The sequence below is a fragment of the Rathayibacter sp. VKM Ac-2754 genome (assembly GCF_009807095.1).
Classification (GTDB): domain Bacteria; phylum Actinomycetota; class Actinomycetes; order Actinomycetales; family Microbacteriaceae; genus Rathayibacter.
In genome coordinates this window covers 110,574-192,094 of record NZ_WUCC01000007.1, presented here as the reverse complement: position 1 = coordinate 192,094, position 81,521 = coordinate 110,574, and the positions used below count along the sequence as shown (strand labels likewise).

Below are 81,521 nucleotides of genomic sequence, written 5' to 3'. Positions count from 1 at the left end.
TCGCCTCCGTCGCCGCCGAGTGCTGGCCGGCGGTCGTCGACTCGCGCGAGTGGCGCCGCTTCGTGCGCCGCGGCGAGGGCGAGCAGACCCCCTCGCGGCGCCGGCTCGAGCTCGGCGCCGACCGGGTCCGCGCGGTGCTGAGGAGGTCGGACCCGTGACCGCGACGCTGACCGGCGTCGGTCGACGCAGGATCGTCTCGGCCCTGGGCTGGAGCGCGCTCAGCACGATCGCGCTCCGGCTCGGCAGCCTGGGTCTCGGGATCGTGCTCGCCCGGATCCTCGCGCCGGAGGCCTTCGGCGTCTACGCCCTGGCACTCACCGTGCAGTCGGTGCTGATGGCGCTCTCGGACTTCGGACTCAGCACCGACCTGATCCGCTCGGCCGACCCCGAGCGCCGCGCCCCCACGGTGTCGGTGCTCGGGCTCGTGCTCGGCGGGACGCTCGGAGCGGCGATGGCCGCGGCGTCGCCGTCGATCGCGGCGATGACGGGATCCCCGGAGTCGGCGGGGGTGACGGCGGTCCTCGCGATCACCCTCCCGCTCGCGGGCGCCGGAGTCGCGCCGTACGCCGCCCTCCAGCGCCGGTTCGCGCAGCGCCCGCTGTTCCTCATCGCGGCCGTCGACTTCGCGGTGTCGACCACGATCACGCTCTCGCTGCTCGCGGCGGGCACCGGAGTGCTCTCCCTCGCGATCGCGCGGGTCGCGGCGCAGAGCTGCACCCTCGTGCTCCTCTTCCTCGCCGCCCGCGAGCGGCCGCGCTTCGGCTGGGACCGCTCCGTCGCCCCCTCCGCCCTGCGCTTCGGTCTGCCGGTGGCGATCGCCAACCTGATCTCGTGGGGCGTGCTCGGCACCGACAAGGTCGTGATAGCCGGGCTGATCGATCCGGTCGCCCTCGGCTACTACGTGCTCGCCTTCAACATCTCGACCTGGCCGATGACCGCGGTCGGCCAGGTGGTGCGCTCGGTCGCCCTCCCCGCGTTCTCGCGCGCACACGAGGAGGGACGGCCGGCCCCCCTGGCGGCCGCCGCCGGTCTCACCTGGGCGCTCGCCGCTCCGCTCGGCGCGCTGCTCGCGGTGCTCGCCGGCCCCCTGGTCGGCGTCGTCTACGGCGAGACATGGGCTCCCGCCGCGGGTGCGCTCGCGCTGCTCGGCTTCGTCGGCGCCCTGCGGGTGGTCTACGACCTCTTCAGCTCGGCCGCCCTGGCCCAGGGCGGGTCGGGCCGGGTCGCCGTCGTCCAGGGGGTGTGGCTCGCCTCGCTCACTCTCGCGCTCGTCCCCGCGGTGCTCCTCGGCGGCTTCGTCGGAGCGGCATGGGCGCAGATCGCCGTCGCGGCGCTCGTCGTCGGGCCGGCCTTCGTCTGGCTGCTGCGCACCATCGGCGCCGACCTCCCGGCCATCGGCCGCTCCCTCCTGCCTCCCGCGCTGGCCTCGGCGCTCGCCGCGGGTGCCGCCGCGCTCGTCCCCGTCGCCCTCGGCGCCGTCGGACTCGACGCCGACTGGCTCGCCCTCCTGACCGGGGCCGCGATCGGCGGTCTCGTCTACCTCCTGCTCCTGCGCACCTGGCTGCTCGGCCGCGTGCGCGAACTCTCCGCCTCCGACCGAAGGACCGCATCATGACCTACTCCGAGCCGATCGTCCCGCTCGCCGACCTGCACCTGCAGCACCTCGTCGTCGCGGACGTGGTCCGCGAGGGCTTCGACCGCGTCCTCGCCGAGTCGTCGTTCGTGCGGGGCCCCGATGTGACGCGTTTCGAGGAGGAGTTCGCCGCCTACTGCGGAGTCCGGCACACCGTCGGCGTCGGCAACGGCACCGACGCGCTCGAGCTGGCCCTGCTCGCCCTCGAGCTGCGCCCGGGCGACGAGGTCCTGGTGCCGGCGAACACCTTCGTCGCGACCGCCGAGGCCGTGATGCGGGCCGGGGCGACTCCGGTGTTCGTCGACTGCGACGACGATTACCTGATCGACGTCGCCTCCGCCGCCGCCGCGGTCACTCCGCGGACCCGGGCCGTGATGGCCGTGCACCTCTACGGACAGTGCGCCCCGGTCGAGCAGCTGGCGGCCGCCCTCGGCCCCGCGGTGACGATCGTCGAGGACGCGGCGCAGGCCCAGGGCGCGCGCCGCTTCGGGGCCCGGGCCGGCTCCCTCGGCGCGATCGCCGGGACGAGCTTCTACCCGGGCAAGAACCTCGGCGCCTACGGCGACGCGGGCGGAGTGATGACCGACGACGACGAGCTCGCCGCGGCCGTCCGCCGCCTCGGCAACCACGGCGGCCTCACCGCCTACCGGCACGAGGTGCTGGGCACGAACTCGCGGCTCGACTCGCTGCAGGCCGTGGTTCTCAGCGCCAAGCTGGCCCACCTCGACGAGTGGAACCGGCAGCGCCGCGAGGCCGCGGCCCGCTACGGCGAGCTGCTCGACGAGGTCGGCGGGCTCGCCCTGCCGCGCACGGCGGCCGGGAACGAGCATGTGCACCACCTGTACGTCGTGCGCACCGCCCAGCGCGACCGGGTGCGGGAGGTGCTCGGCGCGGCCGGCATCGCGACCGGTGTGCACTACCCGCAGCCGGTGCACCTGATGAGCCCCTTCCTCCGCGAGGGCCGGCCCGCCGTCGCCCTGCCGAACGCGGAGGCGTTCGCGGGCGAGCTGCTGACCCTCCCGCTGTTCCCGGGCATCACCGCGGCGCAGCAGGAGTACGTCGCCCAGTCGCTCGTCGGCGCGCTCCGGGTCGGGGCGCTGCGATGAGGACCTCCGCCGTTCCGGAGACAGCAGCGCGGTCGGGCCGGGTCGTCCCGGTGACGGCCGCCGACACGTCGTCCGCGACGGTCTCGGTGCTCATCCCCCTCTACAACTACGGGCGCTACCTCCGCGAGGCCACGGCGAGCGCCCTCGTCCAGGAGGGAGTCGACGTCCAGGTCGTGATCGTCGACGACCGCTCGACCGACGACTCGCTCGCGGTCGCCCGGACGATCGCTGCCGAGGATCCGCGGGTGACCGTGATCGCGAGCCCGCGCAACCGCGGACCGGTCGGGAGCATCCTGGTCGCGCTGTCGGCCGCCACGGGCGAGTTCTCGTGGTATCTCGACGCCGATGACGTGATCACTCCGGGAGCGCTCGCGCGCGCTGTCGCGGTCGCCCGGACCCACCCGTCGGTGGGTCTCGTCTACGGACACCCCCTGCACTTCACCGACGGCGCCGAGCGCCCGACGGCGCGCAGCACCTCCACGGCGTGGATCCTCTGGCGCGGTCAGGACTGGCTGCACGAGCGCTGCCGCACGGGTCTGAACGTGATCACCTCCCCCGAGGTGCTGGTGCGCCGCTCGGTCCTCGACCGCGTCGGCTGGCCGCGGCCGCTGCCGCACACCTACGACCTCGAGCTGTGGCTCCGCCTCTCGGCCGCGGCCGATGTCGCCTACATCCAGGGCGCCGACCAGGCCTGGCACCGCGAGCACGCCGGCAGCCGGTCGGACGTCGTGACGCCGCTCCGGGATCTGCGCGAGCGTCTGCTCGCGTTCGAGACCTTCTTCGCCGCTCCGGGCGGACCCCTCGCCGAGGCGGCCGAGCTGGAGGAGCTCGCCCGCATCGCCCTCGCGCGCTCGGCGCTCGAGCGGGGTGCGCAGCACTTCGACAGCGGAGGGGCGACCAGGGCCGAGCTCGACGAGCACCGGGAGTTCGCCCGGTCGGTCTTCCGCGACGCGGCCTGGCTGCCCGAGTGGGAGCGACTGCAGTCGCGCCTGCTCTCCCCGGAGCCGGGCGCGCGGTTCGCCCCGCGCTTCCTCTCCGAGCGGGTGGTGCGCCGACTGCGCACCGACCGGTCGTGGCGCCGCTGGCACCGCGAGGGGAGCTTCTGATGCGCGCTGTCCGCGTGCCCCGCGAACTCGTCCGCCGGCTCCGCACCACCGGGCGCCGAGACCTGGTGCAGCGCGCCGTGCGCGCCCTCGGCGACCGTGTCGGCGTCGGCGAGCTCGACATGCCGCTGCTCCCGGGCGACATCGCCGACTCGGCGACCCTCCGCCTGCCCGGGGCCCCCGGACCCGTCGAGGGCCCCGCCGCCCTCGGCTGGATCTGCACCCCTCCCGACCGCGGCTCCGGCGGCCACACGACCCTCTTCCGGATGGTCCAGGGGCTCGTGGAGCGCGGTCACCGCTGCACCCTCTTCCTCTACGACCGGCACGGAGCCGAGTTCGAGCAGCGCGCCGCGATCATCCGCGCGTCGTGGCCGTGGCTCGACGTCGACATCCGCAGCGCCGACGACGGCATCGTGGGGGTCGACGCCGCGATCGCGACCTCGTGGGAGACGGCGCACGTCCTCGCCACCCGAGGGACCGCTCCGATGGCGCGCCTGTACTTCGTGCAGGACTTCGAGCCGTTCTTCCACCCGCGGGGCACCCTCGCCGCGCTCGCGGAGGACAGCTACCGGTTCGGCTTCAGGATGATCGCGCTGGGCGAGATGGTGCGCTCGCACCTCGACGGGCTCGGGATCGAGAGCGACCTGGCGCCCTTCGGCTGCGACACCCGCACCTACACGCTGCAGAACGCCGACGGCGAGCGCTCGGGAGTCGTCTTCTACGCGAAGCCGTCCGCCGACCGGCGCGGCTACCTCCTGGGGCGCCGCGCGCTCTCCCTGTTCCACGAGGCGCACCCGACGGTGCCGATCCACGTCTACGGGACCGCCCCCGGCGCCTGGGACGTTCCGGTGATCGAGCACGGCACCCTCGCGCCCGCCGAGCTCGCCGCGCTGTACAACCGCTGCTCCGCCGGGATCGCCCTCTCGTTCACCAACATCTCGCTGGTCGCCGAGGAGCTGCTCGCCTGCGGCGTCGTCGCGGTGGTCAACGACTCGGTCGACGCCCGCGCCGACCTCCCGCAGACCGGCGCCGTCTGGGCCGCTCCGACGCCCGCGGGCATCGCGGCGGCTCTCGGCCGTGCCGTCGACCACCCCCGACCCGGCCGCGTGATCGCCGCCGGGGTCCGCCACGGCTGGGGCCCGGCTCAGGAGGTCGTCGAGCGCGTCGTGCTCGACGAGCTGCGCCGCCCCGCCCTCGCCTCCGCCACCGCACCTCTGGAGAACTGAACCATGACCCCCGATCAGATCCGGCGCGTCGTCCTCGGCGGCGCCCCCGTCGATCTCGCCCAGCACGACGAGGCCGTCCGCACCATCGCGGCGCGCGCGGCGTCGACCGACGACGCCCCGCTGGGCGTGCTCTCGGTCAACGTCGACCACGTCAACCACTTCGGGCACGGCGGCCGCTGGCGGCACGTGCTGGAGCAGCGCACCGACCCGGGCGCCGGCGCTCCCGCCACACTCGTGCTGCTGCCGGACGGGGAGGGGGCCGCGGAGTGGACGGAGGCCGCCTCCGACCGGACCGCCTCCGACACGACCCGGCCCGAGCGTCCCGTCGAGTGGCTCTCCCTCATCGACGGCACCCCGATCGCGACCCAGGCCCGGCGACTCACGGGAACCTCCTGGCCCCGGCTGGCGGGCAGCGACCTCATCGGCCCCCTGCTCGACCGCGCCGCGGTCGACGGCGTCCGCGTCGGCGTGCTGGGCGGCTCGGTCGAGGCGCAGGAGCGGCTGCGCACGCGGCTGGCCGAGGAGCGCCCCGATCTGGTGCTGGCCGGGCTCTGGTCGCCGACCCGCGAGCAGCTCGCCGACCCGGCCGCGAACGCCGGACTCGTCGAGGCGATCCGCGGCGCGGCCGTCGATCTGCTCATCGTCGGCCTGGGCAAGCCCCGCCAGGAGCTCTGGATCGACGAGCACGGCCCGAGGACCGGGGCGCACGTCCTGCTGGCCTTCGGCGCCGCGGTCGACTTCCTCGGCGGCTCCGTGCGGCGGGCGCCGCAGTGGGTCGCCGACCGCGGCGTCGAGTGGCTGTGGCGCCTGGCGCTCGAGCCGCGCCGTCTCGCCCGCCGCTACCTCGTCGAGGGCCCCCTCGCCTACGGCCGCCTGCGGCTGCACAGCACGACCACTGTCGATCGGGAGCCGAACGTGCACGGCGAGCGCCAGCCCGCCCTCCCCGCGGGCAGCGGAACCGAGCAGGGGCGCTTCGTCGGGCCGGGCGAGCCCGCCGACGTCGCCGCGCTCGTGGTGAGCTACCGCTCGGCCGCGAACCTCGACCGCCTGATCGCGAGCCTGCGGGAGGAGGCGCGGGGAGGCGTCCGCCTCCGCGTGGTCGTCGTCGACAACGCCTCCGACGACGGCTCGCTCGCCCGGGCCGCCGCGCACCCCGATGTCGTGGCCATCGACGCCGGTGGCAACGTGGGCTACGCCGCGGCCGTCAACATCGCCCGGAGGCACGCGGGCGACGCCGGCGCCCTGTTCGTGCTCAACCCCGATCTCGTCGTCCTGCCGGGTGCGATCCCCCGTCTCCTGGCCCGGATGGACACCTCGGAGGCCGGAATCGTCGTGCCGCTGCTGCGCGAGGCGAGCGGGGCGCCCGCCCGCTCGCTCCGCCGCGAGCCCACCCGGCTGCGCGCCCTCGGCGACGCCCTTCTCGGCGACAGGCTCCCGGACCGCCCCGCCTTCTCGAGCGAGACCGACAGCGACCCCGAGAGCTACCGGCACGCCCACGCGATCGACTGGGCGACCGGTGCGGCCGTGCTGATCGACTCGCTCGTCGCAGCCCGTCTCGGCGACTGGGACGAGCGCTTCTTCCTCTACTCCGAGGAGACGGACTACTTCCGCCGGGCGCGCGATCTGGGCGCCGCGGTGTGGTTCGAGCCGACGGCCGAGGTGGTCCACGAGCAGGGCGGCTCCGGGCAGTCGAGCGCGCTCGCCGCCCTGCTCGCGGTGAACCGCGTCCGCTACGTCGCGAAGTTCCACGGGGCCCTCTACACGGCCACCTTCCGGCTCGTCGTCCTGGCCGCGGAGACGGCGCGCGCCCTCCTCCCCGGCGAGCGCGGGCGGGCGCACCGCCGGGCCGCCGTCGCCCTCGCCGTCGGCCCGCACCTCGCGGGAGTGCCGAGTGCCGCGCCGAGCCGCTCGCCCGCGCTCCCCCACCCCACGGGCTCCGTGATCGTGCCCGCCCACGACGAGGCCGCCGTCATCGGGCGGACCCTCGCGCCGCTCGCGGCTGCAGCGGCAGCGGGATCGCTCGAGGTGATCGTGGTGTGCAACGCCTGCACCGATCGGACCGCCGACATCGCCCGCTCGTTCCCCGGCGTCTCGGTGGTCGAGCTCGCGGAGGCGTCGAAGACCGCGGCCCTCAACGCGGGCGACGCCGTCGCGACGTCGTGGCCGCGGCTGTACCTCGACGCCGACGTCGACGTCACGGCCGACGCCGTGTGGAACGTCTTCCAGGCGCTCACCCGCGGCGGGCTGCTCGCCGCGCGTCCGTCGGCGGTCCACGACGCGACGGGTGCGGATCCGCTCGTCCGCGCCTACTACCGCGCCCGCTCGCGGGTGCCCTCGCTGCAGACCGCCCTGTGGGGCGCGGGCGGCTACGCGGTGAGCGGCCCCGGGCACGACCGCATCGGCGCGTTCCCCTCGCTCGTCGCCGACGACGAGTACGTCGACGGTCGCTTCGCCCCCGCGGAGCGCGCGGTCGTGGCGTCGGCTCCGGCGGTCGTCCGGGTCCCGCAGACCACGGCGAGCCTGGTCGGGGTGCTGCGCCGCTCCCACCGCGGGACGGTGCAGCTGGCCGAGCAGGCCGCCTCCGGCGAGCGCCGTCGTGGACGGACCGCCCTCGCCCTGCTGCGCTCGGCGCAGGGCCCGCGGCAGCTCGCCGACGCGGCCGTCTACGCCGGCTTCGCCGTGGCGAGCCGGCTGCGCAGCGGGAGCACGACCGGGTGGACACGGGACGACACGACCCGCGTCGCTGCCCCGCAGCAGGACCCCTCGCAGCGCAGGGAGGTCTGAGCCGTGACGACCACCCTCGAGCGCACCGGACCGCCGACCCTCCTGCGCCTCACGGCCTACGCGCTGTTCCTCACCCCCGCTGACGAGGTGCTCGCACCGCTGGGCGCGTCGGGATACCTCGCGATGGTGCTCGCGCTCGTCCTCGCGGTGGCCTGGCTCGCCTCGGCCCTGCTCGGACTGCACGACCCCGTGCCGATGCGGCACCCCGGCCGTCTCGCGCTGACCCTCCTGCTCGGGGCGAGCATCCTCTCGTACGTCCGGTACGCGAGCGGCGACACCATCACCCGGAGCGGCGAGGGGCAGCTGAGCGCCGACCGGTGGCTGCTGATGCTCTTCGCCTCCGCCGGGATCGCCCTGGTGACGACGCAGAGCGTGCGCACCCTCGAGCACGCGCGGATCCTGATCGGGTCGCTCGTGAACGCCGCGACGCTCTGCGCGGTGATCGCGATCATGCAGTTCACGACGCACACCGATCCCGTCGAGCTGATCCGCGGCGCCATGGTCGGCTTCGTCGACAACGGAGGCAGCACGCCGTTCCAGGACCGCGACGGACTCACCCGGGTGGCCGGCACCACCTTCCATCCGATCGAGCTCGCCGTCGTCTCGTCGATGCTGCTGCCGCTCGCCGTGTGGCGGCTGATCTACGACGGGCGCACCGCCCGCTGGCTGCGGATCGCGTCCTGCGTCCTGCTGCTCTCGGCCGTCGCCCTCACCGTGTCGCGATCGGGAGTGCTCTCGCTCGTCGTCGGGATGGGCGTGGCGCTGGTCTTCCTCCCGCGCGCGGCACGCCGGTGGGGCTATCTGCTCGCACCGATCGCCGTCGCCGCGTTCTTCGTGGCCACCCCGGGTCTGCTGGGCACTCTGACCGGTGCGATCGGCGCGGGGACCAGCGACTCCTCGATCACGAACCGGCTCGACAACTACCCGCGCGTCGCCGCGCTCGTCGCTCACCACCCGGTCCTCGGGACGGGGCCGGGCACGTACCTGCCCGACGACGCGACGCTGATCCTCGACAACCAGTACCTCGGCTCGGCGATCACCCTCGGGCTGGTCGGCGCCGCCGCGGTCGTCGCGTACTTCGTCGTGCCGGCCCTCTTCGGTCTCGTCGCCGCGCAGTTCGCGCGCGAGCCCCGCCTGCGGGCGCTGACCGGGAGCGTCGCGGCCTCGGCCACGGTCGCCGCGGTCGCGTCCGCGACCTTCGACTCACTGGGCTTCCCGGTGTTCGCCCTGCTGTTCCCGTTCGTGCTCGGCCTCTCGGGGAGCTGCTGGCTCCTCGTCCGCGCCGAGCTCGGACTCCCCTCCGCCCTGTCGACGGACGCTCGCGTCCGCGTCATCGGCGAGATCGACCACTCCCCAGAAAGGCAGTCCTGATGGACCCCGTCTCCGTACTCCGCACCCTCTGGCGCCACCGCCTCCTCGCCGCCGTCGTCCTGGCGCTCACCGTCGCCGGGATGGCCTACGTGCTCGTCCTGTCGCCGCGCACCTACGCCTCGACCGCGACCTACGCCATCGTCAACCCGCAGCTGCCGACCGACGCCGAGCTCGAGGCCGATCCGGCGCTCGCGGCCCTGAACTCCGACAATCCGTACCTCCGCTCCTCCGACAACTCGCTCGCCGCGCAGGTCCTCGTCACCGTGCTGAACAGCGACGGCACCGCGGAGGCGCTGGCGGCGCAGGGGCTCAGCACGCAGTTCGCCGTCGAGCGCTCGGCGTGGTCGGGTCAGGGGCTCCTGCTGAGCGTGACCGCCGACGCACCGAGCGCCGGTCAGTCGCTCGACACGACAGCGGCACTGGGCGGGATGCTCGTCGACACGCTCCGCAGCATCCAGACGGTCAACGGCGCCGATGACCGCTACCTCTTCACCGCGCTCGAGGTGCAGACCCCGCTGAAGGCGACCGAGCAGATCTCGGACCGGCTCCGCGCGGTGATCATGGTCGGGGCCGGCGGCTTCGTGCTCCTCTTCGCCGCCGTGTCGCTCGCGCGCGCGATCGAGGGCAGGAGGACGGGCCCGATGGCCCCTCCCGCGGCACCGCCGGCTCCGATCCTCCCCCCGGCTCCGCCCGAGCTCGCCCGTCGGCGCCCCCAGCCCGCCCAGCGACGCGGACCCGCCGTGTTCAGCCGTCGCTGAGACGGCCGCCGCCCAGCCGGGGGAAGGGGACGTCGAGAGGAGGTGCGGGATGCTCGTGACGGCATCGCACCGCAGACCTCCGACAGCGGCCCGTCCGGCCTCGCGCCCCGCGCCGGAATGTGGAGAACGGGCGCGCGACATCGCTGGGGAGGAGCCTCCGCCCCCTCCCGGCGGAGATCAGACCGGGGCGAGGACCCCGTCCCGCTCGACGTACGCCTCGCCCGTCTCGGGGCACCGCCAGACCCCGTCGGCCTCCGCCACGAGCCGCGCCCCCGCCCGGCCGACCCAGCCGATCCGCCGGGCCGGCACTCCGACGACGAGAGCGTGGGCCGGCACGTCGGAGGCGACGACGGCACCCGCGGCGACCATCGCCCACGCGCCGATCCGCACCGGGGCGACGCAGACCGCCCGAGCGCCTATCGCCGCCCCCTCCTCGACGACGACCGCGACGGCCTCCCAGTCGTCGGCCGACTTCAGCGCACCGTCGGGAGTCACCGCCCGCGGCCGCAGGTCGTTCGTGAACACGACCGCCGGCCCGACGAACACTCCGTCGGCGAGCACCGCGGGCTCGTAGACCAGCGCGTGGTTCTGGATCTTGCAGCGGTTTCCCACCACGACGCCGGGCCCGAGGTAGGCGCCCCGGCCGATCACGCACTCCCGGCCGACGCGAGCGTCCTCGCGCACCTGCGCGAGATGCCAGATCAGCGTCCCCGCCCCCACCTGCGCCCTCGGATCGACGTCGGCGGACGGGTGGATGCGGGCGGTGTCCTCGGCCATACCGCAGTGTCCCACGCGAGGACCCCCGGGCGGCGGACTCGGTTCAAGCCCCTTGCCCGGAGCCCGCGGACGGCGTGGGCTGGCAGAGCGCGACCGCCGCGCCCCGCGACGAAAGGCACCCCGTGCTCTCCGACCACCCCCTCTGCCCCGTGCTGCTCACCACCGACCCCGCGGCCTCCCGCGCCTTCTACGCCGAGACCCTCGGGCTCACGATCCTCGAGGAGAGCGACGCCGCGATCGCCTATGCCGCCGGAGGCACCCGCTTCACCGTCACCGCGAGCACCGTCGGCTCGCAGGACGAGCAGACGAAGGCGGCCTGGCGCGTGCTGGATCTGCGCGCCGAGCTCGACGACCTCGCCGCGCGCGGTGTCGTGCCGCAGGACTACGACTCCGACGAGCTGCGGACCGAGAACGGCATCGCCGACCGCGGCGACGTCTGGGCGGCCTGGATCCTCGACCCCGACGGCAACGCGCTGGGCATCGAGCAGCCCAAGGGCTGAGGCGCCACTCCGGCGAGCGGCTCCGCCGCCGCGCCCTAGAATCGGCGCATGCCCGACGACTCCCCCTCCGCTCCCGCGCCCGGCTGGTACCCCCACCCGGCCGACATCGGAGCGGAGCTCTACTGGGACGGCGCGGCATGGACCGGCCGCTCCCGTCCCGCAGCGCCGCCCGCCTCGTCCATCCCTCTCTACGGGACGCCGAGTGCCTCCGATCGACAGGCGAGCGCGCCGCAGCCCGGGCTGTACGCCCAGCAGCCGGCGCCCTCCACCGCCGGTCGCAACCCGTTGGCGATCGCGAGCCTCGTCCTGGGCATCGCGAGCATCCTCGTCAACCCGTTCCTGGTCCCCTCGATCCTCGCGATCGTGTTCGGCGTCCGCGGGCGGACGGCCGCCGAGAGCGTCGGCACCGGCCGCGGCCTCGCCACCGCGGGCCTCGTCACGGGCATCGTCGGCATCGGCACGGGCGTCCTCTCCTTCCTCTCGAACCTGTCCGACCTCGCCGGTCTCGCGGGCTGAGCGGGGTGGCCGTCCCCCCCCTGCCGATGCGCCGATGACGCGCCGCCGGAGCGCGCCCTGGCTGTTCGTCGTCGCCGTCGCCCTGGTCGCTCTCGTCCTGCGCGGGCCGATCGTCGCCCTGGCGCCGGTGATCGACGCGATCCGCGACGATCTCTCCCTCTCCTCCGCGCAGGCCGGGGTGCTCACCAGCATCCCGGTGCTCTGCTTCGCACTGGCGACTCCGCTCGCCCTCGTCGTGATCCGCCGCGCGGGGCCAGACACCGCCGTCGTCGTGACGATCCTCGGAGTCGCGCTCGGCACGATCCTCCGCTCCGCCGGTGACGTCGTCACCGTGGTCGCCGGCACGATCGTGATCGGCGTCTTCATCACCATCGGCAACGTCGTGGTGCCCGTCGTCATCCGCCGCGACGTCTCTCCCGAGCGCGTCGACCTGACGACCGGCGTCTACACGGCCGCGCTCAACATCGGCTCGACGATCACCTCCCTCGGCACGGCTCCACTCGCGCTCGCGGTCGGCTGGCGGGGCGCGCTGCTCGTCTGGCTCGCCCTGAACGCGCTCGCCCTGCTCGGCTGGCTGCTCGCCGTCGGTCCGGCGCGGGCTCTGAAGCCTGCGCCGCGCCTCGCCGCCGACCGAGGCCCCGCCGAGCCCGCCCCGCGCATCTGGCGCAGCGCCACCGTCCTGGCCCTCGCGGTCTGCTTCTCGAGTCAGGCGTTCTCGTACTACGGAGTCACGGCGTGGCTGCCCACGCTGCTCGTCGACCGCAACGGCTTCTCGATCGAGACGGCCGGCGCCAGCTCCTCGGTCTTCCAGCTCGCCGCCGTCGTCGGCGCGATCGGCGTCCCCCTGCTCGTCAAGAGGCTGCGGCCGCTCGGCAGCATCGCCCTGGTCGGCGTGCTCTGGTGCACCGTCCCGGCCGGGCTCCTCCTGGCCCCTCAGCTCTGGGCGCTGTGGTGCATCCTCGGCGGCGTCGCGCAGGGCGGCGGGTTCACGGTGGTCTTCGTCCTCGTCGTGCGGCTCTCGCAGTCGGACGCGCACGCCTCCCGCCTGTCCGCGACCGTGCAGGGCCTCGGCTACGCGGTCGCCGCCACCGCCCCGACGGTGCTGGGCTTCGCCCACGATGCGAGCGGAGGCTGGGACGCACCGCTCACGGTCGTCCTCGGCGCCACCGTGTCGTTCCTCCTCTTCGGCGTCTTCGCCGCCGCCCGCCACTCCCGGACGGTCTGATCCGGGCACCACACCTGTCGGACACGGATCGCCGCGCGTCAAGGGCCTTCCGAAGCCGGACCGGGGCCGTAGCGTGTCGGCATGGCCGAGAAGAGCACGACCCGCGAGAAGACCGCGCCCGAGCCCGACGACTCGCGCAAGCCCGACGAGGTCAGCGACATCACCAAGCGCTCCTGGCTGTACGTCCTGAAGAAGACCGCCCGCGAGTTCGGCGCGGACCAGTGCACCGATCTCGCCGCCGCGCTCACCTACTACGCCGTGCTGGCCCTCTTCCCGGCGCTGCTCGCCATCGTCTCGGTCCTCGGCGTCTTCGGCCAGGCGCAGGCCACCACCGACACCGTCCTCGAGCTCGTCCGCAACCTCGGCTCGGCTCAGGTCGTCGATCTGCTGCGCGAACCGATCCAGTCGCTGATCACCTCCCCCGCCGCAGGCATCGCCCTCGTCACCGGAATCGTGGGCGCGATCTGGTCGGCCTCCGGATACGTCGGGGCGTTCGGCCGCGCGATGAACCGCATCTACGAGATCGACGAGGGACGTCCCTTCTGGAAGCTGCGCTCCACGATGCTGGGTGTCACGGTCGTCACCGTGATCCTCATCGTCATCGCGGCGCTCCTGCTCGTGCTGAGCGGCCCGGTCGCCTCGGCCGTCGGCGACGTCGTGGGCCTCGGCCCGGCGGCGCTCACGGTGTGGAACATCGTCAAGTGGCCGGTGCTCCTGGTCATCGCCGTCGTGATCATCGCGGTCCTGTACTACTTCGCGCCGAACATCCGGCAGCCGAAGTTCCGCTGGATCAGCACCGGGGCGCTCCTCGCCCTCGCCATCTGGCTGATCGCCTCCGTCGGGTTCGCGTTCTACGTCGCCAACTTCTCGAACTACAACAAGACCTACGGCTCGCTCGGCGCCGTCATCGTCTTCCTCCTCTGGATCTGGATCACGAACATCGCCCTGCTCTTCGGCGCCGAGTTCGACGCCGAGCTCGAGCGCGGCCGTCAGCTCCAGGCCGGGATCGAGGCCGAGGAGACCCTCCAGCTCCCGCCGCGCGACACCGCGGCCAGCGCGAAGAAGCAGGCCGTGCACGAGCAGGACGTGCGCGACGGGAAGTGGCTGCGCCTCTCGAACGAGAACCGCTCCTCCGACGCCGCCGCCGCCGAGGACGACGAGGCCGCGAAGAGCTGAGCGCTCACGACTCGGCGTCCCACAGAGCGCGGTAGTAGGCGGCCCGCTCCTCGTCCGCGGCGATGCCGTACGCGTCGAGCAGCAGCGGCCCGAAGCCCTCGCCGTAGTTCCAGCGGAGGCTCATCGCGGCGACCGCGAGGTCGGCCCAGCGGTCGCCGACACCCAGGTCGCCGACGTCGACGATCCCGCTCCAGAGTCCGTCGTCGTCGAGCAGGGTGTTCGGCGCGCAGGCGTCGCCGTGCACCACCACGGGGTCGACGAGCAGCGGAGGCGCGCCCAGCCGCGCCACGCGGCGATCGAACCACGAGTCCCCGCTCAGCGACTCCGGCACCTCCGCCACCGGCAGGGCGTGCAGCGCCCGCAGGCCCGCCGCGATCGCCCGCACCGCGGCCCCGGGTCGAGCGATCCAGCGATCGGAGGCGGCGCTGTCGCCCGGCAGCGCTCGCGTCAGCAGCCACTGCCCGCCGTCGCCCCGGCCGTGCTCGAGCAGCGTCGGCGCCGGGATCCTGCCCTCCAGCCAGCGGAGGCGCTCGGCCTCCCGACCGAGGTCGACGCCGGCCGCGTCCGGGCTCCATTTGAGGTAGCCGTCGCTCACGCGGAAGGTGAGCCCGTCGAGCTGGTTGCGCCAGACGAGGGCGGGAGCGGCTCCGCCGTTGCTCGCAACGGCGATCTCCGGGATCGAGACCCCCTCGAGGGAGTACTGCCGCGAGAGATCCGGTCCGGTCATCGCGCCAGGCTACCGCTGGCCCTTGCCTGTGGTCCGACCACACCGTACGCTGTGGTCTGACCACGGAGAGGTGAGGGGCGGATGAGCGATCGAGCCTGGGAGAGCGTGCTCTCGCATGTCGAGGGACTCCTGCTCACCGGCGCCCTCGCCCCGGGCGACCGCCTCCCCGGAGAGCGGGTGCTCGCCCTCGAGCTCGGAGTCGGCCGCTCCTCCGTCCGCGAGGCCGTGCGCGTCCTCGAGGTGATGGGGCTCATCCGCACCCGGACAGGCTCCGGTCCCACCTCGGGCGCCGTCATCGTCGCGCGCCCCACCGGCGGCATGAGCGCCCTCCTGCGCCTCCAGGTCGCGGCGAGCGGTTTCGCCGTCGAGGACGTCGTCCGCACCCGCCTCGTCCTCGAGACCGCGGTCGTCGACGACCTCGCCCGCACGCCCGGCGTCGAGCTCGACGACAGCCGGGAGCTCCTCGACGCGATGGACGCCGAGACCCTCGATCACGACGCCTTCCTCGCCCTCGACCAGCAGTTCCACCTCTCGCTCGCCGAGGCGTCCGGCAACGCGGTCATCGCCGCGATGACCGCGGGCCTGCGCGACGCCGTCGAGAGCTACGTCCTCCGCGCCGCCCGCTCGCTGCCCGACTGGCCGCGGACCCGCGACCGCCTCCGCAGCGAGCACCGCGCCCTCGTCGCGGCCCTCGACGCCGCCGACCCCGAGCTCGCCCGCACGCTCGTCCAGACCCACATCTCGGGCTACTACGCCGAGACCCACCTCACCGCGAAGAAGGACTGACCATGGTCGACCGCCGAATCCCGAAGGTGCGCGATCTCGCGCCCCTGATGCAGTTCAAGAAGCCCGAGCTCGACCTCAAGAAGGCGCGGCTCGACAGGGCGCTGACGATCGAGGACCTGCAGCGCATCGCCCGCCGCCGCACCCCGAAGGCCGCCTTCGACTACACCGAGGGCGCTGCCGAGGCGGAGATCTCGCTCGGCCGAGCCCGCGAGGCCTTCCGGGACATCCAGTTCAACCCCGCGATCCTGCGGGACGTGTCCGAGGTCCGCACGGGCTGGGACGTCCTGGGCGCTCCCGTCTCGCTCCCCTTCGGCATCGCGCCGACCGGCTTCACCCGGATGATGCAGACCGAGGGCGAGATCGCCGGCGCGCGCAACGCCGCCAAGTGGGGCATCCCGTTCTCGCTCTCCACGATGGGCACCACCGCCATCGAGGACGTCAAGGCCGCGAACCCGCACGGCCGCAACTGGTTCCAGCTCTACATGTGGAAGGACCGCGACCGCTCGATGGCGCTCGTCGACCGCGCCGCCGCAGCCGGCTTCGACACCCTGCTGGTGACCGTCGACGTCCCCGTCGCCGGCGCGCGCCTCCGCGACAAGCGCAACGGCTTCTCGATCCCGCCGCAGCTGACCCTCGGCACCGTCGTCAACGCGATGCCGCGCCCCTGGTGGTGGATCGACTTCCTCACCACCGAGCCGCTGTCCTTCGCCTCCCTCGACCGCTGGTCTGGCACCGTCGGCGAGCTGCTCGACACGATGTTCGACCCGACCGTGGGCTTCGACGACCTCGCGTGGATCCGCGACCAGTGGCCCGGCAAGATCGTCGTCAAGGGCATCCAGACGGTCGACGACGCCCGCCGCGTCGCCGAGCTGGGCATCGACGGCATCGTGCTCTCGAACCACGGCGGCCGCCAGCTCGACCGTGCGCCGATCCCGTTCCACCTGCTCCCCGAGGTCGTCCGCGAGGTCGGCTCGTCGGGCATGGAGGTGCACCTCGACACCGGCATCATGTCCGGCGCAGACATCGTCGCGTCGATCGCGCACGGCGCCCGGTTCACGCTCGTCGGCCGCGCCTACCTCTACGGCCTGATGGCCGGCGGCGAGGCGGGCGTCAACCGGATGATCGAGATCCTGTCCGATCAGATCACCCGCACGATGCGCCTCCTGGGCGTCACCTCCCTCGAGGAGCTGACCCCCGAGCACGTCACCCAGCTGCAGCGCCTCGCCCCGCGCGCCCTCTCGCCGCAGCTGTCGCCCGTGAGCTGATCCCGAGCGCGCCCGCTGGTCCCGGGAGGTCAGCGGGCGCGCAGGTAGCGCAGAAGCAGCGTGTCACCGGAGGCGAGCACGTGCGCCAGGCGCTGCTCACGCGCTCCCGGCAGCGATCCCCGGGCGATCCGGCCCGCGTCGCCCGCCTCGAGCGTCGGGCTCAGCGTCAGATCCAGCTCGTCCACCGCGTCGTCGGCGAGCAGCGCGCCCAGCAGCGACGGGCCGCCCTCGCAGTGGATCCGCGCCAGCCCGAGCTCGGCGAGGGCGTCGCGCATCCGCGGAGCGTCCAGCGCGTCCTCGCCGCAGACCAGCACCTCGGCGACCTCCGCGAGCTCGTCGCGTCGCCGCGCCGGGGAGCGCCCCGTCGTCACCACCACCGGCCGCACCGGCGCCTCGGTGAACAGCCGCGACCCCGCGTCGAGATCGAGCGACCCCGAGACGATGGCGAAAACGGGGTGCGGAGGCAGCCCCGCGGCGGTCCGCGCCGTAGCGGCCTCCTCCCCGAGCACCATCGGGCCGTAGCCCTCGGTCCGCACCGTGCCCGCGGCCACCAGCACCACATCGGCGAGACGGCGCAGCAGGTCGAAGACCCGCAGGTCGGCCTCGCCGCCGAGTGCCCCCGACACGCCGTCGTGGGTCACCGCTCCATCGACGCTCGAGACGAAGTTCACCCGGAGCCAGCGCTCTGCACTCCCCTCCGAATACAGGGCGAGCAGTGCGTCATCGTCGAGCGAGGCGAGCGGCGACGGGTGCAGCCGGTCGATGACCGCGCTCACGCGCCCGCCTCCTCGATGTTGTGGCGGAGGTAGGCCGGTGCTCGCCAGCCCAGCACAGCCTCCGTCAGCCGCACCGCGTCGACCGCCTGCCGCACGTCGTGCATCCGCACGATCCGCGCCCCGTTCAGGATGCAGATCACCGCGGCCGCGAGGGACCCCTCCAGCCGCTCGCCCTGCGGTCGGTCGAGCGTCTCGCCGATGAAGTCCTTGTTCGACACCGCCGCCAGCACCGGGTAGCCGAGCGCCGCGACTTCGCCGAGCCGGCGGGTCAGCTCGAGGGTGTGCAGGGTGTTCTTGTTCAGGTCGTGCCCCGGGTCGACGATGATCCGCTCCGGAGGCACTCCCGCGGCCAGCGCGCGCTCGACCCGGTCGCGGAGGTGCGCCACGACCGTCGCCACCACGTCGTCGTACTCCGGCCGCGTCGGCTCGCTCCGCGGCGCGCCCACGCTGTGAGTGACGACGAGCTGGGCCGACGAGGCGGCGAGCACGCCGAGCATCTCCGGGTCGTGCAGCCCGCTGGTGTCGTTGACGACGGAGGCGCCCTCGGCGATGCTCGCGCGAGCCACCTCGGCGCGGGTCGTGTCGACCGAGATCACCACGTCGCTCCGCTCGTGGATCCCCGCGACCACCGGGACGACGCGGTCGAGCTCCTCCTGCAGCGAGACCTCGGGACCGCGGCCGAACGGCACCCCGCCGATGTCGACCCAGTCGGCGCCCTGGTCGGCGGCACGGACGGAGGCGGCGACCGCCGCGTCGAGCGCGAACGTCGATCCCCTGTCGTAGAAGGAGTCGGGAGTGCGGTTCACGACCGCCATCACGGCGACCTGCCGCTCGAAGTCGAACTCGCGTCCGCCGATGATGCGCGTCATCGTCCAGTGGTCCTCTCGGGCTCCCCGCGCCGATCGGTCGTCGGCGCCGCCCACCCTAGACGAGCCGACCCCTCACCGGCCTGGATCCCGGCCCTGGGTCCGCCGGATCCGGCGGCTCCAGCCGTCCGCCGCCCTCGCCCTCGAGGAGGACCTGGAACAGCACGTGGTCCTGCCACTCCCCCGCGATGCGGAGGTAGCGGCGGGCGATCCCGATCCGCTCGAAGCCGTTGTGCTCGAGCACCGCCTGCGATCCGCGGTTGTGCAGCAGCGTGCCGGCCTGCACGCGGTGCAGTCCCAGCTCGGTGCGCGCGAGGCGCAGCATCTCGCCGACGGCCCGGGTCATCAGGCCGCGACCCTGCAGGGAGGCGTCGAGCCAGTACCCGAGATCGGCGCTGTCGAAGGCGCCGTGCACCACGTTCGAGAGCGTGAGCCGGCCGACGATGTCGTCGCCGCGCTCGAGCACCATCGGCAGGACGCTGCCGGCCCGGTGCGCGAAGAGCACGTCGGCGATGGCGTCGGTCTGGCCGCCCGACTCGAAGAAGCGAACGGAGCGCACCGGCTCCCAGGGCGCGAGGTGGCGCCGGTTGCGCCGGTAGGCGCTCGCGAGCGACGGACCGTCCTCCCGGGCGATCAGGCGGAGGCTGGTGGTGTCGTCGAGGGCGATCGGGGCGGGCATCGCCACGAGGGTAGCCCCGGAAGCCGGCCGAGCAGAACCGAGGAGGAGAGCCCGTGCCGCTCGAGACGCCCGGACCCTCGGTCGTGCACGCCGGGGGAACGACGAAACCCCCGGCCGAGGGCCGGGGGTTCGGGTGGTGGGCGATACTGGGATCGAACCAGTGACCTCTTCCGTGTCAGGGAAGCGCGCTACCGCTGCGCCAATCGCCCGCTGCTCCGTGAGGAGCGCCTCGTTCGGGGAACGATCGAGGTGGATACGGGATTCGAACCCGTGTATACGGCTTTGCAGGCCGCTGCCTCGCCTCTCGGCCAATCCACCGTGTACGGGATTCGGTGTCGGCGGCCCGGGGGCCGACCGGGTAGGAGCCACCCGGGGGTGGATCGCTACCAGTAGTGCTGTCTTTCAGAGAAATACCGGCCGCGAGGCCGGTATTCGAGCGGATGACGAGATTCGAACTCGCGACCCTCACCTTGGCAAGGTGATGCGCTACCGCTGCGCCACATCCGCATGGGGTCTTGCCTGTCTTGCATGTTCACTGTGTTGCGTATTCAACTGTGTTGCGTATTCAACTGTGTTGCGTATTCGACTGCGTGTCTTGCATCTCACCCCGGCGCTTTCGCTCCCCGGCTCGACCTAGAAGACTGTATCCGACCGCCGCACGAGAAACCAAATCGAGCGGCCGCCGATCTCGGCCGTCGCAGCGCCTCGCCCGTCTTTCCGCGCGAAACCCGCCCGTCACACCCCGTTCACCCGGGCGTGGCGCTCGTCGGTGGTGCCTCCCGCCCCGCGGGATCCGCTACGATCCTTACTCGGGTCGTCCACAAGACGGCCCTCTGGGCGATTGGCGCAGTTGGTAGCGCGCTTCCTTCACACGGAAGAGGTCATCGGTTCGAGTCCGGTATCGCCCACCCTCACCCCCGGCTTCCCGCCGGGGGTTTTCTCATGCCGCGATCGAGGAGCCGCTCCCGCGATGATGGGCCGCTCCCACGCCGTCTCCGGCGCTCTCGCCTGGGCGATCGCCACCTCCGTGCCCGCCGTCGCCGTGCCGCTGCAGCTCGATGCGCTCCCGCTCGACCTCCGCCTGGTCGGCCTCGGTGTCGCCGCCGGCTGGGCTCTCGCGCCCGACGCCGACCACGCTCGCGCCACGATCTCCCGCTCAGCCCCCGGGGCGTCGCTGCTCACCGCGACGGCCGGCCGGATCAGCGGCGGGCACCGGCACGGGATGCACTCGCTCCTGGCGATCGCGGTGGTCTGGTACCTCGTGCCGCTCCTCACGGAGCTGCGGTTCCCCGTTCCGCTCGTCGGCCCGGTCTCGCTCGCCGCCCTGCTGACCCTGCCCGCCCTCGCCTTCGCGGCGAAGGCGATCCGCGCCGCACCGTCCTGGCCGATCGCGTGGGCGGGGGCGGTCGTTGTCACCGTCCTGCTGATCGCCCTCGCCGACGGCACCTGGGCCTGGCTGCGCGTCGCCGCGACTCTCGGCTACCTCGTGCACGTGGCGGGCGACGCGCTCACGACCGAGGGGATCAACTGGCTCTGGCCCCTGCGCATCCGGTCGCCCCGCTGGGTGCGCCGCACGCCGCTGCGGCACCTCTGGACTTCCGGGGGCTACGCCGCGGTCCCCGTGCTCGGCTCGGCCGGCTCGTGGCGCGAGACGATCCTCTACTGGCTGATGTCGACGGCGGCCATCGTGCTCACGGCCGCCGCGGTCGCCGCCGAGCTCGTCTGACGGCGCTCAGAACACCTTCCCCGGGTTCATGATCCCGAGCGGGTCGAAGACCGCCTTGATGCCGCGCTGCAGCGCGAGCGAGTCCTCGCCCAGCTCCTCCGCGAGCCAGCGCCGCTTCAGCAGGCCGACCCCGTGCTCGCCCGTGAGGGTCCCGCCGAGCGCGACGGCCGTCCGGAACAGCTCGGCGGCCGCCTCCCACACCTCCTCGCCGACCTCGGTCGAGCCGGGCGGCAGCACGAAGTTCGGGTGCAGGTTGCCGTCGCCCGCGTGCGCGACGGTCGGGATGCTCAGCCCCGTCCGCTCCTCGATGCCCCGGATGGCGGCGAACATCGCCGGGAGAGCCGAGCGCGGCACGCAGACGTCCTCGATCAGCACCTCGCCCACGGCCTCGAGGGCGGGGTGGAAGCCGCGCCGGACGGCCAGCAGCGCCTCGCCCTCCTCGGGGTCGTCGGTCGCCTCGGCGAGGCCTCCGGCGGCGGTCACGATCTCGAGGATGCGCTGCGCCTCCTCCGCAGCTCCCCCGCCGTCGGTCTGCACCAGCAGGTAGGAGCGACCGCGGTCCATCGCGACGCCGGTGTGGCGGGAGATCGCCGCGAGGGCCGCCTCGTCCATCAGCTCCATCACCGCCGGCCGCAGCCGGGCCGCCGTGATCGCAGCGGAGGCGGCGGCCGCGTCGACCACGCTCGCGAAGTAGGCGCCGATCGTCACGACCGAACCGGTCGGCAGCGGCCGGAGCTTCACGGTCGCCTCGACGATCACGCCGAGCGTCCCCTCCGACCCTGTGAGGAGCGCCGTGAGGTCGTAGCCCGTCACGCCCTTCACGCTGCGCCGCCCGGTGCGGACGAGCCGGCCGTCGGGCAGGACCACGGCGAGGCCGAGCACCGCCTCACGGGTGACGCCGTACTTCGCGCAGAGCAGCCCGCCCGCGTTCGTCGCGATGTTGCCGCCGATGCTCGAGATCGCCTTGCTCGCGGGGTCGGGCGAGAAGACCAGCCCGTCGGCGGCGACGGCGTTCGAGAGGGCCTGGTTCAGCACGCCGGGCTCGACGACGGCGAGCTCGTCCTCGAGCGAGATCTCGAGGATCCGGTCCATCCGCGCCGTCGAGAGGACGATCGCTCCGGAGGTGGCGACCGCGCCCGCCGCGAGGCCCGTCCCCGCGCCGCGCGGCACGACCGGCACGCGGTGCGCCGTCGCGATCCGCAGCGTCGCCCGGACGTCGTCGACCGATCGCGCCAGGACGAGGGCGAGCGCCCGCCCTTCGCTCGTCCACCCGGACTTGTCGGTGTGCACGGCCTCGAAGTCGGGACCGTCGACCACGAGGCGAGGCCCCAGCTCGTCGCGCAGCAGCGTCAGGACGTCGGTGCTCGCCAGGGTCTGCGTGCTCGCCAGGGTCTGCGTGCTCGCCAGGGTCTGCGTGCTCATGGTCCACTCCGGGTGCTCGCGGTCGGTCTCCCGATCCTTCCACGGCGGCGGTGCAGGATGGAGGGATGATCGGCACGGAGCGATGACGGCGGCGACCAGTGCGGGGATCCTCCTGCACCGACGGGGCCCGGGCGGGGTGGAGGTCTTCCTCGGCCGGATGGGAGGCCCGTTCTGGGCGCGTCGGCCGCGCGCCTGGTCGATCCCGAAGGGCCTGCACACGGCCGAGGAGGCTCCGCTCGACGCCGCTCGACGCGAGTTCGAGGAGGAGATCGGCGCCCCGCCTCCCGACGTCGACTACGCGCTGCTCGGCACGTTCCGCCAGAGCAGCGGCAAGCTCGTCACGGTCTTCCACGGTCCCGGAGACGACGGCGTCGCCTTCGTCGCGAGCAACACCTTCGACCTCGAGTGGCCCCGCGGCTCCGGCACCCTCCGCACCTTCCCCGAGATCGAGACCGCCCGCTGGCTCCCCCTCACCGAGGCCCGCCCCCAGCTCGTCGCCGGCCAGCTCCCGGCCCTCGACGCCCTGGAGGCCCTCCCCGCCGCCCCGTGACCGCGGACTCCCCTCCGCCCGGACCGCACGCCTCCCCCGCTCGCTGATCGAGTAGCCCGCGCAGCGGGCGTATCGAGATCCCCCACCGTCAGAAGCCGAGGCCTGCACACTTCACTTCTGACGCGGGTGGGTCTCGATACGCCACCTGCGGCGGCTACTCGACCAGCAGGCTTGCGCGGTCGCGTCCGATGAATCCGCCAGCGGCGGAAGGCGAGGCCTGCACACCGGACTGCTGACGCGGGTCGGTCTCGATACGCCGCCTGCGGCGGCTGCGGGCGCGACCAGCGGGCTCGCGGGGTCGCCTCGTAGCGACTCCGCCGGCGTCGCAGGACGAGACCTGCACACCGCGCCGCTGACGCTGGGGTACGCAGCCGCCCCTGGACGGTCGGGCGGCGGGCTATCGACCCGCCTCGACCCACCGCACCAGAACGCCGGTGGTAGCTGCCGGCTCGCGAGCGAACCAGGAGGTGCCAGCCCTTTAACGGCTCAGTACAGGTCGAGGTCCGCCGGTACCGTCACGTCGTCGTCCGAGTAGACCGGCGACGGTCCGCTGAGGCGGTTCGTGCGCTCGTGCAGGTCCGCGACCAGCGCGTCGTCCACGATCTCGTCGGCGAGCGTGTGCTCCTCCGAGACGAGCATCTGGCTCGCGGGGCCGAGCAGCAGCCGGACCTGTCCGACCGTGCCCTCGTGGAGCGCGGGCACCTCGACCGTGTCGGCAGTGGACGTCATCGCGAGGACGCGCGCGTACTCGATCACCGCGAGGGCGATCTCGTCGCCCGTGACGACGCTCTCCTCCGCGTAGTGGATACGTCTCACGAGCTGCCCCCTCCGCGGCGGGATCCGAGCCCCGGCCTGCAGTCCAGAGTTGCACGCGGTGCCCCGCCCGGGCCGCGCGCGGCCGACATCCGACGGGGGCTTTACAGCGGCCGTCGCGCGTGCCCGGCTCGTCGTCAGCCGGCCGCCGAGTACACCCGCAGCGCCAGCGGAACGATGCGGACGCTCGTGCGCTCGTAGCCGTCGCGCTCCCCGTCGAACACCTCGGTCTCGCCGTCGTGCGCCCAGCCCGGGTCCTCTCCGCCGGGGCGGCGGGCCTGCACCGTCAGCCGGTCGGTCGAGAACGACTCGACCACCGGCGATCGCCAGCCGGGCACCCGGCCGACGACGGGCGTCGCGGTGCGGCCGAGGACGAGCGAGAGCGCCCCGCGGGTGCGCGGGGTGCGTCCGGCGTGCAGGATCCGCACGTCGAGCTGCCCGTCGTCCAGGCGGCGCCGGGCGAGGGGCGCAGCGGTCCGCGGGTGCTCGCGGTTCACGCCGACGAAGTACGACCAGACCCGCTCGACGCCCTCGTCGCGCTTCAGGTCGAACGGATCCGCGGCGCGCACTACTCGGAGCGCCGCGAGGATGGCGGCCAGCGGCTTCCCGATCACCCGCTCGTGCTTCTCGCGGGCCGCGACGAACTCGGGGTAGATCCCGATCGAGACCGTGTTCAGCACGGTGACCGGCTCCCCGTCGCCGGCGACGACCTCGGCCACGTCCACGTCCCGCCGCTCGCCGAACGCCGCCGCCTCCAGCGCGTCCTCGACGGTGACCAGCCCGAGCGCCTTGGCGAAGTGGTTCATCGTCCCGCCCGGGAGGACGAGGAGGGTCATCCCCGCTTGTCGCGCGAGAGCCGCGCCGACCGCCATCGTGCCGTCGCCGCCGTAGACGCCGAGCACCTGCGGAGGCGCGTCGCCGGCGCGCGCGGCCCGCACCACGTCCGCCAGCTCCTCGCCCTCCTCGAGCCGGTGGACGGTCGCGGCGGGGAAGCGACCGAGGATCAACGGCTCGGGGTCCGGCCGGTGCGAGTCGCGTCCTGCACTCGGGTTCAGCACCACGAGCAGCTCCGCGCCGTCGCCGAGGGGGTGCCGGTCGACGGGAGGCCGCCCCGCCCGCTCCGACACCGGGACGTGCCGCGGCGTCGCCGGCACCAGGAGCCTGCCGAGCCCCGCGACCGCCGCGCCGAGCGCCGCACCGCCGACGACGTCCGACATCCAGTGCACTCCGACGTGCAGCCGTGAGAACGCCACCGTGGCGGCGAGAGGCGCGAGGGCGGCCCCTGCTCGCGGCGACTCCAGGGCGACTCCCACGGCGAAGGCGGCGGCGCTCGCCGCATGACCGGAGGGGAACGACGGCGAGGAGGGCACCTTCGCGAGCCGTCGGCCGACCGGCACGTCCACGATCAGCGGGCGAGCGCCTCCGAAGACGTTCTTCCCGACGACGTTCGCCAGCGCGCTCGCGGCGGCCAGCGACGCCGCGCCGCGCAGTGCCTCCCTCGGGCGCCCCGCGAGCACCAGCAGCGCTCCGAGCCCGAACCACAGGACGCCGTGGTCGGCGACGCGCGACGCGGCCACCAGCGCTCCGTCCACGACCGCGGACGGGCGCCGCGCGTTCACCCGCCGCGCCGCGCGGGCGTCGATCCGCCGGACGAGCCGCGGGAGAGCGCGGACTCTCGTGAGGAGGACGATCGGGGGTCGGGTTCCGCGCAGAGCCATGGCCTCAGACTAGGAGTCGGCACCGTGGAGCGACCCAGTGGAGCGACGCGGAGGCGCTTCCCCGTCGGCCGCTCAGGTCTCGCCGAAGCCCGACTCGATCAGCGCGGCGAGCCGCTCGACCGCCTCCTCGGCCTGCGGCCCGGACGCCGAGAGGACGACATCGTCCCCGCGGTCCAGCCCGAGCGACATCACCCCGAGGAGGCTCGTAGCGTCCTTGCCGTTCGCGTCGATGCGCGCGTCGAAGGTGGTCGCCAGCGTCACGAACTCGGCGGCGGGGCGGGCGTGCAGCCCGTTCGGATTGATCAGCCGCACGCTGCGCCGAGGTCCGCCCGACGGCTGCACGGGAGCGACGGACTCGTGGGCGAACGACCCGCGCGCCGACTCGGCCGCCCGGACCACCTCGTCGAGTGCCGCCCCCGTCGACGCGGCGACGGCCGCGGCCACCGCCCCCTCGACCAGCGGAGCGTCGACGATGCGGACGCGCTCGCGCGCCTCGTCGTCGAGGAACTCCACGGCCGTCTCGGCGGTCATGATCGCCGAGCCGAGATCGCAGAGCACCACAGCGCCGTCCCCCGAGTCGGCTTCGCCGAGCGCCGCCGAGATCCGGTCGAAGCTCGTGCCGATGCCGTCGTCGTCGGTCCCGCCCGCGGCGATCAGCGCGACGGCGGGCGCCATCTGCGCCGCGAGCTCGACCAGCCCCCTGGCGATCAGGGCGCTGTGCGAGACGAGGACCAGCCCGACACTCACGCGGCCGCCTCGGCTGCGGCACGCAGCAGCAGGACCGTCGACACGCTGCCCGGGTCGCGGTGCCCGATGGCCCGCTCGCCGAGGTAGCTCGCGCGGCCCTTGCGGGCGACCAGCGGATCCGTCGACTCCGACCCGCGCTGCGCACCCTCGACCGCGGCGGTCAGCGCGGCGGAGGGAGACCCGCCGCTCGCGACCGCCTCCTGCGCCGCCTCGACGGCGGGCGCCCACGCGTCGATCATCGTCTTGTCGCCCGTCTCCGCCTTGCCGCGGAGGACGATCCCGTCGCGCGCGGCGGTCAGCAGCGCGACCACGTCGGAACCCTCGAGCGTCTCCCTGCCGGCGACCGCGGCGGACGCCTTGAGGAACGCCGTGCCGAACAGCGGACCCGACGCACCGCCGACCGTCGAGATCAGCGTCGTCGCCACGAGCTTCAGCACGTCGGCCGGAGTGGCCGGGGACGCCGTCTCGAGCTTCGCCAGCACCGCCTGGAACCCGCGGTCCATGTTCTCGCCGTGGTCCCCGTCGCCGATCGCGCGATCGAGGGTGATCAGCTCGACGCGGTGCTCCGCGATCGAGTCCGCAGCCCTCCGCATCCAGGCCGTCGCCCACGCCGCATCCAGAGCCCGAGCTCCCTGTCCGTCCTGCATCCTCGCTCCTTCGCTCATCGGTGCGTGCGCACCGGTGTCGTCCGTGCCGTCCTGCCCCTCGGCGCTCATCGTCCCCAGCGCAGCGCCGCGGTCTGCACCGGGGCGTCCCAGAGCTCGGTCAGCGCGTCGTCGAGCTTCAGCACGCTCAGCGAGAAGCCCTGCATCTCGAGCGAGGTGACGAAGTTGCCGACGAGGCTGCGCACGACGCGGATCCCCTTCTCCTCGAGCGCCTCGGCGGCGCGCCGGTAAGCGATGTAGAGCTCGATCTGCGGGGTGCCGCCCATGCCGTTGACGAACAGCAGCACCTGGTCGCCGGAGGAGAAGGGCAGGTCCTCCAGGATCGGCCCGAGGATGCGGTCGACGATCCGGTCCGCCGGCTCGAGCGCGATCTTCTCGCGCCCCGGCTCGCCGTGGATCCCGATCCCGATCTCGATCTCGTTCTCGCCCAGCTCGAAGCTCGGCTCGCCCGCGTGCGGCACGATGCACGGCGTCAGGGCGACGCCCATCGAGCGGACGTTCGCGTTCACCGTCTCGGCGATCGTCGCCACCGCGTCGAGGGAGTCGCCGCGCTCGGCCGCGGCTCCCGCGATCTTCTCGACCAGCACGGTCCCCGCGACGCCGCGACGACCCGCCGTGTAGAGCGAGTCCTTCACCGCCACGTCGTCGTCGATGACGACGGAGCGCACCTCGATGCCCTCGGCCCCGGCGAGGTCGGCCGCCGTCTCGAAGTTGAGGACGTCGCCGGTGTAGTTCTTCACGATGTGCAGGACGCCCGCTCCGCCATCCACGGCCTGCGTGGCGGCCACGATCGGGTCGGGCGTCGGCGAGGTGAACACCGCTCCGGGCACTGCGGCGTCGAGCATGCCGTGGCCGACGAAGCCGGCGTGCAGCGGCTCGTGCCCGCTGCCGCCTCCGCTGACGATCCCGACCTTGCCCGAGCGGGGCGCGCCGCTGCGGACGACGAACAGCGGATCGGTCTCGACCCGCACCAGGTCGGCGTGCGCGAGGCCGAATCCGGCCACCGACTCCGTGACGACATTCTTCGGGTCGTTGATGAGCTTCTTCATCGAGGTCTCCTCCAGGATCGGATCACCGCGGTCGGCGTGCCCTGTCCTCGGGGCGATCCGGCGCGTGGTGGATCGCGGTCCGCACCGTCGCGGACAGCGCTCCCACGTTACGCCCTGCGGCCCATGGGATCAGAGGTCGCGGGTCGGGTCGGAGGGCGTCAGTCGACCCGCCGGGTCTCCTGCACCCACTCCGCGAGCTTCGCCGTCGCCGCGCCGGAGTCGACGGCGGAGGCCGCCCGATCCAGGGCCGAGCGGAAGCGGTCGAGGATCGAGGTCCGGATCAGGGCGGGGTCGCGAGCGAGGTCGTAGGCGATCAGCCCGGCCGCGGCGTTGAGGAGGACGATGTCGCGCACCGCTCCCTCCTCCCCCGCCAGGGTCGCGCGGACGACGCCGGCGTTGTAGGCGGCGTCCCTGCCGCGGAGCTCGTCGATGCTCGCGCGGCGCAGCCCCAGGTCGCGGGGGTCGAGGTCGTGCTCGACGACCGAGCCGCGCGAGACCTCCCAGATGTGGCTGTGGCCGGTCGTCGTCAGCTCGTCGAGGCCGTCGTCGCCGCGGAACACCAGGGCGGTCGCCCCCCGCGTCTGGAACACGCCCGTGAAGAGAGGAACGCGATCGAGGTGGGCGACACCGACCGCCGACGCCTCGGGGCGCGCGGGATTGCACAGCGGACCGAGGAAGTTGAACACCGTCGGCACGCCCAGCTCGGCGCGGACGGCGCCGGCGTGCCGGAAGCCGGGGTGGAACATCGCGGCGAAGACGAAGGCGATCCCGGTGCGGCGGAACGCCTCCGCGACGCGCTCGGGCGACAGCGTCAGGTCGACGCCGAGGGCGGCGAGCACGTCCGACGACCCCGACGACGACGAGGCCGCCCGGTTGCCGTGCTTGATCACCGGAGTCCCCGCCGCCGCCGCGATGATCGCCGCCGTCGACGAGATGTTCACGGTGCCGAAGCGGTCGCCCCCCGTCCCGACGATGTCGAGCGCCATCGGATCCACGTCGAGCGGAACCGCGTGCTCCAGGATCGCGTCGCGGAAGCCGACGATCTCGTCGACCGTCTCGCCCTTCGCCCGCAGTGCCACCAGCAGACCCGCCAGCTGCGCGGGGGTCGCCTCCCCCTGCATGACCTGCTCCATGGCCCAGGTGGCCTCGTGGACGCTGAGATCGGAGGATTCGAGGAGGGAGCTGATGATCCGCGGCCAGGACAGGGTTTCCGACATGGCTCTCAGATTATGCGACTACGAAGGCCCCACGGGAAGTGCGAGTTACCCCTCTTGCCATCGGCCATAATGGTCTGTGTGACGAGCACCTCAATCTCCCCCACGGCCACCGCGCCCGTAGTGAACCGACCCAATCCGGTCGCGGTCGGAACGATCGTCTGGCTGAGCAGCGAGGTCATGTTCTTCGCGGGCCTGTTCGCGATCTACTTCACCCTGCGCAGCACCTCGCCGGAGCTGTGGGCAGCCGAGACCGGCATCCTCAACGTCCCGTACGCGACGGTGAACACGATCATCCTGGTCGCGTCCTCCTTCACGTGCCAGGCGGGAGTGTTCGCCGCAGAGCGCCTCCAGCCGCGCGCGACGGGCATGAGCCCGCTCAAGTGGGGCATGGTCGAGTGGTTCTTCGTCACCTACGCGCTGGGCGCCGTCTTCGTCTCGGGTCAGGTCTTCGAGTACGCCACCCTCGTCTCCGAGGGCGTGAGCCTCTCGAGCAACGCCTACGGCTCCGCGTTCTACATCACCACCGGATTCCACGCGCTGCACGTCACCGGCGGTCTGATCGCCTTCCTCCTCGTCATCGGCCGCGGCTTCGCGGTCAAGAACTTCGGCCACAAGGAGGCGACCAGCGCGATCGTCGTCTCCTACTACTGGCACTTCGTCGACGTCGTCTGGGTCGCCCTGTTCGTCGTCATCTACTTCCTCAAGTGACCCGCGTGGCACCGATGGACTCCACCCCCGAACCCCGCAGGAAGGTTGCCTCGATGGCCTCCCCGAAGACGAAGAGCCGCGCCAAGAAGGGTCGCCGCCACCCTCTCGCCACGCTGGCTCTGATCGCCATCGGCCTCGGCCTGACGGGCGGCACGTACGCGGCCGTCGGCGTGGCGACCTCTGCCTCCGCCGAGACCTCGGCCAACAGTCAGCAGACGATCGACGAGGGCTCCAAGCTCTTCGCGGCCAACTGCGCCACCTGCCACGGCCTCGACGCCGCCGGCACCGACAACGCCCCGTCGCTCATCGGCGTCGGCGCGGCCTCGGTCGACTTCCAGGTCGGCACCGGCCGCATGCCGATGCAGATGCAGGGACCGCAGGCGCTCGAGAAGCCGGTGCAGTTCACCGACGAGCAGGTCGCCGAGCTGGCCGCCTACGTCGCGTCGCTCGCCCCCGGCCCCGCCATCCCCGAGGGCGAGGTCCTCGACGGACAGGGCGACAGCGCCAACGGCGCCGAGCTCTTCCGCATCAACTGCGCGATGTGCCACAACGTCGCCGGAGCCGGCGGCGCGCTGACCGAGGGCAAGTTCGCTCCCCCGCTGGGCGGCGTGACCGAGGCGCACATCTACGAGGCGATGGTCACCGGCCCGCAGAACATGCCGGTCTTCAACGACCTCAACATCTCGCCCGAGGACAAGCGCGACATCATCTCGTACCTCAAGTACATCGAGGCCAACCCGTCTCCCGGCGGATTCGCGCTCGGCTCCCTCGGGCCGGTCGCGGAGGGCCTCTTCCTCTGGATCTTCGGTCTCGGCGCCATCGTCGCGCTCACGGTGTGGATCACCGCCCGATCGAACTAGCGAACACCGGCGCCCCGACGGGCGCTTCCAGTCAAGGGCACCGAGCGGTGCCGAGCAGGCGTGAGACAACACGGCGTGAAAAGGAGAACCATGGCAGAGCACGATGAGGGTGGCGGCACCGACCTCGCCACCTCGTCGGCCACCGGGCACGGGACGGCTCCGGCCGGCACCGCGGTCGTGACGCGGGGACGCGTCCAGGACCCGGGACTCCCGCCGCACCGCCCCCGGATGACCGACCTCGACCCCAAGGTCGAGAAGCGTGCCGAGCGCACGGTGTACACGCTCTTCTACCTGTCCTTCGCGGGCTCCATCTTCGCGGTCGCCGCGTACATGGCGTTCCCGATCACGGAGGATGTGGCGTCGGTCCGGCTGAACACCCTGTTCATCGGCCTCGGCATGTCCCTCGCCCTGCTGGGCATCGGCATCGCCGCCGTCCACTGGGGCAAGCAGCTGATGTCGGACCACGAGGGCATCGACATCCGCCACCCCGTCCGCAGCTCCGAGGACACCCGCGCGCGCGCCCTCGAGATCTTCGACCAGTCCGACAAGGAGTCCGGCTTCGGCCGGCGCTCGCTCGTCCGGAACAGCCTCATCGGCGCCCTGGTCGTCTTCCCCCTGCCCGCCGTGATCCTGTTCCGGGGCCTCGGCCCGCAGGATCAGAACCCCGTCGCCCTCCTCAAGACCACGATGTGGCGCGAGGGCACGAGGCTCACCCTGGACCCCTCGGGTGCCCCGATCCTCGCATCGGACGTCACCCTGGGCTCCGCCTTCCACGTCATCCCCGAGGGACTCGACGAAGTCGAGGGCAAGCTGGAGGAGAAGGCCAAAGCCGCCGTCCTCCTGATGCGCCTGAAGCCGGAAGACCTGATCGTCAGCGAGGGTCGCGAGACCTGGAACTACGACGGGATCGTCGCCTACTCCAAGATCTGCACGCACGTCGGCTGCCCCGTGGCACTGTACGAGCAGCAGACCCACCACCTGCTGTGCCCGTGCCACCAGTCGCAGTTCGACATCACGCGCGAAGCCGCTGTGATCTTCGGACCCGCGAAGCGCCCGCTTCCGCAGCTACCCATCACCATCGACGACGAGGGCTATCTGGTCGCGCAGCGCGACTTCACGGAGCCCGTCGGTCCGTCCTTCTGGGAGCGATGACTCACATGTCCACCACCACCCCCGCACGTCCCGCCGGCCCCCCCGCCGAGCAGGGCGACGGCGTCATCCTGGGCAGCGGCAAGCTGCAGAAGGGATACGTCGGAGCCGCGTCGAACTACATCGACGAGCGCACGAGCATCTCGGCGGTCGTCAAGGAGTTCGGCCGCAAGATCTTCCCCGACCACTGGTCGTTCCTCCTGGGCGAGGTGGCGCTGTACAGCTTCGTCATCATCCTGCTCTCGGGCACGTTCCTCACCTTCTTCTTCCAGGCCTCCATGGTCGAGACGCACTACGAGGGCAGCTACCTGCCCCTGAAGGGCATCGAGATGTCCGCGGCGATGTCCTCGTCGCTCGACATCTCGTTCGACATCCGCGGCGGCCTCCTGATGCGCCAGATCCACCACTGGGCGGCCCTGCTGTTCGTGGCCTCGATCGGCCTGCACATGCTGCGCATCTTCTTCACCGGTGCGTTCCGCAAGCCGCGCGAGCTCAACTGGGTCATCGGCTTCGTCCTCTTCATCCTCGCGATGGCCGAGGGCTTCACCGGCTACTCCCTCCCCGACGACCTGCTCTCGGGCAACGGCCTCCGCATCATCGACGGCATGGTCAAGGGCATCCCGATCGTGGGCACCTGGATCTCGTTCCTCCTCTTCGGCGGCGAGTTCCCGGGCACCGACATCGTCGGCCGTCTCTACACCCTGCACATCCTGCTGCTGCCCGCCCTGGTGCTCGCGTTCATCGCGCTCCACCTCGTGTTCGTGGTCGTCCACAAGCACACCCAGTTTCCGGGTGCCGGCAAGACCGAGCAGAACGTCGTCGGCTACCCGGTGCTGCCGGTCTACGCCGCCAAGGCCGGTGGGTTCTTCTTCATCGTCTTCGGTGTCGTCGTCCTCATCGCCTCGCTGTTCACGATCAACCCGATCTGGAACTACGGACCGTACGACCCCTCGCCGGTGTCGGCCGGAACCCAGCCCGACTGGTACATCGGCTTCGCCGACGGTGCCCTGCGTCTGATCCCGCCGGGACTCGAGTGGGCCATCCCGGGCATCGGCACCCTGTCGTTCAACATCCTGATCCCGCTCGGCGGCCTGGGGCTGTTCATCGTCCTGGTGATGCTCTACCCGTTCATCGAGGCCTGGATCACCGGTGACAAGCGCGAGCACCACCTGCTGGACCGCCCGCGCAACGCCGCGACCCGTACGGCCATCGGTGCCGCCGGTGTCACGTTCTACGCCGGTCTCTGGGCCGCCGCGTCGTCGGACATCATCGCGACCCACTTCCACCTCACGATGGAAGGCGTCATCCACTCGCTGCAGTTCGCGGTCATCGTCGGCCCGTTCATCGCCTACTTCATCACCAAGCGCATCTGCCTCGCGCTGCAGAAGAAGGACCGCGAGATCGCCCTGCACGGCTTCGAGTCCGGCCGCATCGTCCGCCTCCCCGGCGGCGAGTTCATCGAGGTGCACCAGCAGCTCGACGAGTACGAGCGCTGGAAGCTCGTCAGCCAGGACGAGTACCAGCCCCTGATGATCCGTCCTGACTCCCGCGGCCGCATCAGCGCCCCGCAGCGTGTGCGGGCCGGGCTCTCCCGCTGGTTCTTCGAGGACCGCATCACTCCCGTCACCCAGAAGGAGCTCGAGAGCTCGCACAGCGAGCACTAGGCCCCCTCCCCCGAAGGGCCCGGACGATCCGTCGTCCGGGCCCTTCGTCGTGCTTGGCGGACGGTGTGCCTGATCGATGATGCCGACGCGTCAGCCCGAGTGCCCGAGCAGCCAGCGCACTCCGAACCGGTCCGTCACCTGGCCGTCGTGGTCGCCCCACGGCCTCTCCTGCAGCGGATCCGCGACGGTGCCATGCTCTGCGAGCCGTTCGAACCAGGCGGCCGTCGTGACGGCGTCAGCGGCGCCCAGGAGCGCGAGGACGAGCCCGTCCATCCGCAGCTCCGCGCCGTGCTCATCGGCCGCGAAGATCGCCACAGGGCCGCTGAGCGCGCCATGCGCGATCGCCTCCGGGCTGCCGTCGGTGCGCCCGAACTCCTCGAGGGCGTGCAGCTCGAGCTCGCCCCCGAAGACCTCGCGATAGAACGTCAGAGCCTCTCGGGCGCGACCGTCGAAGAACAGGTACGGAACAGGACTCATGCGCCCATCCTCCCCCGCCCGCGTCGACAGTCAAGGAACCCCCGCACGTCGATCGAGGCCGCCCCGAAGTGCAGGCTCCCTCGACGGTTCGTGGATCCCTCGGCGCCGGGAGCGACGGGCCCTAGGAGCCGTTGCCGATCAGCTGCAGCTGCGAGCCGTCGATGTCGACGAGGAATCCCGCGCGCAGTCCCCAGGGCTGCCTCCGGACGGGCACGAGCCGAGGATGGCCGCTGCTCCGCTCCGGCACCCCGGAGCCCTTGATCCGCGCGTACAGCGCGTCGACGTCATCGACCCGGATGCTGCACATCGCGTCGCTCTCGGCGGGGACGAGGTCGGCGAAGGGGAAGAACTCGAGCTCGAGCCCTCCTGAGCGCAGGATCAGCCAGCTGTCACCCCGATAGCCCGGGCTGAATCCGAAGCGGCCGTAGAAGGCGATCGTGGCGTCGAGGTCGCGGGAGGGCAGGTTCGGCACCGCACGGTCGGTCATCGCGCGAGCCTACTCCGACCGACGGACGCAGCGCCCGATCGCAGTCCGGGGCCGGACGGACGAGAGGGCCGGGTGCCGGAGGACGAATCCTCCTGCACCCGGCCCTCTCACCGGAGACACCGCCTAGCGGGCGAAGTACCCGCGGTAGTACTCGTAGACCCAGCCGGCGATCGCGACGAGGAAGAGACCGACCGCGATGTAGACGATCCAGAAACCGACGGCGAGACCGAGGAAGGCCAGCGCCGCCGATGCGCCGAGGATCAGCGGCCACCAGCTCCACGGGCTGAAGAAGCCCAGCTCCGGGTCACCGTCGTCGATGTCCGCGTCGAGACGGTCCTCGGGCAGCTCGGCGCCCTGAGCCTTGTGGACACGGCCGACGTAGAACGCGATGAACGCGCCCAGCACCGACGAGAGGGCGATGCCGACGGTGCCGACCCACTCGATCTGGCCCGTGTCGATGAGCGACCAGACGATGTAGGTGACATCGGCGAGGAGGAAGAAGCCGGCCAGCAGCCAGAACAGATTGACGTTCGCGCGCATGGCCCTACTTCACCGTGCCTTCGGACTTGTCGTACGTGGGGGCGTCCGGAGCATCCTTCGCCGGACCGATGCCGACGGGGATGCCGGCCTCGGGGTGGTTGAGGTCGAAGGCCGGAGCCTCGCTGCGGATGCGCGGGATCGAGGTGAAGTTGTGACGGGGCGGCGGGCACGAGGTCGCCCACTCGAGCGACCGCGAGAAGCCCCAGGGGTCGTTGACGGTGACCTTCGGAGCCTTCCGCGCCGTGATGTACACGTTGAGGAAGAACGGGATGAGCGACACCGCGAGGATCATCGCGCCCACGGTCGACACCTGGTTCATCCACGTGAAGCCGTCCTCGGGCAGGTAGCTCGCGTAGCGACGGGGCATGCCCACGACGCCGAGCCAGTGCTGGATGAGGAACGTGGTGTGGAAGCCGATGAACAGCAGCCAGAAGTGCCACTTGCCCAGCGTCTCGTTGAGCATCTTGCCGGTCCACTTGGGCCACCAGAAGTAGAAGCCCGAGAACATCGCGAAGACGACCGTGCCGAAGACGACGTAGTGGAAGTGCGCCACGACGAAGTAGGAGTCGGAGACGTGGAAGTCGAGCGGCGGTGAGGCGAGGATGACGCCCGTGAGCCCACCGAAGGTGAAGGTGATCAGGAAGCCGATCGCCCAGATCATGGGGGTCTCGAACGTCACCGAGCCTCGCCACATCGTGCCGATCCAGTTGAAGATCTTCACGCCCGTCGGCACTGCGATGAGCATCGTCATCAGCGAGAAGAACGGCAGGAGGACGGAGCCGGTCACGTACATGTGGTGCGCCCAGACGGTGACCGAGAGGGCCGCGATCGCGATGGTCGCGTAGATCAGCGTCTTGTAGCCGAAGATCGGCTTGCGGCTGAACACCGGGAAGACCTCGGAGACGATGCCGAAGAACGGCAGCGCGATGATGTACACCTCGGGGTGGCCGAAGAACCAGAAGAGGTGCTGCCAGAGCAGGACGCCGCCGTTGGCCGCGTCGTAGATGTGCGCGTCGAAGACGCGGTCGGCTCCGAGCCCGAACATCGCCGCGGCGAGGACGGGGAACGCGAGCAGCACGAGGATCGAGGTCACGAGGATGTTCCACGTGAAGATCGGCATGCGGAACATCGTCATGCCGGGAGCGCGCATCGTGATGATCGTCGTGATGAAGTTCACCGCGCCGAGGATCGTGCCGAATCCGGACAGGGCGAGGCCGAAGACCCAGAGATTGCCGCCCAGCCCTGGCGAGAACGTCGTGCTCGAGAGTGGCGCGTAGGCGAACCAGCCGAAGGACGCCGCTCCCTGCGGGGTGACGAAGCCGGCGACGGCGATGAGCGAGCCGAAGCTGTAGAACCAGTAGGCCAGCGCGTTCAGTCGCGGGAAGGCGACGTCGGGGGCGCCGATCTGCAGCGGCATCAGCACGTTGGCGAAGCCGGCGAACAGCGGCGTCGCGAACATCAGCAGCATGATCGTGCCGTGCATCGTGAAGAGCTGGTTGTACTGCTCGCGGGTCTCGACCACGGCGAGGCCGGGCTCGAAGAGCTGGGCGCGGATGACCAGCGCCATCACTCCCGCGATGCAGAAGTAGATGAAGGAGGTGATCAGGTACATGTACCCGATGACCTTGTGGTCGGTGGACGTCATCCAGCGAACGAGGACGTTCGCCTTGCGCTCGACCGGCGGGGTGCCGAATGCGCGGGACGACGGGGCGGGTGCGGTGGCGGTGCTCATGCTCCCTTACTCCTCGTTCTCGGTGCGGACCGGCGCGTCGGTGCCGGGCAGGTTGCTGTTGCGGTCGTACTCCGCGCCGAGCTGGCCGGTCTGGCCCGCGTCGCGCAGCGACTGGATGTAGTCCTCGTACTCGGCCTCGGAGACGACCTTGACGTTGAAGAGCATCGCCGAGTGGTACTCGCCGCAGAGCTCGGCGCACTTGCCGGCGTAGGTCCCCTCCTTGAGCGGAGTGACGTACATGAAGTTCGTCTTGCCGGGGATCATGTCCTTCTTGTAGAGGAAGTCCACGACCCAGAAGGAGTGGATCACGTCGCGAGCGTCGAGCTGGATCGTGATCTTCTTGCCGACGGGCAGGTAGAGGGTGGGCACCTCGGACTCGACGAGCGAGCCGGCGGCGTCGCCGGTGCCTCCCTCGTACTGGCCCTGGATGCCGGCCGAGTAGACGTCCTCGTCGACGTAGTTGAAGTCCCACGCCCACTGCTTGCCGTAGACCTGGATGGTCTCGTCGGGGTCGTCGTAGGGCTGCTCGATCGCGGCCTGGTCGCGCGCGGTGAAGGCGAAGAACCCGATCACGAGGATGAGCGGCACGATCGTGTAGAAGATCTCGATCGGCATGTTGTACCGCAGCTGCACGGGGAGGCCGGTCTGGCCCTTCCGGCGGCGGTAGACGACGACCGCCCAGATGGTGAGACCCCACGTGATCACACCGACCGCGAGCAGGACGATCCAGGAGGTGACCCACAGGCCGATGACCCGGTCGACGTTGTTCGTCGTCCCGGGTTCGGTGGGGAGCCAGCCCTGGAGCTGCTCCTGCGAGCAGCCCGCGAGAACGAGGGCGAGGGCTCCTGCGACGGGGGCGGCTACCCACCTGCGGAGACGGCGATTCAAACGCACCGGTGACCTTTCGGAAGACTGGGGACCAGTTCACACGAAACTGTATTAGACCGTCGCTAGCCTACCTCGCCGTGTCCGGACCCCGATGCAACGACCCCGCTCTTGACGCCCGGGCCGCTCGGTGCCAAGGACGACGAACGGCGCCCGACGGCCCCTCGGGAGGGACTGTCGGGCGCCGGATCGGTGCGGTGCGCTGCTCCTAGTGGAAGCTGTCTCCGCAGGCGCAGCTGCCCTGCGCGTTGGGGTTGTCGATCGTGAAGCCCTGCTTCTGGATGGTGTCCTCGAAGTCGATCGAGGCGCCGTCGAGGTAGGGGACGCTCATCTTGTCGACCACGAGGCCGACGCCCTCGAACTCGACCACCGCGTCGGCGTCGAGCGTGCGCTCGTCGAAGTAGAGCTGGTAGATCAGGCCCGAGCAGCCGCCGGGCTGGACGGCGACGCGCAGACGCAGGTCGTCGCGGCCCTCCTGCTGCAGGAGGCTCTTGACCTTGGCGGCGGCCGTCGGGGTCATCGAGACGCCGTGCGCGCTGGTCGCGGTGGTCGTGTCGGCTGCGGCGGTCAGTGTCGTGTCGGACATGTCACTCCTCGGGGAACGGGCGGGATCGGACGCCGTGAGACTCCGATTCTACGAGAGCAACCTGGAGGCGGAGCAGGGTATTCCGGATCCGGCCCCGTCGGTCGCGAGAGGCGACCGCTCAGTCGCGGTGCGCGGCCGCCCGGAGCAGGAAGAGCGCCTCCGTCTGAGCCGCACGCTTGAAGACGCCGAGGTGCAGCGACTCGTTCGGGCTGTGCGCCCGGGAGTCGGGGTCCTCGACTCCCGTCACCAGGATCTGCGCGGCCGGGAACTCGCGGACGAGATCGGCGATGAACGGGATGCTGCCTCCCGCGCTGGTCTCGAGCGCGGCGCGGCCCCAGGCATCGGCCATGGCGTCCTTCACCAGGCCGACGGCCCAGCCGGAGGTGTCGACGAGGAACGGCTCCCCCGTGTCGACGTCGTCGATCTCGAGGTGCGCGCCGAACGGGGCGTGGGCGCGCAGGTGCCGCTCCACCGCCTCGAAGCCCTCGCGGGCGGCCTGACCGGGAGCGATCCGCGCGCTGATCTTGACCGTGATCGCGGGGCTGAGCGTGTTCGAGGCGTCGACGACGCTCGGGGCGTCGATGCCTGTCACCGTGATCGACGGCTTCGACCAGACCCGCGAGAGGATCGGCCCCTCCCCGATCAGGGAGACGCCGTCGAGAACGCCTGCGTCCCGGCGGAACTCGGCCTCGGCGACCTCTGGCACGACCCCGTAGTGCTCCTCGAGGCCGTCGACCGCGACGGCGCCGGACTCGGTCCAGAGCGTCGACAGCAGGCGGAGCGTGGCGAGCATCGCGTCGGGGACGGCGCCGCCGAGCATCCCGGAGTGCGACGCGTGGTCGAGGGTGCGGACGGTGAGCGTGAATGTGACGTTGCCGCGCAGGCCCACGGTGAGAGAGGGAGTGTCGATGTCCCAGTTGTCGCTGTCGGCGACGACGATCACATCGGCGCGCAGCGCGTCGTGGTGCTCGCGGAGGAACGTGGGGAACGACCGCGAGCCGAACTCCTCCTCCCCCTCGATGAAGAGGACGAGGCCCAGATCGTGGTCGTCGCCCGCGACCTCGCGGAGTGCCCTGACCGCGGCGAGGTGCGAGACGACTCCCGCCTTGTCGTCGGCGGCGCCCCGGCCGTAGAGACGGTCCCCGCGCACGGTCGGCTCGAACGGAGGCGTGTCCCACGAGGACTCGGCGCCCTGCGGCTGCACGTCGTGGTGCGCGTAGAGCAGGACAGTGGGCGCGCCGTTCCGCGCGGCCCGCGTCGCGAGCACCGCCGGCTGACCGAGGACTCCGGAGTCGCCGATGGTCGACCGGCGGATCGAGACCTCCTCGAACGCCCCGGTCTCCCGCGCCAGCTCCGAGATGGCATCGGCGCTGGCGGCCACCCGGGTCGCGTCGAAGCCGTCCCACGAGACCGACGGGATGCGCACGAGCCGACCGAGCTCGCCGAGGGAGCGGGGCAGGTCGTCGCGGACGGCGGCGAGCACCGCCTCCTCATCGGCAGAGAGAGTGGACGGCGGAGTCGGAGCGTCGAGAGGCATGGAGGTAATCTTAGGAAACTCCCTCGATTCCAAGGACGTTCCCCGTGGCCAAGCCCCCGATCGCAACCGACACCCCCGACGACGCCACCCCCTCGGCGTCCGGCAAGGGGCGGCCGACGCCCACGCGGCGCGAGCAGGAGCTGGCCCGCAAGCGCCCCCTCGTCGTCACCGACCGCAAGCAGGCCGCCCGCGACGCGCGCGAGAAGGCTGCGCTCCAGCGCGAGCAGGCCCGGGTCGGCATGGCCGCCGGCGATCAGCGCTACCTGCCGCTGCGCGACAAGGGCCCGCAGCGCAAGTTCGTGCGCGACTGGGTCGACGCGCGCTTCAGCCTCGGCGAGTTCCTCATCCCGGTGATGGTCGTCGTGCTGCTGCTGAGCTTCTTCCCGCAGCCCGAGCTGCAGTACGCGACGCTCATCATCCTCTGGCTGTTCTTCCTCCTCGCCGTCATCGACTGCATCCTGCTCGGCCTCCGCCTGCGCAGGAAGCTGGCCGAGCGCTACGGAGCCGACAAGGTCGAGAAGGGCATCCGCTGGTACGCCGCGATGCGCGCCCTCCAGCTCCGCGTGATGCGCCTCCCCAAGCCCCAGGTCAAGCGCCGCGCGTACCCGAGCTGAGCGCGAAGCGCTCAGCCTGAGCCCGTCCTCGCCGGGCTCAGTGGACAGCTCCGCGGGCTCAGTGCGAGCGGAGCTCGCGGAGCCCCCGGTTGATGGATCTGGCCCAGAGGGGGCCGAGGTAGATGAACGCGGTGTAGCCCTGGACGAGGGTGGCGCCGGCGTCGAGGCGGGCGCGGACGTCGTCCGCGGTCTCGACTCCGCCGACCGAGATCACGCAGAACGAGGCGGGGACGACGGCGCGGATGAGGCGCAGGACCTCCAGGGACCGGGCGGCGAGCGGAGCGCCCGAGAGTCCGCCGGCTCCGGCACCCTCGACGACGGCGCGGTCCGTCTGCAGGCCCTCCCGGGAGAGCGTCGTGTTGGTGGCGATGATGCCGTCGAGGCCGAGGCGCACGGCGAGCTCGGCGACCCGGGCGACCTCGTCGTCGGAGAGGTCGGGGGCGATCTTCACGAGCAGCGGAGTCGCGTCGGCCGCGTCCTTCACCGCCGCGAGCAGGGGCTCGAGCCGGTCGATCTCCTGCAAGCCCCGGAGCCCCGGGGTGTTGGGCGAGCTCACGTTGACGACGAGGTAGTCGGCGAGGGGGGCGAGCATCCGCGCGCTGACGAGGTAGTCCTCGACGGCGTCGTCGACGGAGACCACCCGGCTCTTGCCGATGTTCACGCCGATCACCGGACGACGGCGTGCAGTGCGGAGGCGCGCGAGGCGCCCCGCGGCCGCACGCGCCCCGTGGTTGTTGAATCCCATCCGGTTGACGACGGCGCGGTCGGCGATCAGGCGGAAGAGCCGGGGCCGGTCGTTGCCGGGCTGCGGCTGAGCGGTGAGGGTGCCGACCTCGACGTGCCCGAAGCCGAGGGCGCCGAGACCGAGAACGGCGGTCGCGTCCTTGTCGAAGCCCGCCGCGACTCCGAACGGCGTCTCGAAGCGCAGCCCGAGCGCCTCGACCGACAGATCGGCACGGGGAACCGTGAAGCGGCGCACGAGCGGAGCGACGACGCCGAGCGCGCGGATCACCGGCAACGCGAGATGGTGAGCGCGCTCGGGATCGATCCTGCGCAGGAGAGTCGAGAACAGCAGCGGGTACACGGCGCTCAGACCTCGTCGGCGCTCTGCGCGGCGCCCGCGCGCTCGGCGCGCAGCAGCAGGATGGCCGACTCGAAGTCGTCCAGCGAGTCGAACGCCTGGTAGACGCTCGCGAAGCGGAGGTAGGCGACCTCGTCGAGCTCGCGCAGCGGAGCGAGGATCGCGAGCCCGATGTCGTTCGCATCGATCTGCGAGGCGCCCGTCGAGCGGATGTTCTCCTCGACGCGCTGGGCGAGCACCGCGAGATCCGAGTCGGTGACGGGGCGTCCCTGGCAGGCCTTGCGCACGCCGCTCACGATCTTCTCGCGGCTGAACGGCTCGACGACTCCGCTGCGCTTGATCACGACGAGGCTCGCGGTCTCGGTCGTCGAGAAGCGCCGCCCGCAGGCGGGGCACTGCCGACGCCTCCGGATCGAGAGGCCGTCGTCGCTGGTGCGCGAGTCGATGACGCGCGAGTCGGGGTGGCGGCAGAAGGGGCAGAACATCGGATGCCTCCCGAGATCAGGCGAAGCGGGCGTCGACCGCGTCGCCGTGCGCGGGCAGCGCCTCGGCGTCGCTGAGCGCGCGGATGTGCGGGGCGACCCGCTCGAGGGCGGACCGGTCGTAGGAGATCAGCTGCTGCGGGCGCAGGAAGGTGTACGCGCCGAGCCCGGAGGAGAAGCGCGCCTGACCGAGGGTCGGCAGCACGTGGTTCGAGCCGGCGAGGTAGTCGCCGAGGCTGACGGGTGAGGTCGGGCCGAGGAAGATCGCCCCGGCGTCGTGGATCCGCTCGGCGGTCGCCTCCGGGTCGACGGTGTGCAGCTCGAGGTGCTCGGGGCCGTATGCGTCGCTGAAGGCGCACGCGATCTCGAGGTCGTCGACGATCACGAGCGCCGACTGGGGGCCGCCGAGGGCGATCGCGACGCGCTCGGAGTGGTGGGTCAGGGGCGCCATCGCCGCGAGCTCGCGCTCGACCGCACGGACGAGGCCGATGTCGTCGGTGACGAGGACCGCCGAGGCCGACTCGTCGTGCTCGGCCTGGCTGATCAGATCGGCGGCGACCAGTCGCGCGTCGGCGCTCGAGTCGGCGATCACGAGGATCTCGGTGGGTCCGGCTTCGGAGTCGATGCCGACCTGTCCGAGGACCTGGCGCTTGGCGGTGGTCACCCAGATGTTGCCGGGGCCGGTGACGATGCTGACCGGCTCGAGGCCGATCGAGTCGACGCCGTAGGCGAGGGCGGCGACGGCGCCCGCTCCCCCGGCGGCGTAGACCTCGTCGATGCCGAGGAGCCCTGCGGCCGCGAGGATCGTGGGGTGCACGGCTCCGCCGAAGGCCTTCTGCGGAGGCGAGGTGATCGCGATGGAGGCGACTCCGGCCGCCTGCGCGGGGACGGCGTTCATGACGACGCTCGAGGGGTAGACGGCCTTGCCGCCGGGCACGTACAGCCCGGCGCGTGAGACCGGCTGCCAGCGCTGGGTGACGGTCGCTCCGTCGTCGAGGCGGGTGGTGCGGGCGGGCGGGATCTGCGCGGCGCTCGCCCGGCGGACCCGGTCGATCGCCTCCTCGAGGGCACGGCGGACGGCCGGATCGAGCTCGCGGACCGCGTCGGCGATCTGCACGGCCGGCACCCGCAGGTGGGGAGGGCGCACCCCGTCGAGCCGTTCGGCCTGCTCGAGCAGCGCCTCGGCGCCGCGGGCCCGGACGTCGGCGATCAGCTCGGCGACCACCGGCCCCACGTTCGCGCTGGTGCCCGGATTGCGGGGCACGAGCGCGAGCAGTTCGGTCGCGGACGGACGACGGCCCCGGAGGTCGAGAGTCTGGATCATGGCCGCCCCAGTCTACCGGCCCGCCCCCACCCCCTCCGGCCCTGCGCCGGCCCTGGCGGAGGCGGGCTCCGATCCGCCCCCGCTGGCCCGTCCAGAAGGTTCGCTGCGAGCACCCATCCTGCTGAAGCTGGTGGGTCTCGATACGCCCCTGCGGGGCTACTCGACCAGCATGCCGCGGACGCCCGACCCCCGTCTCGGCGCAGCCGGCCCTCCCCCGTCTCGGCGCAGCCGGACGCCCCCCACCAGCAGCCGACGGCGACCACCTGCGAGGCGAACGGCTGATTCGCGTCCCAGCGAATCGGCCCAGCCGTTCGCCCCCCGCTCCACCCGCGCGACCACCTCGAAGAGCCGACCGCGCGAAGCCGGGCAGGGACCGGCTTCGAATCCAACTCAGTACAGGCAGTTCGGCCCGAGGAGGGACTTGAGCTCGCCGAACAGGTCCGGGGTGATCCGCACCGGGAAGGGCACCTCGAAGACGCGTGCGGTGTCGCCCTTGATGAGCTTGAGGCGCACCTCGGTGCGGCCGGAGTGCCGGATGAGCACGTCGCTGAGCTGCGAGACCGTGTCGGTCGTCGCGCGCGACTCGGGCATCGAGACGGTGAGGGGGCCCGAGTCGCCGTCCTGGTTGAGCTCGGGGGCGAAGAGGCTGAACGCGTGCAGGTTCATCCCGTCGTCGCGCATGCTCACGCGGCCCCTGACCACCACGATCGAGTCGTTCGTGAGGGCGGGGGCGAACTCCTGGTACGCCTTGCCCATGAACATGCAGGTGATCTCGCCGCCGAAGTCCTCGACCTGGATCATGCCGTACTGATTGCCCGAGGTCTTCGCCATCCGGTGCTGGACGCTGGTGACCAGCCCCGCGACGACCACGGTCTCGCCGTCGGCGATCGTGTCCGATCCGAGCAGGTCGACGATGGTCGTGCTGTAGTGCTTCGCCAGCTCGGTCTCGAGCCCCGCGAGCGGGTGGTCCGAGACGTAGAGGCCGAGCATGTCGCGCTCGAAGGCGAGCTTGTCGCGCTTGGCCCACTCGGGCCGCTCCGGCACCTGGATCGCCGCCTGCGGTTCGTCCCAGAGGCTGTCGAAGTCGAAGCCGACCTGCCCGTTCGCCTCGTTGCGCTTGTCGCCGACGGCGGCCTCGACGGCGGCCTCGTGCACCTCGACGAGGGCGCGGCGGGTCGATCCGAGCGAGTCGAACGCGCCGGCCTTGATCAGCGACTCGATCGTGCGCTTGTTCGCCACCGGCAGCGGAGCCTTGCGGAGGAAGTCGTGGAAGCTCTCGAAGCGCCCCTTCTCCTCGCGGGCCGCGCGGATCCCCTCGACCACGTTGGTGCCGACGTTCCGCACGGCGCCGAGGCCGAAGCGGATGTCGGTGCCGACGGCGGTGAAGAAGCCGATCGACTCGTTCACGTCCGGCGGGAGCACCTTGATGCCCATCCGCCGGCACTCGTTGAGGTAGGCGGCCATCTTGTCCTTGGAGTCGCCGACGCTGGTCAGCAGGGCCGCCATGTACTCGGCGGGGTAGTGCGCCTTGAGGTACGCGGTCCAGTACGAGATCACTCCGTAGGCCGCCGAGTGCGCTTTGTTGAAGGCGTAGTCGGAGAAGGGCAGCAGGATGTCCCAGAGCGTCTTCACCGCGGCCATCGAGTAGCCGTTGTCGGCCATGCCCCCCGAGAAGCCCTCGAACTGCTTGTCGAGCTCGGACTTCTTCTTCTTGCCCATCGCGCGGCGCAGCAGGTCGGCCTGCGCGAGTGTGAAGCCGGCGAGCTTCTGCGCGATCGACATCACCTGCTCCTGGTACACGATGAGGCCGTAGGTGCCGCCGAGCACCTCCGCCAGCGGCTCCTCGAGCTCCGGGTGGATCGGGGTGATCTGCTGGATGCCGTTCTTGCGCAGGGCGTAGTTGGTGTGGGAGTCGGCGCCCATCGGCCCCGGCCGGTACAGCGCGAGGACGGCCGAGATGTCCTCGAAGTTGTCGGGCTTCATCAGCCGCAGGAGGCCGCGCATCGGCCCGCCGTCGAGCTGGAACACGCCGAGCGTGTCGCCGCGGGCGAGCAGCTCGTAGGCGGCGGGGTCGTCGAGCTCGAGATCCTCGAGGACGAGGTCCTCGCCGCGGTTCGCGCGGATGTTGTCGAGCGCGTCGTCGATGATCGTGAGGTTGCGCAGCCCCAGGAAGTCCATCTTGATCAGGCCGAGCGACTCGCACGCGGGGTAGTCGAACTGCGTGACGATCTGGCCGTCCTGCTCCCGCTTCATGATCGGGATGATGTCCTTGAGCGGATCGCTCGACATGATGACGCCCGCGGCGTGCACGCCCCACTGGCGCTTGAGGTTCTCGAGCCCGAGCGCCGTGTCGAAGACGAGCTTCGCCTGCGGATCCTCGGCGATCACGTTCCGGACGTCGAGCGCCTCCTTGTAGCGGGGGTGCTCGGGGTCGTTGATCCCGGTCAGCGGGATGTCCTTGCCCATGATCGCCGGGGGCATGGCCTTGGTGAGCTTCTCGCCCATCCCGAAGGGGAAGCCGAGCACGCGCGAGGCGTCCTTGAGCGCCTGCTTCGCCTTGATCGTGCCGTAGGTGACGATCTGCGCGACGCGCTCGTCGCCGTACTTGTCGGTGACGTAGCGGATGACCTCGCCGCGGCGACGATCGTCGAAGTCGACGTCGAAGTCGGGCATCGAGACGCGGTCGGGGTTCAGGAACCGCTCGAAGATCAGGCCGTGGCGCAGCGGGTCGAGGTCGGTGATCTTCATCGCGTAGGCGGCCATCGAGCCGGCGCCCGAGCCGCGGCCCGGGCCCACCCGGATGCCGTTGCGCTTGGACCAGTTGATGAAGTCGGCGACGACGAGGAAGTAGCCGGGGAAGCCCATCTGCAGGATGACGCGGGTCTCGTAGTCGGCGCGGTCGCGCACCTCCTGCGAGATGCCGTCCGGGTAGCGCTCGTTCAGCCCCGCCTCGACCTCCTTGACGAACCAGGTGTCCTCGGTCTCGCCCTCGGGCACCGGGAATCGCGGCATGTAGTTGGCGGAGGTGTCGAACTGCACGTCGCAGCGCTCGGCGATCAGCAGGGTGTTGTCGCACGCCTCCGGGTAGTCGCGGAACACCTGGCGCATCTCGCGCGGCGACTTGAGGTAGAACTCGTCCGCGTCGAACTTGAAGCGCTTCGGGTCGTCCAGCGTCGTACCCGACTGCACGCACAGCAGCGCGGCGTGCGAGGTGGCGTCGTGGGCGTGCGTGTAGTGGAGGTCGTTGGTGGCGACCAGCGGCAGGTCGAGGTCCTTCGCCAGGCGGATCACGTCGCCGATGACGCGACGCTCGATGTCGAGGCCGTGGTCCATGATCTCGGCGAAGAAGTTCTCCTTGCCGAAGATGTCGCGGTAGTCGGCGGCCGCCTGACGCGCCTCCTTGTACTGGCCCAGTCGGAGGCGCGTCTGCACCTCGCCGCTCGGGCAGCCGGTGGTCGCGATCAGGCCCTCGGAGTGCTCCGCGAGGATCTCGCGGTCCATGCGGGGCTTGAAGTAGTAGCCCTCGATCGACGCCCGCGACGAGAGCCGGAACAGGTTGTGCATCCCCGTCGTCGTCGAGCTGAGCAGCGTCATGTGGGTGTAGGCGCCCGAGCCCGAGACGTCGTCCTGGCCGCCGTCTCCCCAGCGGATGCGCGTCTTGTCCGACCGGTGCGTGCCGGGCGTCAGGTAGGCCTCGGTGCCGATGATCGGCTTGATCCCCGCGGCGGTCGCTGTGCGCCAGAAGTCGAAGGCGCCGAAGACGTTGCCGTGGTCGGTGACGGCGATCGCCGGCATGCCCTCCTCCACCGCCGCGTCGATGAGCGGCTTCACGCGGGCGGCACCGTCGAGCATCGAGTACTCGCTGTGCACGTGCAGGTGGACGAAGGAATCGTTACTCGGCAAGGATGCGCCTCCGACGGACTGCGGGCGGGGGGACCGGGGACCTGGGGAGGGTCGCGACCGGGGCGGCAGAAAGTCTAACCGCGCCGGCGGAGGCATCGGCCGGGTGCGCGGGATTCACTCCGCTCGCCCGATCGACGGGCGCGTCACTCGCCGCGCAGGACCTCGAGAGCGTGGACGAGGTCGTCGGGGTAGGACGCCTCGAACTGCACCCACTCCCCCGATCCGGGGTGCGTGAAGCCGAGCCGGACGGCGTCGAGCCACTGCCGCGTGAGGCCGAGGCGCTTCGAGAGCGTCGGGTCGGCGCCGTACATCGCGTCGCCGACGCACGGGTGGCGCTGCGCCGCCATGTGCACGCGGATCTGGTGGGTGCGCCCGGTCTCGAGGTGGATCTCGAGCAGGGAGGCGAAGGGGAACGCCTCGATCGTCTCGTAGTGGGTCACCGAGGGCTTTCCGTCGGCGCGCACCGCGAACTTCCAGTCGGAGGAGGGGTGCCGGCCGAGCGGGGCGTCGATGGTCCCCGCGAGCGGATCGGGGTGCCCCTGCACGACCGCGTGGTAGACCTTCTCGACCGTCCGGTCGTGGAAGGCGCGCTTCAGGTGCGTGTAGGCCCGCTCCGACTTGGCGACGACCATCAGCCCGCTCGTCCCGGCGTCGAGGCGGTGCACGATGCCCGCGCGCTCGGCGGCGCCGGACGTGGCGATCGTGAAGCCGGCCGCGGCGAGGGCGCCGAGGACGGTCGGGCCCTCCCAGCCGACGGCGGGGTGCGCCGCGACTCCGACCGGCTTGTCGATGACGACGATGTCGTCGTCGTCGTGCACGACCGTCAGATCGGGCACCGCGATCGGGATGATCCGCGGCTCCTCCCGCGGAGACCACTCGACGTTCAGCCACGAGCCGGCCGAGACGCGGTCGCTCTTGTCGAGGACGCGCCCGTCGGCGGTGACTCCCCCGGCCTCGGCGACCTCGGCGGCGAAGGTCCGCGAGAAGCCGAGCAGCTTGGCGACGGCGGCGTCCGCGCGCAGGCCCTCGAGCCCGTCGGGGACGGGCAGCGAGCGGGACTGGACCATCAGGCGCTGCCGCGGGGATCGGACTCGCGGGCGGGGTCCTCCTGCCCGGTCGGCTCTGCGGGGTCGTCATCGGGAGCGGAGGCCACGGCGTCGCGGGTCGCCCGCGTGCCGTCGAGGCCGATGCCGCGCAGGCTCAGGACGACGAAGATCGCCATCGCCGAGCAGATCGCGATGTCGGCGACGTTGTAGATCGCGGGGAGGAGCCACGGCGTGTAGACGAAGTCGACGACGTGCCCGAGGCCGAACGAGGGCTCGCGGAAGAGCCGGTCGAAGAGGTTGCCGAGCGTGCCGCCGAGCAGCAGCCCGAAGAAGACCGCCCAGGCGGTCGAGCGGATGCGCCGCGCGAACCAGACGAGGGCCACGACCACGCACGCGGCGATGATCGAGAAGATCCAGGTCGAGCCGCTGGCGAGCGAGAACGCGGCCCCGGGGTTCTTCACGTACTGGAAGATCAGGACGTCGCCCAGGATGTGGACGTCCTCGCCGAGGGCGAGGGTGGTCGTGACCAGGTGCTTCGCGGTCTGGTCGATCGCGAAGACCGCGAGCGCAACGAGGCCGAGGGTGACCAGCACCCTCGGCCTGACGTTCGCTGCGGTGGTGCTACGCCCCAAAACCGGGGAAGGAGGACGCCTCGGCCGACACCGGCTGGGTGTCGAGGTCGCGGAGCTGGCCCTCGATGTAGCTCTTCAGCTTCTGGCGGTACTCGCGCTCGAAGGTGCGGAGACCGTCGATGCGCTCCTCGACCGCGGCGCGCTCCTCGTCGAGCTTCGCGATCTGGGCGCGCTGCTTGGCCTCGGCCTCGGCGACGAGGCGGGCCGCCGTGGCGCGCCCCTCGGCGACCAGGGCGTCGCGCTTCTCGGCGCCCTCGCGGACGTGCTCCTCGTGGAGACGACGCGCGAGCTGAAGCAGTCCGCTGGAGCTCTCGGCCTCGTCGACCGGCGCCGCCTGCGAGGCGACGGGGGCGACGACCGGGGCGGGAGCCGGCTCGGGCTCGGGCTCCGGCTCGGGCTCCGGTGCGGGAGCCTCGTCGACGACCGGGGCCGGCGCTGCGGCTGCTCCGCCGTCGCGCTGGAGGTCGGAGAGGCGGGAGTCGCCGGCGGAGAGGCGCTGGCGCAGCTCCTCGTTCTCCTGGTTCAGGCGACGCAGCTCGACGACGACCTCGTCGAGGAAGTCGTCGACCTCGTCCTGGTCGTATCCCTCGCGGAACTTGGTCGGCTGGAACCGCTTATTGACAACATCTTCGGGAGTGAGCGCCATGGCTTTCCACCTTCGATTTCAAGTAGGTACACGTTGACAAACGTTCGACTAAAGCTAGCAACTTCGAGCGCGCGGCGCAGTGCGAGCCCCGCGGCAACGTCTGGTCGTCGCCGACGTTTCCGCGCCGACGGTGCAGGGGTGCCCTGCACGACGATCGATCCTACCGGGGCGAGCGCACCAGGGGCGACACCGCCGCGGACGGCGAGGCGGAGGCGCTCCCCCGCCGGAGTGTCAGGCCGCCTGGAGCCAGGTGGCGATGTACATGCCCACGATGACGCAGAGCATGGTGAGGCTCCAGCCGAAGTCGAGCGCCACCGGTCCGATCGACACCGGCTTGATCAGGCGGCGGAAGAACGAGATCGGAGGATCGGTGACCGTGTACACGGTCTCCGCGGCCACGAGTCCGACACCGCGGGGGCGCCAGTCGCGTCGGATCACGCGGACGAGGTCGAGGACGAACCGGGCCCACATCGCGAAGAAGTACAGCAGCAGGGCGAAGTAGAGGACGCTCCCGAGGAGCGAGACGACGGAGTTCACCGCTGAACAGTGCTCCCCGGGGTCAGGACTTCGCGAAGAACGACGCGTCGGCGTCGCTCTCGGCGGAGGCCGAATCGCCGGCGACCGTGATGTGCGACGGCGAGAGCAGGAAGACCTTGCTCGTCACGCGCTCGATCCGGCCGTAGAGGCCCTGCGACAGGCCGCTCGCGAAGTCGATGAGGCGGCGGGCGTCCGCGTCGCTCATCTGCGAGAGGTTGATGATCACCGGGATGCCGTCGCGGAAGTTCTCGGCGATGACCTGGGCGTCGCGGTACTGCTTGGGGTGGACGGTGAGGATCTCGTTCATCTCGGCGTGTGCCGTCGCCTTCGGAGTCTGGGGGGTGGGCTTGCGGAGCGGGGTGACCGTCGCGCGGGGCTGGGGGGCCTGCTCGACCGGGGGGACGGGCTGGACCGGGGAGACCGGTGCGCGGTGAGCAGTGGCGGGTGCGGGGGCGGCCTCGACGGTGTCGGCGCGCTCGTACTCGATCTCCTCGTCGGCGAGTCCGAGGTAGACCATCGTCTTCTTGAGCGGGTTGGCCATGAGTGTCCTCCGTGTCGTCGTCACTCCCACGGGTGGATCGTGCACTGATCGTCCGTGCACAGGTGGGTCGTGACGAGATTACGTGCGAGCGGGGCGATTGCCGGTGATTGCGGAACCGATTCGCAGGTGTGTCGCGCCCTCGGCGATCGCCTCGGCGTAGTCGTTCGACATGCCGGCCGAGATGGCGGAGGCCGCCGGGTCGATGGCGCGGACGCGCTCCGAGAGGGCGCGCAGGCGCGCGAAGGCCGGTCGCGGCTCCTCGCCGAGCGGAGCGACGGCCATCACGCCGCGGAGGACCAGGCCGGGAGCCGCGACGATCGCCTCGGCCAGCGCGTCGACGTCCTCGGGAGCCGCTCCGCCCCGCCCCGGCTCACCGCTGAGGTCGACCTGCAGGAAGACGTCGAGAGGGTCGCCCTCGGCGTCGAGCAGCGGGACGAGCGCGGGACGGTCGACCGAGTGCACCGCGTCCGCGTAGCTCCTGACCTGGCGCGCCTTCTTGCTCTGCAGCTGACCGATGAAGTGCCAGCGCGCGGGAGTGTCCTCGAGGATCGCGGCCTTCTCCTGCGCCTCCTGGTGCCGGTTCTCGCCGAAGTCGACTGCACCCAGCTCGAGCAGGTCGCGCAGCAGCTCGACGGGGTGGAACTTCGTGACCACGATCGTGGTGAGCTCGGCGGGATCGCGCCCCGCCGAGCGGGCCGCATCGGCGACCCGCTCGGAGACGGCGCTCCAGCGCTCCGACAGAGCCTGGTCGACCACGGCGACTACTTGAGGAAGTCGGGGATGTCCAGGTCGCTCTCGTCGTCGTCGAACGACGGGTCGGCGACCGGGGCGGGGGCGGCGACCGGCGTGCTCGACCAGATCGAGCCGGCGGCCGGGGCGACGACCGGCGCCGGGGTGGGCTCCGCCGCGCTCTCGGCCGGCGCGCTGGCCTGCGCACGCGGTTGCGCGGTCAACGCCGGCGCCTGGGCGCCGGGCTCGCCGCCGTCGAAGCCCGCGGCGATCACCGTGACGCGCACCTCGTCGCCGAGGGTGTCGTCGATGACCGCGCCGAAGATGATGTTCGCCTCGGGGTGCACCGCCTCCTGGACCAGCCGAGCGGCGTCGTTGATCTCGAAGATGCCGAGGTTCGATCCGCCCTGGATCGAGAGGAGCACGCCGTGCGCTCCGTCGATGCTGGCCTCGAGCAGCGGTGACGCCACCGCGAGCTCGGCGGCCTTGATGGCGCGGTCGGCGCCGCGCGAGGAGCCGATGCCCATCAGCGCGGAGCCCGCGCCCTGCATGACCGACTTGACGTCGGCGAAGTCGAGGTTGATGAGGCCCGGCGTGGTGATCAGGTCGGTGATGCCCTGGACACCCGCGAGGAGGACCTGGTCGGCCGTCGCGAACGCCTCGAGCATCGAGATGCCGCGATCGCTGATCTCGAGGAGCCGGTCGTTCGGGACGACGATGAGCGTGTCGACCTCGTTCTTGAGCGTCGCGACCCCCGCCTCGGCCTGGGTCTGGCGACGGCGGCCCTCGAAGCCGAACGGCTTCGTGACCACACCGATCGTGAGGGCTCCGATCGACTTCGCGATGCGCGCGACGACCGGGGCACCGCCGGTGCCGGTTCCGCCGCCCTCGCCCGCGGTGACGAAGACCATGTCGGCGCCGGCGAGCACCTCCTCGATCTCCTCCGCGTGGTCCTCTGCGGCGCGACGGCCGACCTCGGGGTCGGCTCCCGCACCGAGGCCGCGGGTGAGCTCGCGTCCGACGTCGAGCTTCACATCGGCGTCGCTGAGCAGGAGCGCCTGGGCGTCGGTGTTGATGGCGATGAATTCGACGCCGCGCAGGCCGAGCTCGATCATGCGGTTCACGGCGTTGACGCCGCCACCGCCGATGCCGACGACCTTGATCACGGCGAGATAGTTCTGGTTTGACGTCACGTCTCCGGCCTCCGGGCTGAACCTTAAACCTGTAGTCGAGGCTTAAAGTTATACTGAGTATGCATGTGGGGTTCGACTGACGGTAGGCGGAGTCCGGCGCAGCTCCCAGCAGACACGCCCGCATTCGGCAAAGAGCCGAGCGGATCCGCCCTCATCGGGGTGCGACGACCGCGGCCTGGGGCGACGAGACGTCGTACGTCGCGACGGCCGCCGGGTCGGTGGCCGCCATCAGCTTCTCGAGCACGACGGCCTTGAGGGCCGAGTCGTCCGACCCGCCCCACATCACGACCGAGCCGTTCGCGAGCGTCAGCGAGACGTCGTCGCCGGTCGTCGCGGAGGCCGCGGTGACCTGACCGGCGAGATTCGCGGGCACGGTGCGCAGCACCTGCGTGATCACGCGGAAGGCCGCGCCGGAGGCCCCTCCGGTCGGCGTGGTGACGATCGGGTACCCGGGCTGCGCGGCGTCGGCCGTCTCGATCACGACTCCGGCGGCGTCGACCAGGTCGAAGCGCCCGCCGTTCGCGAGGACGGCGAGCGGGGTCCGCTCGACGATCGTCACGACCAGTGTGCTCGGCGGCCGCGTCTGCACCGAGTAGCTCTGCACGAGCGGATACGCGCCGAGGACGGCGCCCACCTCCGACCGGTCGACGAGGGTGAGCGGCACGCCGAGCTGATCGTCGAGCGACGACTGGATCGCCTGGGCGCTCACGCGCTGCGTGCCGGCGATCTCGATCGTGCGGACCGCCATCAGCGGCGAGTAGGCCGCGATCGCGACCACGACGGCGAGCAGGACGAGCGATCCGGCCGTGACCAGCGCGATCGACCGACGTCGACGCGCTCGCCGGGTGAAGCGGCGCACCTCGCCTCGCTCGAACCGGCGGCGCTCCTTCGCGGCCCGGGCGACCGTCCGGCGGTCGGCGCCCGGCAGGCGGACCCGTCCGAGCCGCTCCTTCGCCCGGTCGACGAGCCCGATCGACTCCGGCCCGCTGCGGGAGGGCGCCGGCTTCGAGGCCGACGGCGCCACGATGCTGATCGGCTCCGTCGGCTCGCCGCTCGACGCGGTCGGCGGCTTGACCGGGGCACTGCGACCGGGCGGTCGTGCCGTCCGGGCGCCCTCGGGGCGCTTCACGCGCGACCGCCGAGCGCCCCGCCGAGAAGCACCGCCGTCATCGAGCGACCGCGGAGGCCTCGCTCGCGCCGAGGGACTCGAGCAGCTGCGGGATGATCCGGTAGACGTCGCCGCAGCCCAGGGTGATCACGAAGTCGCCCTCGCGCGCGATCTCGGCGGTGCGGCGTGCCGCCTCCTCCCAGTCGGCGATGAAGGACACGTGAGACGGGTCGGCGAACCTGCCGCTGACGAGCGCGCCCGTGACACCCGGCTCCGGATCCTCGCGCGCACCGTAGACGTCGAGCACGACGGTCTCGTCGGCGTAGCGCTCGAGCGTCTCGGCGAACTCGCGCGCGAAGAGGCGGGTGCGGCTGTAGAGGTGCGGCTGGTGGACCGCGATGATGCGCCCCTCCCCCACCACGGTGCGGGCGGCGGACAGCGCCGCCGCGACCTCGGTCGGGTGGTGCGCGTAGTCGTCGTAGACGCTCACACCGCGCACCGAGCCGTGCAGCTCGAACCGGCGCTCCGTGCCTCCGAACGCCGCGACGGCCTCGAGCGAGGCGGCGGGCTCGAAGCCCAGCCCGACCAGCACCGCGAAGGCGCCGGCCGCGTTGACCGCGTTGTGGCGCCCCGGGATGCGCAGTCGCGCCGAGTAGCGGCGGCCCTCGTACTCGACCGAGAAGCCGACCGGGCCGACGAGCTCGAGGTCCACGACCCGGACGTCGGCTCCCTCCGCCTCGCCGAAGGTGAGGACGCGCTTGCCCGAGAGCCTCTCGGTGACGCGGACCGCACCGGGATCGTCGGACGAGACGACCACCAGTTCGCCCGCGTTCGACGCGAAGGTGACGAACGCCTCCTCGAACGCCTCGAGCGAGCCGTAGTGGTCGAGGTGGTCGGGGTCGACGTTGGTGATCAGCGTGACCGCCGCGTCGTAGAGCAGGAAGCTGCCGTCGGACTCGTCCGCCTCGACCACGAAGACCTCGCCGGAGCCGGCGGCGGAGGACGTGCCGAGGCTCTCGATGATGCCGCCGTTCACGAAGCTGGGGTCGGCGTCGACCCCGAGCAGCCCGGTCACGATCATGCCGGTGGAGGTGGTCTTGCCGTGCGCTCCGGCGACCGCGACGAGGCGGTGCCCGCGGACGAGCCAGGCGAGCGCCTGCGAGCGGTGCAGCACGGGCAGGCCGCGCTCCTTCGCGAGCACGTACTCGGGATTGTCCTGCCAGAGCGCCGAGGTGACCACGACCGCCTCCGCGTCGCCGAGGTGGGCGGCGTCGTGACCGATGGCGACCGGGATCCCGAGCTCGCGCAGCTGCTCGATGGGGTGCGACTCGCGCACGTCGGAGCCCGTGACGCGGTGGCCGGCGTGGTGGAAGAGGCGCGCGATCCCGCTCATCCCCGACCCGCCGATGCCGATGAAGTGGACCGAGCCGAGCTCGTCGGGGACGGTGATGCCGAGGTCGGGCTTGATCACGGGGCTCTCGCTTTCGGGTGGTCGACGGGGCGTGCGAGGTGCCGCGCGCCGGGCGCCGGATCAGTGTAGACGGTGGCCCGCGGTGAGTCCCCGAGCCGCGCGGAGGGACCTCAACGGCGCTGCTGCAGCGCGAGCCCGATGAGGTCGACGAGCCGCTCGGAGCCGTCGCGGACGCCGACCGTGGCCGCCCGGCGCCCCATCTCGTCGCGGCGGGAGGCGTCCTCCAGCAGCGGGAGGAGGGAGGCCTCGACCCAGGTCGGCAGGAACGCGGCATCCTCGACGAGCACGGCTCCCCCGGCGTCGACGACGCCGCGCGCGTTGAAGCGCTGCTCGCCGTTGCCGACGGGGTAGGGGATGTAGACGGCCGGGACACCCAGCGCGCTCAGCTCGCTGACGGTCGCCGCGCCGGCGCGCGAGACGGCGAGGTCGGCCGCCGAGAGGGCGAGGTCCATCCGGTCGCAGTACGGGAGGAGGTGGTAGCCCGCGATACCGGGATCGGAGATCTCGGCCTTCGACCCCGTGATGTGCAGGATCTGGAAGCCGGTCTCGACCACGGCGGCGGCCGCGGCGTGCACCGTGGCGTTGATCCGCCGAGCGCCGAGGGAGCCCCCCGTGACGAGCAGGGTAGGGCGGGCGGGATCGAGGCCGAACTCGCGCATCGCGTCGCCGCGTCGCGCCGCGCGGTCGAGATCGGCGATCTCGCGCCTGAGCGGCATGCCGACCGTCCGCGCGTGCGGGAGCGGCGTGCCGTCGAACGCGACGCCGACCCAGGGCGTGACGCGCGCGCCGAGCCGGTTGGCGAGCCCCGGTCGGGCGTTCGCCTCGTGGACCACGAAGGGGACGCGGGCACGGCGGGCCGCGAGGTACGCGGGCGCTGCCGCGTAGCCTCCGAAGCCGACCACCGCGTCGATCCGCCGCTCGCGGATCGTGCGGACGATGCCGTCGATCGTGGAGCGGAACGCGGACGGGAAGCGCAGGGCGGCGCCGTTCGGGCGGCGCGGGAAGGGCAGGCGCGGGATGACCGAGAGCTCGTAGCCCCGCAGTGGCACGAGGCGGGACTCGAGCCCCTCCGCGGTGCCGAGCACGAGGACCTCGTCGTCGGCACGACGGGCGCGGATCTCGTCGGCGGTCGCGAGCAGCGGGTTCACGTGGCCGGCGGTGCCTCCGCCGGCGAGCAGGAAGCGGGTCACTCCGCGACCGCCTCGTGGCTGCCGCGACCGGCGCCGAGCACGGGGAGGGGCGCCGTCTGCGTGCGCGCGAACGAGAGGACGACGCCGATGGCGATGAGCGAGCTGACCAGGGCGGTGCCTCCGGAGGAGATCAGCGGCAGGGGCACCCCGAGCACCGGGAGCACCCCCAGGACGACGCCGATGTTGACGAACGCCTGGCCGATCAGCCAGACCATCACCGCGCCGGTGGCGATCCGGACGAAGGGATCGGTCGACGAGTGGATCACGCGGAAGAAGGCGACGGCCAGGACGACGAAGAGGGCGAGCACCACGATCGCGCCGATCAGGCCGAGCTCCTCGCCGATGATGGCGAAGATGTAGTCGTTGTCGGCCGCGGGCAGCCACGACCACTTCGCCTTGGAGTTGCCGAGCCCGACGCCGAAGATGCCGCCGGACGCCATGGCCCAGGTGCCGTGCACGGGCTGCCAGCAGGAGTTCTGGTAGTCCTCGGTGTTCGAGCAGTCGCCGAGGAACGACATGATGCGGGTCAGCCGGTTCTCGCTCGAGATCGCGAACAGCACGGCGCCGACGGAGCCGACGACCACGATCGGGATGATCACCCGCATCCGCATGTTCGCGTAGAAGAGCGCCGCGAGCACGATGCCGGCCATGATGACCACGGTGCCGAGGTCACCGCCGAGCAGGACGAGGCCGATCGAGCCGCCGCCGACGATGCCCACCGGGATCAGCGCGTGCTTCCAGTCCTTCGGCCCTTTGTAGCGGCGCGCGAGGAGCAGGCCGAGCCAGAGCGCGAGACCGAGCTTGATGATCTCGGAGGGCTGCATCGTGAAGCCGCCGAGGCGGATCCAGTTGGTGTTGCCGCCGACCGACCAGCCCAGGGGCGTGAAGACCACCAGCACCTGGAAGAAGCAGCCGACACCGAGGATCATCGGCGTCGCCTTCTTCCAGAACGCGAGCGGCAGCCGCGAGACGACGAGCATCAGCGGCACGCCGAGCAGGGCGAACCCGCCCTGGCGGTAGAAGCCGCCGAACGAGTCGTCGCTGCTGACGTACGACGTGACCGACGACGACGACAGCACCATCGTGAGCCCGAAGAGGACGAGGAAGAGCGTCGTGCCGAAGAGCAGGTAGAAGTTGGGCGACTCGGAGGCGAAGACCCGCGAGAGGACGATCCGCGCGGTCCGCACGCGGTGGCGGTCACCCGTCTTCCGGGAGCCCTTCTCGGTGCCGGTCCTCGCGGCGTCAGTCCGGGAGCGACCCGGGAGCCTGCTCGTCGTCGGAGCGGTCATCGGCCCCTCCTCCCAGATACGTCGTCACCGCGGCCGCGAACGAACGGCCCCGTGCTGCGTAGTCGCGGAACTGGTCCATCGACGCCGCAGCGGGCGCGAGCAGCACGACATCGCCCGGCTGGGCGAGCGCCGCCGCAGCCTCGACGGCCGCCTGCATCACGGCCCCAGTCTCATCCGCGACCACCTCGGTCACGGGGAGTTCGGGCGCGTGTCGTCGGAATGCCTCGAGGACCGCGGCCCGGTCGACTCCGATGACCACGGCGCCCCGCAGACGGCCGACGTGACCGGCCACCAGGGAGCCCACGTCGACGCCCTTCAGCAGTCCGCCGACGAGCCAGACCACCGACGGGTAGGCGCGGAGGGAGGCATCGGCCGCGTGCGGATTGGTCGCCTTGGAGTCGTCGACCCAGGTCACTCCCGCCCGCTCGGCGACGACCTGGATGCGGTGGTCGTCGAGCTCGAAGCCGGCGAGGGCGCGGCGGATCGCGCCGGGCTCGATGCCGCACGCCCGCGAGAGCGCGGCGGCGGCGAGCACGTTCTGCACGATGTGCGGGGCCGCGAGGTGGCGGGCGGCCAGCTCGTCGACCGTGGTGATCTCGAGGGCGCTCGTCCGGCGGTCGTCGAGGAACGCGCGGTCGCAGAGGATGCCGTCGACGATGCCGAAGTCGCTGGGGCCGGGCACGCCGAGCCCGAAGCCGATGGCGCGCGCGCCCTCGATCACCTCGGCGTCGAGCACCATCTGCTCGGTCGCGGCGTCGGAGCGGTTGTAGACGCAGGCGACCCGGGTGTTCGCGTAGACCTTCGCCTTCGCCGCGCGGTACTCCTCGAACGAGCCGTGCCAGTCGAGGTGGTCCTCGGCGATGTTGAGGCAGGCGCTCGCGATCGGCTCGATCGCGCCCAGGTAGTGCAGCTGGTAGCTCGAGAGCTCGACGACCAGCACGTCGAAGCCCTGCGGGTCGCGGACCGCGTCGAGCACGGGCACTCCGATGTTGCCGCACGGCGCCGCACGCAGCCCGCCGGCGACCAGCATGCTCGCGGTGAGCCGGACGGTCGTGGTCTTGCCGTTCGTGCCCGTGACCGCCACCCACTCCGCGGGCGAGCCATCGGCACGGGTCACCTTGTCGCGCACGCGCCACGCCAGCTCGACGTCGCCCCACAGGGCGGTCCCCGACGCCACCGCCCACTCGACGATCGGATGCGTCGGCCGGAAGCCCGGCGACACGATCACCAGCTCGGGGTCGAACGCGGTCAGCTCCGCGGGGACGGAGTCGAGGTGCTCCGCGCGGTGCAGACGGGCGCCGATCACCTCGAGGAGGCGCTCGCGCTCCTCGTCGGCGCGGTCGGCGAGGACGAGCACGTCCGAGCCCAGCTCGGTCAGCGTGTCGGCGACCGAGAACCCGGTCACCCCGAGGCCGAGCACGGCGACGCGCAGACCGCGCCAGTCGGAGTGCCAGCTGCGGAGAGCATCGAGACGGGCGACGAGAGCGGGATCGGTCATGCCAGGGAGAGCCATTCGAGGTAGAAGAGCCCGACGCCTGCGGCGACGAGGATCCCGGCGATGATCCAGAAGCGGACCACCACCGTCACCTCGGCCCAGCCCTTGAGCTCGAAGTGGTGGTGGAGCGGACTCATCAGGAAGATCCGCTTGCCCCGGGTGATCTTGAAGTAGATCCGCTGCAGGATGACCGACCCGGTGACGATCACGAAGAGACCGCCGATCAGGATGACCAGCAGCTCGGTGCGGGTCAGGATCGCGAGGGCCGCGAGTGCGCCGCCCAGACCGAGCGAGCCGGTGTCGCCCATGAAGATCTGCGCCGGCGAGGTGTTCCACCAGAGGAAGCCGACGAGGGCCCCGGAGATCGCCGCGGCGATGATCGCGAGGTCGAAGGGATCGCTCACCTGGTAGCACTTGTCGGCCACCTCGGGGTTCAGCTGGAGGTCGTAGCACCACTGGTTGGACTGCCAGAAGCCGATGATCACGTACGAGCCGATCGCGAGGATCGACGAACCGGTCGCGAGGCCGTCGAGGCCGTCGGCGACGTTCACGCCGTTCGACGTGCTCGTGACGATCACGCAGATCCACAGCACGAAGAGCCCGATGCCGATCCAGCCGAGCGACGCGAAGTCGAGCGGGAGATCGCGGATGAACGAGATCGACGTGGACGCCGGTGTGAGGCCGTTGGAGTCGCGCACCATGATCGCGATGACGGCGAAGGCCGCCGCGACGATCACCTGGCCGGCGATCTTCGCCCAGCCGCCCAGGCCGAGACTGCGCTGGTTGCGGGTCTTGAGGAAGTCGTCGAGGAAGCCGACGAGGCCGAGCCCGACCATCATGAACAGCACGAGCAGCGCCGAGGGCGCGATCGCCCGGTTGCCGAAGAGCATCGCGAGGAAGTAGCCCGCGACCGTGGCGACGATGATGACGATGCCGCCCATCGTCGCCGTGCCGTGCTTGACGTGGTGCGACTGCGGTCCGTCCTCGCGGATGAACTGGCCCCACTTGAGGCGGTGGAAGAGCCGGATGAACAGCGGCGTCAGCAGCAGGGTGAAGGCGCCGGAGAAGGTTCCGGCCAGCAGGAGTGCTCTCATCGGTGGCGCTCCCCCAGTCGGTCGCCGAGGAATCGCAGGCCGGCGGAGTTGGACGACTTCACCAGCACGGTGTCTCCGCTCCGGAGGTAGTCCTCGAGGAGCGCGTAGGCGTCGTCGGCGGTCTCGACGAAGACGGACTCGCCGCTCCACGACCCCTCGCGCTCCGCCGCGACGTGGATGCGCCGGGCTCCGGCGCCGACCACGACGATCTGCGAGATGTTCAGGCGGACGGCCAGCAGACCCACCCGGTCGTGCTCCTCGTCGGCCCACTCCCCCAGCTCGCTCATCTCGCCGAGGACGGCGACGGTGCGTCCGCCCGGCTCGGCGATCTGGGCGAGGGTGCGCAGCGCCGCGGCCGTGGAGTCGGGGGACGCGTTGTACGCGTCGTTGATGACCTTGACGTCAGCGCCGCCGAGCACCTGCATCCGCCAGCGCTCGGCGAGCGTGACCGTGGACAGCGCCTCGACGATGCTCGCGAGCGGCACGCCCACCGAGAGCGCGGCCGCCGTCGCGGCGAGAGCGTTCATGACGTGGTGCTCTCCGAGGACGCGCAGGAGCATCTCGGCACGGGCGGCCTCGCGGCCCTCGCCCGCCGAGACCTCGATGGTGAAGCGCGTGCCGTCGGCGGGCGTCTCGACGTCGACCGCGCGGACGTCGGCGCTCTCGCCTCGGCCGAACCAGAGCACGCGAGCGGCGGTGCGGCCCGCCATCGAGGCGACGCGGCCGTCGTCGACGTTGAGCACGGCGACGTCGTCGGACGTGAGGTCGGCGACCATCTCGGTCTTCGCCTCGAGGGTGCGCTCGATCCCGCCGAACTCGCCGGCGTGGGCCAGGCCCACCGCCAGGACGACGCCGACGTCGGGCTTGGCCATCCGCACGAGGCGGCGGATCTCGCCCACGGCGCTGGCGCCCATCTCGGCGACGAGGAACCTCGTCGACTCCGACACCTGGAGCATCGTGATCGGCGCCCCGACCTCGTTGTTGAACGAGCCGCGCGGAGCGACGGTCTCGCCGACCCGCTCCAGCACGGTGCGCAGCAGGTTCTTGGTCGTCGTCTTGCCGTTCGATCCGGTCACGCCGATGACGGTGAGACCGCCGAGCGCGCGCACCCGGCGGACGACCTCGGTCGCCAGGGCGCCCAGCGCCTGGACGGAGTCGTCGACGATCACCTGGGGGACGTCGAGGTCGAGCGGCCGCTCGACGATCAGCAGGGCCGCGCCGCGCTCGACCGCGACCGGCGCGAAGAGGTGGCCGTCGGTGTGCTCGCCGCGCTTGGCGACGAAGATCCCGCCGGGCGCGATCTCGCGCGAGTCGGTCTCTGTCGCGCCGTCGACGACGGTCGCGGCGTTCGAGGAGGCACCGGCGAGGTGGAGCCGGCCGGAGACGGCGGCGGCGATCTCGGTGAGGGTCATGGCGATCATCTAGAGCCAGCCCGCCTCACGCAGGGCCTGACGGACATCGTCTCGGGCCGAATACGGCATGTGCACTCCTGCGATCTCCTGGTAGTCCTCGTGGCCCGGTCCGGCGTAGAGGATCGAATCGCCCTCGCGCGCGAGCGCGACGGCGGCGCGCACGGCGGCGCGCGGATCGGGGATCTCGTGGATCTCCCGCTCCGGGACGGCTGACGCCGCCGACTGGACGAGGACCGCGCGGATGGCGGCGGGGTCCTCCCAGCGCGGATGGAAGTCGGTCACGACGACGATGTCGGAGAGACGAGCGGCGATGGCGCCCATGTCGGCGCGCTTGGTGGCGTCGCGGTCGCCGTCGGCGCCGAACACCATGATCAGTCGGCCCGGGGTGAGGTCTCGGAGGGCCTCGAGCGCGTTCGTGAAGGCGTCGGGCGTGTGCCCGTAGTCGACGTAGACGCTCGGCCCGCGCTCTCCCGAGACCCGTTCGGCGCGCCCCGGGATGTAGACGTCGAGCCGGCTCTCCGCGAGGACGTGCGCGATCGCCTCGAGGTCGAAGCCCGACTCGACGAGCATCACGATCGCCAGCGCGGCGTTCGCGGCCATGTACCAGCCGATCAGCGGGACGCTCACCTCGACCGAGCGGTTCTCGGGCCCCTCGAGGCGGAAGGTCGTGAGCTCGGACGTGCTGCGCAGCACGGTCATCGACCAGTCGGCGTCGTTCTCGGGAGCGACTCCGACGACCGGGGAGCTGGCGAGCGTCGTGACGGGGATGCGGCTGCGCTCGGCGAGCTGCCTCCCCCAGACGCTGTCGACGGTGACGACGCCGCGCCGCGCCCGCTCCGGCTGGAACAGGTCGGCCTTCGCCTCGAAGTAGTGCTCCATGTCGGCGTAGTCGTCGAGGTGGTCGTGGCTGAGGTTGGTGAAGCCGACGACGTCGAAGACCAGGCCGTCGATGCGGTGCCGGCTGAGGGCCTGCGCCGACACCTCGATCGAGACGGCGCGGACGGCCGACTCGCGCATGCGGGCGAGCAGACCGTGGAGCTCGCTGGCCTCGGGGGTGGTGAGGGAGCTGACGACGGCCACGTCACCGATGCGCCGCTCGGCGGTCGAGCTCAGGCCCGAGACGACACCGAGTCGGCGCAGCAGCGCATCGAGGAGGTAGACGACGCTGGTCTTGCCGTTCGTCCCGGTCACGCCGAAGAGGGTGGGCACGTCCTCCCCGGTCCGGTGGATCCACGAGGCGACGTCGCCGAGCGCGGCCCGCGGGTCGGGGGTCACGAGGACGGGGAGGCCGGAGGAGGCGGCAAGCGCAGCCCCCGCGGGATCGGTCAGGACGGCGACGGCCCCGGAGGCCGCGGCGTCGGCGGCGAACGCTGCCCCGTGCGCGGATCGCCCGACGACACCGACGTAGAGGTCGCCCGACTCGACGTGGCGCGAATCGAGCGTGATCCCGCTGACCTCGACGCCCTCGACACCGCGGACCGGACCGAGCGAGAACTCCGTCACCAGCTGCGACAGCGACCGGGGCACCGGGTGCTCGGGGCGGAGGGAGGTCTGCGGGCGAGTGTCGTGCAATGCCCGCTCTCTCTCTCGTTCTGGTGCGTGTGGTGCTTCTGGTGCGTGGCGTCCCGGCGCGGTCACCACGTGGTGGGGTACTCCACCGGCGGCACCGTGGACGGCTCCACCCTGTTCGTCTTCAGCACCTGGGTCATGACCTGCTGGAACACGGGGGCCGTCGCCTGGGACGTGTTCATCTTAACCGGATCGGCGATCGTGACCGTCACGACGTACTCCGGGTCCTCGGCGGGCGCGAGGCCGGCGAGCGACACCGTGTAGCTCGAGGAGTAGCCGCCGTTGCCGTCGGGCTGCTGGGCCGTTCCGGTCTTCGTCGCGATGTTGTAGCCGTCGACGTGGATGTAGTCGGCGAGCCAGCCCTCGTTGTAGTGGGTCTGCAGCATGTCGACGACGTCCTTCGCGGCCGAGGCCGAGACGACCTGCGTCCCCGTGGTGTCGGGCACGTCGACGACCGAGCCGTCGGCCGTCGTGCAGCCCTCGACGAGCTGGGCCGGCAGGCGGACCCCGCCGTTGCCGAGCGTCTGGTAGATCCCCGCCACCTGGACGGCGGTCGCCGAGACGCCCTGGCCGAACATCGTCGTGTAGTTCGTCTGGTTGTCCCAGTCCTGGTAGTCGGCGAGCTGGCCTCCGGTCTCGCCGGGGAAGCCGACTGCGGTCGGGCTGCCGAGCCCGAACCTCGTCATGTAGTCGTAGCGCTTCTCGGCCGAGAGCTGCGAGCCGAGCGTCGCGATGCCGACGTTCGAGGAGTCCTTGAGGATCCCCGTCAGGGTGTAGTTCGTCGGAGTGTGCGCGAAGTCGTCGCTGAACGACGCGCCGTCCTTCTCGAACGTGTCGGGGATCACCGCATGGCTGGTCGGCGAGGCGAGGCCCTGGTCGATCAGCATGGCCGCGGTCATGGGCTTGAACGTGGATCCGGGCTCGAACGGGCTCTGGAACGCCCGCGAGCCGCGATCCTCGGCAGCGCTCGCGGACACGTTGTTCGGGTCGACCGTCGGCGTCTCGGCGACGGTGAGCAGCTTGCCGGTCTTGACCTCCTGCACGACGACGATCCCGTAGCTGCCGCCGACCTCGGCCACGCGGGCCGACAGCACCTGCTGGGCGTAGTACTGCAGGTCCGCGTCGATGGTGAGCTTCAGCTCGCCGCCGTCGACGGCCGGCGTCTCGGAGACGGTGCTGCCGGGGATCCGGACGTAGTCGGCGCTGCGCTCGTAGCTCTCGGAGCCGTTCGCGCCCGCCAGGCAGGTGTTCTCGGCGTACTCCATGCCCTCCTGGGCTGCGCCATCGGCTCCGACGTAGCCGATCAGGTTGCCGCCGACCGCGCCGTTGGGATAGGTGCGACCCTGCTGGGTCTCGAAGTAGGTCCACGGGATGTCGAGCGCGATGAGCTTCTGGTACGCCTCGAGGTCGAGGCCCTCCGACAGGATCAGGTAGTTCGCCTTCGGGTCCTCGGCCAGCGCACCGCTCACGGCCGCCGTGATCTGCTCGACCGACTGGCCGGTGATCGCGCCGATCTCGGACGCCGCCTGCTCCACGCTGACGACGACCTCCTGGCCGTCGGGCATCTCGCGGAGGAACTCGGCGACGTTCTTCGGCGAGGTGGTCAGCCGGTAGCGGGTCGTCGTGTCGGCGAGCACGGTCCCGGAGCGGTCCACGATCGTGCCGCGGGTGCCGTAGGTGACGACGCTGTTCGACTGGTTCTGCGCCGCCTCGTCGGTCAGCTCGTTCGCCCGGACGATCTGGATGTCGACCAGCTTGCCGATGAAGAGCCCGACGATCGCGATGATGATGACGAAGGTGACGGCCGTGCGCCGCCTGCTTGACCGGTGGTGTCTCACTGCGGAGCTGTCCTTCTTCCTCCGGGCGGCTGCGCCGTCCTTCGTCGTGGCCGGATCTGGTCGCGGCGGATCGAGCGGGCGGTGGTCAGTGGGTGATCGGAGCGGGGAGCTCGCCCTGCAACGGTACGGCCGAGGTCGCCGAGGCGGCGGAGGACGCGCTCGCGTCGGCCGACGCGGGCGCGGGCTGGATCAGCGCGTTCGGCACGAGCGTCGACGCGGCCGCGGTGCCGACCTCGCTCGCCGCCGCCGAGGTCGGGTCGCCGAGCACAGCGCCGTCGGACAGCCGGAGGTAGACGGGAGCCGTGTTCGCGACCATCCCGAGGCCCTGCGCCGCCGTCGCGAGGTTCTGCGGCGAGCTGAGGGTGTCGACCGCGTCCTGCTTCTCGGCGTTGCTGCGGGTGAGCGTCTTCTGCTCGGTCTGCAGCGCCGAGATCTGGTAGGCGCCCTGCGAGAGGCCGACGCTCACGAGGAGCTGGACGACGATGATCGCGAAGAGGCCCGCGACGGCGACGATCCCGTAGACGAGCTTCGGGCGCGGGCTCCGCGCGACGGTCGGGACCGCCTCGATGCGCGGGCGCTCGGAGGGAGCACCGGGCCGGGCCGGCCGTGCGACGGTGTGCTCGGTGGCGATGACGGGTTCGATGACTGCGGTGGCGCTCATGCGGTCCTCCTGATCCTCTCGGCCGCGCGCAGGCGCACGGGTGCTGCTCGGGGGTTTCTGGCCAACTCGTCGTCGGAGGCGAGCTCTGCGCCGCGGAGGACGAGTCGGAACTCGGGTCGGTGCTCCGGCAGCTCCATCGGGAGCCCCTCCGGCGCCGTCGAGGAGGAGGCGGCCTGCAGGGCGCGCTTGACGATCCGGTCCTCGAGCGACTGGTAGGCCTCGACCACGATGCGTCCGCCGACGGCCACGCGGTCGAGCGCCGCGGGGATGGCGCGCTCGAGCACCGACAGCTCCTGGTTGACCTCGATGCGCAGCGCCTGGAAGACCCGCTTCGCCGGGTGGCCGTTGCGCTGGATCGCGACCGGGGTCGCGGCCTGGATGATCTCGACGAGCCGGCCGGAGCGCTCGATCGGGGCGGCGGCCCGCGCCTCCACGATCCGCTTCGCGTAGCGCGCGGCGAGGCGCTCCTCGCCGTACTCGTGGAAGATCCGGCGGAGGGAGAGCTCGTCGTAGTCGGCGAGGATGCTCGCCGCCGTGAGCGGGGCGGTCGCGTCCATCCGCATGTCGAGCGGCGCATCCCTGGAGTAGGAGAAGCCGCGCTCGGACTCGTCCAGCTGGAGGGAGGAGACGCCGAGGTCGAAGAGAGCCCCGTCGATCTCGTCGATGCCGAGCTCGTCGAGCACGTCGGGGAGCTCGTCGTAGACGGCGTGCACGAGGTCGATGCGGGAGGCGTGCGCCGCCAGCCGCTCCCCCGCGAGCTCGAGGGCCTCGGGGTCGCGGTCGAGGCCGACGAGGTGGAGCCCCGGGAAGCGCTCGAGCAGGGCGAGCGAGTGGCCGCCCATGCCGAGGGTCGCGTCGACGAGGACGGCGCCGTCGCGCTCGATCGCCGGAGCGAGGAGCTCGATGCAGCGCTCGAGGAGCACCGGGATGTGGCGCTCCTCGGTGGGGCGCACGGTCTTGCGGTCGGAGTCTTCGGTCATGGTGGTCCCGTCGTCCTGTTCCTGCCGCCCGATCCCCATCCAGCTCACGACCGGACACCGGGGAAGGTGCGTCCGGGCGCCGAGTGGCTGGGAGTCGCGCGGCAGGAGCTAGAACAGGCCGGGGATCACCTCCTCCTGGGTGTCGGAGAACACGGACTCCTGCTCCTGCAGGTAGGTCTCCCAGGCGTCCTGGGCCCAGATTTCGGCGCGATTGCCCGCACCGATGACGGTGAGGTCGCGGTCGAGCCCCGCGTAGGCCCGCAGCGGTGCCGGGAGGGTCACGCGGTTCTGCTTGTCGGGAGTCTCGGCGCTGGCGCCGGAGAGGAAGACGCGCAGGAAGTCACGGGCCTGCTTGCTCGTGACGGGCGCCTGCCGGATCTTCTCGTGCATCACCTCGAACTCGCTCTGGCTGAACACGTAGAGGCACCGCTCCTGGCCGCGCGTGACGACGACTCCGGAGGAGAGCTCGTCGCGGAACTTGGCGGGGAGGATCACGCGGCCCTTCTCGTCGAGCTTGGGGGAATAGGTGCCGAGGAACACTGGCTGCCCCCCACTTCTTCCGGCCAAGGATGGTGTGGTCCCCACAGTACTCCACTTCCCCCCACTCACAACCCCGGCGCGGGGTGCGGCGCGCCGAAGACCGCCCCGTCATCCGCGGGATTCCGCGGAACGGCAGCGGTGGAGCGCAGTGGAGGGCGGAGTGCCTCCCGGGGAGGATCCGAGCATGGAAAAGGGGGTTTCTCGGCGAGGATCGACCCTGCTGGTGGTGCGGAGTGGGGACGGCCGCGTCCGGGCATGAAAAAAGGGCCGATCCGTGAGGATCGACCCTGTGGGTGGTGCGGAGTGGGGCTAGCTGCGACCGTCGCCGCGGTTGTCCCATCGCTCGTTCAGACGGTCCATGAACCCGGAGCCCTGGCGGTTGCCCGAGGAGCGGGGCTTCGCGGGGCGTCCGACGGTCGGCAGGCCGGGCTCGTCCGAGCCGCCCGCGGCGGGGCGCATGGCGACGACGACGCCCGCGAGCATCAGGGCGAAGCCGCCGACGCCGACGAGGGGCTGCCGGACGGCGACTCCGGTGACGAGGACGCCCAGGCCGACGATCGCGAGGAGGATGCCGAGCACGAGCGCCCGGTAGTTGGTGCCGCCGCGCCCCTTGCTGACCGCTGCCACGAAGTCGGCGTCGTTCTGATAGAGGTTGCGCTCCATCTCGTCGAGGAGCCGTTGCTCGTGTTCCGAAAGCGGCATCGGGACCCCTTCAGGGTGTGGCGTCGGCGGGTGGTGGTGTCGGCGCGGGCGGGACGGTGCCGCGGGTGACGGCGCTGTGGAGACGACCACGCGGGTAGCGCTTCACTCTAGACCGAGCGGTGCGCGGGCGCTAGGCGCCACCCGTGCGACGTCCGGTCGTGCATAGGCTGGTCGGGTGAACCACAGCACTCGTCTGGTCGATCGCGTCCAGTTCCGAATCGAAGACTTCCTCGCCGGGCGCACGCCAATTCTGCGCTCTCTCGGAGAGGACGTCCGGGCCCTCGGCGACCTTTCGCGGGACTTTCTCAGCGGGGGGAAGCGCTTCAGGGCGCGCTTCTGCGAGGCGGGCTGGACCGCCGTCTCGGCCGTCCCGAGCGAGGAGCACCCGAGCGGCTCCGACCCCGTCGCGCGGGTGGGCGCGAGCCTCGAGCTCTTCCATGCCGCCGCCCTCGTCCACGACGACGTGATCGACAACTCCGACACCCGCCGCGGAGCCCCCTCGGCGCACCGCCGGTTCGCGGCTCTGCACGGCGCCGGCGGCTGGACCGGCTCGGGGGACGAGTTCGGACGCTCCTCCGCGATCCTGCTCGGAGACCTGCTGCTGGTCTGGTCCGACGAGATCTTCGCCGACGCGGAGTGGTCCCTCGAGGACCGCCGGAGCGCCGAGCGGGCCCGTGCCGAGTTCAACCTGATGCGCACGGAGGTGACGCTCGGCCAGTACCTCGACATCCTCGAGGAGAACGCCTGGGTCGGGCATCCCGAGCACGAGCACCTCGCCCGCGCGGAGCGGGTCGTCGTCTACAAGAGCGCGAAGTACAGCATCGAGGCTCCGCTGGCGATCGGCGGCTCCCTCGGCGGAGGCGACGACGCGCAGCTCGACGCCCTGCGCCGCTTCGGCCTGCCGCTCGGCATCGCCTTCCAGCTCCGCGACGACGTGCTGGGCGTCTTCGGCGACCCGGCGGTGACCGGCAAGCCGGCCGGCGACGACCTGCGCGAGGGCAAGCGCACCATGCTGCTGGGGCTCGCGCGAGCGACGTCCTCCCCGGCCGGGAGGGACGAGCTCGACGCCGTCGTCGGCCGCGGCGACGCCTCGCCCGCCGACATCGCCCGCGCCCAGGAGATCGTCTCGACGAGCGGAGCGCTCGACCGGCTCGAGGAGCGGATCCTCCGCGAGGTCGACACCGCGCTCGGCGTGCTGCCCGACGCTCCGCTGCGCGAGGAGGGCGTGTCCGAGCTGCGCGAGCTCGCCGAGCGCGTCAGCGTGCGGGCGGCCTGATCGGAGGTGCGGTCGCGTCAGGGGGCGGTGATCAGGCGAGCGCCTGGGCGACGCGACGGACCTCGGCCTTGCGACCCGCGCGGAGTGCGAGGACGGGACTCGTGCCGAGGCTCTCCTCCGTCGAGAGCAGCCATTGCACGGCCTCGTCGTCGGAGAAGCCCGAGTCGGCGAGGAGGACGGCCGTGCCGCGGATCTCGCTCATCGGCTCGTCGTCGCGGAGGAACAGCGACGGCACCTTGAGGACGCCGTCGCGACGGGTCCCGATCAGGTGGCGCTCCTCGAGCAGCCGGCGGACCCGGCTCACGTTCAGACCGGTCAGCTCGACGAGATCGGGGATCGTCAGCCACTCGGTGTCGGAGACGGGCGAGGAGGAGGCGGGGGCTGACGAGTCGGTCACCCGTCAAGACTGCCATGCTCCCCCGACCGCTCCAAGCGGGCGGAGCCGCTGCGGCGGGCGGTCGCCCGCGTTGCTCACGGGTTCGGCTGACGCTCTTGCCTAGACTCGTCGCGTGACCACCAGCCAGCTCGACCCCCTCCTCGGCCGTCTCGTCGACGGTCGGTACGAGGTGCGCTCGAGGATCGCCCGCGGCGGCATGGCGACGGTCTACCTCGCGAACGACCTGCGCCTCGATCGCCGCGTCGCGATCAAGGTCATGCACGGGCACCTCTCGGACGACCAGGTCTTCAAGAACCGGTTCGTCCAGGAGGCGCGATCGGCCGCACGACTGGCGCACCCGAACGTCGTCAGCGTCTTCGACCAGGGCCAGGACTCCGACATGGCCTACCTGGTCATGGAGTACCTGCCCGGCATCACGCTGCGCGACCTGCTCAAGGAGCGCGGACGGCTGACCGCCCAGCAGGTCGTCGACATCATGCACTCCGTGCTGTCCGGGCTCGCCGCGGCGCACCGCGCCGGGATCCTGCACCGCGACCTCAAGCCCGAGAACGTCCTGCTCGCCGACGACGGTCGCATCAAGATCGGCGACTTCGGCCTCGCCCGCGCGGCCACCGCGAACACCGCCTCCGGCCAGGCGCTGCTCGGCACGATCGCCTACCTCTCCCCCGAGCTGGTCACCCGCGGCACCGCCGACACCCGCAGCGACATCTACGCCATCGGCATCATGATCTACGAGATGCTCACCGGCGAGCAGCCCTTCACGGGCGAGCAGCCGATGCAGATCGCCTACCAGCACGCGAACGACTCGGTGCCCTACCCCAGCGCCAAGGTGCCGTCGGTGCCCACCTCCCTCGACGAGCTCGTGCTCTGGGCGACGGAGCGCGACCCCGACATGCGCCCCCGCGACGCGGGCGTGATGCTCTCGCAGCTGCTCGAGGCCGAGCGGTTGATGGGCATCACTCCGACCGATCGGCGCGGCGACACCCAGGCCGTCACTCCGCTGCCGCCGCCCGCCACGGTCCCGGCGACGGCCGCCCTCTTCGATCCGGCCACCCCCGGGCAGACGACGGTCCTCGAGGGACCGCCCGCGGAGGAGGACGTGGACGACGAAGCCGTCGCCCGGCTCGCCGCCAAGCGACGGGTGCGTCGGCGACGCGGTGTCCTCCTCACGATCGTCATCCTCCTGCTGGCGCTGCTCGGAGGCGGGACCGCCTACTGGTTCGGCGAGGGACCGGGCGCGATCAGGACGATCCCGACCGTCGTCGGACTGAGCCAGGAGGACGCCACGGCGCTCCTCGAGGCCCGCGACCTGCAGGTCGAGCAGCAGCAGGCGCCGGACCTCACCGTGCCCATCGGCACGGTGATGAGCTCGGATCCCCCTCAGGATCAGAGCATCCACAAGGACTCGGTGGTGACCCTCGTGGTCTCGAGCGGACCGCGCCAGATGGAGGTACCGGCGCTCACGGGCCTGACCCAGGAGGAGGCGACCGCCGCCCTCACCGGAGCGTCCCTCGTCGCCGGCGCCACGACGAGCGTGTTCGACGCCGACGTCGAGAGGGGCCGCGTGATCTCGGCGTCGCTCCCCGGCGGAGGAGAGCTGCCCGCAGTCCTCCCCGAGACCAGCGGCATCGACATGGTCGTCAGCCTCGGACCGATCCCGAACGTGGTCGGCCTCTCGCTCGAGGCCGCGACCGACGCGGCGGAGCAGGCCGGGCTCGCCCTCGACAGCAGCGGCGAGGACTGGAGCGACACCGTCCCCGCCGGCATCGTCCTCACCCAGGCCAACCCCGAGGCGCCCGCGACGACCGGCCAGACGATCAGCGTCGTGGTCTCGAAGGGACCGGAGCCCGTCGCCGTCCCGAACGTCGTCGGCATGACCCGCGACCAGGCGAAGGCGGCCCTCGACGCGGTCGACCTCACCTGGAGCTACTCGCTGTCGACGCTCGGACCCCTGATCGATGCAGCCCCCGACGAGCTCACGAAGGTCACCAACCAGTCCAACAAGGCAGGCGACCCCGTCCAGCGCGGCACCACCATCCAGCTGTCGATCACCATCACGACTTGAGCCGTTCTGTGCGGGGAGCACTTCGCGCTCCCTGCACCGCGGTCGGCTCCTCGAGGTGGTCGCGCCACGCAGAGCGTCCTGCGAACGGCGAAGGCGAATCGCTGAATCGCGATTCACCCGTTCGCCTTCACCTTCCGATCCGCTTGCTCGGATGGTCCACCTCGACCGACGGCGCGACGAGGCTCTCGGACGGCACTCGGAACGACCCATCCTCGCGGGATTCGTGCGTGTGGCCACGTCCTCGCTGGACTCCTGCGCGAGGTCCCGTCTTCCGGTACTCGTGCGGGTGGCACCGTCCTCGCTGATCGAGCCCGCAGCGCGCGGAGCGGGCGTATCGAGATCCACGTCCGTCAGAAGGCCGGGGCAGAAGCCTGATCTGTTGACGCTGGTGGGTCTCGATACGCCCCTGCGGGGCTGCGGGCTCGACCAGCATGGCGACGACAGCGGCGGGCGGGCGGCTTCTCGCCCGCGACAGGGATGCACGCTGGGCGGCAGGGCCTGACGCCCAGCGTCGGACGCGGCACGCGCCGGACGCCCCGCCGCCGGACCGGCCGGCCACATCCAAGGCGAACGGGCGAATCGCGTGCCAGCGATTCGTCCTAGCCGTTCCCACGACGCTCTGCGGATCGCGACCATCCCTGGATTCCGACCGCAGCGGAGGGGGCGCTCGCGCCGCCTCCGCGAGAGAGCGCTGCCGAACGGGCGAATCGCGTGCCAGCGATTCGTCCTAGCCGTTCGCGCGACGCTCTGCGGATCGCGACCATCCCTGGATGACGACCGCGGCGGAGGGAGCGCTCGCGCTCCCTCCACCAGACGGCACCCTCATCTCCTCGGAGCTGCGGCTGCGCCGCTCAGCGCTGCCGGAGCTCCTCGGCGACGAGGAAGGCGAGCTCCAGCGACTGCATGTGGTTGAGGCGGGGGTCGCAGACCGACTCGTAGCGGGTGGCGAGGTCGGCCTCGTCGATCTGCTCGGAGCCGCCCAGGCACTCGGTGACGTCGTCGCCGGTGAGCTCGACGTGAATGCCTCCGGGGTGCGTGCCGACGGCGCGGTGCGCCTCGAAGAAGCCCTTGACCTCGTCGACGACGTCGTCGAAGCGACGGGTCTTGTAGCCGGTGGGGGTCGTCAGGCCGTTGCCGTGCATCGGATCGGTGACCCAGAGCGGCAGGGCGTCGCTCCGCTTGACGGCCTCGAGCAGGGGCGGGAGGGCGTCGCGGATCTTCCCCGCGCCCATCCGGGTGATGAAGGTCAGGCGGCCGGGCTCGCGGTTCGGGTCGAGCTTCTCGATGAGCTCGAGCATCGTCTCGGGCGTCGTCGAGGGGCCGAGCTTCACGCCGATCGGGTTGCGGACGCGCGACAGGAAGTCGACGTGCGCGCCGTCGAGGTCGCGGGTGCGCTCGCCGATCCAGATGAAGTGGCTCGAAGTGTTGTACGGCGTGCCGGTGCGCGAGTCGATCCGCGTCATCGGGCGCTCGTAGTCCATCAGCAGACCCTCGTGACCCGTGTAGAACTCGGTGCGCTTCATGCCCTCGAAGTCGGCTCCGCAGGCGACCATGAACTTCACCGCTCGGTCGATCTCGCGCGCGAGCTGCTCGTAGCGCTGGTTCTGCGGGTTCTCGGTGAAGCCCTTGTTCCAGTAGTGCACGAGCCGCAGGTCGGCGAAGCCGCCCTGCGTGAAGGCGCGGATGAGGTTCAGCGTCGAGGCGGCCGTGTGGTACGCCTGCACGATGCGGCGCGGGTCGGCCGCGCGCGACTCCGGAGTGAACTCGTAGCCGTTCACGATGTCGCCGCGGTAGGCGGGCAGCGTCACGTCGCCGCGCGTCTCGAGGTCGCTCGAGCGGGGCTTGGCGAACTGGCCGGCCATCCGCCCCATCTTGATGACGGGCATGCTCGCGCCGTAGGTCAGGACGACCGCCATCTGCAGCACCGTCTTGACGCGGTTGCGGATCTGGTCGGCGGTGGCGCCTGCGAAGGTCTCGGCGCAGTCGCCGCCCTGCAGGAGGAAAGCCTCGCCGCGGGCCGCGTTGCCGAGGCGCTCGCGCAGCTGGTCGACCTCGCCGGCGAAGACCAGCGGAGGCAGGCCGGCGACCTCGGCGGACGCGGCGCTCACCGCGTCGGCGTCGGGCCACTGCGGCTGCTGCTTGATCTCGAGCTCGCGCCAGTAGTCCAGGCCGGCGACCACGGAGGGGGCGGCTTGGACGTACGGTTCGTTCGGATCGATGACCACGAGGGTGTCCTGGTTCTGACGTGCGCGCCGTGCGCGCGAGCGGGCCACCGTCCGGACGGACGGCAGCGGTTGACGAGCCTATCGCCTCGGGAGGCCCTCCCCCGGGCCGGGGGCGGAGCGCTCGGCGCGCACTCAGCGGGTGAGCGCCGCGCGCTTCTCCTTGACCGAGGTGGCGTAGACGTCGAGGTACTCCTGGCCGCTCAGGGCCAGCAGCTCGTACATGATCTCGTCGGTGATCGAGCGGAGGATGAACCGGTCGCCCTCCATGCCCTCGAAGCGGCTGAAGTCGAGCGGCTCGCCGAAGACGATGCCGATGCGACCGAGCCTGGGGAGGCGGCTGCCGATGGGCATGATCCGCGCGGTGTCGATCATCGCGACGGGGATGACGGGCACGCGCGCCTCGAGGACCATGCGCGCCACTCCGGTGCGGCCGCGGTACATGCGCCCGTCGGGGCTGCGGGTGCCCTCGGGATAGATGCCGAGGGCCTCGCCGCTGGCGAGGACCCGCAGGCCGGTGTTGAGCGACGCCTCCGACGCCTTGCCGCCCGACCGGTCGATCGGCAGCATGCCGGTCGCCGTGAAGAACAGCTTGGTCGCCCAGCCCTTCAGACCCTTGCCCGTGAAGTAGTCGCTCTTGGCGAGGAAGACCATGTTCCGCTCGATGACCAGCGGCAGGAAGACGGAGTCGATGAACGAGAGGTGGTTGCTGGCGAGGATCACGCCGCCCGTCGCCGGGACGCGGTCGGCCCCGACCACCCACGGGCGGAAGATCGTCTTGAGCAGCGGACCCGCGACGATGTGCTTCATGAACCAGTAGAACAACGGTCGACTCCTCGGCGAATCAGTGCAGGTCGGTGGATGAGCGTGGCAGCGTCTCGAGCGGCGCTCAGAGGGTGCTGGCGTGCAGGCGGGCCAGGTCGGCCGCCCCCACGACTCCCGCGTCGTTCACCAGCTCCGCGATGCGGAACTCCGGCTCGGGGTGGTACCCCCGGGCCGGCAGGTTGTCGAGATAGGCCTGGCGGATCGGGTCGAGCAGCAGATCCCCGGCCTGGGCGACCCCGCCGCCGATCACGAACATCTGGGGGTCGAGCACGGCGCTCAGGCTGGCCGCGGCCTCGCCGAGCCAGTGGCCGAGCTGGCGCAGGGCCGCAAGGGCACCGAGGTCGCCGCTGGTGATCAGCTCCGAGATGATGCGCCCGTCGAGCGATCCGCCGTTGCGGGCGCGCGCGTCGGCGATGCCCTGGCCGATTCCGCCGGCGTCGGCGAGCTCGTTCGCGAAGCGCTGCAGGGCCCGGCCCGAGCCGTACTGCTCGATGCAGCCCCTGGCCCCGCAGCCGCACGGGAGGCCGCCCGGCACGACGCGCATGTGGCCGATCTCGGCGGCGGCTCCGAAGCCCCCGCGAAGGAGCCGGTCGTTGATCACGATGGCGCCGCCCACTCCGGTGCCGATGGTCAGCATCAGCATGTCGCTGACGAGACGACCGGAGCCGTAGCGGAACTCGGCCCAGCCCGCGGCGTTCGCGTCGTTCTCGATGATGATGGGCAGGTCGATCCGGGCCGAGAGCTTCTCGCGGAACGGCTCGTTGCGCCAGTTGATGTTGGGGGCGTAGTAGACGATCGACTGCGACGCGTCGATGAACCCTGCTGCGGCGACTCCGACCGCGGCGACGTCTCCCGCGGGCAGACCCTCGCGGAGGCGGGCGACCATCTCGACGACCACGTCGACGATGAGCTCGGGGTGACCGGCGGGAGTCGGCTGACGGTCCTCGCGGAGGATCCCGCCGAACTCGTCGACGAGCGCTCCCGCGATCTTCGTGCCGCCGATGTCGATACCGATCGCGTGCACGCGAACCGCCCTTCCCTCGCCGTCGGCGCCGGAGCGCCGTCGATCCGCCCTGTTCGGCGGCCACAACGAGTGTAGTGACCGGGTGGGCCTGCGAAGGGGTCGGGCGTCCGTGTCGGAGGAGCCTCCACGTCGGTCGCCGACCCGAGCGGACGGACCTTCCGAGTGGATCTACAGTCTGAGTGGATCTACAGCTTCGGCTCCTTCGGTAGGCTGGAGCCGACGTTCGTTCAGGTTACGAAGGAGTTGCCGTGGAACAGTTCGATTCGCCCCTCGTGGTGGCCGCAGACCCGCAAGCGAACACGACGGCACTGCTGCTCGACCGCGTGCGCGAGACTCCCGACCGCCCCCTCTTCGCCCTGCCGGACGGCGACGGCTGGCGCGACGTCACGGCGAAGGAGTTCCTCGACCAGGTGGTCGCGCTCGCCAAGGGACTGGTCGCCTCGGGCATCGAGCCCGGCGAGAAGGTCGGCCTGATCTGCAAGACGCGCTACGAGTGGACGCTGATCGACTTCGCCGTCTGGTTCGCGGGCGGCGTCCTCGTGCCGGTGTACGAGACCTCCTCCCCCGCCCAGGTGCAGTGGAACCTCGCCGACTCCGGTGCGCACGCGGTCATCGTCGAGACGGCGGACCATTTCGCCCGCTTCGACGAGATCCGCGCCGATCTGCCCGACGTGCGCTCGGCCTGGCAGATCGGGCTCGGCGACCTCGAGAAGCTCGCCGCGCGAGGCGTCGACGTGCCGGACAGCGAGATCGAGCGCCGCCGCTCGCTCGCGACCGGCGCCGACATCGCGACGATCATCTACACGTCCGGATCGACCGGCCGCCCCAAGGGCTGCATCATCCGCCACTCGAACTTCGTCGAGCTGAGCCGCAACTCGGCCGTCGCGCTGACCGAGCTGATCCACCAGCCCGGCGCCTCGACGCTCCTCTTCATCACGACCGCCCACGTCTTCGCCCGCTTCATCGCGATCCTCTGCGTGCACGGCGGAGTGAAGGTCGGGCACCAGGCCGACACGAAGCAGCTGCTCCCCTCGCTCGGATCCTTCAAGCCGACGTTCCTCCTCGCGGTCCCCCGGGTCTTCGAGAAGGTCTACAACTCGGCCGAGCAGAAGGCCGAGGCCGGCGGCAAGGGCAAGATCTTCCGCAGGGCGGCCGACGTCGCCGTCGCCCACTCGATCGCCGTGGAGGCGGGATCGGTCCCGCTCGCGCTCAAGCTGCAGTTCCTGCTCTTCGACCGCCTCGTCTACTCGAAGCTGCGCACCGCCATGGGCGGCAACGTGCGCTTCGCGGTGTCCGGATCAGCTCCGCTGGGCGACAGGCTGGGGCACTTCTTCCACAGCCTCGGCATCAAGATCCTCGAGGGCTACGGGCTGACCGAGACCACCGCACCCGCGACCGTCAACCGCACCGAGCGCTTCAAGATCGGCACCGTCGGCCCTGCGATGCCCGGAGTCTCGGTCCGGATCGCGGACGACGGCGAGATCCAGGTGCGCGGGATCGACGTGTTCGGCGGCTACTGGAACAACGAGACGGCGACCGCCGAGGCGTTCGACGGCGAGTGGTTCCGCACCGGCGACCTGGGCACGCTGGACGAGGAGGGCTACCTGCGCGTCACCGGCCGCAAGAAGGAGATCATCGTCACCGCGGGCGGCAAGAACGTCGCCCCGGCCGCGCTCGAGGACCCGATCCGTGCGAACCCGCTCGTCGGCCAGGTCGTGGTCGTCGGCGACCAGCGTCCGTTCATCGCCGCACTCGTCACGCTCGACCCCGAGATGCTGCCGACCTGGCTGAAGAACAACGGCCAGAGCGCGAGCCTCTCGCTCGAGGACGCGGCGGTGAATCCGGCGGTCCTCGCCGAGGTGCAGCGAGCCGTCGACGCCGCCAATGCCACCGTGTCCCGCGCGGAGTCGATCCGCAAGTTCGTGATCCTGCCCACCGAGTTCACCGAGGCCAGCGGCCACCTCACCCCCAAGATGAGCATCAAGCGCAACGTGATCCTGGCGGACTACGCGGACACCATCGGGGCTGTGTATACAGCGGCGCCGGCTACTGAGGGCATCAGCCTGAGGTGAGCTGCGTGTCCGGCTGCTTCTGTCCGGGGTCAGCGCCGCTCTGAGCCGGTCCCTGCCCGGCTCAGCGCAGTCGGCTGCCGCGGGTGGGTGGGTGGGTGGGGAGGAGCGTCGAGCGTTCGCCGACGGGAAAGCGCTCGACGCGCTTTCCCGGATACGGCTCGAAGGGGTCGGCCGATCTGCAGGTGCAGGTGCGTAAGGAGTGAGAGGGCACTGCCGTCCGGAGGTGGTGGATCTCGATACGCCCGCTGCGCGGGCTACTCGATCGGCGAGGCCGGCCTCAGCACCAGCACGAGGAGGCGACTCTCCCCCGCCTGCTGGTCGAGTAGCCCCGCAGGGGCGTATCGAGACCCACCACCGTCAACAGATGGCGCCATCGATCCCGCCTTTTGAAGCTGGTGGATCTCGATACGCCCGCTCCGCGGGCTACTCGATCAGCGAGGCCGGCCTCAGCACCAGCACGAGGAGGCGACTCTCCCCCGCCTGCTGGTCGAGTAGCCCCGCAGGGGCGTATCGAGACCCACCACCGTCAACAGATGGCGCCATCGATCCCGCCTTCTGGAGCTGGTGGATCTCGATACGCCCGCTCCGCGGGCTACTCGATCAGCAGGCTGCGAACCCCGCTCCTGCGACGGTCAGCCTGCAGATTCCCGGCGTCCTCGAGCCGTAGCCGGGAAAGCGCGTGTCAGCGCTTTCCCGTCGGCGAACGCCGGACGCTTTCTGGGACGCAACCATCCTCGGAAGCCGACTGCGCTGAGCCGGCCTCCGGCTCAGAAGGAGGAACCGCGTAGCCGGGAAAGCGCGTGTCAGCGCTTTCCCGTCGGCGAACGCCGGACGCTCTCTGGGACGCAACCATCCTCGGAAGCCGACTGCGCTGAGCCGCGCGGGGAGCGGCTCAGAGGTGGTTCAGAACCACGGTTGCTCTCGTACGGACTTCATCGCGCTCCGGCGGTCGTCCTTCGAGAGGCGGTCGAGGTAGAGGCGGCCGTCGAGGTGGTCGCACTCGTGCTGGAGGGCCTGGGCCATCAGCCCGTCGCCCTCGAGGACGACCTCGTTGCCGTCGAGGTCGGTGCCGCGCACCTTCGCGTGGGGGTAGCGGACCGCGGGGTACCAGAGGTTGGGGACCGAGAGGCAGCCCTCGTCGACGGGCTGGGGCTCGCCGCTGAGCTCGACGATCTCGGGGTTGAGGATGTAGCCGATGACGCCGTCCACGTTGTAGCTGAACGCACGGAGGTTCACGCCGATCTGGGGAGCTGCGACGCCGGCGCGGCCGTCGGGCCGGACGCTGTCGACGAGGTCCTCGACGAGACCGCGGATGCCGTCGTCGATCTCGCCGATCGGGTCGGACACGGTCTTCAGCACCGGGTCCCCGAAGAGTCGGATCTGGCGTTCGGTCATGTGGTGCGCTCCCTCAGGGCCTCCTCCGCCGACAGGAGGGCGTTCTCGATGACTTCGCTCGCCGCGGGGTGCGGCCAGTACTGGCTGCGGGCGAGTCCGCGGATGCCGGCTCCGGCGCTGGCGGCCTGGACGAGCGGCTGAATGAGGATACTCGCCTGCGGACCCATCAGGTGGGCGCCGAGCAGCTCGCCGTCGAGTCCGACGACCAGGGTGCACACGCTCGAGTCGTCCTCGAGAGCCCAGCCGTACGCGGTCGAGCCGTACTCCTGCGTGACCGTCACGAACTCGACGCCCGTGTCCGACGCCTCCGCCGCCGTCATGCCGAAGTAGGCCAGCTGCGGATGCGCGAAGATCGCTGACGGCACCGGCGAGAGCGTGTTCGAAAGCAGCTCGGCCGGGTGCAGCAGGTTGTGCGCGACGATCCGCGCCTCGTGGTTCGCGACGTGCTTCAACTGCCATTCGGACGAGATGTCGCCGAGCGCGAAGAGACCGGGCACCGGGCGACCGCCCGAGAGGACCCTCTGCTCGGTGTCGACCGCGACGCGGCCGTCGTCGTGCAGGTCGATCCCGACGGAGGCGGCCGCGATGGTGTCGCTGTTGGGCTCGCGCCCGAGGGCGACCAGCACGACGTCGGTCTCGACCTTCGAGTCGTCGTCGAAGGTCACGGTGAGGGAGTCGCCGGTCGCGTCGATGCCAGAGGTCGAGACCCCGGTCCGGACGTCCCAGCGCTCGCGCGCGAGGTCGGTGAAGCGCTGCGAGATCCCCTCGTCGAGTGCGCGGAGGAGGCGGTCGCTCCGAACGGCGACGGTCACCGCGGTGCCGAACGCCGAGAAGACGTGGGCGAACTCGACGGCGACGGCGCCGCCTCCGAGGATCACCATGCGCCGGGGCAGCTCGTCGATGCGCATGATCGACGACGAGTCGTGGATCCGCGGGTCGGGCTCGTACGCGGCCAGCAGCGGCCGCGGCCGGGACCCCGCGGCGATGACGACGGTCGGCGCGCTGATGCGCGTGCCGCTCGCGCTCGCCAGGACGTGGGGGCGGTCGCCGTCGCCGAGGGACTCGAAGCCGAAGCTCTCGCGGAAAAGGGTGACGTTCTCGGAGCGGTGCGCCCGGTAGTCGAGGCCGCCCTCGCTGATCGCGTCGGTCCGCCCGAAGACGCGGTCGCGCACCTCTGGCCAGCTCGGGCGAGCGACGGAGGAGTGCAGTCCGATCGGCGCGGCCTGGTCGACGTCGGTGACCACGTCGGCGACGTGCACGAACATCTTCGTCGGGATGCAGCCCGCGTTGAGGCACGTCCCGCCGAACCACTCGCCGTCGTCGAGCAGGGCGACGCGGGATCCGGCGAACTCGGGCCCGACGATGGAGTTGCCCGAACCTGCGCCGATGACGATCAGGTCGAACGCCTCAGGAGCGTCGATCACCTCGGCGTCGATCGGCTCTGCGACGACGGCCTCAGGCACGTCGAACCGGCATGCCCTCGACGACCAGCGCGGCGAGCCGGCGAGCGGCCTCCTTCGTCGCGGGGCGCAGCTGCTGCCACTTCACCACGGAACCTGCGGCGAGCACCGGGTCGTAGGGGATGCGGACGATGTCGCGCACCCGCGACCGGAAGTGCGACTCGATCTCCTCGAGCTTCACCAGGCTGGCGCTGTCGGTCGCCGTGTTGAGCGCGACGACCGCGTTCTTGACCAGGTCGCCGTGGCCGTTGGCGTCGAGCCAGGTCAGCGTCTCGGAGGCGAGACGGGCCTCGTCGATGCTGCCGCCGGAGACGATCACGACGGTGTCGGCGCGCTGCAGGGTGGGGCGCATGACCGAGTGCACGATGCCCGTGCCGCAGTCGGTGAGCATGATCGAGTAGAAGCGCTCGACGAGATCGGCGACGATGTTGTAGTCGTCCTCGTCGAAGGCCTCGGACAGCTGCGGGTCGGTGTCGGAGGCGAGCACGTCGAGACGCGTCTCGTCACGCGACACCATCGTCGAGAAGTCGGTGAACCCGGTGACTCCGGAGGCGCGGTTGACGACGTCGCGGACGGTGGAGCGCGTCTGCTTCGGGACGCGCTCGGCGAGCGTGCCGCGGTCGGGGTTGGCGTCGACCGCGATGATGCGGTCCTCCCGCGCGTCGGCGAGGGCCATGCCGAGGAGGGTCGTCACGGTGGTCTTGCCGACGCCGCCCTTGCGGGTCATCACAGGGACGAAGCGCGTGCCGCCCTCGAACTGGCGGCCGATCCGCTCGTCCATCGCCTTCCAGGCCTGCACCTTGGCGGAGTCGCCGAGGTTGACCGCGTGGAACGTGAGCCCGTAGACGAAGCGGTTCCAGCCCCCGGTCGGTGCGGGGCGCGTCTTGCGGTTGACCTCGAGC

General features: G+C 71.6%; 73 protein-coding genes and 4 tRNA genes (1 of these 77 only partly in view). 24 read left to right on the top strand and 53 right to left on the bottom strand.

Features of this window, described 5'->3' with window-relative positions; translation table 11 throughout:
• Window positions 1-154: 154 nt before the first annotated feature.
• Genes GRS92_RS13640 through GRS92_RS13610 form a run of 7 tightly spaced genes read left to right on the top strand, consistent with a single transcriptional unit; the run spans window position 155 to window position 9,981 of the window.
• Window positions 155-1,615 (top strand): oligosaccharide flippase family protein, encoded by a 1,461-nt coding sequence (locus GRS92_RS13640; protein ID WP_159857262.1) that lies wholly within the window; start codon window positions 155-157, stop codon window positions 1,613-1,615.
• Window positions 1,612-2,739, top strand: a complete 1,128-nt coding sequence (locus GRS92_RS13635; protein ID WP_159857260.1) for a DegT/DnrJ/EryC1/StrS family aminotransferase — start codon at window positions 1,612-1,614, stop codon at window positions 2,737-2,739. The genes GRS92_RS13640 and GRS92_RS13635 overlap by 4 nt, the downstream gene beginning before the upstream one ends.
• Entirely contained in the window at window positions 2,736-3,845 is a 1,110-nt protein-coding gene (locus tag GRS92_RS13630) for a glycosyltransferase family 2 protein (RefSeq protein ID WP_159857258.1), read from the top strand. The genes GRS92_RS13635 and GRS92_RS13630 overlap by 4 nt, the downstream gene beginning before the upstream one ends.
• Window positions 3,845-5,068: a rhamnosyltransferase WsaF family glycosyltransferase gene (locus GRS92_RS13625; RefSeq protein ID WP_159857256.1), complete on the top strand. Its 1,224-nt coding sequence runs from the start codon at window positions 3,845-3,847 to the stop codon at window positions 5,066-5,068. Before GRS92_RS13630 ends, GRS92_RS13625 begins: the two co-directional genes overlap by 1 nt.
• A gap of 3 nt (window positions 5,069-5,071) precedes the next feature.
• Entirely contained in the window at window positions 5,072-7,852 is a 2,781-nt protein-coding gene (locus GRS92_RS13620; protein WP_159857254.1) for a WecB/TagA/CpsF family glycosyltransferase, read from the top strand.
• A 3-nt stretch (window positions 7,853-7,855) separates the two neighbouring features.
• Window positions 7,856-9,223 carry an O-antigen ligase family protein gene (locus tag GRS92_RS13615; protein ID WP_159857252.1) on the top strand — a complete coding sequence of 456 codons (1,368 nt, stop codon included), beginning with the start codon at window positions 7,856-7,858 and terminating at the stop codon, window positions 9,221-9,223.
• Window positions 9,223-9,981, top strand: a complete 759-nt coding sequence (locus GRS92_RS13610) for a chain-length determining protein (protein ID WP_159857250.1) — start codon at window positions 9,223-9,225, stop codon at window positions 9,979-9,981. Before GRS92_RS13615 ends, GRS92_RS13610 begins: the two co-directional genes overlap by 1 nt.
• 177 nt (window positions 9,982-10,158) lie before the next feature.
• Here the strand turns inward: GRS92_RS13610 and GRS92_RS13605 are convergent, their stop codons facing one another.
• Complete coding sequence (locus tag GRS92_RS13605; RefSeq protein ID WP_159857248.1) at window positions 10,159-10,758, bottom strand: acyltransferase; 600 nt, start codon at window positions 10,756-10,758, stop codon at window positions 10,159-10,161.
• A 74-nt stretch (window positions 10,759-10,832) separates the two neighbouring features.
• Here GRS92_RS13605 and GRS92_RS13600 point away from each other — a divergent pair, with 74 nt between their 5' ends.
• The 4 genes from GRS92_RS13600 to GRS92_RS13585 all read left to right on the top strand — a co-directional run bounded on the left by GRS92_RS13600 (window position 10,833) and on the right by GRS92_RS13585 (window position 14,175).
• A complete protein-coding gene (locus GRS92_RS13600; protein WP_159857246.1) occupies window positions 10,833-11,258 on the top strand; it encodes a VOC family protein in 426 nt (141 codons plus the stop codon).
• 48 nt (window positions 11,259-11,306) lie between these two features.
• Window positions 11,307-11,774 carry a DUF4190 domain-containing protein gene (locus tag GRS92_RS13595; RefSeq protein ID WP_159857244.1) on the top strand — a complete coding sequence of 156 codons (468 nt, stop codon included), beginning with the start codon at window positions 11,307-11,309 and terminating at the stop codon, window positions 11,772-11,774.
• A gap of 34 nt (window positions 11,775-11,808) precedes the next feature.
• Window positions 11,809-12,999: an MFS transporter gene (locus tag GRS92_RS13590; protein ID WP_159857242.1), complete on the top strand. Its 1,191-nt coding sequence runs from the start codon at window positions 11,809-11,811 to the stop codon at window positions 12,997-12,999.
• A gap of 81 nt (window positions 13,000-13,080) precedes the next feature.
• Window positions 13,081-14,175 (top strand): YihY/virulence factor BrkB family protein, encoded by a 1,095-nt coding sequence (locus tag GRS92_RS13585; protein WP_159857240.1) that lies wholly within the window; start codon window positions 13,081-13,083, stop codon window positions 14,173-14,175.
• 4 nt (window positions 14,176-14,179) lie between these two features.
• Here GRS92_RS13585 and GRS92_RS13580 read toward each other — a convergent pair whose 3' ends face one another.
• Entirely contained in the window at window positions 14,180-14,902 is a 723-nt protein-coding gene (locus GRS92_RS13580; protein WP_159857238.1) for an aminoglycoside 3'-phosphotransferase, read from the bottom strand.
• A gap of 81 nt (window positions 14,903-14,983) precedes the next feature.
• Here GRS92_RS13580 and GRS92_RS13575 point away from each other — a divergent pair, with 81 nt between their 5' ends.
• Together GRS92_RS13575 and GRS92_RS13570 are read left to right on the top strand one after the other, a co-directional pair.
• Window positions 14,984-15,688 (top strand): FadR/GntR family transcriptional regulator, encoded by a 705-nt coding sequence (locus GRS92_RS13575; RefSeq protein ID WP_159857236.1) that lies wholly within the window; start codon window positions 14,984-14,986, stop codon window positions 15,686-15,688.
• Between the two features lie 2 nt (window positions 15,689-15,690).
• Window positions 15,691-16,953: an alpha-hydroxy acid oxidase gene (locus tag GRS92_RS13570; RefSeq protein WP_159857234.1), complete on the top strand. Its 1,263-nt coding sequence runs from the start codon at window positions 15,691-15,693 to the stop codon at window positions 16,951-16,953.
• A gap of 29 nt (window positions 16,954-16,982) precedes the next feature.
• On the opposite strand, the gene GRS92_RS13565 is transcribed toward GRS92_RS13570, so the two are convergent.
• The 6 genes from GRS92_RS13565 to GRS92_RS13540 form a co-directional block, all read right to left on the bottom strand.
• Entirely contained in the window at window positions 16,983-17,729 is a 747-nt protein-coding gene (locus GRS92_RS13565; protein WP_235022027.1) for a pyrimidine reductase family protein, read from the bottom strand.
• Window positions 17,726-18,598: a dihydropteroate synthase gene (gene folP, locus GRS92_RS13560; RefSeq protein ID WP_159857232.1), complete on the bottom strand. Its 873-nt coding sequence runs from the start codon at window positions 18,596-18,598 to the stop codon at window positions 17,726-17,728. Before folP ends, GRS92_RS13565 begins: the two co-directional genes overlap by 4 nt.
• A 55-nt stretch (window positions 18,599-18,653) precedes the next feature.
• Window positions 18,654-19,274 (bottom strand): GNAT family N-acetyltransferase, encoded by a 621-nt coding sequence (locus GRS92_RS13555; RefSeq protein ID WP_159857230.1) that lies wholly within the window; start codon window positions 19,272-19,274, stop codon window positions 18,654-18,656.
• Between the two features lie 134 nt (window positions 19,275-19,408).
• Window positions 19,409-19,483, bottom strand: a tRNA-Val gene (locus GRS92_RS13550).
• A 38-nt stretch (window positions 19,484-19,521) separates the two neighbouring features.
• Window positions 19,522-19,592, bottom strand: a tRNA-Cys gene (locus GRS92_RS13545).
• 117 nt (window positions 19,593-19,709) lie between these two features.
• Window positions 19,710-19,781 (bottom strand) — tRNA-Gly (locus tag GRS92_RS13540).
• A gap of 328 nt (window positions 19,782-20,109) precedes the next feature.
• On the opposite strand from GRS92_RS13540, the gene GRS92_RS13535 reads away from it, so the two are divergent.
• Window positions 20,110-20,182: transfer RNA gene (locus GRS92_RS13535), tRNA-Val, on the top strand.
• 62 nt (window positions 20,183-20,244) lie between these two features.
• Complete coding sequence (locus GRS92_RS13530) at window positions 20,245-21,000, top strand: metal-dependent hydrolase (protein ID WP_159857228.1); 756 nt, start codon at window positions 20,245-20,247, stop codon at window positions 20,998-21,000.
• A gap of 6 nt (window positions 21,001-21,006) precedes the next feature.
• On the opposite strand, the gene GRS92_RS13525 is transcribed toward GRS92_RS13530, so the two are convergent.
• Window positions 21,007-22,422, bottom strand: coding sequence for an FAD-binding oxidoreductase (locus GRS92_RS13525; protein ID WP_159857226.1), 1,416 nt, complete (start codon window positions 22,420-22,422; stop codon window positions 21,007-21,009).
• Between the two features lie 82 nt (window positions 22,423-22,504).
• On the opposite strand from GRS92_RS13525, the gene GRS92_RS13520 reads away from it, so the two are divergent.
• Window positions 22,505-22,972: an NUDIX domain-containing protein gene (locus GRS92_RS13520; protein WP_159857224.1), complete on the top strand. Its 468-nt coding sequence runs from the start codon at window positions 22,505-22,507 to the stop codon at window positions 22,970-22,972.
• Window positions 22,973-23,458: 486 nt separating this feature from the next.
• Here the strand turns inward: GRS92_RS13520 and GRS92_RS13515 are convergent, their stop codons facing one another.
• From GRS92_RS13515 to trpD, 6 genes are all read right to left on the bottom strand, one after another.
• Window positions 23,459-23,788 carry a hypothetical protein gene (locus GRS92_RS13515; protein ID WP_159857222.1) on the bottom strand — a complete coding sequence of 110 codons (330 nt, stop codon included), beginning with the start codon at window positions 23,786-23,788 and terminating at the stop codon, window positions 23,459-23,461.
• Window positions 23,789-23,922: 134 nt separating this feature from the next.
• Window positions 23,923-25,503, bottom strand: a complete 1,581-nt coding sequence (locus tag GRS92_RS13510; RefSeq protein ID WP_159857220.1) for a diacylglycerol/lipid kinase family protein — start codon at window positions 25,501-25,503, stop codon at window positions 23,923-23,925.
• A 72-nt stretch (window positions 25,504-25,575) separates the two neighbouring features.
• Window positions 25,576-26,250: a dihydroxyacetone kinase phosphoryl donor subunit DhaM gene (gene dhaM / locus GRS92_RS13505; RefSeq protein WP_159857218.1), complete on the bottom strand. Its 675-nt coding sequence runs from the start codon at window positions 26,248-26,250 to the stop codon at window positions 25,576-25,578.
• Window positions 26,247-26,897 (bottom strand): dihydroxyacetone kinase subunit DhaL, encoded by a 651-nt coding sequence (dhaL, locus tag GRS92_RS13500; protein WP_204162401.1) that lies wholly within the window; start codon window positions 26,895-26,897, stop codon window positions 26,247-26,249. Before dhaL ends, dhaM begins: the two co-directional genes overlap by 4 nt.
• A gap of 65 nt (window positions 26,898-26,962) precedes the next feature.
• The gene (gene dhaK / locus GRS92_RS13495; RefSeq protein ID WP_159857214.1) at window positions 26,963-27,964 is read right to left on the bottom strand and encodes a dihydroxyacetone kinase subunit DhaK; all 1,002 of its coding nucleotides are present in this window, start codon (window positions 27,962-27,964) and stop codon (window positions 26,963-26,965) included.
• A 158-nt stretch (window positions 27,965-28,122) separates the two neighbouring features.
• Window positions 28,123-29,181 (bottom strand): anthranilate phosphoribosyltransferase, encoded by a 1,059-nt coding sequence (gene trpD / locus GRS92_RS13490; RefSeq protein ID WP_159857212.1) that lies wholly within the window; start codon window positions 29,179-29,181, stop codon window positions 28,123-28,125.
• 69 nt (window positions 29,182-29,250) lie between these two features.
• Between trpD and ctaE the strand changes: the two genes are divergently transcribed.
• The 4 genes from ctaE (at window position 29,251) to qcrB (ending at window position 33,562) form a co-directional block, all read left to right on the top strand.
• On the top strand, window positions 29,251-29,889 hold the full coding sequence (gene ctaE / locus GRS92_RS13485) for an aa3-type cytochrome oxidase subunit III (protein ID WP_159857210.1): 639 nt from the start codon (window positions 29,251-29,253) through the stop codon (window positions 29,887-29,889).
• Window positions 29,890-29,942: 53 nt separating this feature from the next.
• Complete coding sequence (gene qcrC / locus GRS92_RS13480) at window positions 29,943-30,749, top strand: cytochrome bc1 complex diheme cytochrome c subunit (RefSeq protein ID WP_159857209.1); 807 nt, start codon at window positions 29,943-29,945, stop codon at window positions 30,747-30,749.
• Between the two features lie 90 nt (window positions 30,750-30,839).
• Complete coding sequence (gene qcrA / locus GRS92_RS13475; RefSeq protein WP_159857207.1) at window positions 30,840-31,901, top strand: cytochrome bc1 complex Rieske iron-sulfur subunit; 1,062 nt, start codon at window positions 30,840-30,842, stop codon at window positions 31,899-31,901.
• Between the two features lie 5 nt (window positions 31,902-31,906).
• Entirely contained in the window at window positions 31,907-33,562 is a 1,656-nt protein-coding gene (gene qcrB, locus GRS92_RS13470) for a cytochrome bc1 complex cytochrome b subunit (RefSeq protein ID WP_159857205.1), read from the top strand.
• Between the two features lie 90 nt (window positions 33,563-33,652).
• Here qcrB and GRS92_RS13465 read toward each other — a convergent pair whose 3' ends face one another.
• The 7 genes from GRS92_RS13465 to GRS92_RS13435 form a co-directional block, all read right to left on the bottom strand.
• Window positions 33,653-34,039 (bottom strand): VOC family protein, encoded by a 387-nt coding sequence (locus tag GRS92_RS13465; RefSeq protein ID WP_159857203.1) that lies wholly within the window; start codon window positions 34,037-34,039, stop codon window positions 33,653-33,655.
• 121 nt (window positions 34,040-34,160) lie between these two features.
• Window positions 34,161-34,526 carry a bleomycin resistance protein gene (locus GRS92_RS13460; RefSeq protein WP_159857201.1) on the bottom strand — a complete coding sequence of 122 codons (366 nt, stop codon included), beginning with the start codon at window positions 34,524-34,526 and terminating at the stop codon, window positions 34,161-34,163.
• 123 nt (window positions 34,527-34,649) lie between these two features.
• A complete protein-coding gene (locus GRS92_RS13455; protein ID WP_159857199.1) occupies window positions 34,650-35,066 on the bottom strand; it encodes a cytochrome c oxidase subunit 4 in 417 nt (138 codons plus the stop codon).
• 4 nt (window positions 35,067-35,070) lie between these two features.
• On the bottom strand, window positions 35,071-36,798 hold the full coding sequence (gene ctaD / locus GRS92_RS13450) for an aa3-type cytochrome oxidase subunit I (RefSeq protein WP_159857197.1): 1,728 nt from the start codon (window positions 36,796-36,798) through the stop codon (window positions 35,071-35,073).
• A 6-nt stretch (window positions 36,799-36,804) separates the two neighbouring features.
• Complete coding sequence (ctaC, locus tag GRS92_RS13445; RefSeq protein WP_159857195.1) at window positions 36,805-37,692, bottom strand: aa3-type cytochrome oxidase subunit II; 888 nt, start codon at window positions 37,690-37,692, stop codon at window positions 36,805-36,807.
• A 199-nt stretch (window positions 37,693-37,891) separates the two neighbouring features.
• Window positions 37,892-38,269 (bottom strand): iron-sulfur cluster insertion protein ErpA, encoded by a 378-nt coding sequence (gene erpA, locus GRS92_RS13440; protein ID WP_159857193.1) that lies wholly within the window; start codon window positions 38,267-38,269, stop codon window positions 37,892-37,894.
• 118 nt (window positions 38,270-38,387) lie between these two features.
• On the bottom strand, window positions 38,388-39,806 hold the full coding sequence (locus GRS92_RS13435; RefSeq protein ID WP_159857191.1) for a dipeptidase: 1,419 nt from the start codon (window positions 39,804-39,806) through the stop codon (window positions 38,388-38,390).
• A 44-nt stretch (window positions 39,807-39,850) separates the two neighbouring features.
• Between GRS92_RS13435 and GRS92_RS13430 the strand changes: the two genes are divergently transcribed.
• Window positions 39,851-40,420, top strand: a complete 570-nt coding sequence (locus tag GRS92_RS13430; protein ID WP_204162071.1) for a DUF3043 domain-containing protein — start codon at window positions 39,851-39,853, stop codon at window positions 40,418-40,420.
• Between the two features lie 58 nt (window positions 40,421-40,478).
• Here the strand turns inward: GRS92_RS13430 and GRS92_RS13425 are convergent, their stop codons facing one another.
• From GRS92_RS13425 to GRS92_RS13310, 24 genes are all read right to left on the bottom strand, one after another.
• Entirely contained in the window at window positions 40,479-41,504 is a 1,026-nt protein-coding gene (locus GRS92_RS13425) for a quinone-dependent dihydroorotate dehydrogenase (protein WP_159857189.1), read from the bottom strand.
• Window positions 41,505-41,509: 5 nt separating this feature from the next.
• Entirely contained in the window at window positions 41,510-41,986 is a 477-nt protein-coding gene (gene nrdR, locus GRS92_RS13420; protein WP_159857187.1) for a transcriptional regulator NrdR, read from the bottom strand.
• Window positions 41,987-42,002: 16 nt separating this feature from the next.
• Window positions 42,003-43,307 carry a histidinol dehydrogenase gene (gene hisD, locus GRS92_RS13415; RefSeq protein ID WP_159857185.1) on the bottom strand — a complete coding sequence of 435 codons (1,305 nt, stop codon included), beginning with the start codon at window positions 43,305-43,307 and terminating at the stop codon, window positions 42,003-42,005.
• 390 nt (window positions 43,308-43,697) lie between these two features.
• Entirely contained in the window at window positions 43,698-47,159 is a 3,462-nt protein-coding gene (gene dnaE / locus GRS92_RS13410) for a DNA polymerase III subunit alpha (protein ID WP_235022031.1), read from the bottom strand.
• Between the two features lie 194 nt (window positions 47,160-47,353).
• Entirely contained in the window at window positions 47,354-48,277 is a 924-nt protein-coding gene (locus GRS92_RS13405; RefSeq protein ID WP_159857181.1) for an RluA family pseudouridine synthase, read from the bottom strand.
• Complete coding sequence (lspA, locus tag GRS92_RS13400) at window positions 48,277-48,849, bottom strand: signal peptidase II (protein ID WP_235022026.1); 573 nt, start codon at window positions 48,847-48,849, stop codon at window positions 48,277-48,279. The genes GRS92_RS13405 and lspA overlap by 1 nt, the downstream gene beginning before the upstream one ends.
• A 28-nt stretch (window positions 48,850-48,877) precedes the next feature.
• Window positions 48,878-49,534, bottom strand: a complete 657-nt coding sequence (locus tag GRS92_RS13395; RefSeq protein WP_159857179.1) for a DivIVA domain-containing protein — start codon at window positions 49,532-49,534, stop codon at window positions 48,878-48,880.
• A 231-nt stretch (window positions 49,535-49,765) separates the two neighbouring features.
• Entirely contained in the window at window positions 49,766-50,071 is a 306-nt protein-coding gene (locus tag GRS92_RS13390) for a YggT family protein (RefSeq protein ID WP_268817149.1), read from the bottom strand.
• 22 nt (window positions 50,072-50,093) lie between these two features.
• Window positions 50,094-50,612, bottom strand: coding sequence for a cell division protein SepF (locus GRS92_RS13385; RefSeq protein ID WP_159857177.1), 519 nt, complete (start codon window positions 50,610-50,612; stop codon window positions 50,094-50,096).
• 78 nt (window positions 50,613-50,690) lie between these two features.
• On the bottom strand, window positions 50,691-51,368 hold the full coding sequence (locus tag GRS92_RS13380; RefSeq protein ID WP_159857175.1) for a YggS family pyridoxal phosphate-dependent enzyme: 678 nt from the start codon (window positions 51,366-51,368) through the stop codon (window positions 50,691-50,693).
• 5 nt (window positions 51,369-51,373) lie between these two features.
• A complete protein-coding gene (gene ftsZ, locus GRS92_RS13375; RefSeq protein WP_159857173.1) occupies window positions 51,374-52,534 on the bottom strand; it encodes a cell division protein FtsZ in 1,161 nt (386 codons plus the stop codon).
• Between the two features lie 151 nt (window positions 52,535-52,685).
• Window positions 52,686-53,663, bottom strand: a complete 978-nt coding sequence (locus GRS92_RS13370) for an FtsQ-type POTRA domain-containing protein (protein WP_159857171.1) — start codon at window positions 53,661-53,663, stop codon at window positions 52,686-52,688.
• 37 nt (window positions 53,664-53,700) lie between these two features.
• The gene (gene murC, locus GRS92_RS13365; RefSeq protein ID WP_159857169.1) at window positions 53,701-55,113 is read right to left on the bottom strand and encodes a UDP-N-acetylmuramate--L-alanine ligase; all 1,413 of its coding nucleotides are present in this window, start codon (window positions 55,111-55,113) and stop codon (window positions 53,701-53,703) included.
• A gap of 110 nt (window positions 55,114-55,223) precedes the next feature.
• Window positions 55,224-56,303, bottom strand: a complete 1,080-nt coding sequence (gene murG / locus GRS92_RS13360; protein WP_159857167.1) for an undecaprenyldiphospho-muramoylpentapeptide beta-N-acetylglucosaminyltransferase — start codon at window positions 56,301-56,303, stop codon at window positions 55,224-55,226.
• Window positions 56,300-57,592 carry a putative lipid II flippase FtsW gene (ftsW, locus tag GRS92_RS13355; RefSeq protein ID WP_159857165.1) on the bottom strand — a complete coding sequence of 431 codons (1,293 nt, stop codon included), beginning with the start codon at window positions 57,590-57,592 and terminating at the stop codon, window positions 56,300-56,302. Before ftsW ends, murG begins: the two co-directional genes overlap by 4 nt.
• Entirely contained in the window at window positions 57,546-59,090 is a 1,545-nt protein-coding gene (gene murD / locus GRS92_RS13350) for a UDP-N-acetylmuramoyl-L-alanine--D-glutamate ligase (protein ID WP_159857163.1), read from the bottom strand. The genes ftsW and murD overlap by 47 nt, the downstream gene beginning before the upstream one ends.
• Window positions 59,087-60,181 (bottom strand): phospho-N-acetylmuramoyl-pentapeptide-transferase, encoded by a 1,095-nt coding sequence (gene mraY, locus GRS92_RS13345; protein ID WP_159857161.1) that lies wholly within the window; start codon window positions 60,179-60,181, stop codon window positions 59,087-59,089. Before mraY ends, murD begins: the two co-directional genes overlap by 4 nt.
• Window positions 60,178-61,602 (bottom strand): UDP-N-acetylmuramoyl-tripeptide--D-alanyl-D-alanine ligase, encoded by a 1,425-nt coding sequence (locus GRS92_RS13340; RefSeq protein WP_159857159.1) that lies wholly within the window; start codon window positions 61,600-61,602, stop codon window positions 60,178-60,180. The genes mraY and GRS92_RS13340 overlap by 4 nt, the downstream gene beginning before the upstream one ends.
• Window positions 61,603-63,165, bottom strand: coding sequence for a Mur ligase family protein (locus GRS92_RS13335; protein ID WP_159857157.1), 1,563 nt, complete (start codon window positions 63,163-63,165; stop codon window positions 61,603-61,605).
• Window positions 63,166-63,227: 62 nt separating this feature from the next.
• A complete protein-coding gene (locus tag GRS92_RS13330) occupies window positions 63,228-65,000 on the bottom strand; it encodes a peptidoglycan D,D-transpeptidase FtsI family protein (RefSeq protein WP_235022025.1) in 1,773 nt (590 codons plus the stop codon).
• An 85-nt stretch (window positions 65,001-65,085) separates the two neighbouring features.
• Window positions 65,086-65,661: a hypothetical protein gene (locus tag GRS92_RS13325; protein ID WP_159857155.1), complete on the bottom strand. Its 576-nt coding sequence runs from the start codon at window positions 65,659-65,661 to the stop codon at window positions 65,086-65,088.
• Window positions 65,658-66,641, bottom strand: a complete 984-nt coding sequence (gene rsmH / locus GRS92_RS13320) for a 16S rRNA (cytosine(1402)-N(4))-methyltransferase RsmH (protein ID WP_235022024.1) — start codon at window positions 66,639-66,641, stop codon at window positions 65,658-65,660. Before rsmH ends, GRS92_RS13325 begins: the two co-directional genes overlap by 4 nt.
• 108 nt (window positions 66,642-66,749) lie before the next feature.
• Window positions 66,750-67,181 carry a division/cell wall cluster transcriptional repressor MraZ gene (gene mraZ, locus GRS92_RS13315; RefSeq protein ID WP_159857153.1) on the bottom strand — a complete coding sequence of 144 codons (432 nt, stop codon included), beginning with the start codon at window positions 67,179-67,181 and terminating at the stop codon, window positions 66,750-66,752.
• Between the two features lie 309 nt (window positions 67,182-67,490).
• The gene (locus tag GRS92_RS13310) at window positions 67,491-67,883 is read right to left on the bottom strand and encodes a DUF3040 domain-containing protein (RefSeq protein ID WP_159857151.1); all 393 of its coding nucleotides are present in this window, start codon (window positions 67,881-67,883) and stop codon (window positions 67,491-67,493) included.
• 175 nt (window positions 67,884-68,058) lie between these two features.
• On the opposite strand from GRS92_RS13310, the gene GRS92_RS13305 reads away from it, so the two are divergent.
• A complete protein-coding gene (locus GRS92_RS13305) occupies window positions 68,059-69,159 on the top strand; it encodes a polyprenyl synthetase family protein (RefSeq protein WP_159857150.1) in 1,101 nt (366 codons plus the stop codon).
• Between the two features lie 31 nt (window positions 69,160-69,190).
• On the opposite strand, the gene GRS92_RS13300 is transcribed toward GRS92_RS13305, so the two are convergent.
• On the bottom strand, window positions 69,191-69,556 hold the full coding sequence (locus GRS92_RS13300; RefSeq protein ID WP_235022023.1) for an Rv2175c family DNA-binding protein: 366 nt from the start codon (window positions 69,554-69,556) through the stop codon (window positions 69,191-69,193).
• Between the two features lie 112 nt (window positions 69,557-69,668).
• Here GRS92_RS13300 and pknB point away from each other — a divergent pair, with 112 nt between their 5' ends.
• Window positions 69,669-71,621, top strand: coding sequence for a Stk1 family PASTA domain-containing Ser/Thr kinase (gene pknB, locus GRS92_RS13295; protein ID WP_159857148.1), 1,953 nt, complete (start codon window positions 69,669-69,671; stop codon window positions 71,619-71,621).
• A gap of 851 nt (window positions 71,622-72,472) precedes the next feature.
• On the opposite strand, the gene GRS92_RS13290 is transcribed toward pknB, so the two are convergent.
• From GRS92_RS13290 to GRS92_RS13280, 3 genes are all read right to left on the bottom strand, one after another.
• The gene (locus tag GRS92_RS13290; RefSeq protein WP_159857297.1) at window positions 72,473-73,801 is read right to left on the bottom strand and encodes a class II 3-deoxy-7-phosphoheptulonate synthase; all 1,329 of its coding nucleotides are present in this window, start codon (window positions 73,799-73,801) and stop codon (window positions 72,473-72,475) included.
• Window positions 73,802-73,978: 177 nt separating this feature from the next.
• A complete protein-coding gene (locus GRS92_RS13285; RefSeq protein WP_159857146.1) occupies window positions 73,979-74,668 on the bottom strand; it encodes a lysophospholipid acyltransferase family protein in 690 nt (229 codons plus the stop codon).
• Window positions 74,669-74,732: 64 nt separating this feature from the next.
• The gene (locus tag GRS92_RS13280; protein ID WP_159857144.1) at window positions 74,733-75,692 is read right to left on the bottom strand and encodes an ROK family glucokinase; all 960 of its coding nucleotides are present in this window, start codon (window positions 75,690-75,692) and stop codon (window positions 74,733-74,735) included.
• A 248-nt stretch (window positions 75,693-75,940) separates the two neighbouring features.
• On the opposite strand from GRS92_RS13280, the gene GRS92_RS13275 reads away from it, so the two are divergent.
• On the top strand, window positions 75,941-77,764 hold the full coding sequence (locus tag GRS92_RS13275) for an AMP-dependent synthetase/ligase (RefSeq protein WP_159857135.1): 1,824 nt from the start codon (window positions 75,941-75,943) through the stop codon (window positions 77,762-77,764).
• Window positions 77,765-78,667: 903 nt separating this feature from the next.
• Here the strand turns inward: GRS92_RS13275 and def are convergent.
• The 3 genes in view from def to GRS92_RS13260 are tightly spaced (each overlapping or abutting the next) and all read right to left on the bottom strand, a layout consistent with a single transcriptional unit that may run on beyond the window.
• Window positions 78,668-79,159 (bottom strand): peptide deformylase, encoded by a 492-nt coding sequence (def, locus tag GRS92_RS13270; protein WP_159857133.1) that lies wholly within the window; start codon window positions 79,157-79,159, stop codon window positions 78,668-78,670.
• Entirely contained in the window at window positions 79,156-80,622 is a 1,467-nt protein-coding gene (locus GRS92_RS13265; RefSeq protein ID WP_235022022.1) for a mycothione reductase, read from the bottom strand. The genes def and GRS92_RS13265 overlap by 4 nt, the downstream gene beginning before the upstream one ends.
• Window positions 80,615-81,521: the 3' portion of a MinD/ParA family ATP-binding protein gene (locus GRS92_RS13260; protein WP_235022021.1), read on the bottom strand. The gene runs 509 nt beyond the window's last position; only the last 907 of its 1,416 coding nucleotides appear in the window; its start codon lies off the right edge, out of view — the gene reads right to left on this strand; the stop codon is at window positions 80,615-80,617. Before GRS92_RS13260 ends, GRS92_RS13265 begins: the two co-directional genes overlap by 8 nt.

Excerpts from the sequence above, each read along its gene's own strand:
- qcrC (WP_159857209.1), top strand. The coding sequence starts at position 29,943 with ATGGCCTCCCCGAAGACGAAGAGCCGCGCCAAGAAGGGTCGCCGCCAC.
- def (WP_159857133.1), bottom strand. The coding sequence starts at position 79,159 with ATGACCGAACGCCAGATCCGACTCTTCGGGGACCCGGTGCTGAAGACC.
- GRS92_RS13395 (WP_159857179.1), bottom strand. The coding sequence starts at position 49,534 with ATGGCGCTCACTCCCGAAGATGTTGTCAATAAGCGGTTCCAGCCGACC.
- ftsW (WP_159857165.1), bottom strand. The coding sequence starts at position 57,592 with ATGACCGCTCCGACGACGAGCAGGCTCCCGGGTCGCTCCCGGACTGAC.
- dnaE (WP_235022031.1), bottom strand. The coding sequence starts at position 47,159 with ATGCTCGACGGTGCCGCCCGCGTGAAGCCGCTCATCGACGCGGCGGTG.
- GRS92_RS13595 (WP_159857244.1), top strand. The coding sequence starts at position 11,307 with ATGCCCGACGACTCCCCCTCCGCTCCCGCGCCCGGCTGGTACCCCCAC.
- GRS92_RS13585 (WP_159857240.1), top strand. The coding sequence starts at position 13,081 with ATGGCCGAGAAGAGCACGACCCGCGAGAAGACCGCGCCCGAGCCCGAC.
- GRS92_RS13525 (WP_159857226.1), bottom strand. The coding sequence starts at position 22,422 with ATGAGCACGCAGACCCTGGCGAGCACGCAGACCCTGGCGAGCACGCAG.
- dhaK (WP_159857214.1), bottom strand. The coding sequence starts at position 27,964 with ATGAAGAAGCTCATCAACGACCCGAAGAATGTCGTCACGGAGTCGGTG.
- GRS92_RS13455 (WP_159857199.1), bottom strand. The coding sequence starts at position 35,066 with ATGCGCGCGAACGTCAATCTGTTCTGGCTGCTGGCCGGCTTCTTCCTC.
- trpD (WP_159857212.1), bottom strand. The coding sequence starts at position 29,181 with ATGTCGGAAACCCTGTCCTGGCCGCGGATCATCAGCTCCCTCCTCGAA.
- ctaD (WP_159857197.1), bottom strand. The coding sequence starts at position 36,798 with ATGAGCACCGCCACCGCACCCGCCCCGTCGTCCCGCGCATTCGGCACC.
- GRS92_RS13555 (WP_159857230.1), bottom strand. The coding sequence starts at position 19,274 with ATGCCCGCCCCGATCGCCCTCGACGACACCACCAGCCTCCGCCTGATC.
- GRS92_RS13570 (WP_159857234.1), top strand. The coding sequence starts at position 15,691 with ATGGTCGACCGCCGAATCCCGAAGGTGCGCGATCTCGCGCCCCTGATG.
- GRS92_RS13605 (WP_159857248.1), bottom strand. The coding sequence starts at position 10,758 with ATGGCCGAGGACACCGCCCGCATCCACCCGTCCGCCGACGTCGATCCG.
- rsmH (WP_235022024.1), bottom strand. The coding sequence starts at position 66,641 with ATGACCGAAGACTCCGACCGCAAGACCGTGCGCCCCACCGAGGAGCGC.
- GRS92_RS13575 (WP_159857236.1), top strand. The coding sequence starts at position 14,984 with ATGAGCGATCGAGCCTGGGAGAGCGTGCTCTCGCATGTCGAGGGACTC.
- GRS92_RS13520 (WP_159857224.1), top strand. The coding sequence starts at position 22,505 with ATGACGGCGGCGACCAGTGCGGGGATCCTCCTGCACCGACGGGGCCCG.
- mraY (WP_159857161.1), bottom strand. The coding sequence starts at position 60,181 with ATGAGAGCACTCCTGCTGGCCGGAACCTTCTCCGGCGCCTTCACCCTG.
- qcrA (WP_159857207.1), top strand. The coding sequence starts at position 30,840 with ATGGCAGAGCACGATGAGGGTGGCGGCACCGACCTCGCCACCTCGTCG.
- GRS92_RS13385 (WP_159857177.1), bottom strand. The coding sequence starts at position 50,612 with ATGGCCAACCCGCTCAAGAAGACGATGGTCTACCTCGGACTCGCCGAC.
- GRS92_RS13630 (WP_159857258.1), top strand. The coding sequence starts at position 2,736 with ATGAGGACCTCCGCCGTTCCGGAGACAGCAGCGCGGTCGGGCCGGGTC.
- GRS92_RS13435 (WP_159857191.1), bottom strand. The coding sequence starts at position 39,806 with ATGCCTCTCGACGCTCCGACTCCGCCGTCCACTCTCTCTGCCGATGAG.
- qcrB (WP_159857205.1), top strand. The coding sequence starts at position 31,907 with ATGTCCACCACCACCCCCGCACGTCCCGCCGGCCCCCCCGCCGAGCAG.
- dhaL (WP_204162401.1), bottom strand. The coding sequence starts at position 26,897 with ATGCAGGACGGACAGGGAGCTCGGGCTCTGGATGCGGCGTGGGCGACG.
- GRS92_RS13580 (WP_159857238.1), bottom strand. The coding sequence starts at position 14,902 with ATGACCGGACCGGATCTCTCGCGGCAGTACTCCCTCGAGGGGGTCTCG.
- GRS92_RS13625 (WP_159857256.1), top strand. The coding sequence starts at position 3,845 with ATGCGCGCTGTCCGCGTGCCCCGCGAACTCGTCCGCCGGCTCCGCACC.
- GRS92_RS13590 (WP_159857242.1), top strand. The coding sequence starts at position 11,809 with ATGACGCGCCGCCGGAGCGCGCCCTGGCTGTTCGTCGTCGCCGTCGCC.
- folP (WP_159857232.1), bottom strand. The coding sequence starts at position 18,598 with ATGACGCGCATCATCGGCGGACGCGAGTTCGACTTCGAGCGGCAGGTC.
- erpA (WP_159857193.1), bottom strand. The coding sequence starts at position 38,269 with ATGTCCGACACGACACTGACCGCCGCAGCCGACACGACCACCGCGACC.
- murD (WP_159857163.1), bottom strand. The coding sequence starts at position 59,090 with ATGACCGATCCCGCTCTCGTCGCCCGTCTCGATGCTCTCCGCAGCTGG.
- GRS92_RS13340 (WP_159857159.1), bottom strand. The coding sequence starts at position 61,602 with ATGATCGCCATGACCCTCACCGAGATCGCCGCCGCCGTCTCCGGCCGG.
- GRS92_RS13530 (WP_159857228.1), top strand. The coding sequence starts at position 20,245 with ATGATGGGCCGCTCCCACGCCGTCTCCGGCGCTCTCGCCTGGGCGATC.
- GRS92_RS13620 (WP_159857254.1), top strand. The coding sequence starts at position 5,072 with ATGACCCCCGATCAGATCCGGCGCGTCGTCCTCGGCGGCGCCCCCGTC.
- nrdR (WP_159857187.1), bottom strand. The coding sequence starts at position 41,986 with ATGTTCTGCCCCTTCTGCCGCCACCCCGACTCGCGCGTCATCGACTCG.
- GRS92_RS13310 (WP_159857151.1), bottom strand. The coding sequence starts at position 67,883 with ATGCCGCTTTCGGAACACGAGCAACGGCTCCTCGACGAGATGGAGCGC.
- GRS92_RS13325 (WP_159857155.1), bottom strand. The coding sequence starts at position 65,661 with ATGAGCGCCACCGCAGTCATCGAACCCGTCATCGCCACCGAGCACACC.
- GRS92_RS13405 (WP_159857181.1), bottom strand. The coding sequence starts at position 48,277 with ATGGTCCAGTCCCGCTCGCTGCCCGTCCCCGACGGGCTCGAGGGCCTG.
- GRS92_RS13465 (WP_159857203.1), bottom strand. The coding sequence starts at position 34,039 with ATGAGTCCTGTTCCGTACCTGTTCTTCGACGGTCGCGCCCGAGAGGCT.
- GRS92_RS13635 (WP_159857260.1), top strand. The coding sequence starts at position 1,612 with ATGACCTACTCCGAGCCGATCGTCCCGCTCGCCGACCTGCACCTGCAG.
- GRS92_RS13460 (WP_159857201.1), bottom strand. The coding sequence starts at position 34,526 with ATGACCGACCGTGCGGTGCCGAACCTGCCCTCCCGCGACCTCGACGCC.
- GRS92_RS13610 (WP_159857250.1), top strand. The coding sequence starts at position 9,223 with ATGGACCCCGTCTCCGTACTCCGCACCCTCTGGCGCCACCGCCTCCTC.
- hisD (WP_159857185.1), bottom strand. The coding sequence starts at position 43,307 with ATGATCCAGACTCTCGACCTCCGGGGCCGTCGTCCGTCCGCGACCGAA.
- ctaE (WP_159857210.1), top strand. The coding sequence starts at position 29,251 with ATGGTCTGTGTGACGAGCACCTCAATCTCCCCCACGGCCACCGCGCCC.
- GRS92_RS13510 (WP_159857220.1), bottom strand. The coding sequence starts at position 25,503 with ATGGCTCTGCGCGGAACCCGACCCCCGATCGTCCTCCTCACGAGAGTC.